Source organism: Caballeronia humi (assembly GCF_001544475.1).
Taxonomy (GTDB): domain Bacteria; phylum Pseudomonadota; class Gammaproteobacteria; order Burkholderiales; family Burkholderiaceae; genus Caballeronia; species Caballeronia humi.
The window spans coordinates 1-113597 of record NZ_FCNW02000018.1 but is presented as its reverse complement, the minus strand read 5'-3'; the positions used below and the strand labels follow the sequence as shown (position 1 = coordinate 113597).

The 113597-nt window shown below is 63.9% G+C and carries 110 protein-coding genes; 68 read left to right on the top strand and 42 right to left on the bottom strand.

The annotated features are described in order from the left end of the window. The first annotated feature begins 26 nt into the window (after nt 1-26). Genes AWB65_RS18005 through AWB65_RS17995 form a run of 3 tightly spaced genes read left to right on the top strand, consistent with a single transcriptional unit; the run spans nt 27 to nt 3672 of the window. On the top strand, nt 27-1031 hold the full coding sequence (locus AWB65_RS18005) for an autoinducer 2 ABC transporter substrate-binding protein (protein WP_087668450.1): 1005 nt from the start codon (nt 27-29) through the stop codon (nt 1029-1031). 59 nt (nt 1032-1090) lie between these two features. Beyond that, a complete protein-coding gene (locus AWB65_RS18000) occupies nt 1091-2620 on the top strand; it encodes a sugar ABC transporter ATP-binding protein (protein WP_087668449.1) in 1530 nt (509 codons plus the stop codon). Nucleotides 2621-2652: 32 nt separating this feature from the next. Then, nucleotides 2653-3672, top strand: coding sequence for an ABC transporter permease (locus tag AWB65_RS17995; protein ID WP_087668465.1), 1020 nt, complete (start codon nt 2653-2655; stop codon nt 3670-3672). Nucleotides 3673-3794: 122 nt separating this feature from the next. Here AWB65_RS17995 and AWB65_RS17990 read toward each other — a convergent pair whose 3' ends face one another. Continuing rightward, the gene (locus tag AWB65_RS17990; protein WP_087668448.1) at nt 3795-4517 is read right to left on the bottom strand and encodes a DeoR/GlpR family DNA-binding transcription regulator; all 723 of its coding nucleotides are present in this window, start codon (nt 4515-4517) and stop codon (nt 3795-3797) included. A 238-nt stretch (nt 4518-4755) separates the two neighbouring features. Between AWB65_RS17990 and AWB65_RS36370 the strand changes: the two genes are divergently transcribed. Then, nucleotides 4756-4905, top strand: a complete 150-nt coding sequence (locus tag AWB65_RS36370) for a hypothetical protein (protein WP_159907676.1) — start codon at nt 4756-4758, stop codon at nt 4903-4905. Between the two features lie 97 nt (nt 4906-5002). Here the strand turns inward: AWB65_RS36370 and AWB65_RS17985 are convergent, their stop codons facing one another. The 5 genes from AWB65_RS17985 to AWB65_RS36975 all read right to left on the bottom strand — a co-directional run bounded on the left by AWB65_RS17985 (nt 5003) and on the right by AWB65_RS36975 (nt 10815). Then, on the bottom strand, nt 5003-6421 hold the full coding sequence (locus tag AWB65_RS17985; protein ID WP_125474151.1) for an NCS2 family permease: 1419 nt from the start codon (nt 6419-6421) through the stop codon (nt 5003-5005). A gap of 317 nt (nt 6422-6738) precedes the next feature. Beyond that, nucleotides 6739-8436 (bottom strand): gamma-glutamyltransferase, encoded by a 1698-nt coding sequence (gene ggt / locus AWB65_RS17980; protein WP_235007666.1) that lies wholly within the window; start codon nt 8434-8436, stop codon nt 6739-6741. Between the two features lie 115 nt (nt 8437-8551). Beyond that, nucleotides 8552-9313, bottom strand: coding sequence for an SDR family NAD(P)-dependent oxidoreductase (locus AWB65_RS17975; protein ID WP_087668446.1), 762 nt, complete (start codon nt 9311-9313; stop codon nt 8552-8554). 127 nt (nt 9314-9440) lie between these two features. Beyond that, nucleotides 9441-9836, bottom strand: a complete 396-nt coding sequence (locus tag AWB65_RS17970; protein WP_087668445.1) for a hypothetical protein — start codon at nt 9834-9836, stop codon at nt 9441-9443. A gap of 34 nt (nt 9837-9870) precedes the next feature. Continuing rightward, on the bottom strand, nt 9871-10815 hold the full coding sequence (locus AWB65_RS36975) for a hypothetical protein (protein WP_235007663.1): 945 nt from the start codon (nt 10813-10815) through the stop codon (nt 9871-9873). A 154-nt stretch (nt 10816-10969) separates the two neighbouring features. Here AWB65_RS36975 and AWB65_RS17960 point away from each other — a divergent pair, with 154 nt between their 5' ends. Further along, nucleotides 10970-11446 (top strand): VOC family protein, encoded by a 477-nt coding sequence (locus AWB65_RS17960; RefSeq protein WP_087668444.1) that lies wholly within the window; start codon nt 10970-10972, stop codon nt 11444-11446. A 6-nt stretch (nt 11447-11452) separates the two neighbouring features. Here AWB65_RS17960 and AWB65_RS17955 read toward each other — a convergent pair whose 3' ends face one another. Continuing rightward, nucleotides 11453-12355 (bottom strand): LysR substrate-binding domain-containing protein, encoded by a 903-nt coding sequence (locus tag AWB65_RS17955; protein ID WP_087668443.1) that lies wholly within the window; start codon nt 12353-12355, stop codon nt 11453-11455. 406 nt (nt 12356-12761) lie between these two features. Between AWB65_RS17955 and AWB65_RS17950 the strand changes: the two genes are divergently transcribed. The 13 genes from AWB65_RS17950 to AWB65_RS17890 all read left to right on the top strand — a co-directional run bounded on the left by AWB65_RS17950 (nt 12762) and on the right by AWB65_RS17890 (nt 28868). After that, nucleotides 12762-14411 carry a peptide ABC transporter substrate-binding protein gene (locus tag AWB65_RS17950; protein WP_087668442.1) on the top strand — a complete coding sequence of 550 codons (1650 nt, stop codon included), beginning with the start codon at nt 12762-12764 and terminating at the stop codon, nt 14409-14411. Nucleotides 14412-14448: 37 nt separating this feature from the next. Next, nucleotides 14449-15369: an ABC transporter permease subunit gene (locus AWB65_RS17945; RefSeq protein ID WP_087668441.1), complete on the top strand. Its 921-nt coding sequence runs from the start codon at nt 14449-14451 to the stop codon at nt 15367-15369. Nucleotides 15370-15382: 13 nt separating this feature from the next. Beyond that, the gene (locus AWB65_RS17940; protein ID WP_087668440.1) at nt 15383-16282 is read left to right on the top strand and encodes an ABC transporter permease subunit; all 900 of its coding nucleotides are present in this window, start codon (nt 15383-15385) and stop codon (nt 16280-16282) included. Between the two features lie 5 nt (nt 16283-16287). After that, nucleotides 16288-17289 carry an oligopeptide/dipeptide ABC transporter ATP-binding protein gene (locus AWB65_RS17935; protein ID WP_087668439.1) on the top strand — a complete coding sequence of 334 codons (1002 nt, stop codon included), beginning with the start codon at nt 16288-16290 and terminating at the stop codon, nt 17287-17289. Then, nucleotides 17282-18265, top strand: a complete 984-nt coding sequence (gene oppF, locus AWB65_RS17930) for a murein tripeptide/oligopeptide ABC transporter ATP binding protein OppF (protein WP_087668438.1) — start codon at nt 17282-17284, stop codon at nt 18263-18265. The genes AWB65_RS17935 and oppF overlap by 8 nt, the downstream gene beginning before the upstream one ends. 178 nt (nt 18266-18443) lie before the next feature. Further along, the gene (locus tag AWB65_RS17925; RefSeq protein WP_087668437.1) at nt 18444-19853 is read left to right on the top strand and encodes an OprD family outer membrane porin; all 1410 of its coding nucleotides are present in this window, start codon (nt 18444-18446) and stop codon (nt 19851-19853) included. A gap of 385 nt (nt 19854-20238) precedes the next feature. Then, nucleotides 20239-21543, top strand: coding sequence for an oxalate/formate MFS antiporter (gene oxlT / locus AWB65_RS17920; RefSeq protein WP_087668436.1), 1305 nt, complete (start codon nt 20239-20241; stop codon nt 21541-21543). A 522-nt stretch (nt 21544-22065) separates the two neighbouring features. After that, nucleotides 22066-23160 (top strand): ABC transporter ATP-binding protein, encoded by a 1095-nt coding sequence (locus AWB65_RS17915; RefSeq protein WP_087668463.1) that lies wholly within the window; start codon nt 22066-22068, stop codon nt 23158-23160. Beyond that, nucleotides 23147-24235, top strand: a complete 1089-nt coding sequence (locus AWB65_RS17910) for an ABC transporter ATP-binding protein (RefSeq protein ID WP_087668435.1) — start codon at nt 23147-23149, stop codon at nt 24233-24235. The genes AWB65_RS17915 and AWB65_RS17910 overlap by 14 nt, the downstream gene beginning before the upstream one ends. Next, on the top strand, nt 24232-25122 hold the full coding sequence (locus AWB65_RS17905) for a carbohydrate ABC transporter permease (protein ID WP_087668434.1): 891 nt from the start codon (nt 24232-24234) through the stop codon (nt 25120-25122). The genes AWB65_RS17910 and AWB65_RS17905 overlap by 4 nt, the downstream gene beginning before the upstream one ends. After that, nucleotides 25115-25927, top strand: coding sequence for a carbohydrate ABC transporter permease (locus tag AWB65_RS17900; protein ID WP_087668433.1), 813 nt, complete (start codon nt 25115-25117; stop codon nt 25925-25927). Before AWB65_RS17905 ends, AWB65_RS17900 begins: the two co-directional genes overlap by 8 nt. After that, nucleotides 25927-26208 (top strand): DUF2160 domain-containing protein, encoded by a 282-nt coding sequence (locus AWB65_RS17895; RefSeq protein WP_087668432.1) that lies wholly within the window; start codon nt 25927-25929, stop codon nt 26206-26208. Before AWB65_RS17900 ends, AWB65_RS17895 begins: the two co-directional genes overlap by 1 nt. 917 nt (nt 26209-27125) lie before the next feature. Beyond that, on the top strand, nt 27126-28868 hold the full coding sequence (locus AWB65_RS17890) for an ABC transporter substrate-binding protein (RefSeq protein ID WP_087668431.1): 1743 nt from the start codon (nt 27126-27128) through the stop codon (nt 28866-28868). 386 nt (nt 28869-29254) lie between these two features. Here AWB65_RS17890 and AWB65_RS17885 read toward each other — a convergent pair whose 3' ends face one another. The 3 genes from AWB65_RS17885 to hmpA form a co-directional block, all read right to left on the bottom strand. Next, on the bottom strand, nt 29255-30472 hold the full coding sequence (locus AWB65_RS17885) for an NnrS family protein (protein ID WP_087668430.1): 1218 nt from the start codon (nt 30470-30472) through the stop codon (nt 29255-29257). A 111-nt stretch (nt 30473-30583) separates the two neighbouring features. After that, complete coding sequence (locus tag AWB65_RS17880) at nt 30584-31021, bottom strand: carboxymuconolactone decarboxylase family protein (RefSeq protein WP_087655064.1); 438 nt, start codon at nt 31019-31021, stop codon at nt 30584-30586. 158 nt (nt 31022-31179) lie between these two features. Continuing rightward, nucleotides 31180-32361: an NO-inducible flavohemoprotein gene (hmpA, locus tag AWB65_RS17875; RefSeq protein ID WP_087668429.1), complete on the bottom strand. Its 1182-nt coding sequence runs from the start codon at nt 32359-32361 to the stop codon at nt 31180-31182. A 99-nt stretch (nt 32362-32460) separates the two neighbouring features. Between hmpA and norR the strand changes: the two genes are divergently transcribed. From norR to AWB65_RS17820, 11 genes are all read left to right on the top strand, one after another. Beyond that, on the top strand, nt 32461-34050 hold the full coding sequence (gene norR / locus AWB65_RS17870) for a nitric oxide reductase transcriptional regulator NorR (RefSeq protein ID WP_087668428.1): 1590 nt from the start codon (nt 32461-32463) through the stop codon (nt 34048-34050). A gap of 310 nt (nt 34051-34360) precedes the next feature. Further along, nucleotides 34361-35047 carry a c-type cytochrome gene (locus tag AWB65_RS17865; RefSeq protein ID WP_510183496.1) on the top strand — a complete coding sequence of 229 codons (687 nt, stop codon included), beginning with the start codon at nt 34361-34363 and terminating at the stop codon, nt 35045-35047. A 97-nt stretch (nt 35048-35144) separates the two neighbouring features. Further along, complete coding sequence (locus tag AWB65_RS17860; protein ID WP_087668461.1) at nt 35145-36353, top strand: c-type cytochrome; 1209 nt, start codon at nt 35145-35147, stop codon at nt 36351-36353. 7 nt (nt 36354-36360) lie between these two features. Then, complete coding sequence (locus AWB65_RS36675) at nt 36361-36534, top strand: hypothetical protein (protein WP_087668427.1); 174 nt, start codon at nt 36361-36363, stop codon at nt 36532-36534. 10 nt (nt 36535-36544) lie between these two features. Next, complete coding sequence (locus AWB65_RS17850; RefSeq protein WP_087668426.1) at nt 36545-37102, top strand: cupredoxin domain-containing protein; 558 nt, start codon at nt 36545-36547, stop codon at nt 37100-37102. Beyond that, nucleotides 37092-38717 (top strand): b(o/a)3-type cytochrome-c oxidase subunit 1, encoded by a 1626-nt coding sequence (locus AWB65_RS17845; RefSeq protein ID WP_087668425.1) that lies wholly within the window; start codon nt 37092-37094, stop codon nt 38715-38717. The genes AWB65_RS17850 and AWB65_RS17845 overlap by 11 nt, the downstream gene beginning before the upstream one ends. Then, a complete protein-coding gene (locus AWB65_RS17840) occupies nt 38714-39514 on the top strand; it encodes a c-type cytochrome (RefSeq protein WP_087668424.1) in 801 nt (266 codons plus the stop codon). The genes AWB65_RS17845 and AWB65_RS17840 overlap by 4 nt, the downstream gene beginning before the upstream one ends. Before the next feature lie 97 nt (nt 39515-39611). Then, nucleotides 39612-40667 (top strand): NAD(P)/FAD-dependent oxidoreductase, encoded by a 1056-nt coding sequence (locus AWB65_RS17835; RefSeq protein ID WP_087668423.1) that lies wholly within the window; start codon nt 39612-39614, stop codon nt 40665-40667. A 363-nt stretch (nt 40668-41030) separates the two neighbouring features. Then, nucleotides 41031-41426 (top strand): DUF3331 domain-containing protein, encoded by a 396-nt coding sequence (locus AWB65_RS17830; protein ID WP_087668422.1) that lies wholly within the window; start codon nt 41031-41033, stop codon nt 41424-41426. A gap of 67 nt (nt 41427-41493) precedes the next feature. After that, on the top strand, nt 41494-42186 hold the full coding sequence (locus tag AWB65_RS17825; RefSeq protein ID WP_087668421.1) for an extensin-like domain-containing protein: 693 nt from the start codon (nt 41494-41496) through the stop codon (nt 42184-42186). A gap of 110 nt (nt 42187-42296) precedes the next feature. Further along, nucleotides 42297-42770: a hypothetical protein gene (locus AWB65_RS17820; RefSeq protein ID WP_087668460.1), complete on the top strand. Its 474-nt coding sequence runs from the start codon at nt 42297-42299 to the stop codon at nt 42768-42770. 3 nt (nt 42771-42773) lie between these two features. Here the strand turns inward: AWB65_RS17820 and AWB65_RS17815 are convergent, their stop codons facing one another. Then, the gene (locus AWB65_RS17815; protein WP_087668420.1) at nt 42774-43055 is read right to left on the bottom strand and encodes a hypothetical protein; all 282 of its coding nucleotides are present in this window, start codon (nt 43053-43055) and stop codon (nt 42774-42776) included. A gap of 137 nt (nt 43056-43192) precedes the next feature. On the opposite strand from AWB65_RS17815, the gene AWB65_RS17810 reads away from it, so the two are divergent. Both AWB65_RS17810 and AWB65_RS17805 read left to right on the top strand, forming a co-directional pair. Beyond that, on the top strand, nt 43193-44131 hold the full coding sequence (locus AWB65_RS17810; protein ID WP_087668419.1) for a pyridoxal-phosphate dependent enzyme: 939 nt from the start codon (nt 43193-43195) through the stop codon (nt 44129-44131). A gap of 169 nt (nt 44132-44300) precedes the next feature. After that, on the top strand, nt 44301-44504 hold the full coding sequence (locus AWB65_RS17805; RefSeq protein WP_087655000.1) for a cold-shock protein: 204 nt from the start codon (nt 44301-44303) through the stop codon (nt 44502-44504). On the opposite strand, the gene AWB65_RS36365 is transcribed toward AWB65_RS17805, so the two are convergent. Next, nucleotides 44491-44709, bottom strand: coding sequence for a hypothetical protein (locus AWB65_RS36365; RefSeq protein ID WP_125474148.1), 219 nt, complete (start codon nt 44707-44709; stop codon nt 44491-44493). The two genes, AWB65_RS17805 and AWB65_RS36365, sit on opposite strands and share 14 nt — an antisense overlap. Nucleotides 44710-44769: 60 nt before the next feature. On the opposite strand from AWB65_RS36365, the gene AWB65_RS17800 reads away from it, so the two are divergent. Both AWB65_RS17800 and AWB65_RS17795 read left to right on the top strand, forming a co-directional pair. Next, nucleotides 44770-44994 (top strand): hypothetical protein, encoded by a 225-nt coding sequence (locus AWB65_RS17800; protein ID WP_087668418.1) that lies wholly within the window; start codon nt 44770-44772, stop codon nt 44992-44994. A 242-nt stretch (nt 44995-45236) separates the two neighbouring features. Then, nucleotides 45237-45773, top strand: coding sequence for a hypothetical protein (locus AWB65_RS17795; RefSeq protein WP_087668417.1), 537 nt, complete (start codon nt 45237-45239; stop codon nt 45771-45773). A gap of 43 nt (nt 45774-45816) precedes the next feature. On the opposite strand, the gene AWB65_RS17790 is transcribed toward AWB65_RS17795, so the two are convergent. Continuing rightward, the gene (locus AWB65_RS17790; RefSeq protein ID WP_087668416.1) at nt 45817-46413 is read right to left on the bottom strand and encodes an NUDIX domain-containing protein; all 597 of its coding nucleotides are present in this window, start codon (nt 46411-46413) and stop codon (nt 45817-45819) included. Nucleotides 46414-46502: 89 nt separating this feature from the next. Between AWB65_RS17790 and AWB65_RS17785 the strand changes: the two genes are divergently transcribed. After that, nucleotides 46503-47258 (top strand): DeoR/GlpR family DNA-binding transcription regulator, encoded by a 756-nt coding sequence (locus AWB65_RS17785; RefSeq protein WP_087668415.1) that lies wholly within the window; start codon nt 46503-46505, stop codon nt 47256-47258. A 15-nt stretch (nt 47259-47273) separates the two neighbouring features. On the opposite strand, the gene AWB65_RS17780 is transcribed toward AWB65_RS17785, so the two are convergent. Continuing rightward, complete coding sequence (locus AWB65_RS17780; RefSeq protein ID WP_445344294.1) at nt 47274-49160, bottom strand: pyrrolo-quinoline quinone; 1887 nt, start codon at nt 49158-49160, stop codon at nt 47274-47276. A 271-nt stretch (nt 49161-49431) separates the two neighbouring features. On the opposite strand from AWB65_RS17780, the gene AWB65_RS17775 reads away from it, so the two are divergent. After that, entirely contained in the window at nt 49432-49824 is a 393-nt protein-coding gene (locus tag AWB65_RS17775) for a GFA family protein (RefSeq protein WP_087668414.1), read from the top strand. Between the two features lie 15 nt (nt 49825-49839). Here the strand turns inward: AWB65_RS17775 and AWB65_RS17770 are convergent, their stop codons facing one another. Further along, a complete protein-coding gene (locus AWB65_RS17770; protein ID WP_087668413.1) occupies nt 49840-50850 on the bottom strand; it encodes a zinc-binding alcohol dehydrogenase family protein in 1011 nt (336 codons plus the stop codon). A 179-nt stretch (nt 50851-51029) separates the two neighbouring features. Between AWB65_RS17770 and AWB65_RS17765 the strand changes: the two genes are divergently transcribed. Next, a complete protein-coding gene (locus tag AWB65_RS17765) occupies nt 51030-51860 on the top strand; it encodes an NAD-dependent protein deacetylase (protein WP_087668412.1) in 831 nt (276 codons plus the stop codon). Here AWB65_RS17765 and AWB65_RS17760 read toward each other — a convergent pair. After that, nucleotides 51857-53107, bottom strand: a complete 1251-nt coding sequence (locus tag AWB65_RS17760; protein WP_087668411.1) for an aminotransferase class V-fold PLP-dependent enzyme — start codon at nt 53105-53107, stop codon at nt 51857-51859. The genes AWB65_RS17765 and AWB65_RS17760 overlap by 4 nt on opposite strands. Before the next feature lie 240 nt (nt 53108-53347). Here AWB65_RS17760 and AWB65_RS17755 point away from each other — a divergent pair, with 240 nt between their 5' ends. Continuing rightward, on the top strand, nt 53348-55018 hold the full coding sequence (locus AWB65_RS17755; RefSeq protein WP_087668410.1) for a methyl-accepting chemotaxis protein: 1671 nt from the start codon (nt 53348-53350) through the stop codon (nt 55016-55018). 39 nt (nt 55019-55057) lie between these two features. On the opposite strand, the gene acuI is transcribed toward AWB65_RS17755, so the two are convergent. Both acuI and AWB65_RS17745 read right to left on the bottom strand, forming a co-directional pair. After that, nucleotides 55058-56041: an acrylyl-CoA reductase (NADPH) gene (acuI, locus tag AWB65_RS17750; RefSeq protein WP_087668409.1), complete on the bottom strand. Its 984-nt coding sequence runs from the start codon at nt 56039-56041 to the stop codon at nt 55058-55060. Nucleotides 56042-56179: 138 nt separating this feature from the next. Further along, entirely contained in the window at nt 56180-56617 is a 438-nt protein-coding gene (locus tag AWB65_RS17745) for a PRC-barrel domain-containing protein (protein WP_087668408.1), read from the bottom strand. Nucleotides 56618-56825: 208 nt separating this feature from the next. On the opposite strand from AWB65_RS17745, the gene AWB65_RS17740 reads away from it, so the two are divergent. Then, nucleotides 56826-57908, top strand: a complete 1083-nt coding sequence (locus tag AWB65_RS17740; RefSeq protein ID WP_087668407.1) for an NAD(P)H-dependent flavin oxidoreductase — start codon at nt 56826-56828, stop codon at nt 57906-57908. Here AWB65_RS17740 and AWB65_RS17735 read toward each other — a convergent pair. The 4 genes from AWB65_RS17735 to AWB65_RS17720 are packed head-to-tail and all read right to left on the bottom strand — an operon-like array spanning nt 57905 to nt 59963. Beyond that, on the bottom strand, nt 57905-58114 hold the full coding sequence (locus AWB65_RS17735; RefSeq protein ID WP_087668406.1) for a hypervirulence associated TUDOR domain-containing protein: 210 nt from the start codon (nt 58112-58114) through the stop codon (nt 57905-57907). The genes AWB65_RS17740 and AWB65_RS17735 overlap by 4 nt on opposite strands. Nucleotides 58115-58131: 17 nt before the next feature. Further along, nucleotides 58132-58557 (bottom strand): DUF1810 domain-containing protein, encoded by a 426-nt coding sequence (locus AWB65_RS17730; protein ID WP_087668405.1) that lies wholly within the window; start codon nt 58555-58557, stop codon nt 58132-58134. A 45-nt stretch (nt 58558-58602) separates the two neighbouring features. Beyond that, nucleotides 58603-59535 (bottom strand): aldo/keto reductase, encoded by a 933-nt coding sequence (locus AWB65_RS17725; protein WP_087668404.1) that lies wholly within the window; start codon nt 59533-59535, stop codon nt 58603-58605. 8 nt (nt 59536-59543) lie between these two features. Then, nucleotides 59544-59963 carry a DoxX family protein gene (locus AWB65_RS17720; RefSeq protein ID WP_087668403.1) on the bottom strand — a complete coding sequence of 140 codons (420 nt, stop codon included), beginning with the start codon at nt 59961-59963 and terminating at the stop codon, nt 59544-59546. Between the two features lie 235 nt (nt 59964-60198). On the opposite strand from AWB65_RS17720, the gene AWB65_RS17715 reads away from it, so the two are divergent. The 7 genes from AWB65_RS17715 to AWB65_RS17685 all read left to right on the top strand — a co-directional run bounded on the left by AWB65_RS17715 (nt 60199) and on the right by AWB65_RS17685 (nt 69753). Then, nucleotides 60199-60771: a hypothetical protein gene (locus AWB65_RS17715; protein WP_125474147.1), complete on the top strand. Its 573-nt coding sequence runs from the start codon at nt 60199-60201 to the stop codon at nt 60769-60771. 303 nt (nt 60772-61074) lie between these two features. Then, on the top strand, nt 61075-62067 hold the full coding sequence (locus tag AWB65_RS17710) for a transglutaminase family protein (protein ID WP_235007662.1): 993 nt from the start codon (nt 61075-61077) through the stop codon (nt 62065-62067). Continuing rightward, nucleotides 62064-62867, top strand: coding sequence for a transglutaminase-like domain-containing protein (locus AWB65_RS17705; RefSeq protein WP_087668401.1), 804 nt, complete (start codon nt 62064-62066; stop codon nt 62865-62867). Before AWB65_RS17710 ends, AWB65_RS17705 begins: the two co-directional genes overlap by 4 nt. Nucleotides 62868-62946: 79 nt before the next feature. Next, the gene (locus AWB65_RS17700; RefSeq protein WP_087668400.1) at nt 62947-64035 is read left to right on the top strand and encodes an alpha/beta fold hydrolase; all 1089 of its coding nucleotides are present in this window, start codon (nt 62947-62949) and stop codon (nt 64033-64035) included. Nucleotides 64036-64201: 166 nt separating this feature from the next. Continuing rightward, a complete protein-coding gene (locus AWB65_RS17695; RefSeq protein ID WP_087668399.1) occupies nt 64202-65152 on the top strand; it encodes a hypothetical protein in 951 nt (316 codons plus the stop codon). 85 nt (nt 65153-65237) lie between these two features. Continuing rightward, a complete protein-coding gene (locus AWB65_RS17690; RefSeq protein WP_087668398.1) occupies nt 65238-67112 on the top strand; it encodes a DUF3857 domain-containing transglutaminase family protein in 1875 nt (624 codons plus the stop codon). 106 nt (nt 67113-67218) lie between these two features. Next, a complete protein-coding gene (locus tag AWB65_RS17685; RefSeq protein WP_087668397.1) occupies nt 67219-69753 on the top strand; it encodes a hybrid sensor histidine kinase/response regulator in 2535 nt (844 codons plus the stop codon). Here the strand turns inward: AWB65_RS17685 and AWB65_RS17680 are convergent. Next, nucleotides 69743-70555: a class I SAM-dependent methyltransferase gene (locus AWB65_RS17680; RefSeq protein ID WP_087668396.1), complete on the bottom strand. Its 813-nt coding sequence runs from the start codon at nt 70553-70555 to the stop codon at nt 69743-69745. The two genes, AWB65_RS17685 and AWB65_RS17680, sit on opposite strands and share 11 nt — an antisense overlap. Before the next feature lie 51 nt (nt 70556-70606). Continuing rightward, on the bottom strand, nt 70607-71032 hold the full coding sequence (locus tag AWB65_RS17675) for a phasin family protein (protein WP_087668395.1): 426 nt from the start codon (nt 71030-71032) through the stop codon (nt 70607-70609). 261 nt (nt 71033-71293) lie between these two features. Between AWB65_RS17675 and AWB65_RS17670 the strand changes: the two genes are divergently transcribed. Both AWB65_RS17670 and AWB65_RS17665 read left to right on the top strand, forming a co-directional pair. Further along, on the top strand, nt 71294-71599 hold the full coding sequence (locus AWB65_RS17670; RefSeq protein ID WP_087668394.1) for an HPF/RaiA family ribosome-associated protein: 306 nt from the start codon (nt 71294-71296) through the stop codon (nt 71597-71599). After that, entirely contained in the window at nt 71586-71777 is a 192-nt protein-coding gene (locus AWB65_RS17665; RefSeq protein ID WP_087654972.1) for a DUF2964 family protein, read from the top strand. The genes AWB65_RS17670 and AWB65_RS17665 overlap by 14 nt, the downstream gene beginning before the upstream one ends. 13 nt (nt 71778-71790) lie before the next feature. On the opposite strand, the gene AWB65_RS17660 is transcribed toward AWB65_RS17665, so the two are convergent. Next, nucleotides 71791-72165, bottom strand: coding sequence for a DUF3564 family protein (locus tag AWB65_RS17660; RefSeq protein ID WP_087668393.1), 375 nt, complete (start codon nt 72163-72165; stop codon nt 71791-71793). Between the two features lie 615 nt (nt 72166-72780). Between AWB65_RS17660 and AWB65_RS17655 the strand changes: the two genes are divergently transcribed. Next, nucleotides 72781-73767 carry a zinc-dependent alcohol dehydrogenase family protein gene (locus tag AWB65_RS17655; protein ID WP_087668392.1) on the top strand — a complete coding sequence of 329 codons (987 nt, stop codon included), beginning with the start codon at nt 72781-72783 and terminating at the stop codon, nt 73765-73767. Nucleotides 73768-73775: 8 nt separating this feature from the next. Here AWB65_RS17655 and AWB65_RS17650 read toward each other — a convergent pair whose 3' ends face one another. Then, nucleotides 73776-74492 carry a helix-turn-helix domain-containing protein gene (locus AWB65_RS17650; RefSeq protein ID WP_087668391.1) on the bottom strand — a complete coding sequence of 239 codons (717 nt, stop codon included), beginning with the start codon at nt 74490-74492 and terminating at the stop codon, nt 73776-73778. Nucleotides 74493-74576: 84 nt separating this feature from the next. Next, nucleotides 74577-75230: a glutathione S-transferase family protein gene (locus AWB65_RS17645; protein WP_087668390.1), complete on the bottom strand. Its 654-nt coding sequence runs from the start codon at nt 75228-75230 to the stop codon at nt 74577-74579. 216 nt (nt 75231-75446) lie between these two features. On the opposite strand from AWB65_RS17645, the gene AWB65_RS17640 reads away from it, so the two are divergent. Continuing rightward, the gene (locus AWB65_RS17640) at nt 75447-76928 is read left to right on the top strand and encodes a polyhydroxyalkanoate depolymerase (RefSeq protein WP_087668389.1); all 1482 of its coding nucleotides are present in this window, start codon (nt 75447-75449) and stop codon (nt 76926-76928) included. Between the two features lie 14 nt (nt 76929-76942). On the opposite strand, the gene AWB65_RS17635 is transcribed toward AWB65_RS17640, so the two are convergent. From AWB65_RS17635 to AWB65_RS17620, 4 genes are all read right to left on the bottom strand, one after another. Further along, nucleotides 76943-77395 carry a cupin domain-containing protein gene (locus tag AWB65_RS17635; protein ID WP_087668388.1) on the bottom strand — a complete coding sequence of 151 codons (453 nt, stop codon included), beginning with the start codon at nt 77393-77395 and terminating at the stop codon, nt 76943-76945. A 74-nt stretch (nt 77396-77469) separates the two neighbouring features. Continuing rightward, a complete protein-coding gene (locus tag AWB65_RS17630; protein ID WP_235007661.1) occupies nt 77470-78822 on the bottom strand; it encodes an ATP-binding protein in 1353 nt (450 codons plus the stop codon). After that, the gene (locus tag AWB65_RS17625; RefSeq protein WP_087668387.1) at nt 78819-79532 is read right to left on the bottom strand and encodes a response regulator; all 714 of its coding nucleotides are present in this window, start codon (nt 79530-79532) and stop codon (nt 78819-78821) included. Before AWB65_RS17625 ends, AWB65_RS17630 begins: the two co-directional genes overlap by 4 nt. A 199-nt stretch (nt 79533-79731) precedes the next feature. After that, nucleotides 79732-80034, bottom strand: a complete 303-nt coding sequence (locus tag AWB65_RS17620; RefSeq protein WP_087668386.1) for an EF-hand domain-containing protein — start codon at nt 80032-80034, stop codon at nt 79732-79734. Nucleotides 80035-80342: 308 nt separating this feature from the next. Between AWB65_RS17620 and AWB65_RS17615 the strand changes: the two genes are divergently transcribed. Further along, nucleotides 80343-80666, top strand: coding sequence for a hypothetical protein (locus AWB65_RS17615; RefSeq protein ID WP_200821739.1), 324 nt, complete (start codon nt 80343-80345; stop codon nt 80664-80666). Between the two features lie 12 nt (nt 80667-80678). Here the strand turns inward: AWB65_RS17615 and AWB65_RS17610 are convergent, their stop codons facing one another. After that, complete coding sequence (locus AWB65_RS17610; protein ID WP_087668384.1) at nt 80679-81344, bottom strand: DUF3313 family protein; 666 nt, start codon at nt 81342-81344, stop codon at nt 80679-80681. 268 nt (nt 81345-81612) lie between these two features. On the opposite strand from AWB65_RS17610, the gene AWB65_RS17605 reads away from it, so the two are divergent. The 9 genes from AWB65_RS17605 to AWB65_RS17565 all read left to right on the top strand — a co-directional run bounded on the left by AWB65_RS17605 (nt 81613) and on the right by AWB65_RS17565 (nt 90003). Beyond that, nucleotides 81613-81894: a DUF3303 domain-containing protein gene (locus tag AWB65_RS17605; protein WP_087654962.1), complete on the top strand. Its 282-nt coding sequence runs from the start codon at nt 81613-81615 to the stop codon at nt 81892-81894. A 197-nt stretch (nt 81895-82091) separates the two neighbouring features. Then, on the top strand, nt 82092-82913 hold the full coding sequence (locus AWB65_RS17600) for a 3-oxoadipate:acetyl-CoA acetyltransferase (protein WP_087668383.1): 822 nt from the start codon (nt 82092-82094) through the stop codon (nt 82911-82913). Nucleotides 82914-83032: 119 nt separating this feature from the next. Then, nucleotides 83033-83722 carry a FadR/GntR family transcriptional regulator gene (locus AWB65_RS17595; RefSeq protein ID WP_087668382.1) on the top strand — a complete coding sequence of 230 codons (690 nt, stop codon included), beginning with the start codon at nt 83033-83035 and terminating at the stop codon, nt 83720-83722. Between the two features lie 91 nt (nt 83723-83813). Beyond that, nucleotides 83814-84743: a dihydrodipicolinate synthase family protein gene (locus tag AWB65_RS17590; RefSeq protein ID WP_087668381.1), complete on the top strand. Its 930-nt coding sequence runs from the start codon at nt 83814-83816 to the stop codon at nt 84741-84743. Between the two features lie 265 nt (nt 84744-85008). After that, on the top strand, nt 85009-86139 hold the full coding sequence (locus AWB65_RS17585) for an ABC transporter substrate-binding protein (protein ID WP_374729749.1): 1131 nt from the start codon (nt 85009-85011) through the stop codon (nt 86137-86139). A gap of 82 nt (nt 86140-86221) precedes the next feature. Then, on the top strand, nt 86222-87301 hold the full coding sequence (locus tag AWB65_RS17580; RefSeq protein ID WP_087668379.1) for an ABC transporter ATP-binding protein: 1080 nt from the start codon (nt 86222-86224) through the stop codon (nt 87299-87301). Further along, nucleotides 87298-88167 carry an ABC transporter permease gene (locus tag AWB65_RS17575; protein WP_087668378.1) on the top strand — a complete coding sequence of 290 codons (870 nt, stop codon included), beginning with the start codon at nt 87298-87300 and terminating at the stop codon, nt 88165-88167. Before AWB65_RS17580 ends, AWB65_RS17575 begins: the two co-directional genes overlap by 4 nt. Next, on the top strand, nt 88167-89063 hold the full coding sequence (locus AWB65_RS17570; protein ID WP_087668377.1) for an ABC transporter permease: 897 nt from the start codon (nt 88167-88169) through the stop codon (nt 89061-89063). The genes AWB65_RS17575 and AWB65_RS17570 overlap by 1 nt, the downstream gene beginning before the upstream one ends. A 7-nt stretch (nt 89064-89070) precedes the next feature. Then, nucleotides 89071-90003, top strand: coding sequence for an aldose epimerase family protein (locus AWB65_RS17565; RefSeq protein WP_087668376.1), 933 nt, complete (start codon nt 89071-89073; stop codon nt 90001-90003). Nucleotides 90004-90090: 87 nt separating this feature from the next. Here the strand turns inward: AWB65_RS17565 and AWB65_RS17560 are convergent, their stop codons facing one another. Beyond that, a complete protein-coding gene (locus tag AWB65_RS17560; RefSeq protein ID WP_087668375.1) occupies nt 90091-90555 on the bottom strand; it encodes a response regulator in 465 nt (154 codons plus the stop codon). A 173-nt stretch (nt 90556-90728) separates the two neighbouring features. Between AWB65_RS17560 and AWB65_RS17555 the strand changes: the two genes are divergently transcribed. Further along, complete coding sequence (locus AWB65_RS17555; RefSeq protein WP_327358309.1) at nt 90729-91439, top strand: response regulator; 711 nt, start codon at nt 90729-90731, stop codon at nt 91437-91439. A 12-nt stretch (nt 91440-91451) separates the two neighbouring features. Here the strand turns inward: AWB65_RS17555 and AWB65_RS17550 are convergent, their stop codons facing one another. The 5 genes from AWB65_RS17550 to AWB65_RS17535 form a co-directional block, all read right to left on the bottom strand. Then, nucleotides 91452-93467 carry an ATP-binding response regulator gene (locus AWB65_RS17550; RefSeq protein ID WP_087668373.1) on the bottom strand — a complete coding sequence of 672 codons (2016 nt, stop codon included), beginning with the start codon at nt 93465-93467 and terminating at the stop codon, nt 91452-91454. Between the two features lie 207 nt (nt 93468-93674). Beyond that, nucleotides 93675-93836, bottom strand: a complete 162-nt coding sequence (locus AWB65_RS36360; protein WP_159907669.1) for a hypothetical protein — start codon at nt 93834-93836, stop codon at nt 93675-93677. A gap of 158 nt (nt 93837-93994) precedes the next feature. Further along, nucleotides 93995-96787 (bottom strand): Hsp70 family protein, encoded by a 2793-nt coding sequence (locus AWB65_RS17545; protein ID WP_087668372.1) that lies wholly within the window; start codon nt 96785-96787, stop codon nt 93995-93997. Between the two features lie 12 nt (nt 96788-96799). After that, nucleotides 96800-98638 carry an Hsp70 family protein gene (locus AWB65_RS17540; RefSeq protein ID WP_087668371.1) on the bottom strand — a complete coding sequence of 613 codons (1839 nt, stop codon included), beginning with the start codon at nt 98636-98638 and terminating at the stop codon, nt 96800-96802. Next, nucleotides 98635-99186 (bottom strand): DUF2760 domain-containing protein, encoded by a 552-nt coding sequence (locus AWB65_RS17535; RefSeq protein ID WP_087668370.1) that lies wholly within the window; start codon nt 99184-99186, stop codon nt 98635-98637. Before AWB65_RS17535 ends, AWB65_RS17540 begins: the two co-directional genes overlap by 4 nt. A 482-nt stretch (nt 99187-99668) precedes the next feature. Here AWB65_RS17535 and AWB65_RS17530 point away from each other — a divergent pair, with 482 nt between their 5' ends. Next, a complete protein-coding gene (locus AWB65_RS17530) occupies nt 99669-100451 on the top strand; it encodes a hypothetical protein (RefSeq protein WP_087668369.1) in 783 nt (260 codons plus the stop codon). Further along, nucleotides 100451-100726, top strand: a complete 276-nt coding sequence (locus tag AWB65_RS17525; RefSeq protein WP_087668368.1) for a hypothetical protein — start codon at nt 100451-100453, stop codon at nt 100724-100726. Before AWB65_RS17530 ends, AWB65_RS17525 begins: the two co-directional genes overlap by 1 nt. A 6-nt stretch (nt 100727-100732) precedes the next feature. Here AWB65_RS17525 and AWB65_RS17520 read toward each other — a convergent pair whose 3' ends face one another. The 4 genes from AWB65_RS17520 to cobA form a co-directional block, all read right to left on the bottom strand. Then, complete coding sequence (locus AWB65_RS17520) at nt 100733-101218, bottom strand: adenosine-specific kinase (RefSeq protein ID WP_087668367.1); 486 nt, start codon at nt 101216-101218, stop codon at nt 100733-100735. Nucleotides 101219-101259: 41 nt separating this feature from the next. Then, a complete protein-coding gene (locus AWB65_RS17515; protein ID WP_087668366.1) occupies nt 101260-102408 on the bottom strand; it encodes a CmpA/NrtA family ABC transporter substrate-binding protein in 1149 nt (382 codons plus the stop codon). 10 nt (nt 102409-102418) lie between these two features. Then, on the bottom strand, nt 102419-102994 hold the full coding sequence (locus AWB65_RS17510; protein WP_087668365.1) for an ANTAR domain-containing response regulator: 576 nt from the start codon (nt 102992-102994) through the stop codon (nt 102419-102421). Nucleotides 102995-103088: 94 nt separating this feature from the next. After that, nucleotides 103089-103865, bottom strand: a complete 777-nt coding sequence (gene cobA, locus AWB65_RS17505) for a uroporphyrinogen-III C-methyltransferase (protein ID WP_235007659.1) — start codon at nt 103863-103865, stop codon at nt 103089-103091. A 577-nt stretch (nt 103866-104442) separates the two neighbouring features. Between cobA and AWB65_RS17500 the strand changes: the two genes are divergently transcribed. The 6 genes from AWB65_RS17500 to AWB65_RS17475 form a co-directional block, all read left to right on the top strand. Further along, a complete protein-coding gene (locus AWB65_RS17500; protein ID WP_087668364.1) occupies nt 104443-105771 on the top strand; it encodes an MFS transporter in 1329 nt (442 codons plus the stop codon). A 10-nt stretch (nt 105772-105781) separates the two neighbouring features. Then, nucleotides 105782-108325, top strand: a complete 2544-nt coding sequence (nirB, locus tag AWB65_RS17495) for a nitrite reductase large subunit NirB (RefSeq protein ID WP_087668363.1) — start codon at nt 105782-105784, stop codon at nt 108323-108325. A 37-nt stretch (nt 108326-108362) separates the two neighbouring features. Continuing rightward, complete coding sequence (nirD, locus tag AWB65_RS17490) at nt 108363-108710, top strand: nitrite reductase small subunit NirD (protein ID WP_087668362.1); 348 nt, start codon at nt 108363-108365, stop codon at nt 108708-108710. Then, nucleotides 108707-109969, top strand: a complete 1263-nt coding sequence (locus AWB65_RS17485) for an NAD(P)/FAD-dependent oxidoreductase (protein WP_087668455.1) — start codon at nt 108707-108709, stop codon at nt 109967-109969. Before nirD ends, AWB65_RS17485 begins: the two co-directional genes overlap by 4 nt. A 13-nt stretch (nt 109970-109982) precedes the next feature. Then, on the top strand, nt 109983-112724 hold the full coding sequence (locus AWB65_RS17480; protein WP_087668361.1) for a nitrate reductase: 2742 nt from the start codon (nt 109983-109985) through the stop codon (nt 112722-112724). A gap of 582 nt (nt 112725-113306) precedes the next feature. Next, nucleotides 113307-113597 (top strand): hypothetical protein (locus AWB65_RS17475; protein WP_125474146.1); only part of this gene is annotated, 291 nt, incomplete at its 3' end.

Genomic DNA, 113597 nt, shown 5'->3' with positions numbered 1-113597 from the left:
ATAAGCGAAGATAAAGGAGACATTGCATGAAACTGACCCGACTCGGAACCGCGCTCACAGCGGTGGCCCTCGCCGCTGGCGTGATCGCCGGCGCAGAAGCCGCGACCAATGAGACGATCGTCACGGTGGTGAAGGTGACGGGCATCAACTGGTTCAACCGCATGGACGACGGCGTGAAGGAATTCGGCAAGGAAACGCCGGGCGTTACCGTCTATCAAACGGGCCCCGGACGCGCCGACGCCGCGCAGCAACTGAAGATCATCGAAGACCTGATCGCGAAGAAGGTCACGGCGATCGCGGTCGTGCCTTATGACCCGCCGACGCTCGAACCGGCGCTCAAGAAAGCGATGGATCGCGGCATCAAGGTCGTCACGCACGAAGCCGACAACGCGAAGAACACGATGGTCGATCTCGAAGCGTTCGACAACACCGCGTACGGCGCGGGCCTGAACGAACGGCTCGCGAAGTGCATGGGCTCGCAGGGCAAGTGGGCGGTGCTGGTCGGCTCGCTCGGCAGCCGTTCGCAGGTGCAATGGGCGGACGGCGGCATCGGCAACGCGAAACAGAAGTATCCGAAGATGGACCTCGTCGAGCCGAAGCTCGAAACCAACAACGACGGCGAGCGGGCGTATCAGGTCGCGAAGGAAGTACTGCGCAAGCACCCGGACCTGACGGGCTTTCAGGGTTCGTCGTCGCTGGACGTGATCGGCATCGGGCGCGCGGTGGAAGAAGCGGGCAAGGTCGGCAAGATCTGCGTGTACGGCACGGGCCTGCCGACTGAAGCGGGCAAGTTCCTCGAGAGCGGCGCAATCAACGGCATCGCGTTCTGGGACCCGAAGCTCGCCGGCCTCGCGATGAACAAGGTCGCGAAGATGCTCGTCGATGGGAAGACGGTTGCCGACGGCTCCGACCTCGGCGTGCCGGGCTACACGAAAGTGACGGTCAGCAAGGGTCCGGGCAAGGGCGTGATCGTGCGCGGCACCGGCTGGGTCGACGTCGACAAGACGAACTACAAGCAGTATCCGTTCTGATACGCATGCGGGGCGCTTCGCCTCTACAAAGGCGGAGCGCCCTGCTTTGAACGAAGGACATGATGAATTCAGCACCGCTTCTCGAAGTCGTCGATATTCACAAGCGCTTTACCGGCGTGTACGCGCTGCGTGGCGTGAGCCTCGCGTTCAAGCGCGGGCAGATCTATCACCTGCTCGGCGAGAACGGCTGCGGCAAGAGCACGCTCATCAAGATCATCTCGGGCGCACAGCCGCCGGATGAAGGCGAACTCGTGATCGAAGGCGCGCGGCATGCACGGCTCTCGCCGCTGGAAGCGCTGTCGGCGGGTATCGAAACGGTGTATCAGGACCTTTCGCTTCTGCCGAACATGAGTGTCGCGGAGAACGTCGCGTTGACGGCGGAACTCGCCACGCACAAAGGACGTCTCGCGCGCACGTTCGATCGACGCGCGATGGCCGCGACCGCGGCGCTCGCGCTCGAAGCCGTTGGCCTGCCGGGCGACGCGGATTTCCAGGCGACGCTCATCGAACAACTGCCGCTCGCGACGCGTCAACTGGTTGCGATCGCGCGTGCGATTGCGAGCGAAGCGAAGTTCGTGATCATGGACGAGCCGACCACTTCGCTTACTCAAAAGGAAGTGGACAACCTGATCGCGGTGCTCGCGAAGCTGCGCGCGGACGGCGTCGCGGTACTGTTCGTGAGCCACAAGCTCGACGAGTGCTATGCGATCGGTGGCGAAGTGATCGTGCTGCGCGACGGCCAGAAGATGGCGCAAGGTCCGATCGAAAACTATACGAAGGCGCAGATCAGCGAACTGATGACGGGCAAGCATCTTTCGACCGAACGCTATCGCGCCGATGGCGCCGCCGAGTCGCGCGAAGTCGTGCTCGATGTGAAATCGCTCGGACGCAAGGGCCAGTTCGCCGATGTCTCGTTTGCGCTGCATCGCGGCGAGATTCTCGGCGTGACCGGCCTGCTCGATTCCGGACGAAATGAACTTGCGCGCGCCCTCGCGGGCGTGGCGCCCGCGGATCATGGCACGGTCACGCTCGACGGATCGATCGTGCGCCTGCGCACGCCCGCCGATGCCAAGCTGCAACGCATCGGCTACGTGCCGGAGGACCGGCTGAACGAGGGCCTTTTCCTCGACAAGCCGATCCGCGACAACGTTATCACCGCGATGATTTCGAGCCTGCGCGACCGTTTCGGCCAGATCGACCGCAAGCGCGCGCAGGAACTCGCGGAACGCACCGTGAAGGACCTGCAGATCGCGACACCCGACGTCGACAAGCCCGTGCAATCGCTCTCCGGCGGCAACCAGCAGCGCGTCTTGATCGGCCGCTGGCTGGCGATCGATCCGCGCGTGCTGATCCTGCACGGACCGACGGTGGGCGTCGATGTGGGATCGAAGGACATTATTTACCGCATCATGCAGCGGCTCGCGGGCGCGGGGATCGGCATCATCCTGATCAGCGACGACCTGCCCGAACTGCTGCAGAACTGCGACCGAATCCTGATGATGAAGAAAGGCCGCGTCGCGAACGAATATCGCGCCGAAGGCATGGCCGAAGCCGATCTTTATCACGCTCTACTTTCCGAGGCAGCATGAGCGAGTCTATCCGTCGCGTTTCGCCCGAGACGATGCCGCAATCCACGCAGGACATCGCGCCGCGCGTGCGGCAACTGAGCTGGTCCGCGCGGCTGACGCGCAACCCCGAGTGGTTCACGGCCGCGCTGATTGTGGTGACGTGTCTCGTGGTGGGCACGCTGAACCCGCGCTTCTTCCAGTTCGCGACGGTGTTCGACCTGCTGCATTCGGCCACCACCGTCTCGCTTTTCGCGCTCGGCACGCTGGTCGTGCTGGCCTCCGGCGGGATCGACGTGTCATTCACCGCGATCGCCGCGTTCACCATGTATTCGATCACCAAGGCGGTGTTCGCGTGGTGGCCGGATGCGCCGTTCGCGCTGATCCTGCTGACCGGCGCGCTCGGCGGCGTGCTGCTCGGGATCGTCAACGGCATGCTCGTGCATCGCCTGAAAGCGCCGTCGCTGATCGTGACGATCGGCACGCAGTATCTGTACCGCGGCTTGCTGCTGACGTTCGTCGGCACGCAGTTCTTCATGAACATCCCGCACAGCATGGATACGTTCGGGCGGCTGCCGCTCTTTTTCTATCACACGTCCGATGGCTTGCGCGCCGTCCTGCCGGTATCGGTGATCGCGCTCGTGATCGCGGCCGTTGTGACGTGGTGGCTGCTCAACCGCACGATGATGGGGCGCGGCGTATACGCGATGGGCGGCAGTCTGCCGATCGCCGAGCGGCTCGGGTACAACCTGCGCGCGATCCATCTGTTCGTGTTCGGCTATACGGGGATGCTGGCGGGCGTCGCGGGCATCCTGCACGTCTCGACGAACCGGCTTGCGAATCCGTTCGATCTCGTCGGCACTGAACTCGATGTGATCGCGGCGGTGATTCTCGGCGGCGCGCGGATCACGGGCGGAACGGGGACGGTGATGGGAACGCTGCTCGGCGTCGTGCTCGTGACGCTGATCAATAGCGTGCTGATTCTCGTCGGCGTGCCGAGTACGTGGCAGAAAGTGATTATCGGCGCGTTTATTCTGGTCGCCGGGACGCTGTTTGCGCTGGGGCGGCGGGGTTAAAGCGCTTTATGAAATGACAACGGCCACCGATGCGAATCGGTGGCCGTTTTTCATGGAGCGCGTCCGGCGTGAATCGTCGTGGTTCAGACGCACACGCCGCGGATTGCGAGAGACCGGGCCTCTTACTGCCTTCTTGGTGCCTGCCCTTTCTCCGTAATGACCGAATCGAACTCGTCGAGCTGTGAGAAGCGCACGGCCTTGACCTTCCCGAACTTGCTGGCATCGACGACGAGATGCCGTTCCACCGCGCTCGCCATCGCCGCCTGCTTGATCGCCACCTCGTGGAAATTCCAGCACGTCACGCCGCGCGCCTCGTCGACGCCGCCCGCCGACAAAAACGCCTTGTTGATCCCCATGCGCCGCAGCGTCTCGACGCTCTCGTCGCTCGCGAACGAATCCGACGACGGCACGTACACGCCGCCGAGCAGGATCATCCGCACGTTCGGCCGACGCCGCAGGATTTCCGCCACGTTCAGCGAATAGCAGACCACCGTCAGATGCATCTCGGCGGGAATCTGGCGCGCGAGGGTGGTAAGGGTCGTTCCGCAGTCGATGAACACGGTCTCGCTATCGACCAGCAGCTTCGCCGCCGCCGCTGATGCCTCCGCCTTCGCTTGCGCGAAGTGGTCCTTTTCCTCGTCGATGGTGTAGCCGGCCGCGTTGGGCACGTCGGCGGCGCTCACGATATAGCCGCCGAGGTACGTGAACCGTCCCGGGCTCGCGGCGATGTCGCGCCGGACCGTCATCTCAGATACGCCGAGCAGCGTTGCGGCGTCGCGCAGACGCATCACGCTCTGATTGTCGAGGGCGCTGGCAAGGGCGCGCAGGCGTTCGGCTTTGGTCATCGGTGGGGCCTGCGAGTCGGCGAAACGCGCCGCTGACAGTGTTAGATTCCGGTCGGAAGATGAAAGAATTATAACAATGCAAGCCGCACGATGCGACGTGCTTCCCCGGCCGGCGCGGGTAAATCCTGATTCGCTGAATCGCTGATCGAACGTGTTGTTTTTTTAAGATAGGTTGCACTGCAGCATAAAAAGAGTAGTATCTAGGGTATTCCCTTAGCTACTTACCCGGATGACTGCCATGAAGACGACTGCTCAAACCTCCTTGCTCGTTTCCCTCGGTTCCTGGCTGCGCAATGCGATGGCTGTTACGCGTCGCGAATGGAATCGCGCGCTGGACCTGCACGTCCAGAATTGCGAGATCCTCGTCGAAGCCTATCGCCGCGACTGATCGCATGCGGCCGCCTCGACCGCAGCAAGAAGAAAAAACGCCCCGGAAACGTCTGTTTCCGGGGCGTTTTACCATCTGAATCGCGGCAAGCGCGAATCTAGATTGCCCAGCCGCCGAGATAGAACACCGCCAGCACCAGCGCGATCACCACCGTCCCGACGTTCAGCTTGCGATATTCGCCCGCCACGATCCGCCCGATCACGAGCGTGCAGAAGCCCAGCATGATGCCCGTCACGATATTCGCCGACAGCACGATGAACACCGCGCAAACGAGGCCCGACATTGCATCGACGGTGTCTTCCATGTGCAGCTTGCTCACGTTGCCGAGCATCAGGAGGCCGACGTACATCAGCGCGGGCGCCGTCGCGTAGGAAGGCACGAGTCCGGCGAGCGGCGAGAGGAACATCACCGCGAGGAAGAGCGCGCCGACCACCGCCGCCGCCAGCCCTGTCTTCGCGCCCGCCGCGACACCGACCGTCGATTCGATGTAAGCCGCCGCCGGCGCGCCGCCGAAGCACGCGGAGAAGATCGAGCTGACCGAGTCGGCCGTCAGGGCGCGGCCGCCGTTCACGATGCGCCCGTTCTTGTCGATCTGGCCCGCCTGGCCGGCGACTGCCCGGATCGTGCCGGTGGCGTCGAAAACGGCCGTCATCACGAGGGCGAGGACGCTCGGCAGGACCGCCATCGAGAGCGCGCCCTTGATGTCCATCGCGCCGATCAGCGAAGCATGGCCCGGCGCGGACAGCGACGGCAGCGCGAAAATCCCGTGAAAACGCACGGCCGGATCGAACGCGAGGCCGATCGCCGAGAGCCCGACCACGACCAGCAAAATTCCGCCCGGCACGCGACGGCGTTCCAGCCCGAAAATCGCGGCCAGGCCGAGGATCGACATCATCACTGGAAACGCGTTGATGTGCCCGAGCGACACCGGCATGCCGGGCGCGGGGTTCTTCACAATCAGCCCGACGTCGTTCGACGCGATCAACAGCAGGAACAATCCGATGCCGATGCCCGTGCCGTGCGCGACGCCGGTCGGGAGATTGCGCAAAATCCACGAGCGCACGCCGGTGACGGAGATCGCCGTGAACACGACGCCCATCAGGAACACGGCGCCGAGCGCCACGGCCGGCGACAACCCCTTGCCGAGCACGAGCCCGAACGCGGTGAACGCGGTGAGCGAAATCGCGCAGCCGATCGCGATCGGCAGGCGCGCCCAGATGCCCATCAAAAGCGAGCCGAATGCGGTCGTGAGACACACGGCGACGAATACGGCGCTCGTGTCGAAACCTGCCTTGCCGAGCATGCCCGGCACGACGAACACGGAATAGACCATCGCGAGGAACGTCGTCACGCCGGCGACCACTTCGCGCCGTTGCGTGCTGCCGCGCTCGGAAATGCCGAAATAGCGGTCGATTACACCGCCGCCTCGCGAGGTCACGTGGCCGTCCTCTCGTTCGATCTCGTTGATCTCGGTGATGTTGATGTCGCCAAGCGGCTGGGCGGGGGATTCCATCATGGACTGCTCTCCTTTATCAGCTTGCTGAAACGGCTGGTGCCGGGCGCATCGGAGCGCGCGGTGCCGTCGTCAGGGTCGTCTCGTCTGTGTAGTTTTGGGTGTGTCCGAGACAGCCGCGGGCTCGACTCGGTCAGGACAGAGACTAGGGGAACGCAAAGCATCATCCAATCTCATAAAAAACATGCCGTTCATGCCGGCATGCTTATAGTCTTGCGCACCGGGGCCAGCGCGCGGCCCACCTGAGGCAAACCCTTATGCAAAAAGGCCAGGCGCGGCGGCCTGGCCTTTCAGTCAGCTTATGGTTTACGTGTCCGAAATCAGCGAATCACGCGCGCCACGCCGCGTCCGCGCGGATCGGCCATCGGCTCGGGCGTGGTGTCGTCGATGCGGATCGCCTGGATGTCGCCATTGAAGTCCTGCATCGTGAACTTGTAGCCCTTTTCTTCCAGCGCCTTCACGACTTCCGGGTCGAGCTTGCGGTACGGCTCCTGGAAGATCGTGTTCGGCGGCAACAGTTGGTGATGGAAGCGCGTCGCGCCGACGGCTTCGGGCAGCGGCATCCGGAAGTCGTAGACGTTTGAGATGACCTGGAAGATCGACGTGAAAATGCGCGAGCCGCCGGGCGTGCCGATCACCATTGCGACCTTGTCGTCCTTCGTGAGGATGGTCGGCGTCATCGACGAAAGCGGACGCTTGCGCGGGGCGATCGCGTTCGCATCGCTGCCGACCACGCCGAACATGTTCGCGACGCCCGGTTTCGACGAAAAGTCGTCCATTTCGTCGTTCAGCACGATGCCCGTGCCTTCCGCGACGACGCCCGAGCCGAAATACCCGTTGATCGTGTACGTGTTCGAGACGGCGTTGCCCCATTTGTCGACCACGGAATAATGCGTCGTTTCCGCCTTTTCCGGCATCGACGTGCCGAGGCCGGGCAGCACGCTCTTCGTGTCCGACGGCGTCTCCGGATTCACTTCCTGCGCGCGCTTCAGGATGTAGTCGTCATTGGTGAGCTGCGCGACAGGCACCTTGTAGAAATCCGGGTCGCCCAGATACTGCGCGCGATCGGCGAATACGCGCTTCTCGATTTCCGCGACGAGGTGGATGTACTGCGCCGAATCCAGCGGGACGTTGTCGAATTTTTCCTTAAGATCGGCCTTCATCTTCAGCAACTGCACGAGACCGATGCCGCCTGAGCTAGGCGGCGGCGCGGTGATGATGCGGTAGCCGTTCCAGCTCGCGAGGATCGGCTGGCGCCACACGGCCTTGTATTCCTTCAGATCGCGCTCTGTGATCAGGCCGTGGCCGCGCATCGATTCCGCGATTAGTTGCGCCGTCTGGCCTTCGTAGAAGCCTTTCGCGCCGCCATCGGCGATGCGCTGCAGCGTTGCGGCGAGGTCGGGCTGCTTGAACACCGCGCCCTGCTTCATGCCGCCGAAGTACAGGTCGAAATTGGTCTTGCCGGCGAATTCCTTCGATGCCGCGTCGCGCCGCTCCTGCAACTGGTCGTCGACTTCGAAGCCGTCCTGCGCGTACTTGATCGATGGCGCGAGCACCTGCTTCCACTTCAGCTTGCCGAAGCGCTTTTGAGCCTCCCACATGCCCGCGACCGTGCCCGGCACGCCAACCGCGCGATGGCCGTAGAGGCTCATGCCCTTGATGACCTCGCCCTTGTCGTCGAGATACATGTTCTTGGTCGCGGTAAGCGGCGCGCGCTCGCGATAGTCGAGGAAGTACGGCCGATGGTCGACGTAGAGCGTCATGAACCCACCGCCGCCGATGTTGCCCGCCTCCGGATACGTCACGGCGAGCGTGAACGCGATGGCGACGGCGGCATCGACCGCATTGCCGCCCTGTTTGAAGATTTTCTCGGCGGTATCGGCGGCGTACTTGTCGGCGACCGCGACCGCCGATGCTGTCAGGACCGCCGGCTGGGCGTCGGTTTTCGCGTAAGCGGGCGTCGATTCGACGAAGCCCGTCGAGACAAAAAGCGCGGCGGCCGCGAACGCGCCGAGCATGCGCGAGCGCACGCGTTGTTCGAATTTCAACGACATTTCCAGATCGCTCCGTGGCTATCGGTAAAGATGGGCTTATACCACGCGAGCGCTTTTTTGAGAAAGCGCCGTCATGTGCCTACGGCATCAACTGGCCGCCGTTCACGTCGATGATCTGGCCCGTCACATAGCGCGACATCGTCTCGGAGGCGAGATAAAGGAACGCGCCGCTGCAGTCGTCCGGCTCGCCGATGAAGCCCATCGGAATGGTCTTGCGGAACGCGTCGAGCTGCTCGGGCGATGTGAAGCGGTCCTGGAAGGGCGTCTGGATCACGCCGGGCGCGACCCCGTTGACGCGGATCTTGTCGGGCATCAGTTCCTTCGCCATGCCCTTCGTGATCGTACTGACGAATCCCTTCGATGCCGCGTAGAGCAGCGCGCCCGGGCCGCCGCCGTTCCGTGCCGCGACCGACGTCACGTTGATGATCGAGCCGCCGCCGTTCTGGCGCAGCGCGGGGAGCGCCGCGCGGGTGAACGCGACGACCGAGCGCGCGTTGATGTGCAGGACTTCGTCGAAGAGTTCGTCGGTGACGCTTTCGAGCGGCTCGCGCTTGACGAGGCTGCCCGCGTTGTTGATGAGGACGTCGAGCTTGCCGAACTCGGCCGCGACCTGGGCGACGGCGGCGTCGATTGCTTTGGTGTCGCGGACGTCGGCGCCGACGGTGATCGCGTTCACGCCGAGCGCGCGCACTTCCTGCGCGACGGCTTCGGCCGCTTCCTTCGACGCGTTGTAGTGAATCGCGACGTTCGCGCCGTAGCTGCCGAACGCGCGCGCGGCCGCGGCGCCGATGCCCGTGCTCGCGCCGGTGATGAGGACGGATTTGCCTTTCAGGTCGTGCATGTGTGCTCCCGGGTTGCCTGCTGACTAGGATGGCTCGCCGCGCGAGAAGCGGGCGAGCGAAGCGTCTACGGGTGTTTGAGCGGAGGAGCGGGCGGTGGTTCGATTTATGTGCAGATGTCCGCCACCGCTATTGCAGTTCTTCGACGCGTTCGCACACGACGACGAGCTCCGCGCCGACCGACGGCTCGAGGACGAGGAGCACCAATTGGCCGTTCGATATGCCATCGACGAAAAAACGGGCGCGTTCGTCGGTCATCGACCTTCGAACGTCGTCCTTGCTGTTGGCCCAATCGACGTGCGCCCTGATGTCCTCCGCAGCGAAAGTTCGGGACGTCGACACCATCAGCCGCGAGACCACATTTTGCAAGCCGAACTCGCCGAGCCGGAAGTTTCGGATGCCGGTACAGGATATCTTGCCGACGCCCTCGCCGACGCAGTCGAACGCGAGCAGTAGCGAGGCCTTCTCGCGGGAGTATTCGACGCCGGCAAGCTCGGCATCGTGGTAATTGTGCGCAAGTATCATCGTGGAACCCAGGTTGTTCTGACGGCTTCGTAAATTATCGAGGCCATAAGGAGAAGCTGACGCCGCCTTCGCGATTCAGGCTCCCATCTTCGTTCGGAAGACCGAAATTGTGTGCGTGCGGAATGCCTTGACCGTGATCATGGTCGAAATCGAAGTCCACCACAGGCGCGCCCGTATCGCCGTACAAACGCATCTGACCGCTGCCCGGGTTGGTGTACCAGATTCCCGGCTCTCCCACATTTGGCGTTTTCGCAATGTCGAAACTTTCGCCGTACGCTGGCGTTTCGTCGAATTCAAATGGTGCCGCGTCACCGAGCGGCGTCGATGTTTCCGCAAATTCGTCCGATAAGTTCGGCACGCCGTAACGGCTGATCCATCCGGCTCTGGCGAACATCGGCAGGAAAAGCGCGGGCTCGGCACGAACGGCTGCGTGCATCATTGCCTGGTTGTTCGCGTCGTGCCACGCATTGCAATCGGCTATCGACGTATCGGGTTCTTCGAGCCATGGCTCATTTTCGATTGGTAAATCGGCGTAGTCTTCTACGCCCCAGATACTCGACCGCTCACGCGTCAGCGGAGCGACGAACCCGCCGCGATATTCCGGCTCGCGCTCGACGACATACATGTTGCCTCGCCATACCGCGCGCCTCAATGCGTCAAGCGTGTGATGCGCGTTGCCCTTTCGATAATACGGGAACGAAGCGATCAGAAAATCCTCAACGCGCTTCACTATGTCAGCGTTTCGCTCCCAAACATCGGGATAAACCGCGTCGAGCATCTTGCGGCCGGCGTCGGCGGCGGCTTCTTTTTCGGGGTCGGGGGCGAAGAGCGAACCCATGCGGTAGTCGCTCGCGAGATGCATCGTGTAATGGTGTCCGCCGTAGCACGTCAGCAATGCCGTCATTGGTGATCCGAAGTAATGGTGACGGCGAAAGGTTAATGCATGCTGCTCCGGCGTTATCTTGAAATTCTTGGACACGGCGTTCGGGTTCTTCGCAAGGACGCAAAAGCGCTATCCTTGTCGTCAAGGGGCAGCGGCGCTTCGGAACACCTTGAGCAGGATGGGCTGGCCCGGTTATCGCGATGAAGACAATAGAAACTGGAGACGCAGAAGCGTCAAAACGGAGGACCCAATGACCGCAAAAGTCAACCCCATCCCCAAAGACCGTCACGGCGTGACGCCTTACCTCACCGTCGCGGGCGGAGTCGCCGCGATCGAGTTCTACAAGACGGTGTTCGGCGCCACCGAGCTATTCCGCCTCGACGCACCCGGCGGCCGCGTAGGCCACGCGGAGCTGGAGATCGGCGGCACTGTGATCTATCTCTCCGACGAGTTCCCCGAGATGGACGTGCACGGCCCGCTCTCGCTTGGCGGCTCGCCTGTCACGCTGCATCTGTACGTGGAAGACGTCGATGCCGTCGCGCAACGCGCCGTCGATGAAGGCGCCACGATGTTGCGCCCGGTCGCGGACCAGTTCTACGGCGATCGCGGCGGCAAACTGCGCGATCCGTTCGGCCATCTCTGGTGGCTCGCGACGCATATCGAAGACGTGTCGCCGGACGAGATGCGCGTGCGCGCCGAGAAGCTCTTCGATGGCGAAGCAAGCTGAACGCGCTTACTCGTCGAACGAGTAGTGCTCGACGATACGCAGCACCGATTCCCTGAACGACGCCACCAGATCCGATCGGATGCCGCTGCTCGGATACGAGAGCGCGTATTCATATTCAATCGCGGTCTCGAACGGCCTGACGACTACGCCATGCGCGCGCCATACCTTCGCCGCGAACGGCTCGACGATCGACACGCCGAGCCCGCCCGCGACCATCGCGTAACGCGTGTGCGCGGTGTCGGTGAGGACGGTGTAGTTGGGACTTTCCTCGGTCGAGGAAATCGTCGACTGTTCTGCCTCGTACGCCTGCCGCGAATTCGGCAGCCAGCCGATGATCTTCTCGCCGCGCAGGTCCTGTGCGCGCACGACCTTCTTCTTAGCAAGCTTGTGGCCGGCCGGCATCGCACACAAAGCGCGTGTTTTCAAAAGCGTCTGCACCTCGATGCCCGCGACCGCCGGAAACGCCTGGCTGATCGCGACATCGGCCTTGTGGTTCTGAAGGCTCACGAGCACCTCGGGCACCTTCACCGAATCGACGCGGATCGGCACGCCCGGATGGCGCTCGACGAAATCGGCGAGGATCGGCGGCAAGAGGGTAGTGGCGAGCACCGGCATGCACGCGACGGTGAGGCCTTCGGAGGCTTCGTCGCGGATCATGTCCGCGACTTGCTTGAGGCGTTCGAGCCCGAGAAAGTTTTCTTCCACCGACTTGTAGAAGCGCAGGCCCGCGGTGGTGGGGTTCAGACGGCCGCCGATTCTACTGAACAGGCTAAAACCGAGATCGGCCTCTAAATCCGCGATCAGGCGGCTGATCGCGGGCTGCGTGACGTGCATCTTGCGCGCGGCACCGACACTCGTGCCGGTCATTATCAAGCTTCGAAATGCTTCGATCTGGCGAAAACGGATCATCGTACTGGATTACTCATGCATGACAACAAGGACACGGATGGTATAGGAAACAACCCCTTACTGCCTCGATGGACCAGCCCGTCCCGCCGATAAAACAAAGGTTTCGCAGAAGCAGCGCCAGGGTATGCATAAAACGTATTACCTATAAGCACATGTGAGTGGATTCCGCCTTATTGTTGTTAAATACTCGCCGCCAGCCTGAATTGTTGCCGTAAGCGAAGCGCAAAGAACGCGACTTCCGGTGCGATGAAGCGGTCTCACGTTTCGAAAGCAAAACGTTAGGCTCACTAAGATTAATCGCGATTCGGTTTAGCTAACGAAGGCTAAACGTCTCGCTGAATAAGAATCGGGCTGCAAGCGTCGCAGCCTGCGTGCAACAACATAAGACTTAGCAGGAGACTTCCCCGTGACGTTCTTGTCTGTCCCTTTGGCACATGGTTTCGTTCCGCGCGGTCGCGCGATTGCCGCTGCGCTCGCCGCCGTGTCCGGCGCGTTCGCTTTTAGCGCTCAAGCGGCCAACGTGCCGTCCGGCGTGCAACTCGCCGCGAAGCAGGAACTGGTGCGCAACAATGCCGCCGAAGTCGAGACACTCGACCCGAATCTCGTCGAAACGGTGCCGGCGAACAACGTGTCCGAGGACCTGTTCGAGGGCGCCACCACGACCGATGCCGACGGCAACGTGCAACCCGGCGTCGCGGAAAAGTGGGAGCAGAAGGACCCGACCACCTGGATCTTCCATCTGCGCAAGAACGCCAAATGGTCCAATGGCGAGGCCGTCAGCGCAAACGATTTCGTGTACGGCTGCCAGCGGCTCGTCGATCCGAAAATGGCGTCGCCGTCGGCGGGGACGTTCGGCAAGTTCCTGCTCAACGGCACCGACATCATCGCGGGCAAGAAGCCGGTGACGGCGCTCGGGGTGCGCGCCATCGATGCGAACACGCTCGAAGTGAAGACGCCGTATCCGGTGCTGTTCCTGCCCGAACTGATGTCGAATACGACGCTCGGACCGGTGAACCGCGCGGCTGTCGAGAAGAACGGGCGTGACTGGACCAAGCCCGGCAAGCTGGTGAGCAACGGCGCGTATCAGTTGAAGGAGTGGCAGGTCAACAGCAAGCTCGTGCTGACGAAGAATCCGAACTATTGGGACGCATCGCGCGTGCAATTGAGCCAGGTGACGTACTTGCCCGTCGAGGATGAAAACAGTGATGTGAAGCTATTCCAGTCGGGCGAGAACGACTGGGTGTATCAATTGCCCTCGGGCACGTACGCGAAGTACAAGGCGCAGTTCCCCGCCGACATCAAGAATGCGCCGATGCTTGGCTTGCGCTACTACTCGTTTAACAACCGCGATCCGCTGCTGAAGGACGTGCGCGTGCGCAAGGCGCTTTCAATGGTGATCGATCGCGACCTGCTCGCGCAGCGCGTCACCGCCGACGGCCAGCTCGCCGCATATGGCGTGATTCCGCAGGGCGTCAAGGGCGCCGACGTGACGAACTACGAGTGGTCCGCGTGGCCGATGGCAAAACGCGTCGAGGAAGCGAAGAAGCTGCTCGCGGACGCAGGCGTGAAACCCGGCGCGAAAATCCGCTTCGCGATGAACACGAGCGAATATCACAAGAAGATGGCGATTTTCGCGGCATCGGAATGGAAGACGAAGCTCGGCCTCGATACAGAAATCGAAGCGATGGAGTTCAAGGTGCTCCTGAAGAAGCGGCACGCCGGCGACTATCAGATCGCGCGCAACGGCTGGGTCGCGGACTACAACGATGCCACGACGTTCCTCACGCTCGTGCAGTGCAATTCGGAGCAGAACGATAACTTCAGTTGCAACCCCAAAGCCGATGCGCTGATCAAGGAGGCCAACGAGACGACCGACCAGGCGAAGCGCACGCAATTGCAGACGCAGGCCGCGAAGCTCGCGATGGACGATTATCCGATGCTGCCGCTCCTGCAATACACGCTCGTGCGGCTCGTGAAGAGCTACGTCGGAGGATACTCGCTGAAGAATCCGATGGATCGCTATCGCAGCAAGGACCTCTACATCGTCAAGCACTGACGGCGGATCGCGGCGCTGTCTGCGAGGAGACATACCCATGTGGTCGTATACATTGAGGCGCGTGCTGCTGACGCTGCCCACGCTGTTGCTCGTCATCACGGCCTGCTATCTGCTGCTGCACGCCACGCCCGGCGGTCCCTTCGACGGCGAGCGCAAGGTATCGGCGGAAGTGCTCGCGAACCTGCAGGCGAAATACCATCTCGGCGAGCCGCTGTGGAAGCAGTACCTGCTCTATCTCGACAGCCTGCTGCACGGCGACCTCGGCGCATCGTTCCGTTACGCCGACTGGAGCGTCAACGAGCTCGTGCTGCGCGCGTTGCCGGTGTCGCTCACAATCGGCGGCGTGTCGATGCTGCTGTCGATCGTGATCGGCGTCGCGCTCGGGATTCTCGCGGCGCTCTATCGCAACAGCGCCGCCGACTATCTGCTGATGCTCGTGAGCAATGCGGGCAGCGCGTTTCCGTCGTTCGTGATCGGGCCGGTGCTGATCCTCGTGTTCGCGATCCTGCTGAAGTGGCTGCCGGCCGGCGGCTGGAACAGCTTCGACCTTCGCTACATGGTTCTGCCGATTCTCCTGCTCGTGATGATCAACGTAGCGACCGTCGGCCGCGTGACGCGCGCGAGCCTGATCGAAGTGATGAACACGAACTACATCCGCACCGCGTATGCGAAGGGCCTGTCGCGCTGGACCATCGTCTTTCGGCACGCGCTGCGCCCGACGCTGATCCCGGTCGTCTCCGTGATCGGGCCGCTCGCGATTTCGTCGATCACGGCGGCGGTGGTCACCGAATCGGTGTTCTCGCTGCCGGGCATTGGCAAGCTGATCGTCAACGGCGCGGCTAATCGCGACTACACGCTCGTGCTCGGACTCGTCGTGCTGGTCACGGTCGTGGCCGTGCTGCTCAACCTGCTGGTCGATCTCGCGTATGCGTGGCTCGATCCGAAGATCCGCTACTGACATGAGGCCGGCAATGAAAACCTGTCTCGCGCCGCTGCTCGAAAAAGCTGCCGCCGCGCCGCTCGAAGGCCGCAGCCCGTGGCAGGACGCGCGCCTGCGCTTCATGCGCAACAAGGCTTCCGTCACGAGCGCCGTGCTACTCGCGCTGATTACGATCGCCTGCATTTTCGGCCCGATGCTGCTGCCGAACCAGTTCGATTCCGCCGACTGGAACGCGATGAGCGCCACACCCACGTTCGCGAACTGGCATCTCTTCGGCACCGACGAAACCGGCCGCGACCTGCTTGTGCGCTGCCTGATCGGCGGGCGCGTCTCGCTGATGATCGGCGCGCTCGCGACGCTGACGTCGGTGACGCTCGGCATCGTGTGGGGCGCTATCGCGGGCTTCGTCGGCGGCCGCGTGGACAACGCGATGATGCGCTTCGTCGACATGATGTACGCGATCCCGTACCTGTTGATCGCGATCCTGATGGTGACGCTGCTCGGCCGCGAGTTCTACCTCGTCGTGCTCACGATTACCGTGTTCTCGTGGATGGACATGGCGCGCGTCGTGCGAGGCCAGACGCTCGCGATCCGCTCGAAGGAATACGTGGAGGCGGCTCGCGCGATCGGTGTATCGACGGGCGGCATCATCCTGCGGCACGTAGTGCCGAATCTGCTCGGCATCGTCGCGATCTATACGACCGTGACCGTGCCAGGCGTGATTCTCACCGAATCGGTGCTGTCGTTCCTCGGTCTCGGCGTGCAGGAACCGATGACGAGCTGGGGTGTGCTGATCCAGGACGGTGTCGGCGTGATGGAAAGCTCGCCGTGGATCTTGCTGTTCCCGGCGGCGCTTCTATCGGTGACGCTCTATTGCATCAACTTTATCGGCGACGGGCTGCGTGATGCGCTCGACCCGAAGGATCGGTGAGCGCGATGTCATTGCTTAAAGTAAGCGACCTCGAAGTCGCATTCCAGACGCCCGATGCCACCGTGCGCGCCGTGAACGGCGTGAACTTCGAGTTGGAAGAGGGCAGCACGCTCGGCATCGTCGGCGAATCGGGGTCGGGCAAGAGCCAGAGCGTTCTCGCGATGCTCGGCCTCCTCGCGCGCAACGGCCGTGCGAGCGGCAGCGCGCTGTATCAGGGCAAGAACCTGCTGACGATGCCCGCGAAGGCGCTGAACCGCATCCGCGGCAATCGCCTCTCGATGATCTTCCAGGACCCGATGACGTCGCTCAATCCATACCTGACGATCGAGCGGCAGATGACCGAAGTCCTCGAACTGCACAAGAACATGACGCGCCGCGCGGCGAAACAGCGCGCGATCGGCATGCTCGAAGCGGTGCGGATTCCCGAGGCGGCGCATCGTATCGACCAGTATCCGCACGAGTTGTCGGGCGGCATGCGGCAGCGCGTGATGATCGCGATGGCGCTGCTTTGCGAGCCGCAAGTGCTCTTCGCCGACGAACCGACCACCGCGCTCGACGTCACCGTGCAGGCGCAGATCCTGCAATTGCTGCGCAACCTGCAGCACGACTTCGGCACGGCGATCGTGCTGATCACGCACGATCTCGGCGTGGTCGCGGGGCTCTGCGAAAAGGTCATGGTGATGTACGGCGGCCGCGTGATGGAGCATTGCAGCGCGGACAACCTGTTCGCGCGACCGTCACATCCGTACACGATCGGCCTCTTGCGCGCGCTGCCGCGTCTGGATCAGAACGGCGCGGCGTTGCAGGGCATTCCGGGCAATCCGCCGAACATGGCGCATCCGCCTTCGGGCTGTCCGTTTCAGGAGCGCTGCATCGATGCCGATGCGCGATGCGGCGAACGCGCGCCCGCGCTCGAACCGTGGCGTAACGATGCAACGTGGCTGCGCGCGTGCTATCGCCCGGTCGAGCGGATGAAGTCGCTGCACGAGGAGCCGAGCCATGTCTGAGCGAACCATTCTTTCTGTGCGCGATGTGCAGGTGCATTTCAGGGTCAAGGCGAAGAGCCGCTTGCCGTGGGCGCCGTCGCGCACGCTGAAAGCCGTCGATGGCGTCAGCTTCGACCTGAAGGCCGGTGAAACGCTCGGCGTGGTCGGCGAGTCGGGCTGCGGCAAGTCCACGCTTTCGCGCGCGATCCTCAACCTGATCCCCGCGACGCACGGCGAGATCGTGTGGATGGGCGAGGACCTCTCGGGGGCGTCAACGCGCGAATGGCACGACGTGCGGCGCGACATCCAGATGATCTTCCAGGACCCGCTCGCGTCGCTCGATCCGCGCATGACGGTCGGGCAAATCATCGCGGAGCCGTTGCGCGAGCATCGGCCGGGGATGTCGAAAGACGAAACCATGCAGCGCGTGCGCGCGATGATGGAGAAAGTCGGCCTGCGCGATCAGATGATCAACCGCTATGCCCACGAGTTTTCCGGCGGACAGTGCCAGCGGATCGGCATTGCGCGTGCGCTCGTCGTCGAGCCGAAACTCGTCGTGTGCGACGAACCGGTGTCCGCGCTCGATGTGTCGATCCAGGCGCAGATCGTCAATCTGCTGAAGTCGTTGCAGGCGGAGATGGGGCTTGCGCTGATCTTCATTGCGCACGACCTCGCCGTGGTCAAGCACATCTCCGATCGCGTAATGGTGATGTACCTTGGCCGCGTGATGGAGCTTGCGGGCAAGCAATCGCTCTACGACGCGCCGCGCCATCCTTACACGCGCGCCTTGCTCTCGGCGGTGCCCGTGCCCGATCCGGCCATCGAACGCCGCAAGGTCGTGCAGATTCTTTCGGGCGACATCCCGAGTCCGATCGATCCGCCTTCCGGTTGCGTGTTCCGCACGCGCTGCCCGATCGCCGAGGCGCGTTGCGCGCAGGAAGTGCCTGCGCTGCGCAAACTTTCGGACGGCGCCGCGGCGGCTTGTCTGCTCGCCTGAGCCTTTTCCCCGACTTTGAACGCCACCATGAGCTAAAGAACAAGAACCCCCGATAACTTCTTAATCCCCGCTTTTGAACCGATGCCCCGGTCTTTCTGGCCGCCGGGCAAGGCTCAGTGCATCCCCTTCGATTTGAATCGACAGTCAACAACAATTAAGAACAAGTGGAGATTTTTGCGTGAAAAAACAGAAGCGTTCACTCGCCTTATCGATTTTTATTTTTAGCGGCCTTATGGCCGGCACGGTAGCGGCTTATGGCGACGAAACCGAAACCGAACCGCCGTCGCGTCATACCGAGGCGCCGCCGAGTTCGCCACCGAATACCGAAGCCGATGCGCCGATCAGCAAGCAATCGCTATCGAAGGGATTTATCGAGGATTCGCATTTCAATCTGCTGTTCCGCTCTTATTCGGAACATTTTGAAGCGGAAGGCATGAAGAAGAAGGATGCGTGGGTCATCGGGAATCAGGCGGTATTCGAATCCGGTTATACGCGCGGGCTATTTGGCGTCGGTTTCGACGCATCGCTTTTCAGCGCGTTGAAGTTGAACGGTGGAAATGGCGCGGGAAATCGCGTGCATCTGAATGCCGACGGCACCGGACAAAATCAGCTCGCGTGGACGTATCCGGGCGTGTGGGACGTGAAGGCGCGCGTATCGAATACGGTGCTCAAATACGGCCAGCAGCTCTTCGATAATCCCTACCTCGTACCGCACGATAATCGCGCGCTGCCGCCGACGTATCGCGGTTTTTCGCTCGCCAGCGACGAGATCAGGAACCTGACACTCAAGGGGGGTAGCGTGGACGCCGTGCTGGCGCGGGGCATGACGAGCACGTCGTCGCTTTCGACGGAATATGGCGGCGTGAAGTTCAGCCGTTTCACGTATGCAGGCGGTGATTATACGATCGGCGACGATACTGCGATTTCCCTTTACGGAAGCCGGGCGGAAAATGTATGGGACCAGTATTATCTGACGGCCTCGCATAGTATCGGAAGTCCGTCGGCAATTCGCTGGACCGGCGCGCTCCAGTATTACTACACGCACGACGTCGGCCAAAGCCGGGAAGGTCCGATTAATAATAACGCATACAGCCTGGCGCTATCAGGACAGCATAACGCGCATACCCTGCAGATCGGCTTCCAGCAGATCGCAAGCAATCAGTTCTTCGATTATGTCGGCCAGTCCGCCGGCGATTATCTCGCCAACTCGCTCGACGTCGATTACAACGCGCCGCACGAAAAGTCGCTCAGCCTCTCGTATTCGATCAACTTCAAGGATTACGGCGCGCCCGGCCTGAAAATGACGATGTGGACCGCGTACGGCTGGGGTGCGGATGCGACGACATCGGCGAATCGATATGCCGATCCGTCGAGTGCGCTTCACGATCTCTACTGGAAAAACGGCGAGCCCGTCCACGGCACGCATTACGAATTCGGCGTGATTCCGAGTTATACGATCGCGAGCGGACCGTTGAAAAACACGTCGATGAAGTTTTATTACATGCACCACCACGGCAGCAAGTACTACTCGGACAGTTCGAGCGACGTGTACCGCCTGATGGTCAATGTGCCGGTGAACGTGTTCTAAGACGATTTGCGGGGGCTTGGAAGCATGCCCGAAACACTCCCGCCGATCATCCTAGGGAAACCTACAATCAGAAACCTGCGCATTACATTAACCTTTCGTCTATAACGAGAGTGCGTGTCGCGGATCGCCATGTCTCGCGTCATGTCTCAGGCCCGCCAGCATTTGCTGGGGGGCCTTTTTTTCGCCTGGCCGAAACCATTAAGTGTCTGCTTTCAAACGCTTACGTTGAAAGACTTCCTAGTGAAAACCCCATCGATTCTTTCGCTTGACTTACTTGATATATCACATACTGTGTATATCTGATTGCTCCAGAAAATTGAGCAACACCGGAGGGTGTCGCGTTCGGCGCCCCGACCAAAAAGGCAGCAACGATCAGGAGACAGGCATGGAAACGGAACGTCAGGCAGGGGCGTCGCGTCTAGCTTCGCCGTGGGTGCAACTCGTGTTCGGCGTGGTCTGCATGGCGATGATCGCCAACATGCAGTACGGCTGGACGCTGTTCGTGAACCCCATCGATGAGAAGTACCACTGGGGACGCGCGGCCATTCAGGTCGCGTTCACGATTTTCGTCGTGACTGAAACCTGGCTGGTTCCGATTGAGGGCTATCTCGTCGACAAGTACGGCCCGCGTCCGGTGGTCGTCGTGGGCGGGTTGTTGTGCGCGATCGCGTGGGTCATCAACTCCTACGCGGCTTCCCTGCCGATGCTCTATTTCGCGGCGGCGGTCGGCGGCGTGGGCGCGGGCGCGGTGTACGGAACGTGCGTCGGCAATGCACTGAAGTGGTTCCCGAATCGCCGGGGGCTCGCGGCGGGCATTACCGCGGCGGGCTTCGGAGCGGGGTCGGCGGCGACCGTCGTGCCGATCGCGCACATGATCAAGAGCAGCGGCTACGAGTCGACCTTTCTCTGGTTCGGTCTCGGGCAGGGACTGATTGTGTTCTTCCTCGGCATGGCGCTCTTCGCGCCGCCTGCTGAACTGCTCGCGCCGGTCAAGAACGCGCTCAAGCGCGCGGTCTACAACGCGAGTCCGAAGCAGGTGTTGTCGTCGCCGATCTTCTGGGTCATGTACCTGATGTTCGTGATGATGGCGGCTGGCGGTCTGATGGCGACCGCGCAGCTCGGGCCGATCGCAAAGGACTTCGGCCTGCACGATTCACCCGTGTCGATCCTCGGTCTCACGCTGCCCGCGCTGACCTTTGCGCTCACGATCGACCGCGTGCTGAATGGGCTGACGCGGCCGTTCTTCGGCTGGGTGTCGGACCGGATCGGCCGGGAGAACACGATGTTCATTGCGTTCGCGGTCGAGGCGGTCGGCATCATGATGCTGTCGAAGTACGGGCACAGCCCGGTGGCGTTCGTCGTGCTGACGGGCATCGTGTTCTTCGCCTGGGGTGAAATCTACAGCCTTTTCCCGGCAACGTGCGGCGACACCTTCGGGCCGAAGTTCGCTGCAACCAACGCGGGCTTGCTGTACACGGCGAAGGGAACGGCGGCGTTGCTGGTGCCGTTCAGCAGCGTCATTACGACGATGACCGGAAGCTGGCATGCGGTGTTCACGCTGGCCGCGGGGATGGCGGCGCTCTCCGCGCTGCTCGCGATTTTCGTGCTCAAGCCGATGCGCCACGCGCATGTGCAGAAGCATTCGCGAGCGTCGGTTGATATGCAGTACGGGTCGCCGATCAAGGACTGACGACGACCCTCGTTCGAAAAAAGCGGCGGACGCAGCTAGCGTCCGCCGCTTTTTCATTTGCGCACACGCGTCGTCTCGATACGAACCCCGATCGCAAGCGGCAAAGCGCCCGATTACACTTCAGCAATCCGCGTCAGACGTTCGTCGGGCGTTTGGCGTGCTTCTGTATGGTTAACCCCGATTTCAACGTAAACGAACAAAAAGGAACATGCTCCTTGTTGTTTTGGTTTCCTTTTTGAAAATCAGGGCCACGACCGCAGCATCGGTGTCCAATAAAAACGAACGAGACATGGATGAACCAACCGCCTGGCAGTTTCTTTGGCCGCGTCCCGCACAGCGGACGCTTGCGCCTTTCCCGAGCCGGCTTCGCCGCGCGGCCGGCAATACTTTTTTCGACGACCACCCGCACGCACGGCCCATGAGCGCGCGCCTCCGATGAGCGCCATATGGCGCCGGGCCGCGGCGGGCGAAGCGCGCACGGTCATCGACGAAAAGACAGCAGGCATCGACAAGGAGCGCATTTTGGTCTTGGAACTGGAGCGGGTCACCGTCGTTTCGGGCGGGCAGACGCATCTGTACGGCGTCGATCTCCGCTTGACGCCGGGCGCCATCAACGTGCTGCTCGGCCCCACCCAGGCGGGCAAGACCACGCTGATGCGCGTGATGGCCGGCCTCGACAAGCCGAACGCGGGGCGCGTGCTCGTCGACGGGAAAGACGTGACGGGCGTCGGCGTGCGCCAGCGCAATCTTGCGATGGTCTATCAGCAGTTCATCAACTACCCGGCAATGACCGTGTTCGACAACATCGCGTCGCCGCTCAAGCTGCAGGGCGTCGATTCGAAGCAGGTCGTCGTGCGCGTGAACGAGGTCGCCGCAAAACTTCATATCGAACATTTGCTGCAACGGCGGCCGGGCGAGCTCTCGGGCGGGCAGCAGCAGCGCTGCGCGCTCGCGCGGGCGCTCGTTAAGCGATCGTCGCTCGTGCTGCTCGACGAACCGCTCGTCAATCTCGACTACAAGCTGCGCGAGGAACTGCGCGCCGAACTCGCGACACTCTTCGCCGACGGCAAGACGACCGTCGTCTACGCGACAACCGAGCCGCTCGAAGCGCTCTTGCTCGGCGGCTACACGGCGATCGTCGACAAGGGCCGCGTGCTGCAATACGGCCGTACGCTCGACGTCTACAACGCCCCGGCGACCGTCGATGTCGCCGCCGTCTTCAACGATCCGCCGATGAACATGCTGACGAGCGAAGTCACCGCCGACGGCATCGCGCATCTGTCGATCGGCATCGACGTGCCAGTCAGGCTCGGCGCTGCCGATGGTTCTACCTGCCGCATCGGCATCCGGCCAGGGCATCTGCGGCTCGAAGCGCGCACGCCGCGCGCGATCGCGGTGCCGTGCCGCCTCGAACTCGCGGAGTTGAGCGGGTCGGAAACGTATCTTCACGTCCACACGAAAACGGGCGGCATCGATCTCGTCGCGCAGTTGCAGGGCGTGCACCAGATCGCGCTCGGCACCGAGCTCGACGTATTCGTCGATCCCGCCGAACTCTTCGTATTCGATGGGCACGCCAAGCTCGTGTCCGGCCCGGAGGCGAGCCATGGCGCGTATTGAGTTCGAGAACCTGGCGCATGCGTATCGCCGGAACCCGGCGACGCTCGAGGACTACGCGCTCCAGCCGATGAGCATGGTCTGGGAAGACGGCGGCGCGTACGCGCTGCTCGGGCCGTCGGGCTGCGGGAAGTCGACGCTGCTCAACATCGTGTCGGGGCTCGTGACGCCTTCCGAAGGACGCGTGCTCTTCGATGGCCGCGACGTCACGCGCCTTGGCGCGCGCGAACGCAACATCGCGCAGGTGTTCCAGTTCCCCGTGATCTACGACACGATGAGCGTCTTCGACAACCTCGCGTTTCCGCTGCGCAATCGCAAGCTGCCGGCGCGCGAAGTCGATGCCCGCGTGCACGAAGTCGCGGAAATCCTCGACATGACGCGCGAACTGAAGCGCAAGGCGAGCAACCTGTCGGCGGATGCCAAGCAGAAGATTTCGCTGGGGCGCGGCCTCGTGCGCAAGGACGTCGCCGCGATTCTCTTCGACGAACCGCTCACCGTGATCGATCCGCACATGAAGTGGATGCTGCGGCGCCAGCTGAAGAAGATCCATCAGCAACTGAAGCTCACGCTGATCTACGTGACGCACGATCAGGTGGAAGCGCTCACGTTCGCTGATGAAGTCGTCGTGATGACGAACGGCCGCGTCGTGCAGAAGGGCGGGCCGGAGGCGTTGTTCCTGAAGCCGGATCACGCGTTCGTCGGGTACTTCATCGGCAGTCCGGGGATGAACCTGTGCCCGATCGCGCTCGATGCCGGTGCCGTCACGATCGGCTCGCAACGCCTGCAAGTCGATGCGAACACGCTCGCGACCTTGAAGCACGCGAACGGTGAGTTGAAGCTCGGCATCCGTCCGGAATTTACGCGGCTTTCCGAGAACGAAACGCCGGGCGCGGTCAAGGCGCGGCTCGTGCGCGCGCAAAGCCTCGGCAACTACCAGCTCGTGACGGCGGATTGCGATGGCCACGTGTTCAAGGCGAAGGTCGAGCCGCACGTGACGCTGAACGACGGCCCGGTATGGCTGCGGCTCGCCGCGCCCGAGACCGTGTTCTTCAGCAACGACGAAAGGATCGGACGATGAAGCCCATCAACCAAAAAGCGTGGCTGTTGGTCGTGCCCGTGTTCATCTGCGTCGCGTTCTCGGCGATATTACCGCTGATGACCGTGGTGAACTATTCGGTGCAGGACATCATCAGCCCGACGCAGCATGTCTTCGTCGGCACGGAGTGGTTTCGCAACATCATCAACGATTCGGATTTGCGCGGTGCGCTTGGACGTCAGGTGATTTTTTCGTTGTGCGTGCTGCTGCTGGAGATACCGCTTGGCGTCGGACTCGCGCTCGCGATGCCCGCAACAGGCTGGCGCGCATCGGCGGCACTCGTGATCCTCGCGATGCCGCTGCTGATTCCATGGAACGTAGTCGGCACGATCTGGCAGATCTTCGCCCGCCCCGACATCGGTTTGCTCGGCTACTGGCTCAATCATTTCGGCATCGAATACAACTACACGGCGAGCCCGTCGGATGCGTGGGGCACGGTGCTCGTGATGGACATCTGGCACTGGACGCCGCTCGTCGCGCTGCTCTGCTATGCGGGGTTGCGGGCGATTCCCGACGCGTTCTATCAGGCCGCCGAAATCGATGGCGCGAGCCGCTTCGCCGTGTTTCGCTACATCGAGTTGCCGAAGATGCGCGGCGTGCTGATGATCGCGGTGCTGCTTCGCTTCATGGACAGCTTCATGATCTACACCGAGCCGTTCGTGCTGACGGGCGGCGGCCCGGGCGATTCGACGACGTTTCTCTCGCAATACCTCACGCAAAAGGCGGTGGGCCAGTTCGACCTCGGGCCGGCGGCGGCGTTCTCGCTGATCTACTTCCTGATCATCCTGCTGCTGTGCTTCATCCTGTACAACTGGATGGAGCGCGTCGGCAAGGGCGGCCCCGCGACGACGGGAGACGACCATGCGTGACGACCGCCGCTGGATGCGCACGTTGATGATCGTCGTCTACATACTCTTCGCGCTGCTTCCGCTCTACTGGATGCTGTCGATCTCGCTGCGCACGAACGAGGAGACGCTCTCCGCGTTCTCGACGTTCCCGCGCCACGTCACGTTCGACAACTACAAGATCATCTTCACCGATCCCTCGTGGTACTGGGGCTACATCAACTCGATCATCTACGTGCTGATGAACACGGTGATGTCGGTGCTGGTTGCGTTGCCCGCGGCGTATGCGTTCTCGCGCTATCGCTTTCTCGGCGACAAGCACATGTTTTTCTGGCTGCTCACGAACCGCATGACGCCGCCTGCCGTGTTTCTGCTGCCGTTCTTCCAGTGGTATTCGAGCGTCGGGCTGATGGATACGTATATCGCCGTCGCGCTTGCGCACATGCTGTTCAATGTGCCGCTTGCCGTGTGGATTCTCGAAGGCTTCATGTCGGGTGTTTCGCGCGAGATCGACGAGACGGCGTACATCGACGGTTATTCGTTTCCCGCGTTCTTCATCAAGATTTTCCTGCCGCTGATCAAATCGGGTGTCGGCGTGACGGCGTTCTTCTGCTTCATGTTCAGCTGGGTCGAGTTGTTGCTCGCGCGCACCCTCACGACCGTCAACGCGAAGCCGATTGCGGCCGTGATGACGCGCACGATCTCGGCGGCGGGCATGGACTGGGGCGTGCTGTCGGCGGCGGGGGTGCTGACGATCATTCCGGGCGCGCTCGTCATCTACTTCGTGCGCAACTACATCGCGAAGGGCTTTGCGATGGGGAGAGTCTGATGATTACGTGGATGTACTGGACGCCCGAGGTGGCGATCTTCTTCGCTTGCATCGCGGTGATGCTGGCTGGCATGACGGTCTGGGAGATTCGCTCGCCGACGGTGGAGCGCAAGGGTCTCCTGCCGATTCCTACTACGCGTGGGGACCGGCTGTTTATCGGCTTGCTGACCGCGGCTTATATCAATCTTGCGTGGGTGGGTGTGAGTTCCGAAGGCGCCAGCGCATGGCCGGGGTTTGTAGTTTCGATGCTTGTGCTTGGGGTGGTGATGTGGAGAGGGTAGGCCGCTGGCGCTTGGGGTGGGGCTGGTTTGATGCGCTTGTGCTCCGATGGAACTTGCTTTTTTAGCGGTCTATTTGCTCTGCCCCTGTCCGGGGCGGGACTCACTTTCTTTGCTGCTGCAAAGAAAGTAAGCAAAGAAAGCAGCTTCCAACCGCCAAAGCTAACCCACCCCCACTTACGTAATGAGGGATTGGCGCTGGAGAGTAAGTGTCGCCCTCACGGAGGAACGGGGCTTGGCTCGCGGACCCACTGTGTCAACTCGCGTTACAACGGACTGGTGCAGCAGTCATACATCCGTCCTCGCGCTACGCGCTCAGACGTTGGGTGCACCGCGCAGGGAATCAAGGCAGGCGGGGAGCTTGAGTTTTGTGAACCCCACATCGGAGCGACGCGAGGAAGACGCAATTCTCCTACGCGCTCAGACGGAGGTGTACGGCGCAGGCATCGATGCAAGTAGGAGCGCAAGCAAAAGATGGTTTTGGTGAACCCCACGTCGGAGCGAAGCGAGGACGGAGCCAAACGGAGTGCATACCACTCAGAGGAAGTGCGCGTTGCCACAGTGGGTCCGCGAGCCAAGCCCGGGTCCACCGTGAGGGCGACACTTACTCTCCAGCGCCAATCCGCAAAAGCTCAAGTGAGGGTTTGGTAGCACTGGCGGTTGGAAGCTGCTTTCTTTGCTTACTTTCTTTGCAGCAGCAAAGAAAGTGAGTCCCGCCCCGGACAGGGGCAGAGCAAATAGACCGCTAAGAAGAGAGGTTCCACAGGAGCGCAGGCGCATCAAACGGTGTGAAACAAATGAACCAACCAACCGACCAACCAACCCCAAGCGCCAGCGCAGAACCAAAGCCGGTTCGTTGTTACCCCGAGCGAAACCCGGCAGATGATCCAAGGGGTGTGTGAGAAAGTGAGGAGAAAACCATGAAGCACAGGAGACGGATCGTCGCGCTTGCAGTCGGGAGCATCTTCGCGGGGGCGTTGGCAAGCACCGCCGCACTCGCCGATACCGCAGCAGCGCAAAAATGGGTCGACAGCGAGTTCCAGCCGAGCACGCTCTCGAAGCAACAGCAGCTAGACGAGATGAAGTGGTTCATCGACACCGCCGCGAAGCTGAAGTCGCAAGGCGTGAAAGAGGTCCACGTCGTGTCGGAAACGCTCGACACGCACATGTACGAATCGAAGACGCTCGCCAAGGCGTTCGCCGAAATCACCGGCATCGAGGTCAAGCACGACATCATCCAGGAGGGCGACGTCGTCGAGAAACTGCAGACGTCGATGCAATCCGGACAAAGCATCTACGACGGCTGGATCTCGGACTCGGACCTGATCGGCACGCACTATCGCTACGGCGTGATCGTGCCGCTCTCCGATTACATGGAAGGCGAGGGCAAGGCGTATACGAACCCGGGCCTCGACATCAAGGACTTCATCGGCACGAGCTTCACGACCGCGCCCGACAAGAAGCTCTACCAGTTGCCCGACCAGCAGTTCGCGAACCTTTACTGGTTCCGCGCCGACTGGTTCGCACGCAAGGACCTGCAGGACAAGTTCAAGGCGAAGTACGGCTATGAGCTCGGCGTGCCGGTCAACTGGAGCGCCTACGAAGACATCGCCGACTTCTTCACGAACGACGTGAAGACCATCGACGGGGAAAAAGTCTACGGTCACATGGACTACGGCAAGAAGGACCCGTCGCTCGGCTGGCGCTTCACCGACGCGTGGCTCTCGATGGCCGGCGAAGCCGACAAGGGCATCCCGAACGGCCTGCCCGTCGACGAATGGGGCATCCGCGTGACGCCGGACGGCTGTCATGCGGTGGGTGCGTCGGTGTCGCGCGGCGGCGGCACGAACAGTCCGGCCGCTGTCTATGCAACGACCAAATACATCGACTGGCTGAAGAAATATGCGCCGCCCGAAGCCTCGGGGATGACGTTCAACGAAGCCGGCCCGGTCCCCGCGCAAGGCAAGATCGCGCAGCAGGTCTTCTGGTACAGCGCGTTCACGGCATCGATGCTGAAGCCGGGCAACGTGACCAATGCGGACGGCACGCCGAAGTGGCGCATGGCGCCGTCGCCGCATGGTCCGTACTGGAAGGACGGCATGCAGAACGGCTATCAGGACGTCGGTTCCTGGACGTTCTTCAAGTCGACGCCCGCGAACCAGCGCGCGGCTGCGTGGCTCTATGCGCAGTTCGTGACGTCAAAGAGCGTGTCGCTGAAGAAGTCGATCGTCGGGCTTACGTTCATCCGCGATTCGGACGTGCATAGCGACTACTTCACGAAGAACGCCAACAAGTACGGCGGGTTGATCGAGTTCTATCGCAGCCCGGCGCGCGTCGCGTGGACGCCGACCGGCAACAACGTGCCCGACTATCCGAAGATGGCGCAGCTCTGGTGGAAGAACGTCGCGACGGCGGTCGCCGGCGAGAAGACGCCCCAAGCCGCGATGGATAACCTCGCAAAGGAAATGGATCAGGTGCTGGCGCGCCTGCAGCGCGCGGGAATGAAGGTCTGCGCGCCGCAGCTCAATCCGGAAAGCGATCCTTCGAAGTGGCTGTCGGACCAGCACGCGCCGTGGAAGAAGCTCGCGAACGAAAAGCCGAAGGGCGAGACGGTGAAATACGACGAACTGCTGTCGGCGTGGAAGAGCGGGAAGGTGCGTTGAGCGTTTCTTGAGTGAGTCAAGGCGGGCGGCCCGGCAGGTCGCCCGTTTTTATTGGGCACGCGCTATCCGCGGTTGGCCCGCCGCTTCGTCGATGCGCGTCGTCGCTGCTGCCGGCAGGTGGTCTCCTCGCCCATTTGTCCAGGCGTGACCGGCGATGATGTTTGCTTGTGTCGGCATGCGGCTTTTGCGTCGATGCCTGCCCCGATCCGTTCACGATGCGTCCTGCTCGTTGGTGCCGTTCCCCGTTCCCCGTTGGCCCGGCAGGTCCGCACTCGTTGAACCGTTGACGTAGTGTCGCGCTTGCCGCGCGCGCCTGAAACCCGCAGCGAGGAGGGTAAGGCGGCCTTCAGAGGGGCCCTGCCAAAGGAGGGCGAATGCTTGCGGATTCAGCCCGGCTTGCCGTCGGCGCGTGGCCGGCACAGCGGGCGCGCATACGCGGCCACATAGATCGCGAAGCCGAGCGCCCAGCACAGTCCAGCACTCCAGATCCACGCGTTGTAGAACTGCGGCGCGACGAGCGGCCCGAGCACGCGCAACGCCGATCCGCCCATCACGAGCGCGTAGCTCCAGAGATCGCGCGTATCGGCGATGAGCGGCCGGCCCGTATGCCCGCGCGCGGTGCGCGTGATCATCGCGATGATCGCGCCGCCGATCACGCCCGCCGTGAACGCGTGCATCGCGAGGGTGTGCGGCGCTGTGCCCGCCGCAGAGAGGGCAAGCAGCGCGAAGCCGAGCGGAATCCACGCGTACGCGAGATGCAGCACCGCGAGGATCGCCGGACGCCGCACGCGATACGAGCGCCAGCCGATGAGCCGTGTCGCATGCGTCGCGCACGCGATGACCGCGAGCACGAGGACGATGCGCGAATCGATCGCGGCGGCATCGGCGAAAAGCGCGAGCACCGTGACGGGCGCGACCGCGAGCTCCACGGGACGCCATTTGCGCGTGACGAAACCGGGTATCGCGTTGGCGGTGAACATTGGAATGACGCGTCCGCCAATCACGCTGACCAGCAGCACGACGATGCCCGCCGCCGCGTAAATGCAGCGTATCGCGAGATCGGGGCGGCCATCGAGCGTGAAGAAGTGGAAGGCCGCATCGAGCGCGCCGAAGGCGAGTAGCACCGGCACGAGAAAGTAATTGCGCTTGTTGCCGGCAGCGAGCAGCACGCGCAACAGTAGCAGCGCCGCGACGGGCAAAAACGCGCTATCGACGATGGCGGCCGGCACCGCGGGACCGCTCCACACGAGCACGCGTGCCGCTAGCCACAGCGCGGCGAGGCCGGCGAGCGCGGCGCCGTGCGCGGTGTCGCGTCCGGTCCACGCGCGCACGGCGGTAAGCAGAAAGCCCCCGACGATCGCCGCCGCAAATCCGAACACCATCTCATGCGCATGCCATCCGATCGGATTCGCGCGCATCAAATATCCGCCCGCCAAGGGCACGCCGCCCAGCACCATCAGCCACACGATCAGCGCGACCGACGCGCACGCCGCGCCGCCGAGATAGAACGGTCTGAAGCCGAGGTCGAACAGCGCGAAATGCCCGGGCGGCTGGCGCTTTCCGGGCGGCGCGACGTAGGTGGTGGAGGGTTCCTGGATCTTCATCAGAGTGTCCCGAAGCGTCTTCGAGTATGAGCCGCTTCGGCCGCTTTGCGAGCCTTTCCGCTCGACCGTTGCGAAGAGCGAAAAGCGCGCGGATTTATTGCAAAGGCTGCATCAAGAAGGGATCTTGCGGAAGCCGATCGAGAAACGGTTCCATGCATTGATCGCCGAAACGAGCAGGGTCAGGTCGACGATTTCCTCGTCGCTGAAGTGCGGCTTCACGGCTTCCCACACGGCGTCGGGCACGTGCTCTTGCGACACCAGCGTGAGCGATTCGGTCCATTCGAGCGCCGCACGTTCGCGATCCGTGAAGAACGGCGATTCGCGCCACACGACGACCGTCGCGAGCCGCCGATCGGTTTCACCGGCCTTGCGTGCATCCGTCGTGTGCATGTCGACGCAGAATGCGCAGCCGTTGATTTGCGATGCGCGCAGCCGCACCAGTTCGGCAAGCGACTTTTCCAGCGACGATTTGCCGATACGCTCTTCCAGCGCGAGCATGGCTTTGATTGCGTGGGGGTTGGCTTTGTAGAAGTCGAGACGGGATTGCATGATCGGTTCCTCTTCGTTCGGTTGAGCGAGGCGCCGGAAGTGGCGCGACAGGAGCAAGATTAGGCTTCGAAGTGGCTTCTGAAAATAACCGATTTTAGCTATATTCAGGTAACCAGTGACGTGCGATGAAAAAGCGCGCGCCGCCGGTCATCGAAACGTTATTCCAGCGCCGATGCCGGCCCGAAAAACTCGTAGCGGCTCTGTGCATCCGGCACGCCGAGTGCCTTCAGGTGCTTCTTGACTGCTTTCATGAACGGCACCGGCCCGAGGAAATACGCGTCGATGTCGCGCGTTTCCGGCAGCCAGTGATGCAGCCGCGCCTCGTCGATAAAACCGAAACCGTGCGCGTGATCGTCGCCGTCGCGGCGTTGCTCGTAGCAGTAGAAATGCTTCAGTTGCGGATGGCGGTCCGCGAGCGACTGGATCGTATCGCGGAACGCATGCACGCCGCCGTGGCGCGCCGCGTGGATGAAGTGCACGGGACGCCGCGTCGAGAGCGCGGCTTGCAGCATCGCGAGCGTCGGGGTGATGCCCACGCCGCCGCTGATCAAGACGAGCGGTTTGTCGTTGTGCTCCAGCCTGAAATCGCCCGATGGCGCGAACAGTTCCAGCGTGTCGTTTTCATGCAGGTTCGCGTGCAGGTGATTCGAGACCTTGCCGTTCGGCTCGCGCTTCACGCTGATGCGATACTCGCGGCCATTCGGCGCGGCCGACAGCGAATAATTGCGCCTCATCTCCTCGCCTTCGATGATGACGCGCAAGCCGATGTACTGGCCCGGATGAAAGTCGAGCAGGGCGCCCCCGTCGTCGGGGCGGAGGTAGAACGACGTGATCTCGTCGCTTTCCTGGACCTTGCGCGCGACGCGGAAAATACGTGTGCCACGCCATCCGCCGGGCGCTTCCTCGCGCTCGCTGTAGATCTTTTCTTCGAGCCCGATGAGGATGTCGGCGAGCTGGTTGTAGGCGGCGGCCCAGGCTTCGATCACGGCATCGGTCGCGATCTCGGCGCCGAGCACTTCGCGGATCGCTCTGAGCAGGCAGCCGCCAACAATCGGATAATGCTCCGGCAGGATGTTCAGCGCGACGTGCTTGTTGATGATCTGCGAGACGAGACCGCCGAGTTTTTCGAGCTGGTCGATGTGCCGCGCGTACATCAGCACGCCGTTCGCGAGCGCGCGCTGTTGCGAGCCGCTCGCCTGATGCGCCTGGTTGAAGAGCGGACGCACTTCCGGGTGCTCGGCCAGCATCATCGCGTAGAAATGCCGGGTCAGGGCCTCGCCGCCGCTTTCGAGAAGGGGAACGGTTGCTTTGACGATCGCACGGTGTTCGGGTGACAGCATGAGTGGTTCCTCGCGTGAGTTTGGGTGGTTGCCCGCAGTACGCACTCACGATTCGTGCCAGCCGTCTATCGCAATTAAATCAATAGGTTAAAGATAGTGATGGTCGATTCGACTCTAGTCATAACGACTCCATCCGAAGTCGATATGACTGCAAAAGCATTGCTCGACGCCCTCGTCCCGCTGATGCAGGACCTGTCGCGCGATCTCTCCGATACCGAGCGCTACCGGCGCCTGTTGCAGAGCTTGCGCGCGCTTTTTCCCAGCGATGCCACCGCGATTCTTCGTCTCGACGGCGACACGCTCGTGCCGCTCGCCATCGATGGCCTGACGAGCGACACGCTCGGCCGGCGCTTTCGCGTGAGCGAGCATCCCCGCTTCGCGCAACTGCTTGCGCAAGCGGGGCCGACGCGCTTCGCATCCGACTCGGCTTTGCCCGATCCCTACGATGGTCTCGTGAAAGGCGTCACCGGCGATCTCGAAGTGCACGATTGCCTTGGATGCCCGCTTTTCATCGGCGGCCGTCCGTGGGGTTTGCTTACGCTCGACGCGCTCGATCCGGCGCGCTTCGATCGCGTCGACATGGCGTCGCTCGATGCGTTTATGAGCCTTGCCGCGGCGACGGTGAGCGTGGTCGAACGCATCGATACGCTCGCGCGCGAAAGTGAACAGGAGCACGAGCGCGCCGAGGCGTATCGTCAGGCGAGCGGCAGCGCCAGACGCGAGATGATCGGCGCGAGCGAGCAGCACAAGCGCTTGCAGGAGGAGATTGCAATCGTCGCGAGGAGCGACCTGACGGTGCTCGTGACGGGCGAAACGGGCGTCGGCAAGGAGCTGGTTGCGAGCGCGATCCATGCGCTCTCGACGCGCGCGGGCAAGCCGCTCATCAGCCTGAATTGCGCGGCGCTGCCCGATACGCTCGTTGAAAGCGAGCTCTTTGGACACGTGCGCGGCGCGTTCTCGGGAGCGTCGTCCGACCGGCGCGGCAAGTTCGAACTCGCGGATGGCGGCACGCTCTTTCTGGACGAAGTGGGCGAACTGTCGCTGGCCGTGCAGGCGAAGCTGCTGCGCGTCTTGCAGAACGGCCAGCTTCAGCGCATCGGCTCGGATAGCGAGCACACCGTCGATGTGCGGCTGATCGCGGCGACCAACCGCGATCTCGCGCATGAGGTGCGCGAGGGACGTTTTCGCGCGGACTTCTATCACCGGCTGAGCGTGTATCCGCTCGTCGTGCCGCCGCTGCGCGAGCGCGGCCGCGACGCGCTGCTGCTCGCGGGCTACTTCCTCGAGGAGAACCGCTGGCGACTGGGCTTGCAGAGCCTTCGCCTGTCCGCCGATGCACAAGCTGCGCTGCTCGGCTATGCATGGCCCGGCAACGTGCGCGAACTGGAGCATTTGATCGGGCGCACGGCGTTAAAGGCGCTTGCCGCGCTGCGCGAAAGGCCGCGCATCCTCACGCTCGATGCCACCGACTTCGGCCTGTCCGATGCGACGCAGGCGCGCATGCGTATCGAGCCCGATGCTGCGCAAGCCGCCCAGCAAAACTTTCGCGACGCGGTGACATCGTTCGAACGCACGCTAGTGGCCGATGCCCTTGCGCGCAACGGTCAGAACTGGGCATCGGCCGCGCGTGAAATGGGCATGGACCGCGCCAATCTGAACCGTTTGGCTAAGCGGCTGGGCCTGAAATAACGCCGATGCAAATGAAAGCCGCGCGCTATTGTTCCCCGCATCAAAAAAGTGGTATTGATTATTCCTTGCACACGCACACGAATTTAGATGCCCTTTGCGTTTTCGCAATGAACACTTAACCAGTTGCTGCATTCCTGCTGGCATTTTCCGGCGAGTCTTGTAAGATCAAGTCAACCCAGCCGCACCCGTAATCGCTTTTCGCATCGCCTTTAAAAACGCTCGTTGCAGGATCGTTGAGATTCACCGCTGCAACGGAACGAACACGGCAAATCGAAACGGGGGACACGTGGAAAAACGCAGCGCTGTTTTCTTGTTTGCGCTCCTCGCGTTTTTCAGCCTGAATGCCTTCTGCGCGGACGCGCAGCTGGAACGCGCGCCCGACACGATGGCTGCGCGCGTCCTAGGTTGCGCCTCATGTCACGGCGCACGCGGCGAAGGCACCGACAACGATTACTTCCCCCGCCTCTCCGGCAAGCCCGCGGGCTATCTCTACAATCAGTTGCAGGCATTTCGCGACGGCCGCCGCAAATATCCGCCGATGAATTACCTGCTCGCGTATTTGCCCGATGCGTATCTGCATGACATCGCCAACTACTTCGCGTCCGAGCATCCTCCGTTTCCGCCACCGGCCCCCGTCGCCGTCGATACCAAGACGCTCACGCTAGGCAAGACGCTCGTGATGCAAGGCGACGCATCGCGCAAGCTGCCCGCGTGCGTCGCGTGCCACGCGGCGGCGATGACCGGCATGGAACCCGCCGTTCCCGGCCTGCTCGGCTTGCACGCCAATTACCTCAGCGCGCAGCTCGGCGCATGGCGCTACGGCACGCGCAGCGCGCTTGCACCCGATTGCATGAAGACGGTCGCCCAGCTTTTGAGCGAGCGCGACATCACGGCGATCGCCGCGTATCTCGCCTCGTTGCCCGCGCCGGCCAATCCGGTGCCGGTCGCGGCCGGGTCGTTGAAGATGCCGCTCGCGTGCGGCAGCGTGCCCAACTAGCCGAGGACTCGACGTGCCCAGTCTCCGACACCTCGAAGCGCTTGCCGTACGGGTCCTGCTCGGGGCGAGCTGCGCCGTGGCGCTCGCGTGCGTGTCGATGGCCGGCGCGAGCGCGCAGACGACCACGTCGAAAGCCGATGCCGCGACCATCAAGCGCGGTGAGTACCTCGCGCGCGCGGGCGATTGCGTCGCGTGCCATACGCTGCCGGCGGGCAAGGAGTTTGGCGGCGGCCGTCCGATGGACACGCCGTTCGGCACGCTGTTTTCGCCGAACATTTCGTCGGACAAGGAAAACGGCATCGGCAAATGGACCGCTGCCGAGTTCTACACCATGATGCACACGGGCAAGTCGCGCGATGGGGCGCTGCTCTATCCCGCGATGCCGTTCGGCTCGTACACGAAGGTCACGCGCGCGGACTCGGACGCGATCCATGCCTACCTGCTTTCCACGACACCCGTGCATCAGCCGAACCGGCCGCACGAATTGCGCTTTCCGTTCAACCAGCGGCAACTGCTGCTCGGCTGGCGCGCGCTGTTCTTCAAGGAAGGCGAGTACGAACCGGACCCGAAGCAGTCGGCGGAATGGAATCGCGGCGCGTATCTCGTCGAAGGGCTCGGGCATTGCTCGATGTGCCACACAGCGATCAACAAGCTGGGCGGCAACGTGTCGTCGAAGGCGTTCGAGGGCGGGTTGATCCCGTTGCAGAACTGGTACGCGCCGTCGCTCACGTCGAACAAGGAAGCGGGGCTCGGCGACTGGAGCATCCAGGACATCGTGGGCCTGCTGCATGCGGGCATCTCCGATCGCGGCGCCGTGTACGGGCCGATGGCGGAAGTCGTCTACAACAGTCTGCAATACCTGACAGAGGAAGACGTGCGCGCGATGTCGGTCTATCTGAAAGCGCTGCCGCAGCGCTCGGGCGATACGTCCGAGCCGCCGAGCCCCGCCGTCACCGAAGCGCGCAACAACCTCGTGCCGCTCGGCAAGAAGGTCTACGACGCCGAATGCGCGGTGTGCCACGCGGCGCAGGGGCAAGGCAAGCCGCCGCACTTTCCGCCGCTCGCGAACAACCAGTCGATCGAGATGAATTCCGCGGTCAACCCGATCCGCATGGTGCTGAATGGCGGCTACGCGCCCGGCACCTTCAAGAATCCGAAGCCCTACGGCATGCCACCGTTCGCGCAGTCGCTGTCGGACGTGGAAGTGGCGGCGGTGGTCACGTATATCCGCACGGCGTGGGGCAATCACGGCGCGCCCGTGACCGTGAAGGAAGTGAACGAACTGCGCTCCGCACCACTTTATTGAGGACGTGATGAGCAAGCCACTCTCCGAAAGAGATGCAGGCGACGACGCCGCCGTCGAGGAGATCGTCGGTCGCGGCCCGGGCGGCGCGATCGTGCTCGCGAGCATCGCGACGGCGATCGTGATCGGCTGCTGGTTCGCGTTCTACTTCATCGTGTTCCTGCCTCGCGGCGTGATCCAGTGAGGCGGCGCACATGGCCATGAACTCCGCATCGCACGATGTCGCCGAACGGGTCGAGAAGCGCTGGGCGATGGTCGTCGTCGCGATCATCCTGGTCCTCATCGCGATGACGATCTACACCGGCCTGCACTGGGCGATGATGCCGCCCTCGCGCGTCGAGACGATCCGGCCCGAGACGCTGCACGTATCGGGCGAATTCGTCGAAAGCAACCTGGGGAGCGCGACGGAGCCGGACGGTTCCGTGACGGTGCGCATCGTCGCGCAGCAGTACTCGTTCACGCCGCAGTGCCTGCTCGTTCCCGCGAACACGCCGATCACCTTTCGCGCGACGAGCTCCGATGTCGTGCATGGCTTTCTCGTCACGAACACGAACATCAACTCGATGCTGGAGCCGGGCTACGTCGCGACGTTCAAGACCACGTTCGACAAACCGGGCGAACACCTGATGCCGTGCCACGAATACTGCGGCGTGGGTCACCAGGGCATGTGGGCGCACGTGCGTGTGGTGGACAAGGCGTCGTTCGCGCAAATGGCGGGTGCGTCATCGGGGAGGGTGAGCTGTGTTAAATAGCAAGCGACTCGTGCTCGCGCACTTCTGGCTGGCGTTCGCGGCATTCGGCATCGCGCTCCTGCTCGGCGCGTGGCAGATGCTCGTGCGCAGCCCGCTGCATCCGTGGCTGCAGGACGCCGAGATCTACTACCGTTCCGTGACCGCGCACGGTTCCGCAATGGGCTACGTGTTCCCGACGCTCGTCGCGATGGGCTTCGGCTATGCGGTGAGCGAGCTTGCGCTGAAGAAACCGCTGATCGGCTTGCGCTGGGCGTGGGCGGGATTCGTGCTCGTCGCGGTGGGCGCGGTCGTCGCGATGGTGCCCGTGGCAATGGGCCTCGCGTCCGTGCTCTACACGTTCTATCCGCCGATGATCGGCAACGTCTTCTATTACCTTGGCGTCGTGCTGGTCGTGGTCGGCTCGTGGATCTGGGTCGCGCTGATGTCGGTGAACATGAACGCCTGGAAGCGCGAGAATCCGGGCCGCCCGGTGCCGCTCGCGATGTTCGCGACCGTGGCGGGCGCGTACTTGTGGGGCTGGACGGCGGTCGGCGCGGCGCTCGAAATCATCTTCCAGATTTTGCCGGTCGCGTTCGGATGGAAGAGCACGATCGACGCGGGACTCGCGCGCGTCTTCTTCTCGTGGACGCTGCACGCGATCGTCTACTTCTGGCTGATGCCGGCTTACATCGCGTACTACACGATCATCCCGCGCGCGATCGGCGGGCGGCTCTACAGCGATTCGATGGCACGCATCTCGTTCATCCTGTTCCTCGTCGTGTCGATGCCGATCGGCATTCACCACCTCTTCGCCGATCCGCAAGTCGGCGCGGGCTTCAAGTTTATGCACTCGGTGTTCACGGCGCTCGTCGCGGTGCCCACGCTGCTCACCGTGTTCACGATCTGCGCATCGGTTGAGATCGCGGCGCGGCTGCGCGGCGGCAAGGGCGCGCTTGGCTGGATCGCGGCGCTCCCGTGGCATAACCCGATGATGCTCGCCCTCGCGTTCTCGTTCGTGATGCTCGGCTTCGGCGGCGCGGGCGGCATCATCAACATGAGCTACCAGCTCGACTCGACGATCCACAACACGCAGTGGATCACCGGCCACTTCCATCTGATCTTCGCGGGCGCGATCGTCATCATGTACTTCGCGATCGCCTACGATCTGTGGCCGCATCTGACGGGCCGCGCGCTCACGAGCTTGAAACTCATGCGCGCGCAGTTGTGGCTGTGGTTCATCGGCATGATCGTGCTGACGTTTCCGTGGCATTACGCGGGCATTCTCGGCATGCCGCGGCGCATGGCCTTCTACGATTACTCGAATCCCGAGATCGCGGCGCAGGCGTTCTCCGTCATTCTCTCGGTGATCGGCGGGTTCATCCTCGTTGCATCGGCGGTGCTGTTTTTCATCGTCCTGATTCGCGGGCATCGCGCGGAACGCGTCGTGCCCGAGGAATTCCGCTTCAGCAAGGCCGTACACGAGCCGCGCACGATTCCAGTCGCGCTGAACGGCTTCGCGCTGTGGCTCGCGCTGATGATCGGCCTCACGCTCGTCAACTACGGCTTCCCGATCGCGCAACTGATGACGCGCGCCGAAACCTCGGTGCCCGCCGTTCCCATCGGAGCGCAGCGATGAACGACGAACGTCTTTTCTCGCTGGGCAATACGTGGTTCAAGGCGAGCGTCGCGATCACGGTCGGGGTCGCGATCGTGGCGGCGGCGATCGGGTTCGTATGGCTGCCGTCCGTGCAGACCGACGCGGGTTTCAAAGGCATCTGGAACGCGATCTGCAGCGCGGCGGGCGTGCCGCAGAAGTGGCTCGAAGGCGGCACGCCGGTGGCGCCGACGGTGCGGCTATCTGCCGTCGAAGTGACGCCGCAACTACTCGCGAAGTCGAGCGACAACTCGATCGGGCGCGGCGCGACGCTCGCGCTCAGATGCACGATGTGCCACGGCGAGCGCGGCATGAGCGACGCGAATTCGCCGAATCTCGCGGGACAATATGCGGTCGTGATCTACAAGCAACTGCTCGATTACCAGCACGGCGCGCGCACCAATGCGGTGATGTCGCCGATGGCGAAGAACCTGAGCGACCAGGACATGCGCGATCTCGCCGCGTACTACTCGAGCCTGCCGAAGCCTGCGGCGCAGCATCGCGTCAGTACGTCGAACGCGCCGGCGATCGTCGCGCATGGCGCACCGATGCGCAACATCGCGCCTTGCGCCGCGTGTCACGGCGGCATCGACAACAAGGCGGGCAGTCCGTGGCTCGACGGCCTGCCAGCGTCCTACACGAAGGCGCAGTTGCAGGCGTTTGCGACGGGCGCGCGCAGCAACGACATCAACGAGCAGATGCGCAATATCGCGCGCAACATGACGCCGGAAGAAATCGACGCGGCAGCTTCGTACTACGCGGGAACCTCGGCACACTAAGTACCGTTCGTCCTTACCGGGCGCGGTGTTATCGTTGCCCGCGCCGGAAGCATTCTGTATCTTGGGTTCGTCGAAACGAACGATCGAACGCCAACCCATGTCCACCGATGCAGACAGCAACCAGCAAGCGCCCGTCCGAACCGATGTGCTGATCGTCGGCGCCGGTCCCGTGGGGCTTTTCGCCGCGTTCGAGGCGGGCGTGATCGGCCTGTCGTGCCAGATCGTCGATGCGCTTGGACGTATCGGCGGGCAGTGCATCGAGCTGTATCCCGACAAGCCGATCTACGACATCCCCGCGATTCCCTCCTGCACGGCACGCGAACTTGTCGAGCGTTTGATGCAGCAATGCGCCCCGTTCGACGTGCCGATCCATCTGGAGCAACGCGTGATGGATGTCGTGCAGCGCGACGACGGCCGCTGGACCGTACGCACCGAACAAGGCATGACGTTCGACGCCGCCGCGATCCTGCTCGCGGCCGGCAATGGCGCGTTTCTTCCGCAGCGGTTGTTGCTTCCCGAAGCGCCTGCGCTGGAGGATCGGCACGTGTTCTACAGCGTCGCAAAGCTGGCCGATTTCGCCGATAAAAACGTGGTCGTCGCGGGCGGCGGCGACTCCGCGCTCGACTGGGCGCTCGCGCTTCGCACCGTCGCGAAGCGACTCACACTCGTGCATCGGCGCAATGGCTTCAGCGCGACGGCGTCGTCGGTGGACAGCATGAAGCGCGCCGTCGAAGCGGGGGAGATGGATTTCGTCGTCGGCATGATCGCGGGGCTCGATGCGCCGGACGGCACGTTGCGCTCCGTTGCGATGAAGCATGTAGAAGGCACGAGCGAGATTGCGGCCGACATGCTCGTCGTGCTCTACGGCCTTGTCGCGGACCTGGGGCCGATCGCGAACTGGGGGCTCGATATCCGCGGCGGGCGCGTGGAAGTCGATACGTCGAACTACGAGTCGTCGCGGGCGGGCATCTTCGCGGTCGGCGACATCGCCAACTATCCGAACAAGCAGAAGCTGATTCTGTCGGGCTTCCACGAGGCGTCGCTTGCATTGCGCAGAGCCTATTCGTACGCGTGTCCGGATAAGAAGCGCGTCCACGTGCATTCGAGCTACGACGCGAAGCTTGCCGAGCGCGTGCATGCGAGTGCGACATGACGGTGCAAATCGTCATATCTTTGAGGCCATTTACCGTTCCAATATGCAGGACGGCATACGCATGCCACGGTTCGCAATGAGCGCGCAGGTCGGGCCGAAACCCGCGCCAGCGCTATGGATGAGCCCCATCGAAGGGCATCCTTGGTTTATTTATACGTAGGTATCATGGCGCGCCATTTTCGAACGATGTAAGGTGTGCTCTCGCTACGCATCATCGATTACATAACTACTCCGTAACTCCCGCCGGACCCGCACGCAGCATCGAGTGCCTCCGACGCGGCCGCTTCATTTTCGACGTGAATTCAGCGCCCGGTGCGGGCTTTCAGCGCCGGTTCCTCCTGATCTGACGAGAAGAGGTGCCTTATGGAACGACGAACCTTCGGTATCGATCCCTGGTCGCAAACGGTCGGCTGGCTGACGATGCAGTCGGCCGGCAAGGGCGCGTGTGGCAGCGATTCGAGCGCCGCACGCAAACACGCGATCTGCGACGCACCCACGAGCGCCGCAGTGCGCGTGAGCGTGATCGACCGGCCGACGTCGAGCACGGCGACCGTCGCGTGGTGCGATCCGCGCTCCTGCCGCTATGGCGATCAAGTCTGGCGCGCGAGCATTGCGCGGCAGCCAGGCACCTGCGCGCTCAGCGGCCGCAGCATCGGACGTGGCGACGCGATCTATCGGCCGCGTGCGTGCCGGCCGTCGCCGCTCAATGCCAGCGCGATGATTCTCGCGGCGGTTGTCGAGGACGTGCCGCGCGGATAGCGCAGAGCAGATTGACGGGCACGCGTCATGCTCGCTCGTGCGGTCCTGAGCGGACTTCGGAGTGAACGTGGGCGCGCGCATCGGCGGACTGGCGCTTTTGATCGTGATCGCCTTCGGCTATGCGGTGTATTCGGGCCGCGTCGCGGTGCCGGACAAATGGAATCCGTTCGCCCCGCTCGACGTGCGCGAACCGCCCGGACCGCTCACGTCGATCAAGCTGTGGCGCATCGCGCATGACCACGCGCTTTGCATGGCGGCGCTGGATCGCTCGGGCATCGCGTACCGGCCGGTCGCGGATTCATCGACGCCCGCCGGTTGCGAACTAAAAGATGTGCTTCGTGTGACTCAATCGGATGTCGAGTACAGCGGGCCGTTTCTCGCGACGTGTCCGCTCGCGCTCGGCATGGCGCTGTTCGAGCATCAGACTCTGCAGCCGGCGGCGGAAGAAATCTTCGGCGAGCGCGTGCGAAAGATCGAGCACGTCGGGAGCTTCGCGTGCCGCAATGTCAACAATCAGGAAGAGGGCGCGCGCAGCCAGCATGCGAGCGCCAATGCCATTGACCTGAGCGGCTTCGTCCTCGAAAGCGGACGGCGCGTCGCCTTCGCGCGCTGGGACGGCGACTCGTCCGATGCCATGTTCCTTCATCGCCTTCACGACGGCGCGTGCCGCGCGTTCAACACGACGCTGGGCCCCGATTACAACGCGCTGCATCGGATGCATTTTCATGTCGACATGGGGCCGTACCGACTCTGCCGGTAGAACACGACGAGAGAATGTCGCAGCGGGTTCGATAGAATCACGCGGTGAATGCGTGCGGCACGATGTGTGCATGCATGCAGCAAACCAATGTGAATCACTCTGAGGCCGCAATGGACGATCCCTACGAAAGACGCGCTCTTCTTCTCCACCTCGGCGATGTGCTCGAAGCGATCTTCTGCCTGACGAAATGCGCGGACAGCCGCGCGACCATCGGCGAAGCGCTCGCGAAAGACGACGCGCTGGTGAGCTTCAACATCCTTGGTCAAGTGGATGCCGGGATGCATCCGCAGGATTTCATCAAGCGCGCGACGGGCGCTTTCTTTGTGTGGCCGAAGGCGCTGCTCGACGAGACGTTGAACCGCCAACTGCTCGCGCACACGATCCAGCATGATCTCTTCGCGGGCAACGCGAAGGGCTGGGAAGCGTATGTGAGCGAGCGGCGCCAGGAGGTGCCGTGGTTCGGCGAAGACTTGCCGAAGGTGCTGAAAGAAGAGGTGGAAGCGACGCCAAGCGATGCCGATGCGCCGCCTGACGCAAAAGACCAGACTTCGCGCTATTCGACGTGGCCGTGGCGGCCGGAGTAGGCGTTACTGCTTCTTGCTCATGCTGCCCGCGCCCGCATCCATGCCGAGCCCGTTGGGACGATCAGGCGCCGCACCCTTGCCCGACGATGTCTTGCCCGGATCGGTCTTGAGCGCCTGATTGCGCGCGGCGGTCGCGCTCGCCGGCGACGTCGTGTTGTGTTCCTGGTAGGCGGGTGTGCTGTCCTTGTCGAGCTTGTTCGGCTGCTGCGCGTTCGCGACGATCGCAAGTGCACCGCCGACAAAGACAGCCGCCATGCGGCCGAGCGCCAGTGTTGTGGGCTTCATCGTGATCCTCGCTTTTGTGTGGTGCGCCTGATTCTGGGGCAGCAAGGATCGGTCCCGAATGCGCGGTGGTGTTCGACCCGGGGCGCCTCTGGCGCCGGGCGTAAAATCATCTCCTCCCGCCGATACTTCTTGCTCCCATGTACATCGAAACTCCGCTCGTCGAATCACGCGCGCTCTCCGAGCGTCTCGGCAAATCCGTCTGGATGAAGATCGAAGCGATGCAGCCGACCGGCTCGTTCAAGGCGCGCGGCATTGGCCACGCTTGCGCGGTGTACAAGGAGCGCGGGGCGCGGCGGTTCGTATCGTCATCGGGTGGGAATGCGGGGCTCGCCGTCGCTTACGCGGGACGCAAGCTCGGCGTGCCGGTGCTCGTGGTCGTCCCGGAGACGACCTCCGAACGCGCGAAGCACCTGATCGGCATGGAGAACGCCGAGGTCGTCGTGCACGGCAAGTCGTGGGACGAAGCGAATCGCTTCGCGCTCGCGTCGTGCACATCGGCCGATGCGTTTCTCCATCCCTTCGACGATCCGCTCCTCTGGGAAGGCCACGCCACCATGATCGACGAAGTCGCGCGCGCGAGACTCGAACCGGATGCGGTCGTGCTCTCGGTGGGTGGCGGCGGGTTGCTCTGCGGCGTGGCTGAGGGCCTGCGCCGCAACGGCTGGGAGCGCGTGCCGATCGTCGCGGTGGAAACCGAAGGCGCCGATTCGTACGCGCGCTCGCTGGCTGCCGGTGAGCGCATCGAATTGTCGGCGATCACGAGCATCGCGACGTCGCTCGGCGCGCGCAGCGTGTGTGCCGAGGCGCTCGCGCTCGCGAAGCTTCGGCCGGTGGCGAGCATCGTCGTGTCGGACCGGCAGGCGGTCGCGGGATGCTTCGAGTTGCTGACCGAGCACCGGATCGTCGTGGAACCGGCTTGTGGCGCGTCGGTCGCCGCGCTCGATGCGCTCGCGCAAGAGGCCGAGCTGCGCGACGCCCGGAACATCTTGCTGATCGTGTGCGGAGGCGTGGGGACGAGCGTCGATCAATTGAATCGATGGCGCACCGCCACGGACCCCAACACCGAAACAGCTTGACAGTCAATCGGAGACCACGTAATGTCTGGGTCGAAGTATTCAAGAAGTCCGATTGCTGTTCATCATCCTCCGCTCGCGGTATTTGTTGTCCTCATTCCTCCTTGATGCTTCCCTCGTCCCGGCCGGTTTCCGTTCGGGATGGCTTAATTTTTAACTTCAAGGATTCGTTATGGATACCGGTACCGTCAAGTGGTTCAACGACAGCAAAGGCTTTGGCTTCATCACCCCGGATAAGGGCGGTGACGACCTTTTCGCGCATTTCTCCGAAATCCGCAGCGATGGCTTCAAGACCCTCGCAGAAAACCAGAAGGTCAGCTTCGAAACCAAGCAAGGCCCGAAGGGTCTGCAAGCTTCGAACATCACCCCGCTGTAATACCGCGCTGTAAGCAGTAGATACAACGCTCGTCGCGAATCGGCCCCGCCGGTTCGCGACAGTAGCTGAAACCCTCGCGGAGCTTCTTGTGCTCCCGCCACGGTTGCCGGAAAGTCGGCACACCATCGCAGCGCCCCTTCAGCATTTCCAGCGTTTCTTCTCGCACTTTCCTGCGTATTTCAAGCGGCTTTTTCAAGTCACTCATCAAGCGTTGCGCTTTTGGCCGGCTCGTTTGCCGCGACCACGCGCATGCGCTCGCACTATCATGCAAAACTCGAAAATTCAAAACTACAACGGCTATAAAGTTCTTCCTTCGGCGCATCGTTTGCCGGACGGATCGTTCGCATCCAACCTCCTGCTCGAACGCGATAGCGGCGCGGGCGAAGCGATGCGCTATCAATTCCACATCCTCGACTGCTTCGACGACGAACAGCAGGCGCTCGGTCATTCGAGGCGCTGGGCGCGTCAATGGGTCGATAGCCGCGGCTAGGCTTTTCTTCTACCCCGAGCGTGGCGTGGCGCACAGCGCGCCGTGCCCGAACGCGTCCTTGCGCGCCTTCGACCCGAAAAATGGCGGAAGAAGCCGGTGCTTCTGGCGTGGCGAGCGTTACAGGATCAGTATCCTTGACTCAGGCCGGGCGGCAATCGAAGGGGCTCGAACGGCAAGCCGAGCCGCGACGTGCCGACACCGCCGCTACGATTAAAAAACAACGCTTCGGGGTTTGCACGCCAATGAGACTTTCCACCTTCGCCGGGATTACGCTGCTCGTCGCCAGCAGCAGTGCGCTCGCGCAGCAACCGCTCGCCGTGCCCGGCCGCAGTCAGACCGCGGGCCAGCAGGCTATCGATAACGCCGCCTGCTACGCATACGCCAACCAGACAACGCGTGTCGTCATGGCGCGCGAGCCGCAGATGGCTCCGCGCGACCAGCCGCGTGAACAGCGCACGTTCGCGCCGCCACGGCCCGTCGAGCCGCCGCTTCCGCCAGTGGCATCGGGAGCGCTGGCTGCTTCGGCGGCGAGCGCGTCAGGCGCTTATGCGCCGATGCCGGCCAGCATGGCAATGCCGGCGAGCGGCGCGTCGGCGTCGATGGCTGCGGGTGCTTCGATGCCCGCCGCATCATCCGATGCCGTCGCGGCGAGCGGCGCCTCCGACGCGCACTACGCCGAGATGAAGATGCCGCCGCTTCCGCCGCCCGAACCGCCGATGACGCGCTACTGGCGCGCTTACGGCGACTGCATGCAGGGCAAGGGTTATTTCGTGCGTTGAAGACGGGACGCGCGGCGAGTGATCGTCCGCGCGTTTTTGCTGTTCACGCGCTCGCTGAAGCGAGCCGCAGCGCGAGATGCTGCAGCAGCATGATGGTCTTGCCATCGACGATCTCGCCGCGCGCGACCATCGCCAGCGCCTGCTCGAGCGGCAACTCGATGACCTCGATGTCTTCCCCTTCCGACGCCACGCCACCGCCTTCTGCGACTTTCGACGCCGAATCATAGTGGGCGACAAAGAAGTACAGCTTTTCCGTCACCGATCCGGGGCTCATGAACGCCTCGAACACCTTCTCCACGTCGCGCACGCGATATCCCGTTTCCTCCTCGAGTTCCGCGCGAATCCGCTCCTCGGGCGATGCCGCGTCGAGCAGTCCGGCGGGTGCCTCGATCAGCATGCCATCGTGGCCGTTGACGAACGCGGGCAACCGGAATTGCCGCGTCAGCACAACGGTTTCGCGCGCCGGATCGAAGAGCAGCGCGGTTGCGCCGTTGCCGCGGTCGTAGGTTTCGCGGCTCTGGCGCTGCCATACGTTGTCGCTGCGCAGGAATTCGAACGTGGTTTTCTTGAGCACATACCAGTCGTCGGAAAGCGTCTCCGTATCGATGATGCGTACGCGCTCTGCAGTGTTCAGCGGCATGTCCCAGGCTCCGGTTTGGAAAAAACGTCAGCCGATGGTATCGTGCAGACTCGTGCAAAAACAAGAAATTTCGTGCAGGGCAATTTCCGATGCTGACCTCGCAAAGAAAGACCGCCATCCTCGATACGCTGTCGCGCGACGGCCAGGTGCTGGCAAAGGCGCTCGCGGAGGAATTCGGCGTGTCCGAAGACACCGTGCGGCGCGACTTGCGCGAGATGGCGGCCGAAGGGCTGTTGCAGCGCGTGCACGGCGGCGCGCTGCCCGCGTCGCCTGCGACGGCGGATTTCGCGCATCGACAGTCGATCGAATCGGTGGCCAAGCGCGCGGTCGCCAGGGCGGCCGCGGAGATGATCGTGCCGGGACAGGTCGTGATCGTCGATGGCGGGACGACCGCCGTGCAACTCGCCCGCTGCCTGCCGCGCGACCTCCGTGCGACGGTCGTCACGCATAGCCCGAGCATCGCGGTCGAACTGGTTGGTCACCCGTCGGTGGAGGTCGTCGTGATCGGCGGGCGGCTTTACAAGCATTCGATCGTGACGGTTGGCGCGGCTGCGATCGAAGCGCTGTCGCACATCCGCGCCGATCTGTTCTTCATGGGCGTGACGGGCGTGCACGCGAGCGCCGGCCTGTCGACCGGCGATCTCGAAGAGGCTTACATGAAGCGCGCGCTTGCGGCGCACGCCGCCGAGACGGTCGTGCTGGCGTCGGCGGACAAGATCAACGCGGCGTCGCAGTACCGGATCGGCGAGATCACGATGGCGAGCACGATCGTCGTCGAGCGCAACACGCCTGCCGCGCTCACCGATCCGATCGCGGCTGCTGGCGTGACGATCGTAAGGGCGTGACGCGGGCGGTCGCGTTCAGGGCAGCAGCCCAAACACCGCCACGCCCGTCTGCGTCCCCACGAACACCTTGCCCTGCGCGATCATCGGTGTGATGAACTTGTTGCCCGGACCCCACTGGTCGCGCGCGCCAGCCTGATTGCTGTTGTACAGCTCGCGCCCGAGGTTGCTCGCGTCGTACGCATGCAGCGCGCCGGTCGCGCCATTCTCCAGCGCCCACACGATGCCATTCGCCGCGTCATTCGCGGAGATTGCGGGTGTCGTTCCGGGGTAGGGGAAAGTGGTCGTGGTGCGCGTGGCGGCGCTCGTCGCGAGGCGCGCGTTGCTGACGGGCAGTGCCTTCAGGCTGTCGTTCAATCCGCCGTAGTACACGACGCCGTTGTAATACGCCGCCGATCCCCAGATTCCGCCCGCGAGCGTGCCCGTCAGCGTTTGCCAGTTGCCGTTCGCGTTCGGGTTGTACTTGCCCATCGCGTCGCGATCGACGACGTAAATCTTGTTGTCCTTGCCCGCGCCGACCGCGAGGCGCTTGACGGTGCCGTCGGCCATCGTCTGGTCGGGTAGAAGGAGCGGGCCGCCGGAGCCGAAGTCCTCGTCGTTCGCGGCCTGCGTGACGTTGTTCATCGTCGCGAAGTAATCGGTGACGGCGAGGCTCGGCGCCAGCGACAGCTTCATGAACGTGTTGCCGAGATTGCCGTCGACGGGGAAGCCTTGTGCGTTGAGCGTCGGCGTGAAGGAGCCGTTGCCGTCGATCAGCCAGATCGAGGCGCCATCGGATGCCATGCCCGAGCCGGCCATCCAGATCGAGCCCTGCGAGCCGTTCGGCGTGACGTTGAGCGCGGCGGTCTGCTTGAGCGTGTCGGCACTGTAGGCCATCACCCAGCCGGTGTACGGGCCGCTCATGCAGTGCGCGGTCCAGCCCATGTAGACGTTGCCGCCGACGAGCGTGAGCGCTGCGCGCTCGGTGTGCAGGTCCGGCTCGAAGTGAATCACGCCGTTCACGCTGTTGCTGCCGTTGCCCGGATAGCTCGCGGCGATCTCAGTCGGGCCGTTGAAGAGCTCGGCGCCGGTTGCGAGGTCGATCGCGTGGAAGCGGTGATGGACGGCGCCGTTGCCGTCGGTGCTCATCGCGACCGCGTAGAGCGCGCCGTTCGGGCCGCGCGTGCGGTCGATGACCGGCGTCGACGTGATGCCTATTTCCGGCGTGAAGTCAGGGCAGCCGGTGGTGGTCGAGGTCTCGCCGGCGCCGAGCAGCGTGATTTTCCAGAGTTGCGCGCCGGTGTCGGCGTCGTAGGCGTAGAGGCTGCCGTGTTCGGTCGCGACGTAGACGGCGTTGTGCGCCGCGCCGCCGATCGCGAGGTTCGTCACGTAAAGCGGCTGGGCGTTCACCTTGCCGTCGGCGGGAAGCATGCGGAGCTTGCCGAATGTCGTGGCGTTCACGTTCGACAAGGTCAGCGCCGTCTCGGCGAGCATCTGGCCGGTGCGGGCGAGATCGTTGTGATGCGTGAGGACGTCGGTGGGGTAGGTTTTAGCGGTGGTGGTCCCGCTGCCGGTGTTACCCCCTGTGTTGTTTCCGCCGTTTGTGCCGCTGCCGGTGTTACCCCCTGTGTTGTTTCCGCCATTTGTGCCGCTGCCGCTGCCGTTCGCATTGCCCATATTCGAGCCCGAACCGCTGCCCGAATTCGTGCCAGAACCGCTGCCTGGAGAACTGCCCGCGCTGCTTCCGTTGCCGCCTGGAGCTATGTTGGAAGTGGTCGTCATGCCGTCGCCGCCGCCGCCTCCGCCGCAACCCGCGCAGCAAATAGCGACGAGTGCCTGCAATCCGAGAAGCCTCAGCCGTCCGCGCGCGCGGACGGTTGTGCCTTCGGCGACATGGCCGGCGTGGCCGGATAGCGGCGAATTCATGCGAGTCTCCAGCGCTCTGGCGTCCCGGATGAATTCTTGGATGCGTTCGTGGCATCGCGCGTGCGACGCTTTGCAGCGCGACGGGACTGCTCGCTGCGGACTACACTCGGAGCAAGAAAAACGCCTGGCCGAAGGGTCCTGACGGCGCATGTCGCGCGTGCAAATTCGCGAACGATGTCAGCGAAAATTTCACAATCATGGATGTAGAAGATGCCGAGCGTGCATTCGTCGGCAGAAACGCGCGGATTCGGGCAAAGAGAAAGGAGCAACGATGAACGCAAAACACGAAGGCGGCTGCGCATGTGGCGCGGTGCGCTTGCGCGTGAGCGCCGAGCCGCTCGAAGTCAACCTGTGCCATTGCCTGACCTGCCGCAAGATTCACGGCGCGCCGTTCGGCATCTACGCGATTTTCGAGCGCGGCGCGGCGGAGTTCATCGGCGAGACGCGCATTTGGGAAAGCTCGGCGACCGGCCGCCGCCATCATTGCCCGGCGTGCGGATCGCCGGTCTATCTCGCCTTCGAAGGTGTGCCGGAAGTCGAAATCCCAACAGCGCTCTTCGATGAAATCGGCCTCTATCCGCCGACCTACGAGATCTGGGCGAAGCACCGCGAGCCGTGGCACGACGCGCAAGGGCGGCCGCAATACGACGAAGCGGCGCCCTGAAACGTCAGCCGACGATCAGCACTCGACGATCGCCTTCACCACGCCCGCCTTCGGATCGAGCAAGCTGGAAAAGCCCGAAGGCACATCGGCGAGTTGCATCCGATGCGTATTGAGCGCCGCGCTCGGCACTTCGCCCGCGCGCATCGCGGCGAGCACCGTCTCGAAATCCTCGGGCGTCGCGTTCCGGCTTGCGAGCAGCGTCGCTTCGCGCTTGTGGAACTCGGGATCGGCGAAGGAGATCCGCTCCGGCACGATCGACACCAGCACATACTTCCCGCCGTGCGCGATGAATTCGAAGCCGCGTTCCATCGCGCGGGCGTTGCCGGTGGCGTCGAAGACGACATCGAAGAATTCGCTGTCGGTCAGGCGCGCGAGTTCGTCCTTGTCGCCGTCACCGATTTGCACCGTCGCGTGAACTTTCAGCTCGCGGCGGCAGAACGCAAGCCGGTCTTCGCGCGTATCGAGCGCTGTGACGGTCGCGCCGCGCAGCCGCGCGAACGTGAGCGCGGCCATGCCGATCGGCCCCGTGCCGACAACCAGCACGCGCTGGCCCGGCTGAACGTCGGCGCGGCGCACGGCATGCGCGCCGATCGCGAGGAATTCGACCATCGCGGCTTCGTCGAGCGTCACGCCTTCGGCCTTGTGCACGAACTGCGCGGGAAGGCTGAGATATTCGGTGAACGCGCCGTCGCGATGCACGCCGAGCACCTGAATGTTCGTACAGCAATTGGTCTTGCCCTGTTGGCACGCGATGCACTTGCCGCACGAGAGATATGGCATCACATAAGCGTTGTCGCCGGCTTTGAGGCCGCTCGCCGGATCGGCTTCCTCGACGACGCCCGACAATTCGTGCCCCATCACGCGCGGATAGGAGAGAAACGGCTGATTGCCGGTGAAAATATGCAAATCGGTGCCGCAGACGCCGACGCGCTTCACGCGCAACAGCACTTCGTTCTCGCCGCGTTGGGGCTTGTCGCGTTGTTCGGCGCGCAGGGTGCCGGGCGTATCGCAGATCACAGTCAGCATGGTTCGTTCGTCTCGCAGGTTTTTTTGAGGTGCATGGGGTTGCGACAAATCTACCCATCCGATCCGTTTTGGTCAAGCCAGTTGATGTACTTATATAACTGGTAAGGCCGGTTGACGCTTAAGCGTGGCGCCGATATTCGTCTTATATTGCAGCATTCCCGAAACATAAGGCCTTGTCAGTGAACGATATTCTCGATTTCGTCGAGCGGCATCCGCGCCTTTTCGTGCTCTCCGGTGCGGGCATCAGCACCGATTCGGGCATCCCGTGCTATCGCGATCGCGAAGGCCAGCGCACCGGCCGCTCGCCCATCCTGCTGCAGGAGTTCCTCAACTCGGATTACGCGCGGCGGCGTTACTGGGCGCGCAGCCTGATCGGCTGGCCCGTCGTCGCGGGGGCGCAGCCGAATGCCGCGCATCACGCGGTGCGCGCGCTCGCGTCGCGCGGACGGGTGCATCGGCTCGTGACGCAGAACGTCGATGGACTGCATGCGCGCGCCGGCAACGCGGACGTGATCGAACTGCACGGCAACATCGGCCGCGTGCGGTGCCTGAATTGCGGCGAACAGCATGCGCGCGCCGACGTGCAGCGCCTGCTCGAAGCCGCCAACCCGGCGTTCGCCGGACTCACGGCGCCCGCCGTACCCGACGGGGACGCGCACATCGAAGACCTCGATTTCGGCGCCTTCGACGTGCCCGGCTGCACGCGCTGCGGCGGTTTGCTGAAGCCGGACGTCGTGTTTTTCGGCGAGGGCGTGCCGCGCCCGCTCGTCGACGATGCGGCCCAAGCGCTGGAAGCCAGCGACGCGATGCTCGTGCTCGGCTCATCGCTGATGGTGTATTCGGGCTACCGGTTCTGCGAATGGGCGCATCGCGCGGGAAAGCCGATCGCGGCGATCAATATCGGCCGCACGCGCGCCGACCCGCTGCTCGCGCTGAAGGTCGAGCAATCGTGCGCGGCGGCGCTGAACGCGCTTATCGAAAGGCTCGATGAGCGCGAACTCGCGCGCTAGCCCTCGCGCGACAGCACCGTTACGCCTTCGACCAGACGCTCCACGTCCGACATGCGCGTGAAAACGGCGGGCGTCACGCGCACGACGACGCCCGCATCCGGCCCCGGCCGCGACACCGTGAACACGCCGAAGCGCTCGCGCAACGCAGCGACGATCGCGTCGTTGTCCACCTTCGACGTGCGCCCGTGCAGCCGGAACGACGTGATCCCCGCGACCATCGACGGATCGTCGGGCGTCTGGATCGCTACGCACGGCAGTTCTCGCGCGGGTGTCACCCACGCGTCGCGCAACGCCCGCAGGCGCGCCTCCTTCGCTCGCGCGCCGATCTTCAGATGCAGTTCCAGCGCGGCCGGCAGCGTCGCCCATGCGGCGAAATTCGGCGACCCGGTGTGAACGCGTGAACGGATATCGTCAGCGGGCCAGCTGCGGTCACCGAGATGCGGATCGATCGCGCCTAGACTGTCGCGCCGGATATAGATCGCCCCGCAGCCGAGCGGCGCGCCGACCCACTTGTGCAGATTCAGCGCCGCGAACCCCGCGCCGAGCGAAGGCACGTCGAAGTCGAGCTGGCCCCACGAATGCGCCGCATCGACGATCACGTCCGCGCCGGCCGCCTCGGCCATCGCGGCGATTTCACGCACCGGCATCACGAGGCCGGTTGCGTAGCACACGTGCGACAGCAGTACGAGACGCGTGCGCGGGTGCGCGCGCAGCGCGGCCGCGTAAGTGTCGAGCACGCTTTCGCGTGTCGCCGGCTCGGGGATCGTCAGGCGCACGGGCGTGACGCCCCGGCGCGCCCTGAGCCACTCCATCGCGTCGCGGCCGCACGGGTAGTCGAGGTCGCTGTAGAGCACGGTGTCGCCGGGATCGAGCCGGTTGTAGCCGCCGATCAGCGCGAGCAAGGCTTCCGTCGCGTTGCGCGTGAGCTCGATTTCCTCGATGCCGCACCCCATCGCCGCGGCGATCTGCCCGCGGATGCCGTCCATCATCGCGGGCCAGCGGTCGCGGATCAAAAACGTCGTTTCGAAGTTGACGCGCTCTGTCCAGTACAGAAACATCGACTTGACCGGCTCGGCCATCGCTCCCCAGAAGCCGTTTTCGAGGTTGATCAGCGCGTCGGAGTGGCTGTATAGCGCGCGCACGGCGTTCCAGTAAGACTCGTCGCGGGCGATGTCCTCGACAGGGGGGGACGGCAGCGCCGCGAGTGCGGCGTCGAATACGGGGAGGCGGTAGACGAGTTCTCGCATCGGCGGTGGACACTGTTTCAGTTGAAAGGGAACCCACACCATAAACCCAGGCACGTACGTTCGCAAAGATCTAACAACTTTTTGTCCAGCACCCTTCAGGCCTTTGGAAGCGGGTCGTTATCAGATGCAGAGCGTGTGATCGGGCCGCCGGGCCGCGGAATCCGATCCCTCAATCGACAGCCGGTTTTTCCAACCGGCGGATCGGGCGCCATTGTCCGCTCAAGGGCAGGAGAGAACGAAGTGAATCTGAAAAACGTCACGATCAAGAACAAGCTCGTCGCCGGCTTTGGCGTCATGGCCGTGCTGGTCCTGCTCATCGCGGGCATGTCGCTCAGGGCGCTCGCCACTGCCACCGATGGTTTCTCGCATTACGTGCACGGCATCGACGCACGCGCGGACGTGGCCGCGCAGTTGCGCGCGGCCGTCGACCGGCGCGCGATTGCCGCGCGCAATCTCGTGCTCGTGAAGACGCCCGCCGACGTCGAAATCGAGAAGGCCGACGTCCTGCGCGCCCACGAGGACGTGCAGGCGCGCCTCAAGCAGTTGAAGGACATGATCGCCGCTGCGACCGATACCAGCGACAAGGCGCGCGCGCTCGTCGCGGAGATGGATCGCGTGGAAGCGCTGTACGGTCCGGTCGCGACGAACATCGTCGGCCTCGCATTCGCCGGCAAGACGGAGGACGCCATCGCGAAGATGGACGATCAGTGCCGGCCGCTGCTCGCCGCGCTCGTGAAAGCTACCGATGCCTACGCGAGCTACACGCGCGAACGCCGCGACGTGATCGTGCAGGCGTATCAGAGCGAATATGAAACGCAGCGCAACGTGCTCGCCGCGCTCTGCACGGGCGCCGTGCTGCTCGCCGTGCTCGCCGGATTATCGATCACGCGTTCGATCGCGCGGCCGCTCAGCGTTGCCGTCGAGTTCGCCCGCACGGTGGCGCGCGGCGATCTGCGCAGCAAGATCGTTGTCGATACGAAGGATGAAACGGGCGACCTGCTGCGCGCATTGCAGGAGATGAACGAACGCCTGACCGAAACCGTCGGCCGCGTACGGGAAAGCAGCGGCGCGATCGGCAATGCCGCCAAAGAAATTGCGACGGGCAACACCGATCTGAGCCAGCGCACCGAGCAGCAAGCTGCTTCGCTCGAAGAAACCGCCGCGAGCATGGAAGAGCTGACCTCGACCGTGAAGCAGAACACCGGCAATGCGCAGCAGGGCAGCACGCTGGCATCGAATGCGTCGGATGTCGCGCAGAAGGGCAGCGCCGTGGTGAGCCGCGTGGTCGATACGATGCACGGCATCAGCGAAAGCTCGGCGAAGATCGCGGACATCACGGGCATCATCGAAGGCATCGCGTTCCAGACCAACATCCTCGCACTGAACGCAGCCGTCGAAGCGGCGCGCGCAGGCGAGCAAGGGCGCGGCTTCGCCGTGGTGGCGAGTGAAGTGCGCAGCCTCGCGCAACGTTCGTCGACGGCGGCGAAGGAGATCAAGGAACTGATCGCGAGCTCGGTCGTGAAGGTGCAGGACGGCTCGGTGCTGGCCGGTGAAGCGGGCAAGACGATGGCCGAAGTGACGCAGGCGGTCGCGCGCGTGACCGACATCATGGAAGAGATCGCGGCGGCATCGATCGAGCAGGGACGCGGTATCGAGCAGGTCAACACGGCGATCGCGCAGATGGACCAGGTCACGCAGCAGAACGCAGCGCTCGTGGAAGAGGCGGCGGCTGCATCACATGCGCTCGACGAACAGGGCCGGCAGTTGAATCAGGCGGTGGCGTTCTTCGTGATCGAAGGTGGTTATTCGGGCGCGTCGCCGTTGCAACCGACGTTTGTCAAGGGGAAAGTGAAGCGCGCGCCGGTGCTTGCCACGGCTTCTTCTGGCAGCGAAAGCTGGAGCACGTTCTAAAAGCAAGCGCCGCCATGAGGTTCATGGCGGCGCTTTTCTTTAGCGATTTACATCGACGATCACGCGGCCTTTCACTTCACCTTGCAGCAGGCGGCCCGCGACATCGACCGCTTCGCCCAGCGCGATTTCGCTCGCAACATCGTCGATCACGTGCGCTGGCACTTCCTGCGCGATGCTGTTCCAGGCGGCGATGCGCCGTTCATACGGCACGTACACGCTGTCCACGCCGAGCAGCGCCACGCCGCGCAGGATGAACGGCGCGACCGATGCCGGCAGGTCCATGCCTTGCGCGAGTCCGCACGCGGCCACTGCGCCGCCGTAGCGCAGCGTCGCGCAGATGTTAGCGAGCGTATGGCTGCCGACGCAATCGACCGCCGCGCCCCAGCGCTCTTTTTGAAGCGGCTTGCCGGGCGCGGAGAGCGTCGCGCGGTCGATCACTTCGGCGGCGCCTAGTTCACGTAGACGCGCCTCTTCGGTCGCGCGTCCCGTCGATGCGATGACGCGAAAGCCGCGCCGCGCGAGTATCGCGATCGCAAAGCTGCCGACGCCGCCGTTCGCGCCGGTCACGAGCAAATCGCCGTGGTCGGCGCGCACGCCGTGCCGTTCGAGCGCCTGCACGCAGAGCATCGCGGTGTAGCCCGCGGTGCCGACGGCCATCGCCTGGCGCGTGGTGAGACCTTCGGGCAGCGGAATCAGCTGGTCGCCGGGTATGCGCGCCTTCTGCGCGAGTCCGCCCCAGTGCGTTTCGCCTGCGCCCCAGCCGTTCAACACGACGCGGTCGCCCGGCTTGTAGCGCCCGTGTCCGCTCTCTTCCACGACGCCCGCGAAGTCGATGCCGGGCACCATCGGAAACGTGCGCGCAATCGGCGCACGGCCGGTGATCGCGAGCGCGTCCTTGTAGTTGAGCGTCGAATACTCGACGCGCACGAGCACGTCGCCACCGACGAGGCGCGCTTCGTCGATGGACTGGATGGACGCCGTCATGCGGTCGTCCTGTTTGTCGAGCAGCAGTGCATTGAACATTGCGGGAACTCCGGGTCTCCTGCTTCGTATGCGCATGAAGAAGCCGATGCGGCACTGAAGCATTTATCTGGTTGCGTAGCTAATCAACTCGATCGCACGAAGCGGCGACGCCATGCGCCGCCGCTTTATGAGCCTACTTCAGTGATGCTCGAACTGCGCGCGGGGCTTCGGCGTCGCCTTCATCTTCGCGTACTGGAACTCCGGCAGCGCCTTGATCGCGTCCTTCGTTGCGCCCGCGAGCACCAGCTTGCCGCCGACGAAGTCGAGCTGCTCGATCGGGATCGCGACGTCATGATGCGAGACGCCGAGAAACTGGTTTGCCGCGATGATCGCGAACGAAACCGAACGGTCGGGCGCGACGATGATGTCGTGAATCACGCCCACGCGCGCGCCCTGATCGTTGACGACTGGCTTGTTGAGGATCGACTTCTTGACGCTCCAGCCTTCGATCATCGCGGTGGACACTTCCACGGTGACGCCAAGCGGCTGCGTGCCCGCGACTTGTGCAAAGGCTGTCGAGGACAACATTCCCATGGCCGACGATGCGATCAGTAAGGCGGCGATTCTCAATTTCATTTTTTCATTCCTTTGAAGGTGAGTAGGACCACGGAAGCGGGAACGCGCGAGAGAGCGCGGTAGCAGTTTGACGGATTGCCGCGCGTTTTGCAGGCATGGCGCGGCGAGACGACCGATGCACCACGATCGGGCGGGATAGCGTTAAGCTTCGTTCATTGCGCGAGCCTGAAAGAAGGCAGCGCTGACTCTTTACCGCATGGAGAGAACGATGCCCACTTGGCGGAATCGTCGCATTATTGAACTGTTCGGCATCGACACGCCGATCATCCAGGCACCGATGGCCGGGTCCAGTACGCCGGAACTCGCGATCGCCGTGAGCGAGGCGGGCGGCCTCGGTTCGCTGCCCTGCGCGCTGATGAGCGCCGATCAGGCGCGTGAAGCGATTGGCCTGGTCCGCTCGAAGACGAGTCACGCGCTCAACCTCAACTTCTTTTGCCACGCTACGCCTGCGCACGATCCGGTGCGCAACATGCGCTGGCGCAACAGGCTCGCGCCGCTTTATGTCGAGTTCGGAATCGATCCGGAAGTTGCGCCGCCTTCAGCGGGCCGCCGCCCTTTCGACGATGAGTTCTGCGCGCTCGTCGAGGAAACGCGGCCGGAAGTCGTGAGCTTTCACTTCGGCTTGCCGGAGGCGCGTTTGCTCGATCGCGTGAGGGCGGCGGGCGCGAAGGTGATTTCGTCGGCGACCACGGTGGCCGAAGCGCGCTGGCTGGAGGAACGCGGCTGCGATGCGATCATCGCGATGGGCGTGGAGGCGGGCGGCCATCGCGGCAACTTCCTCACCGACGACATAGCGACGCAGGTCGGCACATTCGCACTCGTGCCGCAAGTCGTGGATGCTGTGAAGGTGCCGGTGATCGCGGCGGGCGGCATTGCGGATGCGCGCGGGATCGTCGCGGCGTTCGCACTGGGCGCGTCGGCGGTGCAGATCGGCACGGCGTATCTGTTCTGCCCGGAGGTCAGGCTTGCCGCGCACTACATAAAGGCGCTACGCGAAGCGGTGGACGATGCCACCGCGCTTACCAACATCTTCACCGGGCGGCCTGCTCGCGGCATCGTCAATCGTGCGATGCGCGAGCTGGGTCCGCTGTCGGAGGATGCGCCGGCGTTTCCGCTGGCGGGCGGCGCGCTCTTGCCACTCAAGACCAAGGCCGAGCAAGCGGGTTCGGGCGAATTTACGAACCATTGGTCCGGACAGGCTGCACGTCTCGCGCGCGAGATGCCTGCGGGCGAGTTCACGCGGTTGCTTGCTACGGAGGCGCTGGCGCTTCCAGGCGTCGCAGTCGATTAAACGTGCTTTAGCGCGCTGCCCTTGTGGACCGCGTGCTTGCCGCTCTTCTCGCTCTCGACTTCGTAATGCGGCTCGGTCTTCGAAGCATCGACCGCGTGACCGTCGATCGTCGTGCGCGACGTGATCACGCGCACGATGTGCCCGCTAGTCTCGCCTTGCGGTGTGTTCCAGGTGACGTGATCGCGTGCCTTGAAGGTGGTGCTCATATGCGCTCCCTGTAGTGTCATGTCAGCCGGTCGAGCGTTCCCGAATCCGCTTGACCATTGAAGTACTTTTGCAGCGCTTCATCGAACTCATGGTGATCGGCTTCGCATTGCGCGAAGAGAGTCATCGACGAGTGGAATTTCATGTCGTCGGGGTAGCCGAAAATCTGCGAGACGGTGCGGTCCTGTACGCCATTCACGATGCGCGTCAGTTCGCGCAGGCGCGCGCCTAGCACCGGATGCGCGAGATATGCCTCGGCCTCCGCACTCGATGAAATTGCATACTGCTGCGCCATCGCGCTATGCCCGAGACCCGCGATCTGCGGAAAGATGAACCACATCCAGTGCGTGCGCTTGCTGCCCGCCTGCAACTCGGACCGCGCCTGCTCGTAGGTGGAACGCTGCGCTTCGACGAAGCGCCCGAGATCGAAAGTGTCGTCGCTCATGTCAACTCCCTGTGTCGCACGGGTCAGCAACGCGCGTACCTGAGGCTAACCGCTGACGGCCTCGGTGATCCGCTTGCGCAGCGCCGCATCGGGGTATTGGCCGAAGCCCGCGCGCACGTTGTCGAGCATGTGTTCGCGCTTGCCTGTGCCCGGGATCACGCAGATCACGGCGGGATTCGCCAGCACGAATTTGAGCAGCACCAGCGCCCAGGTCGCGCAGCCCATTTCCGCGGCCCAGCCGGGAAGCAGCGTGTTGCGCAGGCGGCCGAGCAGCCCGCCGCCGCCGAACGGCTGATTGACAATCACGGCGACGCCGCGCTCTTTCGCGATCGGCAGGATGCGCGCTTCGGCGTCGCGATCGTCGGCGGCGTAGTTGATCTGCACGAAGTCGAGCTTTTCCGATCGCAGCACCGCTTCGACGTCGCCAAACGCGCTCGACGTGTAATGCGTGATGCCGATATAGCGGATACGTCCGCTCGCTTTCCACTCGCGCAGCGTGACGAGCTGCGTGCGCCAGTCGAGCAGGTTGTGAATCTGCATCAGATCGATGCGCGGTTGCTGGAAGCGCCGCATCGATTCCTCCATCTGCGCGATACCGGCTTCGCGTCCGCTCGTCCACACTTTGGTCGCGACGAACGCCTTGCGATGCGCGTCCAGTTGCGTGAGGACCGCCCCGGCGACTTCCTCCGACGAGCCGTACATCGGCGACGAATCGATCACGGAGCCGCCTGCATCGAAGAGGACGCGCAGCGTGTCGGCGATACCTTCGCGCGCCTTCGTGTCGGCGCCGACGTCAAACGTGCGCCATGTGCCGCAGCCGACGATGGGAAGCGCTTCACCAGTCGATGGAATCAAACGCGTGGTCATGGTCTTCGCCTCAGGCGTCTGCGCGCGAGCGGCGCTTGCGAACGGTAGCGCGAGCGCCGCGCTGGCCGTGAGACGCAGGAAAACGCGACGGTCGTGTGCGAGAGGAGGCATAGGTTTTTTCAGTACCGCCCAAGCGATGCCGACCGCCTTGCGCGCCGTGCATCGAGGCTGAACATGCCGCCACCAAACGCCGCGACCTGAAGAAAGCCGCCCGCGATCGCGATGTTCTTCATGAAGTGGATCGTCTGGTTCTTGTCGTCGAAATGCGCGTGGAAGGCGAACGCGGTGGCGAGCGCGAAAAGCGTCATGACGACCGCGACGAAGCGCGCGTGGAAGCCAAACACGAGCGCGATCGAAAAGCCGATCTCGACGATCACCGCCCCGGCGTACGCGATGCTTGGGAACGGCATGCCGCCGCTCGACGCGATGTACGCGATGGTAGCCGTCGGTGCCGCGAGCTTGCCGAAACCGCTCATCAGAAAGATGGCCGCGAGCAGGAGGCGGCCGAGAAGCGCTGCGAAAGAGGCGGTGCCGGTCATGTGCTGTCTCCGTGTATTGGTGGATGGGTCGGATTGGTGCGTGGCACTCACCTTACATCAGGACGCTGCACGGAGACAAACCATCTGAAGATCGTCGTGTATTAAGCGAGGCTCTCAATCGAAAGTCAGGAAAACGGAATTGTCATCGTTGTTGACGCAATATCGTCCAGTTACGATGGTTTGGATTGCCCTGCGCCACGCGCTATTCGTCAGATCGAAACGCGAAAGGACCCGTATGAGCATCATCTTCACCTTCGGCAAACAACGGCTGGTCACATGCCAGGGTTGTGGGAGGCTGCTAGCCATCGATGACGACGTGTGTCCCCATTGCGCGTTCGATCGCAGCAGCGAGATCCACGATATGGCGCGGCTTGAGCATTCCGTGGAAGCGCCGGTGCCACTGCTCCTGACCGACGATCGCCCTCGCGAAGTGCCTGCGCCTCGGGTCCCGCGCAGGCGCAGGCATCGGGTGAAGGCGGTGATCGTTGCGGTGGCGATCGTCGTCGTGGGTGGACTATGGTATTTGCAAAGCCGCGAACCGGAGGAACGCTTCACGCCGATGGTCGCGCAAGCGGCTTTGGGATCGGTGGAAGACAAGGGCAAGCAAAACGCGGTCGCCGTGCAACAAGTTGCCCAAAGCAATGCGCTCGATGCACAACTTGGGCTCGCGCGGTCGTGCGTGAAGGTGAATGCGTGGGACTGCGTGCGCGAACATGCGGGCAACGCGCTCAAGCTCGATCCAAAGAACGGGGAATCGCAGGATCTGCTGGAGCAGGCCATCACGCGGGCCGGCTGGAAGAGCAAATGAAGCCTGGTTATTGGGCATATCATCGAACCATAAAAGCTCAACGCACCGATAACGGGCAAAACCTCCGCCGGAAAGCGATCTCTGATAGGCTGGACCATTAGACGCGCGCCTGATTGCGTCATACCGCACCATTGACGCATCGAATGCATGCGCCGCCGCCGCGAAACGGCTAAAGTCCGTATAACCGATCCGTCTGATCAAAGCCCCGCAGCGACCCGATTCCCCGCAGGAGATTGCCATGACGCTTTATCCGCAAGCCGCGCATGATTGCGCGGCCACGGTGCCCTTCACGCGGTGACCCAAGTGACCCAGACAAACGACCCGCAGCGTTTCACAGTGCGGCACGTCAGCGCGTATCGATATTCGGAACCGGTTGAATTCGGCGAACACCGGATGATGTTCCGGCCGAGATCGAGCCACGATCTGCGCCTCGTGACCACGCAATTGCACATCACGCCGACGCCCGCGCATCTGCACTGGTTGCACGACGTCTTCGACAATTCGGTGGCGGTCGCGACCTTCGCCGAGGAAGCCTCGGAGCTGATCTTCGAGAGCGTCGTGACACTCGAGCATTACGAGGCGCCGCAGCCCGACTATGCGCTCGAACGCTACGCCACCACGTATCCGTTCGCGTACACGAACGAGGAAGCATCGGACCTCGTCAATGCGCGCAACCGGCAGCATCCCGACGAGGACGTGAGCACGTGGGCGCGCCAGTTCCTGTCGTCGGGGACGCCGACCGGCACGCTTGCGATGCTGCGCGCGATGACGCTCGCCATCGCCAACGACTTCAAGTACACGCGCCGCACGGAGAAGGGCGTGAACCGCCCCGCTGATACCCTGCGCCACAAGAGCGGCAGTTGCCGCGACTTCGCGGTGTTCATGATGGATGCGGTGCGCTCGCTCGGGCTCGCCGCGCGCTTCGTGAGCGGCTATATCTTCGTGCCCGATCATTCGGCGACGCAGGGCGGCGGCGCGACGCACGCGTGGCTGCAGATCTATCTTCCCGGCGCGGGCTGGGTCGACTTCGATCCGACCAACAGCATCATCGGCAACCGGCATCTGATCCGGGTGGCGGTCGCGTGGAATCACTATCAGGCGCTGCCGCTCTGGGGCACCTGGAACGGCACGCCCGGCGCGTTTCGCGGACTGGAAGTAACAGTGCATGTCACTGAAGTGCCGCACGAGGACGCGACGCCAGCGGTCAAAGCCGAGCCCGCCAAACTCAAAGCACCGGTAAAAGAGCCAATGAAAGAACCTGTTAAAGACTTGACCAAACCCAAGGCGCCCCAATGAAACTCCGTGTCGGTTACGAACTGGTCTACGAGTGTCCGCAACCGACACCCATGATGCTGATGCTCAACACACATTTCTCGCATGCAGAGGAAGTGGTGGTGCCGGATGTGCTCGTGGTCGACCCACCGGTGCCGATCGTGCAATACCGCGACGGCTTCGGCAATCTGTGCAGCCGCATCGTCGCACCGGCGGGGCGCATTTCATTGTCGACGACGGCGCTGCTTGAAGTCAGCGGCGAGTTCGAGGCGCGCGCGCACGACGGCCGCCAGCATCCCGTCGAAGACTTGCCGACCGACTGCCTGGTTTTCCTGCTCGGCAGCCGCTACTGCGAAACCGATCTGCTCTCGGACATCGCGTGGCAACTCTTCGCAAAGTCGGCACCCGGCAGCGATCGCGTGCAGGCGATCTGCGACTACGTGCATCGCCACATCACGTTCGGCTACCACCACGCGCGGCCGACCAAGACTGCGTGGCAGGCGCATCAGGAACGCGAAGGCGTGTGCCGCGATTTCGCGCATCTCGCCATTGCGCTGTGCCGCGCGATGAACATTCCGGCGCGCTATTGCACGGGGTATATCAGCGATGTCGGCTTGCCGCCGCCGTATGCAACGATGGATTTCGCCGCGTGGTTCGAGGCGTACGTCGGCGGGACGTGGCAGACGTTTGATCCGCGCAACAACGCGCCGCGCATCGGCCGCGTGCTGATGGCGCGCGGTCGCGATGCGGCGGACGTCGCGCTCAGCAACAACTTCGGCCAGACGACGCTGGTCAAATTCGAGGTGCATTGCGCGGAAGAATAGGAATATGCGCGCCTGATGGTGATAATCTGCATGAAAGGTGTCGATTCATTCTGCCGTCATTCAAGGTGTCGGGAGTCCCATGTCCACGCCCAATGCGACCCTCAGGCAGCACATACGGCTTTGCACCGGAGGCGACAACGTGCGCATCGCGTACGCGTCGTGTGGCAACGGGCCGCCCCTCGTCAAGGCGGCGAACTGGCTGAGTCATCTCGAGTTCGACCTGCGTAGTCCCGTCTGGAGCCATCTGGTCGCCGAGTTGTGCAGGAGTCACACGCTGATCCGCTACGATCAGCGCGGCTGCGGTCTCTCCGACCGCGACGTCGCCGATATTTCCTTTAGCGCATGGCTGCGCGATCTCGAAGCCGTGGTCGATGCGAGCGGCGTCGAGCGCTTTGCGCTGCTCGGCATCTCGCAAGGCGCTTCGATTTCGATCGCTTATACGATCGCTCATCCGGAACGGGTGAGCCATCTGATCCTTTACGGCGGCTACGCGCGCGGCAAGCTCGTGCGTACGATGACGGTGCAATCGGTCGAGGAGGCCGAGACGCTCGTCAAGCTCGCCGAGCTGGGCTGGGGTAAGGCGAATCCCGCGTTTCGCCAGTTCTTCACGACGCAGTTTATCCCGGGTGGCACGGCCGAGCAGCATCGCTGGTTCAACGAACTCGAACGCATCTCGACTTCTCCGCAGAACGCCGGGCGCATCATGCGCGTTTTCAACGAGATCGATGTCGTGGATTTGCTGCCGCTCGTGCGCAGTCCAACGCTCGTGCTTCATGCGAGCGGCGACGCGCGGGTGCCGTTCGAGGAAAGCCGTCTCATCGCGGGACTGATACCCGGTGCGCGCTTCGTGCCGCTCGAAAGCGAGAACCATCTGCTGCTCGATGGCGAGCCTGCGTGGCTGCGCTGGCGCGAGGAGTTTCGTGCGTTTCTGCCGACGGGGATATCGGCTGATCCGGCTTTTTCGCTGCTCACGCCGCGTGAGCGCGACATCGTCGAGCTGATCGCGGGTGGCCGCGACAATGCGCAGATCGCCGCACGCCTCGGGCTCAGCGAGAAGACCGTGCGCAATCACATCACCAGCATCTTCGCCAAGCTCGAAGTGGAGAGCCGTGCACAGGCGATCGTGCTCGCGCGCAAGGCGGGCTTCGACGCCCCTCCGGGACACTAGTCCCATATAGAAGCATTCCGCATGCACGTCCCGGCTTCCGCCCGGGACCGCCGCCTCATGTCCGTCCCCCGCCGCGTCCGGAGAATCCATTCTCGAACGGTCGCGAAGCAACACTCGTCTTGCTCCCGCTCAAATCCGCAACCCACTTTCCGACAGGAGCCAGACCATGCAAGCCGTTCAACCCGAATCGCAAACTCAACGCTATGCAAGCTGCATCGCGGTGTCGAAGCGCATTCGCTGGGATATCGACCGCGATGTCATTCGCGCACGCCATTTCGATTTCGCGCACAAATTTCTCCCGGACGGTCTCTCGCAGGTCGATCGCCTCACGTTCCTGAATGCAGCCGAACAACGGCTCATGTCGCAGATTCAGGGCCGCACGTATGCCAACATGTTTCGCCTTTGCGAGCGCTTCATCGGCGCGAAGATGCTCGAACTCGGCCACGATCACGCGCTCGGCGACCAGATCGCGCTCGAAGCCGTCGTGCGCTTTACCGACGAAGAGCTGAAGCATCAGGAGCTTTTCCGCCGCATTGAACTGCTCGCCGCCGAAGGCATGCCCGAAGGCTACCGCTTCCTGCCGCAAGCCGACGACGTCGCGCAGTTCGTGCTCGGCAAATGCACCTGGGCGATTCTCGCGCTGACGTGCCACATCGAAATCTTCACGCAGGTTCATTACCGTCAAAGCATGGAGACCGACGACAGCCTCTCGCCGCTCTTCAAGGACGTGTTTCTCTTTCACTGGAAAGAGGAATCGCAGCACGCGATCATCGATGAACTGGAGCTGATTCGCGAGCACGCGAAGCTCGACTATTCCGCGCGCGACGCCGCCGTGGACGATCTCATCGCGCTGGTGGCGGGCGTCGACGGCATGCTGCAGATGCAGGCCCAAGCCGATGCCGATTACTTCCACGCGCAATGCGGCCGCACGTTCACGGCGCAACAAGCCGCCGCCATCGGTGCCGGTTTGCTCGACGCCTACCGCTGGCAGTACATCGTCTCGGGTGTCGAGGAGCCGCGCTTCGCGAAGCTGCTGGCGCGACTCGTCGACGAACGGCAGGCGGACCGCATCGGCTCGGCGCTCGCGCCGATCATGCGGCGCAGCCTGATGAACTGAAGCCGCCGCGCCGGTCCGCCGGGGCCTGAAACTACGGTACGATGACCTGTTATCACCATGCGCGTGGCGCGAGGGGCAGCGGGTCATGCGTCACCGATCGATCAATGTCATGCGCCGTCTCGGCGTCGCCTGCCTGCTGGCGGCAGGCGTCGCCGCGCCCGCCTGGGCAACCGACGAGCCATCGACGGTCGTGAGCGACGTGCACCTCTTCGTCGTCGCGGAGGACGGCTCGGTCGTCGAAGACGACGCGACGGTCCTGCGCGCGAACACGCCTGCAGGCATCGATGAAATCGCGCAGCGTTACGTGTGGTTCGACAAAAGCGTGTCGAAGGTCGACATCGTCGATGCCTACGCGATCGACATGAACGGCGTGCGTCACGCGGTGATGCCCGACCAGATCCGCGACATCCAGGAGCCGCGCTCGGCGGGCGCACCCACTTTTCAGGACGCGAAGCTGCGCGCCGTAATCTTTCCGGGCGTCGGCACCGGGTCGAGTGTGTATCTGCGGTTTCATAAAAGCCAGTCGACGCCCGTCGTCGCCGGCCAGTTCAACTACTTCGTCGAACCGGGACGGCGCCCGGTGCAAAGCCAGAAGCTGATCTTCGACCTGCCGGCCGGCAAGACGCTCTACGCCGATGCGCGCGGCTACGTGGCGTCGCCGCCCGTGACGGAGAACGGCCGCACGCGCTACGAATTCAACTACAGCAGCGAGCGCGTCGAGCGCATCGAGAACGGCTCGGTCGGCTACGTGCAGTACGGCGACCGCCTGATGGTCTCCACTTTTCCCGATTACGCGACCTTTGCCGCGAGCTATCGCGAACCCGCCGCCGATCCGACCGCCGACGCTCCCGCCATCCGCGATCTCGCGCGCATGCTCACGCAAAACGACGCCGACGATCGCGCCAAAGCCAAGACGCTCTACGACTGGGTGCGCCGCAATATCCGCTACGTGGCGCTCTTCATCGGCCAGAGTCCTGCCGTGCCGCATCGCGCGACGGATGTCCTCGCGAACCGCTACGGCGACTGCAAGGACCACGTCGCGTTGTTCGGCGCGCTGCTCGCGGCGGTCGGCATCCGCAGCGAAGCGGCGCTGATCGGCCTCGGCGCCGTCTATACGCTGCCGGCCGTGCCCGGCTACGGATCGGGCGCGATCAATCACGTCATCACCTGGCTGCCTGATTTGCAGCTCTACGCGGATTCGACGGCGGCAAGCGTCGAGTTCGGCTATCTGCCGCCAATCGACATGGACCGCCCGACGCTCCTCGTCGATTCCGGCACGCTCGCGCGCACGCCCGCCGTGCAGCCGCTCGGCCGCGACGCGCGCCTGGCGATCGACGTCGCGGCGAACGGCGGCGCGGCGCTGTCGTACTGGGTGCGTGACGCGGGCTGGATCGCGGAGATGGAGCGCTCGAACCTGCGCTCGACGAGCACGCAGCGGCGCGACGCGCTCGCCGTCGAGCGCTTGCGCGCCACCGGCCTGCGCGGCAGCGCGAGCCTCACGACGAGCGACGTCGACGCCACCACCGGCCCGTTCATGACGACGCTCGCCGGCACGCTCGACGACGTCGTCTGGCCGACCGGCACCACGGCGCTGCCGGCGCTGACGAGCCTCTCCGGAGGCATCGCGACGCAGGTGCGCAACTGGCTTTCCGAGCGTACGCGCACGCAGCCGTTCGTGTGCGTCGGCGGCGAGTTCGACGAGGTCTCGCAGATTGCCTTGCCGAAGGACGTGCGCGTCGTGGAAGTCCCGGACGGCGCGACGATCGAGGGCCGCTTCTTCGCATTTCGCTCGCGCTACGTGTTCGATCCGGCGAGCAACGTGATCCAGGTGACGCGGCGCCTGAGTGCGGATTTCGGCAAGCAGGTGTGCTCGCCAGCCGATTTCGAGGCGACGCTCGCACTTTTGAAGAAGATAGAGCGCGATACGCAGGCGCAGATCATCGTGAAGGCGGCGCGCTAAAGCCTTTGCAACCCGCGTGACCTAAAATCGATAAGACGCGGCGCAACCGGCCGCTTCACGACGTCACAACATACGACCCATCTTCCGAATGGGCGGAGAACACCGCATGCCCTTCTTGACGGAAGACCACGGCTGCCCGGGGTGGAAAGGCGAGATGGCCGGACGCATCAAGGCGTTCGACTGGTCGCTGACCGAGCTGGGACCGATCGATGCCTGGACGCGCAGCCTCGCCGCCGCCGTGCAGCTTCTGCTGGCGTCGCCGGTGCCGCTCGTCATGCTCTGGGGTCGCCAGGGCTACATGATCTACAACGACGCCTATGCGGAATTCGCGGGCGGGCGCCACCCGTATCTGCTCGGCTCGCCGGTCGAATTCGGCTGGCCGGAGGTCGCGGCCTTCAACCGGCAGGTGATGGACACGTGTCTCAGCGGCGCCACGCTCTCCTACCACGACAAGGAGCTCGTGCTGCTGCGCAACGGCCGGCCCGAGAACGTGTGGCTCGATTTGTACTACAGCCCCGTCGCCGACGACCACGGCGCGCCCGCCGGCGTGCTGTCGATCGTCGTGGAGACAACCGGTCGCGTGCTTTCCGAGCGCCATCGCGAGTCGGCGGAGGCGGCGTTTCGCGCGACTAACGAGCGCCTGCAACTCGCACTCAACACGGGTGCCGTGCTCGGCACCTGGGTGTGGGACGTCGCGACCGACACGATCCGCGGCGACGAACGCTTCGCGCGCACCTTTTCCGTCGATGCCGACGCCGCCTCCCACGGCCTGCCCCGCGAAGTCGCGCAACGCACGGTCCATCCCGACGACCGCGACCGCATCGGTCATCTCGCGGGCGAAATGCTGCAGTCGAACCAGCCGTTCAACATCGAATTCCGCATCCGCCGCCCGGACGGCAGCTACGGCTGGGTGCAGGCCAACGGCCGCTGCCAGCTCGACGCGACGGGCGCGCCGCTGCGCTTCCCCGGCGTTTTGATCGACATCCACGAGCGCAAGATCGCCGAGGAAGCGCTGCGCCAGCTCACGAGCACGCTGGAGCAGCGCGTCGCCGATGCGGTCGCCGCGCGCACCGCCGCCGAGGCCCAGTTGCGCCAGGCGCAGAAGATGGAGGCGATCGGCAGCCTGACGGGCGGCGTCGCGCACGACTTCAACAACGTCCTGCAAGTGATCGGCGGCAATCTTCAGATGCTCGCGACGAGCGCGGGCAGCGACGCGGCCGCGCAGCGCCGCATCTCCGCCGCGACGGATGCCGTGCAGCGCGGCGCGCGCCTTGCCGCGCAACTGCTGGCGTTCGCGCGGCGCCAGCCGCTGTCGCCGGCGGTAGTGAGTCCGGCGCGTCTGCTCGCCGGAATGAAGGAGATGCTGCACCGCGTGCTCGGCGAGACCGTTGCCGTCCGGACGAGCCTCGGCGAGAAGCCGTGGAACGTGCTCGTCGACAAGAACCAGCTCGAAAACGCGCTCCTCAATCTTGCGATCAACGCGCGCGACGCGATGCACGGAGAAGGCACGCTCACGTTGACGGCGCGCAACGTCGTCGTGGGGGCGGGCGAGTGGCGCGAGACGCCCGAGCTCGCGCGTGGCGACTACCTGTGTTTTTCTGTCACCGATACCGGCGCTGGCATGCCGCCTGAGGTCCTCGAACATGCGTTCGAGCCGTTTTTCACCACCAAGCCCGACGGACGCGGCACGGGCCTCGGCCTGAGCATGGTGTTCGGCTTCGCGAAGCAGAGCGGCGGGCATGCGTCGATCGAGAGCGAACCGGGGCGCGGCACGACCGTGCACCTCTGCTTTCCGCGCTGCGACGAGGCGGAAACGCCCGAAACCGCCGATACGGGCGGCGTGCCGCTCGGCGCGCACGAGACGATTCTCGTCGTCGAGGACGATGCCGACGTGCGGCTCGCCGCCGTCGAGATGCTGACGGAGCTCGGCTACGAAGTGCTGAAGGCGCCCGACGGCGACGCGGCGCTGAAGCTGATCGAAAGCGGGCTCGACATCGACCTGCTGTTTACCGACGTCGTGATGCCCGGCGAGGTGAAGAGCGCCGAGCTGGCGCGGCGCGCGGCCGCGTGTTCGCCGCCGATCGCGGTGCTCTTCACGTCGGGCTATACGCGCGACGTGATCTTTCACCAGGGCAAGCTCGATCGGGGCGTGAGTCTGCTCAACAAGCCGTACCGGCGGGACGATCTGGCCCGGAAGATTCGCGCGGCGCTCGAAAAGAACCGCGCTCGACGCGCCGGGAATCCGCCGTCGAAAGAGATGCCGCGCGCGGCGGGGCAGCGCTCGGTCTTGCTGGTCGAAGACGATGCCGACTCGCGCGAAGCGATGCACGACCTGCTCACGATCCTCGGTCTGGAATGCACGGCGGTGGCGAGCGCGGAGGAGGCGCTGGAGGTGCTTTCCGCCGGCAGTTTCGACATCTTGCTCACCGACCTGACGCTGCCCGGCATGTCGGGCGCCGAACTCGCGCGCGACGTGCGGCAGTCGCGTCCGGCGATCCGTGTGCTGCTCGTGTCCGGCTACGGCAACAGCGCGGTGATCGGCGAGCCGATTCCGGGTGTGCGCGTGCTGCAAAAACCCGTCGATTTTGCGGTGCTGCAAAGCGAACTGACGGGCCACACCGACAGCGACGTCAGCGCTTGACCGCCGACGCGAGCACGCAAGGCATCGGCACGAGCAATTGACCGTTCTGCATGTAGCGGGCGGCGCTCGCCTTCACTTCCCTTTCGATTTTCAGAAGCGCGGGCGGCTCCTGCGCGTTGAGCAGCGCGCTCATGCGCACGCCGCCGCGCAGCAGGCTGTGAAACGGCGTCTCGGGCGGCGCGATGTGCCACGTCTGCTCGACTTCGATCACTTGCGGATCGGCGAACCCTGCTTCGGTGAGCACACTTTTCGATTCGTCAGGGTCGCTGAAGCGGAAGAACGGCGGCCCGGCCGGCAGCGCGACGTCCATCCGGCCGTGCATCTCCACGGCTTTCAGCACCATCTGGAAGCCGATCGCCTTTTCTGGCGCCGCCCACACCGTGAACGCGACGCGCCCGCCCTTGCGCAGCACGCGGAACGCCTCGGCGAGCGCGGCTTCGGGGTCCGGGAAATGCAGCATGCCGAAGGCGATGCCGACCGCATCGAAGCTTTCGTCGTTGAAGGGGAGTTTGTCGGCGCTCGCGACCTGAAACTCGACTTCCGGATAGGTCTGCCGCGCGTGGGCGATCATCGCCGCCGAGAAATCGATGCCCGATACCGTCGCGCCGCGCTCGACGGCCGCCGCCGCGAGCGTGCCGGGGCCGGTCGCAACGTCGAGCAGGCGGCTCGCGTCGCCGACGCCGAGCGCATCGAGCAGCGCGCCGTGCGACTGCGCGGTCAGCCTGACGAAGTAGTTTTCGTAGGGCTGGACCAGATGCTCCCAGCCACGGTGTTCGAACGCGGTGAAATCGTCGTATGCCATCGAAAACCTCTGCTTGGCCGCATGGCGCGCGGCCCCGGACCCGAGCTCTGGCTAGGTCTGAGGCCGGTTCACCGATGCTTTCAGCTCCTTCAGCGCTTCTTCCATGCGCTTCGAGACGAGCGCGTAGGCTTCCGCCTGAGTCTGCTGGGTGGTGCGCGCGATGTCCTGCATGTCGGCGAGACCGTCGCGCAGCGCGCGTTGCACGAGTTCGGTCGCGTTGAAAGGCGGCTTGCTCGACGACGCCTCGAATTGCGTCGCGATCGCTTCGAGTTCGCTCAGCGTCCGGCGCAGGATTTCCAGCTGCTTGTCGCGCAACGCCTGCATGCCGCCGAACGCGACCTGGTTCGTCGCGGCGAGCGCCTCGACGTCCCTGCGGCGCGCCTCCAGGATCGCCGAGACGTCGAATCCCGGCAGCTTGTACTGCTGGAACATCGCGGCGAACTGGCTAAACGGATCACTGTATTTTGATTGATTCATTCGTGTCTCCCGTGGTCTGCGAGTCGGTGCGGCGCGTGGGGCGCCAGCCGCGTGCGCGTTCGTTCCCGCAACGATGCCGGCAACTGATACTACCAACAACGCACGCGCGCAGAGCCAAGGGAAAACACCAGAGCAGGCATGCCTTTGGCAAGCCTTTCGGACGCTTGTGTGGACGCTTTTGCAGACCTTGACGCAGGTCAACGCATGCGCGCATCGGGACTACAAAAATAGAAAGAGGGATGAGCGTGCAAGGGCGGCGTCATGGAAGTCGGCATGCAGATCGCGTATCGCGGATTCGCTGGTTCGGCGGACATCGAGGCCGCGGCGGCCGGAGAACTCGCGCGCGTGCAGCGCTTTGCCGGACGCCTTGCGGGCTGCCATGTCGCGGTGGAACTGATGCGCTCGGCTTCGAGGGCGGATCGCTTCGACGCGCGGCTCGATCTGATCACGCGCGCGCACGAGCTGATCCCGATGCCGCACAGCGTCGATGAAGACGCGCGCGCTGCTTTGCACGTCGCGTTCGACGCGGCCGTGCGCGAGATGGAGAAAAGCCATGGTCAGGGGTGAATCGCGGATCGTACTGGCGGCGGTGGCCGTCTTCGTTGCGCTCGTGGGCATCTCCACCGCGTTGCGCGGCATGCTCTTCGACCAGGACGCCGTGATGCTCTACGGCGTCCTCGCGATCGTCACAGGCGTGACGACCTTCGTCGTGCTCCTGATGCCGCTGCCAAGCGACGGACCATGAGCGAAGTGTTTCTCTAGGCGTCTTCGTCGCCGGCGAAGACGCCGTGCTCGGCCGTGATGCGTTCACGGTCGATGCACTGCACATGCCAGCGTCCGGCCGCCGGTTCGCGCGACGCATCGATGTACCACAGCGCGCGCCCGGCCTGTCCTTCGACGCATCCGCCGACGGCATCGAAATCGAGGTGTTCCAGCACGCACAGCGGCGACTCGGCATGCGGGTCGCAGATCAGCGTGCCGTCGGGACGCGCCTGCAGGCCGCCCCAGTCCGGCAAATCGACGCTTTGGTGTCCCTCGCGTGACCAGCGACGTGTCTCCTTGTCCAGCCACAGGATGGCGAATGCAGCGGAATCGACTCGCTCGAATGCATCGAGCTTGACGGTAATACGCATGACAAACCTCCACGATAGCGATTCAATCACCCGGAACTGCGCGGCTTCAGGCGCACGCCACGACGTTCCGGGAACCGGTATTCCGACAACGGCATGACGCGGGGAAACGCGTTCATGCCGGCCATGTCTGATGGGCGGGCGATGCTTGCGGGCTTTAGCCGCGCGCTCTTGCATCGCAGCAACTTCTTCTTCACGGCGCCTTGAATGGCGCTGGCTGCATTCTTCCACTCTCGTGAGAAGCAAGGCCGATGCCGAAGTTCAATCGAAATTCGCATCGCGCTGAACGACGCTCCGATTTCACAACGTTGCGAATCTGCGAGACCCGTTCGATACAACACTATGCGCTTCCATCGGCGTCGTCCATCGAGCATTTTGCGCATCGGTATGAATGTGCATTTGCTTTGCTTATGCTCAAGAATAAGGCGTGGACGCGACGTGCAGCGAGGTCACGAACCGCCGTGAAAGCACGAAGCAGTGCACGCTTGCACCAGTGCGATTCGCCCGCGCCCCAACAAGCGGCCTGGGTCCGGCTTTTGCGGTTGCAGCATATTGCGGCGCTATTTGTTTGCGTAAGCGCGCCGCTGTGTGAGCACTTGCTTAAAAGGAGCGAACGTCATGCGCGCGATGATCTTCGACGGCACGTCGCCCTTGCTGCGCGAAGCCGACCTGCCGAACCCGATCGCCGACACTGGCCAGTTGCTGATCGACGTCCACGCGTGCGGCGTGTGCCGGACCGACCTGCACGTCGTCGATGGCGAGCTTGACAAGCCGAAGCTGCCGCTAGTGCCGGGACACGAGATCGTCGGCGTCGTGGCGTCGGTCGGTGTCGGCGTGACGGATTTCGAGCCGGGCGATCGTGTAGGTGTGCCGTGGCTCGGGCATACGTGCGGACATTGCCGCTATTGCGGCGCGGGCCGCGAGAATCTTTGCGATGCACCCGCGTTCACCGGCTATACGATCGACGGCGGCTACGCGGAGCGCGTTGTTGCCGACAGCCGCTATTGCCTGCATCTGCCCGCGCGCTACTCGGATATCGAAGCGGCGCCGCTCATGTGCGCGGGCCTGATCGGCTACCGCACGCTCGCGATGGCGGGCGACGCGCGACGCATCGGCATCTACGGGTTCGGCGCGGCGGCGCACATCATCGCGCAGGTGGTGCGTCACCAGGGGCGCATGGTGTACGCGTTCACCCGTCCCGGCGATGCCGCCGCGCAGCAGCTCGCGCTCGATCTGAAGGCGAACTGGGCGGGCGGCAGCGACGAATTACCGCCCGACGAACTCGATGCCGCGCTCATCTTCGCCCCGGCTGGCGCGCTCGTGCCGGCGGCGCTGAAGGCGGTGGCGAAAGGCGGCGTCGTGGTGTGTGGCGGAATTCACATGAGCGACATTCCGTCGTTTCCGTATGCGCTTCTGTGGGGCGAACGGCGCGTGGTGTCGGTGGCGAATCTCACGCGTGACGATGGCCGCGCCTTCATGAAGCTCGTCGCGCAATTCCATCTGGAGATGCGCACGACCGAATACCCGCTCGCCGATGCCAACCGCGCACTCGCCGATTTGCGCGAAGGGCGCGTGACGGGCGCGGCGGTGCTGAGGGTTCGCTGAAACAGACGCTAAACGCGCGAAAGCTTCTCGCGATCGAGAATCCGCACTTGCCGCCCGCGCGTATCGATGAGGCCGTCCTTTTGAAATCGGGACAGCATCCGGCTGACGGTTTCGAGCTTGAGCCCGAGAAAACTGCCGATTTCCTCGCGCGTCATGCGCAACTGGAATTCGACCGACGAGTAGCCGCGCGCCGCGAGCCGCGCCGACAGATCCAGCAAGAACGCGGCGACGCGCTGCTCGGCGGTCATCGTGCCGAGCATGACCATCAGCGCCGACTCGCGCACGATCTCGCCCGACAGCAGCCGATGCACGTGGTGCTGCATCGTCCTGACTTCGCGGCACAACGTTTCGAGCAGATCGAACGCGACGATACACACGGAGCTGTCTTCCAGCGCGATCGCTTCGCAGGCGTGGCGATCGGTGCAGATGCCGTCGAGGCCGAGCGTCTCGCCCGGCAGGTGAAAGCCTGTGACCTGTTCGTGGTCGTCGTGATGCGTGATCACGGTCTTGAAGCAGCCCACGCGCACGATATAGATGCTGCGGAAGTCGTCGCCGGTGCGGTAGAGCGTTTCGCCGCGATGAATGGTGCGGGTCGGGAACTGGATCGAATCGATGCGGGCGAGGTCGTCGGGGGAGAGGTCGGGCGGCGTGATCGGGCGGTCTTGGCACGGCGCCGCCCCGGCGCATGGCGCTGCGTGATGCCCGACATCGGTTGCGGATGACATGACCTGCCTCGGTCCATCGCGGAGGATTCATCCAACAGTATCGTTCACGGCGCGGCTAATACCAAAGCCCGCCGCATGAGACGCTCAGAACTCCGCGTCGAGTTCGTCGATTTCCTCGGCTTCGTGCTGCGCGTCGGCGATCCACTCCTGCATCTCCGGCATCGCGAGAATGGTCTGTCCGTACGTGACGATCTCCGGGTCGAGCTTCACGTCGTACGTCACGAAACGCGTCACGACGGGCGCGAACATCGCGTCGGCGGCCGTGCGCTCGCCGAACAGGTACGGCCCGCCGTATTGCGCGAGGCATTCGTGCCAGATCGTCGTCACCCGTTCGATGTCGGTCTGCGCGCGTGCCCACACCTTGAAGCCGGGAAAGTGCGCCTTGAGATTCATCGGCAGCGCGGAACGCAGCGATGCGAAGCCCGAATGCATCTCGCCGCAGATCGCGCGGCAATGCGCCCGCTCGCGGCGCTCGGGTGGAAGGAGCCCGGCATCGGGGCAGACTTCGTTCAGGTATTCGGCGATCGCCAGCGTGTCCCAGACCTTGATGCCGTCGTGAACGAGGCACGGCACGAGGATCGACGGCGAGAGCAGCAGCAGTTCCGCGCGCGCGCCGGGATCGTCGACGGGCATGACGACTTCCTCGAACGGTAGACCGCTAAAACGCGTCAGCAGCCATCCGCGCAGCGACCACGAGGAGTAATTCTTGCTGCTGATGGTCAGCGTCGCTTTTGCCATACGAGTCTCCAACGGTAGTAAGTGGTGCGGTGGCGCACCAATTCGCGGCAAAAACAGGGCCCGGGCGGATAAGCGCAAGTGTTATGCCAAGCTAATCAGACTAATATGCCGGAGTGACGCGGCGGTGTCGGCGATCAAGCCCGCTTGATAGCGCTCGTGGCATATGTATTGCGTCCTCAAAGGCTCCTTTGTGTAGTGCGCACCTGTGGGAGATCGATGAACCCCTTCGCATATCCCGCCTATCAGGCGCTGTCCGACCTGATGCTGCCGCTCCGGCACGGCGCCGCGCTAGTCAGCCACGCGCTCGCCGCGTGGCCCACGATGGCCGCGACGCCGCAAGGCCGCGGCCTGCGCGCGAGCTGCGATCTCATGACGCTCGCGGGTCTTACGCATTCGCGCCCTCCGTTCGAGCTCGATTCGGTCGAGATCGACGGAAAGACCGTGCCTGTCTTCGAGCAAGTCGCGGCGAAGACGCCGTTCTGCTCGCTCGTCCACTTCGTGAAGGACGTGCCCACCGCGCAGAGGCAGCCGCGCGTGCTCGTCGTCGCGCCGATGTCCGGGCATTTCGCGACGCTCTTGCGCGGCACCGTGCGCACGATGCTCGCCGATCACGACGTCTACATCACCGACTGGCACAATCCGCGCGACATTTCGCTGATGCACGGCCGCTTCGGTTTCGATGAATACGTCCAGCACATCATCGATTTTGTCGAGGAGATGGGGCCGGGCTCGCATCTGCTCGCCGTGTGTCAGCCGACGGTCGCGGCGCTCGCGGCCGTCGCGCTGATGGCGGCGGACAACAACCCCGCGCAGCCCGCGAGCATGACGCTGATGGCCGGCCCGATCGATACGCGCATCAACCCGACGCGCGTGAACGAGCTCGCGAAAAGCAAGCCGCTCGACTGGTTCGAGAAGAACCTGATCAGCGCCGTGCCGTTCGGCTTCGCGGGCGCACACCGGCGCGTGTATCCGGGCTTCATGCAGTTGAGCGCGTTCATGTCGATGAACATGCCGCGCCACCTCGAATCGTTCGCCGACATGCATTACCAGCGCGCGAAGGGCGATCCCGATCTCGCGGACGCGGTACGTGTCTTCTATGAAGAATACTTCGCCACGATGGACCTGACGGCCGATTTTTATCTGGAAACGGTCGATACGGTCTTTCAGCGGCATTCGCTGCCGCTGCATGAACTCGAAGTGCGCGGACGCAAGGTCGAGCCGTCGGCGATTCGGCGCACCGCGCTATTGACCATCGAAGGCGAGCGCGACGATATTTGCGCGGTCGGCCAGACGCTCGCCGCGCAGGACCTCTGCGACAAGCTGCGCCCATATCTGAAGGCACATCACGTGCAGACGGGCGTGGGACACTATGGCGTCTTCAACGGCAAGCGCTGGGAGCGGCAGATCTATCCGCGCGTGCGTGCGCTGATCCACGACAACGAGGCGAGCCCGATTACCGTCAACGCACGCGCACAGCCGATCCTGCCGTTGCAGTCGATTGCGCCGCTCAAAAGCGCGGAGGCTTTGAGCGTGCTGGACGAGCCGGGGAAGATCAGCACGGACGCGACGCCGCGTCCTTCGCGGAATCGCGAGGCCATTGCGCCGGAGCATATGATCGATCCGGAAGCGCTGGCTGAAGACGCGCCGGGCACGCAGGCCGTGCAATCCGATGGAGATGCCTCAGCGCGCTCGCCCTGAATCGTGTGCGAGGGTCAAGCCGGCTCACTCACCCAAGGCGTGACGGCGGGCACTTCACACGGCCCGTCGGCATCGATCGTTTTGAAGTCCGCTGGACCGACGATCTCCAGATACTCCATGTCCTCCGAATAGTCGAAGAGAAAATGAACGATGCCGGGCGCCTGATGCACGCAATCGCCAGCGGCGACTAAGGTTTCCTTGTCGCCGTACATGAAACGCGCCCAGCCCTTCAGCATGATCACGATATGGAACTCGGCCTCATGGCGGTGCCAACCGGTGCCTTGCTCCGGTGCGGCATGCGCCTTCACGAGTTGCGCGATCACTTTGCCGCCCGTCGCGTCCGCAATGCCGAGATCGCGATAGCGGAAGAAATCGCGCAATCCTTCAGGCTCGTAAGTCGTATCCTGCGGGCGAACATGCGAAAACTTCGTGGGCAAGTCGAACATTTCGAACGATTCGGAAGACATGGCGCGCTCCAGTTTGGGATTGCGTTGAGGGTGGGGGTCGTCATCAAGCATCAAGCGTTCCATTCGTTGTTCGCTCAATCATTCGGAACGATCCCGAGCCTCACCAACGCCTCCATCCCACCGCCTTCGCGCGCGCGCAGTTCCAGCGATCCGCCATGCAGTTTCGCAATGCGCTCGACGATCGCAAGCCCCAGCCCCGTGCCCGCCGGATGCCCCGCGCCGCCGCGTCCGCGTCTGAACGGCTCCTTCAGCTTCTCCATCTCGTCGGCGGCGATGCCCTTGCCGCGATCGCCGATTGCGACGCACAACGCTTGTGCATCCTTATCGATCCACGTGCGCACCGATAGCCCCGTGACGCCGTACAGCACTGCGTTCTGCATCAGGTTCATCAGCATGCGCATCGTGCTCACGGGGCGAAACGCGAACGGCGGGACGTCGCCGAGCGTGAGGTCGAACTCGTGGCCGAGGCCCGCGAAATCCGCAGCGAGGTTCGCGATCAGCGCGTTCACATCGCCCACGACGGGCGCTTCGCGCGCGCCGCTCCCCGCATAGTCCATGAACTGCTGGAGGATGCCGTCGATCTGGTCCAGATAGTTCTCCGACGATGCGACGAACGCCTGGTCGCCGCCTGCGGGAATCGCCATCGCCATCGCGAGACGCAGCTTCGTGAGCGGCGTGCGGATATCGTGAGAGATGCCCGCGAGCATCAACGCGCGGCTCGCCTCGGCTTCGCGCAGCGCCTCGGTCATGCGATTGAACGCGATGCTGACCTGCGCGATTTCGGTCGGGCCGTCGGTCGGCAGCGGCTCGGGCTGGCCGCCCGCGCTCAGCTTGCGCGCGGCGGTCGCGAGGTCGTCGAGCGGGCGGTTGAGGTGGCGCTGGATCGCATAGGCGGTGAGCGTCGCGAGCGCGGCAAGGCCTAGCGAGAGCAGGATCGTCGTGAGCATGCCGTCGCTGTGTGCCGCATCGGGGATCGCGAGCGAAATCCAGTACGGCTCGCTTGCGACATGTACGCGGAACCACAGGCGCTCTTCCGCTTCGTCACGCGCGCTTTTGCCCGTCTCCCAGCGCACGGGCATATCGGCGGGCAGATGGCGGCGCAGCATCGCGAGGAAGGTCTCGCGCTGGTAGCTCCGGTAAAGCGCGGATAGCGAGCGCGGCGGGTCGAGCGCGGTATCGGCGGGCAGCGTGGCTTGCGCGCGAAGCTTCTCGATGAACGGGCCGCGCGCGTCGAGGGGCGCGACGGCGAGCACGTCGCCGAGCGCCGTCACGTAGTTCGCGAACGCGGCGGCGGCGCGTTCGATGCGCGGCGTCTGTACGTAGTGCATGAGCACGGTGAGCGAGCATACCTGGCTCAGCGCGACGAGCGCCACCAGCAGCGCGATGTTGCGCGCAAAGAGCGAACGCGGCAGGCGCAGCCGCTTCACGACGCAATATCCGCAAGCAGCATGTAGCCGACGCCCCACACGGTCTTGATGAAGCGCGGCTTCGATGGATCGGCTTCGACGATCTGCCGCAGCCGAAGCACCTGCACGTCGATGCTGCGATCGAGCGCGTCATGCTCGCGGCCGCGCGTGCGCGCGATCAGGTTGTCGCGGCTCACCGCGCGATTCGGCGACGAGCCGAGTGCGGTCAGCAACTGCATCTGCGCGGAGTGGATCTCAAAAGGCGTGTCGTTGCGAAAGAGCTGCTGGCGCCCGAGGTCGAGGCGAAATTCGCCGAAGCGGATCGACTGCGAGGTGAGCGTCGGATCGCCCGAGGCCATTTTCTGGCGCCTGAGCAGCGCTTTTATCCGCGCGACGAGTTCGCCCGGCAGGAACGGCTTCGCGAGGTAATCGTCGGCGCCGGTTTCCAGGCCGATGACTTTGTCGACCGGATCGCCCTTCGCGGTCAGCATGAGGATCGGCAGCGTGTGGCCTTCGGCGCGCAAGCGGCGGCACACGGAGAGACCGTCTTCGGGCTCCATCATCAGGTCGAGGACGAGCAGGTCGTAGGGCTCGCGCTGCAGATAGCGGTCGAGCCGCTGGCTGTCGGCGACGGCGCGCACCTCGAAACCCTGCGAGCCGAGAAAGCGCTGCAGCATATTGCGCAGTTCGGCTTCGTCGTCGAGGACGATGATTTTCGGCAGCGTGTCCATGTTCGATGGCTTCTCCGGAAGCGCCGCAATGCGCTGATGAGCGTCGTCGTGACGATGAGCGCGGCTTGAAGATGAGCCTCAAGCGTCGAACGGCCGGCGGTACGCGGAACTGTACATCGCGTTATGCTCATGCCGCGCTGCAATGGCTCGATACGCGCTCGTCAAACCCAACGACGATCGCGTGCCGCGCCGCGTGTCGTCAGTGCGATGCCGCGCGTTGCTGCATGAATTGCTCGATCTGCGGGAGCGTGACGTAGCCTTTTTTCTGCGTGTCGATCTCGTCGAAATGCTGCGCGACGCGCGGCATGCCGGAGGCGGCCTGCTCGCGCGTGAGCTTGCCGTCGTGCGTGGTGTTGGCGCTCGTGAAGCGCATCTGCAACTGCTGCATCGCGTGCTCGACGCGCGGCGAGGCGCCCATCGGCTGCGTCGCGGTCTGCGCGAACGCGCCGTTCGACAACGCGATCGCACTGCATGCCGCGAGCAAGGTCAGCATCTTTTTCATCTGGCTTCTCCAATCGATTCGTTTTGACAGACGCATTCTAGGGACGGCCCCACGGTCGATGCAATTTGCAAATCATGTCGCGGGATGTCGTGGTTTTTGTCAGTCGATTAAGCGCGTACATCATCGGCCGCCACAAAGTTCGCGACATCGGATGACACAGGTTTTCGCTACGGTTTTCGCGGCGCTTTGGCTATCGTTTGCACCGTCGGCGCCATGAGCGCCTCAACGGTTCGCGACATGCGAGCCATCGGCGGAAAGCCTTCTCATGCGAAGGCAACAACGCCGCATTCGATGCATGAGGTCTCCAAGTGAACTTTCGTATGATCAGTGTCTCCGCTGCCGCAGCCCTCGGTCTCATCTGCTCGGAAGGCGCCTCCGCTTCCACCGTCGTGCGCGTCACCTACATGGCGCCCGCCATCGTCTATGCGCCGCCGCCGCGGCCCGTCTACTACTACGTGCCCGCGCCGCCGACTTACGTCGTGCCCGTCGTTCCCCAGCCGGTCGTGCCTGTTCCTCCGCCGCAGCGTGTCACTGTCGTGGTGCCGGTGCAGCGTGCCTATGCGGTCGCGCCCGTGCCCGTCGTCACGTATTCGCAGCCGGTGATGGTCGTGCCGGTCGCCGGGATGCACTGACATCGACATCGGCTAGTGGTGCTCCCTGATCGCGAGAAAGACCGACTTCAGCCGCTCGGCCTTCGCGCCGAGCACGCCGGGCACTTCGTCGAGCCTTACGGGTTCCGGAGCCGCGTCGCCGGGCAGCGGCGGATTGTTGATCGCGAAGAGCAGCGTCTCGCCGTCTGGACTGACCCCTAACGCCTGCACGGTCATCGTCTGAAGCGAGACCTTGCTCACGCCCGCGACGCGCTTCACCCCGTTGATCACGATGCCGACCGGCGTGATGTCGCGCGGACGAAACGAGCGCTTCGTCAGGCGCACGTCGGTCAGCGCAATCTGGACGACCATCGAATCCGGCTGCGGTGTATCGACCACGTTTGCGTTCTGCAGCACGTTCTCGCGCAGGATGTCGGTGAAGGCAGCGGTGAGCGCGGCCATCTGCGTGGGCTCGATGCCCTTGTACGGCGAATCGGGCGCGAGGAAGATTTCGATCGGCGCGAGATACACGCTGTGCAGGGCGGCGCGGCGGGTGTCGTAATCGGGCGCGATGTAGCCGGTGCTGCCGGGAATCTGCGCGACCGGCCCGAGCGGCGTATCCGGCGGGATCAGTCCGTCGGCGCGTGCCGCGCCGCATGCAAAGATGAGCGCTGTAGCAATGAAAAGCAGAAACGTGGACGTTTTCGAGCGTCTGTTCATGGTGACTCCGGGGTGAGTGAGCCTCGATGGCCTATTGTTATTGAGTGCGCCGCTTGCTGAAGTGTTCTAGACCATGAGCCTTACAACTTCCTCCCCGGCACGTTTTATTCGGATGTGATGCGTTCTACGGCCGCTTGGTCCGGCTCCTATACTGAATCAGCAAACTGTCGCGCGAGGCACGCGCGGCTGTTTGCCGTCGAGCTCGGCGCACGGTAACGGGTTGGCCGGGCGGCCGGTTCCGCAACGATTTCCCACGGAGGTCAGGACCATGCTATTCATTGCCAAATGGACCGCGTTGCCCACAGCCGAGCAGGCGGCGAGCGAGCGCTTTCGCAGGACGGGTGGAGCGCCACCCGACGGCATCAAGGTGATCGGACGCTGGCATGCGGTCGGCGGCGTGGAAGGGCTCGCGATCTGTGAATGCGCGACGATCGAACCGCTGGCGGCGTGGGTGCTCGAATGGGCCGACCTGATGAGTTTCGACGTCAAGCCCGGGTTGACGGACGAACAACTCGGCGTCTTGCTGACCGCCGCTGCCGAGAAGAAATAGATCGAGCGTTAGGTGGCGGCGGGCGCTTTTTTTGCGGGAGGGGAGGACCCCCATTCTCAGTGCATCGAGACGTTAGGGTTTGTGGGGCTTGTCGCGCCCCGGCCGTTGCTTCAAGATTACGGGCGTACTAGTTAGTTAAAATTATCGGCAGGATGGCCCTCACCCGACGGAGCCCGAGCCGCAAAGGAGCGAAGAGCATGAGTCAACCCTGCATTATCTCCGTCGCCATCACCGGTTCGGTTCCGAAGAAGAAAGACAATCCGGCGGTGCCCATCACGATTCCCGAGCAGGTCGAAAGCACGCACGAAGCGTATGAGGCAGGCGCGACGCTGGTTCACCTGCACGTGCGCGACGAGGACGAAAAGTCGAGTTCCGACCGTCATCGCTTCGCCGAGCTTCAGGAAGGTATTCGCAAGCATTGTCCCGACATCATCATCCAGTTCTCGACCGGCGGTCGCGGACGCTCGTTCGAACAGCGCGGCGCAATGCTCGACCTCGCGCCCGACATGGCGTCGCTCGCAACCGGCTCTGTCAACTTCCCGACGACCGTCTACGAAAATCCGCCCGATTTCGTGCGCACGCTCGCGAAGATGATGCTCGATCACAACGTGAAGCCCGAGATCGAAATCTTCGATCTGGCGATGCTCTACAGCACGGTCGATCTGGTCAATCAGGGCCTGTTGAAATCGCCGGTGCACGTGCAGTTCGTGATGGGCGTGAAGAACGCGCTGCCCGCGCGGCGCGAAATCCTGGAATTCGAAGTCGAGCAGTTGAAGAAGAATCTGCCCGACGCGACCTGGACGGCGGCGGGCATTGGCCGTCATCAGCTCGAAGTGAACCACTGGACGCTCGAAATGGGCGGCCACTGCCGCACCGGCCTCGAGGACAACGTGCGCTGGGACAAGGACACGCTCGCGAAAAGCAACGCGCAACTGGTCGAGCGCGTAGCGTCGCTGTGCGCCGAGTACGGGCGTCCGGTGGCGACCGCGAAAGAGGCGCGCCAGCTGCTCTCGATGTAAGGTCACAGCGCCGGGTCTGACCGCCCGGCGCGCGCACCCGGATAAACCCGCTCCGGTAGAACAACCCGAAAAATCTGCCTTACAATCGGGCTTTACGCTGACAAACCGTGAAGCCCGCAATGAACGAGCGCAAAACATCGGGTCTGGCCGACCGGATCTACAGCGACATCCTCAACAGCATCATCGAAGGCGAGTTCAAGGAAGGCGATCGCCTTCTGACCGAGCACGCGCTCGCCGAACGCTTCTCCACCTCCCGTCCGACCGTGCGCGAAGCGCTCGCGCGGTTGCGCGCGGACGGCATCATCGTGACGCGGCGCGGGTCGGGCACGACCGTCGGCCGCCGCCCTGACCCCGACGTGCGCCGTTTTGCGCCGCTCGAAACGCTGTCCGACATCCGCCGTTGCTATGAATTCCGCGTCGTCACCGAGGCGGGCGCGGCCGCGCTCGCCGCCCGTCACGCCGACGACAGCGACATCGCCGCGATTCAGGCCGCGTGGGACGAACTGGAGCGCGTCGTCGAGACGCAGGGCATCGGCGCGAAGGACGATTTCGCGTTTCACATCGCAATTGCGCGGGCGTCGAAGAACCAGTTTTTCATCACCGTGATGACGTTCATCGAAGAGCAGGTGGTCTTCAGCATGAACCTGTCGCGCAATCTCTCGCTCGTGAAGACGCTTGAACGCCAGCGGCTCGTGCAGGCCGAGCATCTCGAAGTGCTGGAGGCGATTCGCGCGCACGATTCGGAGCGCGCCGGGCGAGCGATGAAGGCCCATCTCGAAAACGCGCTCGATCGCATGTTCGGTTCTTAGTACAGGGAAAACCACGGCATCAAGTTGTTTGACAACATTGAAAGCCGAATGATACTTTCGCGTCACCCAGACACGCTGTGCGCGAGGTGCCATGAACGTCTCTCCGATCGTCGAAGCCGAGTTCGCTGACAGCGTGATGGCGGCGCCGCCGCTTGCGCGCCGCGAAGATGCTTCGCTCGACGCCGACGAGAACCGCAAGCTCATCGCGCATATCGAAGCGGGCGGCGTGCGCAGTTTGCTCTACGGCGGCAACGCCAATCTGTATCACGTCGCGGTCAGTGAGTATCGCGAGTTGCTTGACCTGCTGGCCGAGAGCGCCGGTCCGCAAACGCGCGTGATTCCCGCGATCGGGCCCGACTTTGGCAAGATGCGCGACCAGGCGCGCATCCTCGCTGCGACCTCATACCGCACCGCGATGATCCTGCCGCTCGCCGGGTTCACGACGCCTGAAGGCGTCGCGACGGGCCTGGCGCGCCTCGTCGACGCGGCCGGCATCCCGCTCACGCTCTATCTGAAAAGCGAAGACTACGTGGATGTCGATACGCTCGCGCGCCTCGTCGACGACGGCACGCTGCTCGCCGTGAAGTACGCGATCCCGCGCGCCAATCCCGCCGACGATCCATATCTGCGCCGCTTGCTGCAAAGCGTGAAGCCGTCGCGGGTGGTGTCGGGCATGGGCGAGCGGCCCGCGCTCGTGCATGTGCGCGACTTCGGCCTCGCCGCCTGGACGAGCGGCTCCGGCTGCATTGCGCCGCGCGCCGTGATGGCGCTGCTGCGCGCCGCGAAGGCGGGCCGCATGGAGGAAGCGCAGCGCCTCTATGACGCGTTTCTGCCGCTCGAAACCCTCCGAGATGAAATATCCCTGATCCGCGTTCTGCACGACGCCGTGACGCTTTCGGGCATCGCTCACATGGGGCCGATCCAGCCCCTCCTGAGCGCGACGCCGCCTGAACATCTGGCGCGGACTGGGAAAGCAGTCGAAGAACTGCTCGCCTTCGAAACAAGCTGCGAAAGGTGTTAAACAAATCGGTCGAAACACGCTCCGGGTATATCCCGAGCAATGGCCGAAAGCGCTATCCCGCAAGCGCTTCCGCCGCTCGCGAGTGGCTGTGACGGCCCGTTTGACAAGGTGTATTTGCTTGACATCAGCTTGCGCGGTTGGCTATTTTCCAGCTTTCAGAAGTAAAAGAATGCCGGCGCAAAAAATCGACCGGCCGCTATCCAAACGAAAGAAGCGAGGAGACGAAATGACGTTGCGTTCAGGGTTGTCAGTCAGGTTGGCGGCGATGTGCGTCGCGGTGAGTGCGGTCTTCGCGACGGCCGCGCAGGCGGCGGACCCGGTGTCGATCAACATCGTCGACGTCGCGGGGAACCTGCAGTTGACGCAAAAGGGCTTCGAGGCCTTCAAGGCGAAGAATCCGACTCTCGTGTCCAGCATCACGTTCACCAACGCGCCCGCGCCGCAGTTGCCCGGCAAGATCAAGGCGATGCAGGCGGCGGGCCGCTCGGACATCGATCTCGTCGTCACGGGCACCGATGCGCTCGCCGCCGGCATCCAGCAGGGCCTGTGGGAAAAGCTGCTGCCCGAGCAATCGGCGGCGTTCCCCGGCGTGCTCGACAAATACGCGCCCGGCCCGCGCAAGATGCAGGACATCGCGCAGGGCTACGGGCTGGAAGTGACGTACATGCCCGCCGGGCCGCTGCTCGAATACAACCCGGCGAAGGTCACCGAAGTGCCGAAGACGCCCGAGCAGCTGCTCGCGTGGTGCAAGGCGCATCCGAACAAGCTGATCTATGCCCGCCCCGCGAATTCCGGGCCCGGGCGCACCTTCCTGATGGGCCTGCCGTACGTCCTCGGCGACAAGGACCCGCTCGACCCGATCAACGGCTGGGACAAGACCTGGGCCTTCCTCAAGCAACTGAACGAATGCATTCCGTACTACCCGGGCGGCACGTCGGCGGTGATGAAGGAACTCGGCGAAGGCACGCGTGACATGACCGTCACGGTGACGGGCTGGGACATCAACCCGCGCGCGCTCGGCATCGTGCCGGCGGAGTTCAAGGTGCAGGCCTTCGACAACATGACCTGGGTGAACGACGCCCACTACATGGTGATCCCGAAGGGCGTGCCGAAGGAAAAGCTCGACGTGCTCTACAAGCTGATGAACTTCATGCTCGAGCCGGCGCAGCAGGCGCTGACCTACGACGACGGCTATTTCTATCCGGGCCCGGCGGTCAAGGACGTGCCGCTCTCGATGGCGCCGGCGAAGAGCCAGGAAACGATCCAGAAGTATGGCCGGCCGGAGTACGCGAAGCTGCTGTCGGATCGTCCGCACGTCGTGCCGCTCAATGCCGCGGCGATGGTGTCGGCGTTCCAGAAGTGGGATCGTGAAATCGGCGCGCAGAAGACGAAGTAAGCGGATTCGTGGATTGAAACGCGGCGGCTTTCGCTTTCACCTTCACAGGTAGCGAAGCCGCCGCGTCATCGGGAATAACCTCATGAAGCACAATTTCGAACAGTTGCGGCTGGATTCGGTGTCGCGCAGCTTCACCAACGCCGAGGGTCAGCAGCTCGCGGCGCTGCGCGGGCTCGACCTGAACATCCGGCGCGGCGAGTTCATCGCGCTGCTCGGGCCGTCGGGTTGCGGAAAATCGACGGCGCTCAACTGCATCGCCGGATTGCAGCCGCTGACGGGCGGCGGCATCTGGCTCGACGAACAGCGCATCGACGTGTTGCCGCCGGAAAAGCGCGGCTTCGGCATGGTCTTTCAGAACTACGCGCTCTTTCCTCATATGTCGGTGCTGGAGAACGTCGGCTTCGGGCTCAAGATGCAACGCGTGCCGAAAGCCGATGCATTGCGCCGCGCAAAGGCCGCGCTGCAACTCGTGCAACTGATCGGACACGACGGCAAGCTGCCTGGCCAGCTTTCGGGCGGACAGCAGCAGCGCGTCGCGATCGCGCGCGCGATCGTGATCGAGCCGCCGCTCGTGCTGATGGACGAACCGCTTTCGAATCTCGACACCAAGCTGCGGATCGAGATGCGCGCGGAAATCCGCCGCATCCACGGGCAACTGGAACGCGCGACGATTTACGTGACGCACGATCAGGACGAGGCGCTTTCGATGGCCGATCGCATCGTCGTGATGAAGGAGGGTGTCGTGCAGCAGGTCGCGCCGCCGAAGGAGGTGTACGGCCGGCCGAAGAACCTGCACGTCGCGCGCTTCATGGGTTTTCGCAATGTCGCGAGCTTCACGCTGGAAGGGCAGCAGGGCGAGGGCGTCGCGGTGACGTCGAACGGGGTGCGCCTCACCGGCACGCCGATGGAAGGCTTCAACAGCAAGAACGTGAGCGTGGCTTTGCGTCCGGAAGACATGGAACGCGCCGCGCCCGGCACGGAAAACGCGTTCGATGCGCAAGCGGAAACCGTCGAATACGGCGGCCGCGACTCGCTGATCCGCGTGAACACAGCGTTCGGCAAGCTGTGGGCGCGACTCGCGGGCGAAGTCGCCGAGGGCGAGCGTCTCAGCCTGCGCGTCGCGCCTTCGCGCACGCTCGTCTACGACGGGGAAGCGCCATGAGCACGCCCGCGCTGCCTGTCCGGCGCGATCCGAAGGGCTGGCTCGTCACGCCGGCGCTGATTTTCATCGTCGCGCTCTTCATCTATCCGTTTGCCTACGGTCTCGTGCTGTCGTTCACGCCGATGAACGGCGGCGGCGCGCTTGCCAACTACATCACGTTCTTCACCGACACGTCGATGTGGCCGACGATCATCGTCACGCTCAAGCTCGCCGTGCCCGCGACGGTGATCAACGTCGGCGTGTCGGTGCCGGTGGCGTTCGCGCTCAGGCGCACGTCGCCGTATCAGAAGTTCGTCACGACGCTGCTCGTGATTCCGGTGACGCTCGGCACCGTGCTGATCGCCGATGGCATGCTCACGTACTTCGGCCCGAACGGCTGGTTTCCCCAGGCGCTGCAGGGCCTGCATCTCTATACCGACGAAGTGCGCCTCACGCATAACTATTGGGGCGTGCTGATCTCGCTGATCGTGTCGGGCTTTCCGTTCGCGTTCCTGCTCACGCTGTCCTACGTGACCGGCATCGACCCGACGCTCGCGCGCGCCGCCGCGACGCTCGGCGCGAGTCCGTGGCAGCAGTTCCGGCAGATCTATTTCCCGCTGCTGCTGCCCGGCCTGACGATGACCGCGTGTCTCTCGTTCGTGCAGGCGTTTTCGGTGTTTCCGTCGGCGGTGCTGCTCGGTGCGCCGGCCGGTCCGACGCGCGTCATTTCGATCGCCGCCGCCGAGGCCGCGTTCGAAAGCTACGACTATTCGCTCGCCTCGACCATCGCGATCCTGATGGGCTTCGTGCAACTGATCGTGGTCGGCGGGATGCTCTACGCGCGGCGCTTCTTCTATACCGGACCGGTGACGGGAGGCAAAGGCTGATGGCTTCCGACAACCACACGGCGCAGGCTTTCCCTGCTGCATTGAACGGCAAGAACATGAAGCAGCGCGCGAGCCTGCCTGACCGGCTCTGGAAGGCGCTGGTCTGGTTCACGATGGGTTTTTTCCTGCTCAACGTGCTGCTGCTGATCGCGACGGTCGCGGTGAATTCGGTCGCGACGCGCTGGTTCGGCACGCTGCTGCCGCAGGGCTTCACGCTGCACTGGTACGGCCAGGCGTGGAGTGACTTCCAGTTGACGAGCGTGCTGTGGGTGACGATTCAGGTGGTCGGAGCGGTGGTGATCCTGTCGATCGTGCTCGGCGTGCCGGCCGCCTACGCGCTCGCCCGCGTGCAGTTTCCCGGCAAGCGTCTCGCGATGCTCGTCTTCCTGCTGCCGCTGATGGTGCCGCCCGTGACCTACGGCATCCCGATGGCGACCGTGATGTACAAGGTGCATCTCGCGGGCACGCTGACGGGCGTGATCCTCGCGAACCTCGTGCCGGCGCTGCCGTTCGTGATCCTCGTGATGACGCCGTTCATCGAGCAGATCGATCCGAACCTGGAATCGGCGGCGCGCATCTTCGGGGCGAACACGACGCGCTATTTCCGCTACGTGCTCCTGCCGCTGCTCGTGCCGGGCATGCTGGCGGCGGGGCTGCTCGTGCTGGTGCGCACGATCGGCATGTTCGAACTGACGTTTTTCACCGCCGGGCCGACGACGCAGACGCTCGTCGTCGCCTTGTACTACGCGGTGTTTTCGACGGGCGTGCGAGCGCCGCAATCCATCGACGCGATGGCGATGATCTACATGGCGATCACGCTCGTCTGGGTGCTGATCGCGCTGCAATTCGTCAGCCCGACACAACTCGTGTCGCGGGTGAAGGAGCAAAAGCAATGAGGTGTGAATGGACCGGCAGGTAGTCAGCTTGAACGCGGCGGCGCGCCTGACGCTCGTGCGCGGACCGCATTCGATGGAACTCGCGCCGGCGGCGGGCGGCAGAATCACGCGTTTCTCGACGACCCTCGACGACGGTACGGTCCACGACTGGGTCGTGCCGATCGCGGTCGAAAACTGGCCCGCCGACGCGTGGCCGAAAGGCGGCTGCTATCCGCTCGTACCGTTCTCGAACCGCGTGCGCGATGCGCGCTTCACGGCGCCGGATGGGACGCGCGTCGAGCTGTCGACGTTTCCGGGAGCGGCGCACGCGCTACACGGCTTCGGGCAGTACGAGGCGTGGACGGTGGAATCGCAAAGCGTGGATGAAGTCGTGCTGCGCTATACGCATGAAGCGGGACGCGATGGCTGGCCGTGGGCATTCGAAGCCACGCAAACCTTCGCGCTGACCGACGACGGCGCACGGCTGACCATGCGGATCAGGAATTTATCGGAGCGAGAGATGCCGGTGGGCTTCGGCTTTCACCCCTATTTCAACGCCGATGCCGCTGATCTCGACGCCCGCGTCGACTGGCGCCATGAGGCGGAGATCGCGGTCGAGCCATCGCCGGATGCGCCCGCGCGGCATCATGAGCGCGAGGCGCAGGGTTATACGCGTTACCTCGGCGGGTGGGATCGCCAAGCCCGACTGCGCTTTGCGAACGGCGCATGGCTTACGTTGAGCGCGAGTGACGAGCTATCGCACGTCGTCGCGCATTGTCCGGCTGGCGGCGCGTATCTGTGCATCGAGCCGGTCTCGCACGTGAGCGACGGCTTCAACCTGCAATCGAAGGGCTTCGCCGGCACGGGTGTATCGATCATCGCGCCAGGTAGTGAAACACAGGCGTGGCTCGAGCTGGGAACCGGCGTCCGCCGGGACGCGCGCGACGGCGGCGCTTTCTAGCCGCTTCGATTGCTCTGGCCGAACCGCTCGCACGCGATGCCTTCGCCGGCACCGCACCCCGCGCGACGAGGCAAGTGTCCTTGTTCATCATGCACCTCCAGGAGTAGCCGGCGCGGCGAAAAACGCCTCCACCAGATCGACGATGCGCCACGTCGAACACGGCCGGCGGCAGTGCGCGTCGAAGCCGGCATCCTTGAGCGTTTGGATCGGATCGGCGGGCCAGACATTGCTCATGGCGACGAGCAGCCGTCCGGTGAGGTCCGCGTCCATGCGCAGCGTGCGGACGAAGATATAGCCCGACTCGCTGTCGAGGCTCGTATCGAGGATGAGCGCCTGCGGCTTCCACGTTTCGACGAGCCTGCGAACCGACTTCAGATCCTGCGAATGGATCACCTGAAGCCCTTTCAGCCGCAGCATCACGGCAAGCGATTCCGCGATCGATTTGTCCTTGTGCGCCACGAGCACGCGGCGCGACGAGTCCTGCGTCCTTGCCCGCTTGATGCTCCACAACGCAAACTGTTTCTCCTGATCGACAGGTGATCGGCTGGCCATGTGCTTCTCCGCTATGCAATGCAGTGGATCGGATGAGCCATTTTCGACCGGCCGTGCTTAACGCACTACCCGCACCGCGCAGGGTGGCGGCGAATTATTGGGAGGGTTAGTCGATCGATTGATCCCCGCGAAAGAGGGGTGGCGGGGCGTTCGCACGCGCGTACTATCGGCGTATGTTCTCGGGGACTGCAATGGAAAACGGATACTTCAAAACAGTATTGCTGGTAGAGGACGAAGGGCTCACGCGCAGCGCAATGAAAACGCTGATTCTCGCGAACGAGCCGTTGCTGGAAATCGACGAAGCGGACGGTTTCGAGCAGGCGAAGGCCAAGCTATCCGCGGGTTCGTACGATCTGATGTTCCTCGACTATCACTTGCGAGGGAATTCGACCGGTATGGACCTGCTCAACTGGATCCGCGAGGAAGAGCGCGAGGTGCAGACCATCATGCTCTCCGCGCAGGATGACCGCGACACCGTGCTCGATTGCATCAAGAACGGCGCGTGCGGATTCATCTCCAAGGGCAGCGAACAAGGCGCGGGTGTTTTTCGTGAAGCGCTGCGTACGATCCTGAGCGGTCGCGTGTATCTGCCCAACACGGTGCTCGGCAAGGGCGGCCACAGCCCGAAGCCGGTCGCGACGCATTCGAGCCCGACGGTCGAATCGCTCGACTTGCCGCCGCGTCTGACCGAGACCCTGCGCTATCTGCTGCAGGGGCTGTCGAACAAGGCGATCGCGCGGAAGATGAACATCAGCGAGAACACGGCGAAGGAATATTCGAGCGACCTGCTCGCGCGTTTTCACGTAACGCGCCGGACGTTCCTGATCGTCGAGATGGCGCGACGCGGGATCGAGATGCCGGTGAGCCATCCGTCCACGTCGTGACGCTCTGGGCGATCAGGCGGCGACTTCGTCCGGACACTTGCCCGATACCAGCGACAGAATCTCCTGACGCAAGTCCGCGGGGCTGACGGGCTTGCTGAGCACGTCGTGCGTGCAGGCGAGCGGGACGATCGTCGCCTGCGGCTCGCCCGTGACGACCAGCGTCGGGCAAGGGCGGCCGAGCTTCTGCGTGCCGAGCATCGCGACTTCGCGCGCCGTCTTGAAGTCGCGCAGGCGGAAGTCGGTGATGATGAGGTCGGGGAAGCGCTCCAGCGAATCGAGGATTTCCTCGTACTCCTCGAACGTCGCCGCCGAATCGAACAGCACGCCCCATTGCGACAGCAACGCCTCGGTCGACGCACGCACCAGGCCGTCATCCTCCACCAGCAGCACATAAAGGCCGTCGAGTTGCAGAGCCTCGTCCGCGTCGGTTTTGGCGGGCAGGCGCGGCGACGGCTTTTCCGGGCTCGCGCCGCACAGCGGCATCTCCACCGAAAAACGCGAGCCGAGTCCTTCGGCCGATTTCAGTTCGAGCCGGTGCTCTTCGAGCATCGAAATCACGGCATTGACGATCGACAGCCCGAGGCCAAGCCCCTTGTCGCGGTCCTGCTCGGGGTTGTCGACCTGAAAGAACGGCTGAAAGATCGATTCCCAGTGCGCGTTCGAGATGCCAATGCCGTTATCGACCACGTCGATGCGCGCGCGCGTCGCGGAACGCACGACACCGACGATCACGGTAGGCTTCGCGGTCTGCCCAGTGTTGGCGTACTTGATCGCGTTGGAAACCAGGTTGGCGACCGCGCGCCCGAGCCAGTGCGCGTCGCTGCGCACGCATACGAGACTCTCCTTGGGCAGCCGGAGACGCAGATCGACGCCGCGGCTCTTCGCGAATGGACCGAGCTGCTCGGCGGCTTCCTCGATGATGAGCCGCAGATCGAACACGTGATAGCGCGGCACGACGCGGCCCGATTCCAGCCGCGAAAGGTCGAGCACCGCGTTCAAAAGACGCGCGAGGATCACCGACGAGCGCCCGCATTCGTCGATCAGCCGTCCCGCTTCCCTGAATTCGCCGCGCCGGATCGCCTCCGACGACGCCTGCAGGAACAGGTTGAGCGCGTGCATCGGCTGGCGCAAATCGTGGGTCGCTGCCGCGAGAAAATTCGATTTCTCCTTGCTCGCGGCCTCGGCGGCGCGCATCTGCTGCTCCTTGAGCGCGAGCAGCGCGTTCGTCTTGATTTCCTGGTCCTTCTTCGAAATCTCCAGTTCCGTGTTCTTCCGGCCCAACTCGACGTTCGCCGTCGACAAGTCGCGGTTGAGCGAGGCGAGTTCGCGTTCCGCCGCGTAACGCTCGCGCGAGACGCGTTCGGCGTGCACGCAGACGCCGTGACCGACCACTACCATGTTGATCAGAAAGAACATGCCCGCGCCGAAATCGGCGGGGTGCAGCACGTTGAATGCGGCTTGAAGAAAAATCATCGCGGCGAGCGTCAATATCGCAACGGCCAATACCGATTTCGAGCGCAAATAAAAGAATGAAAACTGGAAGAAAAGCGCGAGATAAAGGCCGGGAAACTGCTGTGAATAATTGAATGGCGCCGGCGTGACGGCCACCATGCAAAGCATAAGGAAAATAAGTCCATAAATACCGATAAAAATCACTCTCGACGACGTCACGTGCGAGCGAAACGACGGCCGCAGCACCATGACGCCGACGCACATCAAGAGCAGGATGCCGAGCAGCCGGAGCACAAGCAGGTCCGTGAACGCATCCTTGAGAATCGGCGTGCGCCGCGCGACCGTCAGGTCCCAGGTAAGAAAGGACGTCCACAACACCAGCGCCAGCAAGGCGGAAGCGCGCCGGAACGCGCAGAACCGCTGGCTATGGTCTTCGAGAAACTGCGCTTCGAGGGCGGGGTCCGCGAATGGCCGGGGGATCGACAGGTTCTTGATCAGACTCGCGCCCGCTTCACGCGCGGCAGCGGAATACGACCAAGACCTTTGAATGCCGCCAATCCGGTTCGGGACATGCATTTCACGCTCGCTTATACAGGAAGGAGGTTAACTACTGTAGGCGACATCTCACACGCGACAAGCGCGTTTTTCGGACGAAATTTAGAACGCTGGGAATGGCGGGTATTGGCGTCGAGGGAAATGGAAGGGTAATGCGTCGCGCTGAATGAAGAGAAAGGCCGCTAAAGAGAGGCTCGCCCTCGGCCCACGGACGAGGGCTTGGGCCGTTCAACTCTTTGGCTTGGCCTTGGTGGTGCGCTTGGCGACCTGCGTTTCCTTCGCGCCTTGTGCCTTGACAGCCGATTGCTTCGGGCCGGTCGCGCTTTTCTTGCGGCTCGACATTTCGTTTTCGGCCGGATTGCTCGGCGGGGCTTTCCTTGGGGATGGCATGTTGACCTCCTTCACGTGTCGAATTGACACATTTTAAAAATAGGCGCCACATGCCCGGGAATCAAGCGCATCAAGCCTTTCGTGATGCATCGGCGCGACACGTGAGGCGATTTTCTTCAGAGAGCGAAGCATTTCGAGCGCCACGGCATCAAGACGGCTCAGCCGATCAGCTTTAGTCCAACCGGCAGCGACTCGCCAAACACGCGTCCCTCGTCGGCGCGATCGAGTTCGACGGTCTCGCTCACCATGTCGATCCACGTCCGCGATGCGTTCGCCGCCGTCAACCGCCGCACGACCTCGGCGCGCGTGTCGGCGGGGAGGTCGCGCGAGCGGTCGCCCGTCATGCGCGCGATCTGAACCGCGGCGAACGCGGCCGGCTCGACCTTCTTCCAGTCGAGCGCGAGGATCGCCGCCAGCCATTCGACCGCGACTTCAGGAGGTACGACGCCGTGCGCGCTGCCGTAAAACGGCTGGCGCGCGCCGATCCGGCCGACGGCCCACCAGCCCTGCGGATTCTCCGAAGGCTTCTTGAGCCGCGTCAGCAGCCATTGCCCGACCTCGGTCTTGCGCTCGACAGGCACGCGTTCGAGTGACGCCGCGAGTCGCACCATGTCGTCGTAGCCGACTTTCATGGTCCCCGACGGGCGGTTGTAGCGCGACGTCCCGGGCGGCTGGAGATGAAACGCCATGTCGTCGAGGAGGAAGACTTGCGCTTCCTCGGGAAGGCCGCCCGCTGCGCGCCGCCAGAGCGTCCACCACTCGGACCAGATCTGACTCTCGTTGACGTACTGGATACCCTGCGCGTAGAACGGCCACAGTTGCTCGACGCGCCATTCGTCGAGCGCGTAGCCGAAGCCCGGCCGCACGCAATAGCCCGCGAAATTGAGCCACAGCCGCTCGTGGTCCGCCGAGCGCCGGCGCCGCCGCGCGCGGTCGATGAAGGTGCCGAACAGTTCGCGCAAGAGCACGATGTCCCAGCTTTCGCGCGGGCCGAGAAGCTGCTCGAGTTGCGCGCGCAGTCGCTTGACCTCTTTCGGCCCGACGTCGTGCGACTTGGCGCCGAACGTGCGCTCGACCTGCTCGATCGCCTTCGGCAGCGCGGGATGTGACTTTGAGGCGTCGATATCGCTTTGCGCCTGCTCGCGTCGCAACTGGAATTCGAGCCGCCAGCGACGTTTCGGATCGTCGGCGGCGATGCAGTGGACGTCGAGCGTGCCGACTTCGGTGAGCGTCGTCGTCAGATGGACGGCGGTTTCGCTCGCGCCGCCCGCGCCCTTCGGATCGACCACGGTCGCGATCGGCGGCAGGCGCACGAAGTCGCCCGCCGATGCCGAGAGATCGGCGATATCGCCTGCGCGGTACGCGGCATCCGCCACCGACGATACTAAATGGAAGCGCACCGGCGCTCCGAGCTTCAGCGCGAAAGTGCGATCCTTCAGCTCGATGGGCTGGCCTTCCTCCGTGCCGCGCGGCAGAATGCAGACGCCGCGCCCGGTCTGGGTCTCGCCTTCCTCGTCGAGCACGAGGAACAGGCTGCGCGGCGATCCGCCGCCGATGCGCGGCGCATGTCCCGCGCGCGCAAGCGCATACGCGACCGCGCCGCGCGCCACCGCCACGTCCGGATTCGCGTTGTGCAGCAGGTTGAGCGGCTCGCCGCGCCAGGCGCCCAGCGTGTCGGCGAGGCGTTCGGTGAGCTTCCCCGCGCGGAAGACGCCGCCGTTCAGAAGCAACGTATCCGGCACGGGCAAGTGCGCGCTGCCGTCGGGATCGGCGATTGCGAGCGCTTGCCGCGACTGCGCCGCGTGCTGTGCGAGAAAAGCGGCGATGTGCCGGGTGATCGCGGGATCGCTCGCGTACGGCAGCCCGAACTCGACGATCCCGCCGCGCGCCCGCACCGGCCGCTCCTCCGACGACACCGCCGGAAAGAACCCGTCGACGATGATCTTTTCGATCTCCTCGCGCGTCACCTGCGCCGAACGCGACCCACCGACAAGCTTCGAGCCCGCGCCGAGCAGCGTGATCGATGTGGACTCGGGCGCGTCGTCGCCGAGCAGTTGCTCCTTCGCGGCGCGGCTGCGCTCAACGAGCTGCGATAGCTGCCCGGCCGAGAGCCGCGTCGTGGTGGAACTGGCCGGCGCGATCCGTCCTTCGGCGAGATGCGCCAGCGCGAGATCCATGTTGTCGCCGCCGAGCATCAGATGATTGCCGACACCGATGCGCGTCAGTTGCGGCTCGCCGTCCTGCATCTCTACTTTGATTAGCGTGAGGTCGGTCGTGCCGCCGCCGACGTCGCAGATCAGCACGAGCCGCGTCGCGTCAAGCGCCGTGTCGAGGCTCGCGCGATGGTGGAACAGCCAGTCGTAGAAGGCGGCTTGCGGTTCTTCCAGCAGCCGCAGCGCCGGCAGCTTGGCGAGCCGCGCGGCTTCGAGCGTCAGGGCGCGCGCGCCTTCGTCGAAGGAGGCGGGGACGGTCAGCACGACGTCCTGCGCTTCGAGCGGCGCGTCCGGAAAGCGATGGTTCCACGCCGCGCGCACGTGCGCGAGGTAGCTCGCGCACGCCGCCACGGGTGAAATCCTGGCGACGTCGTCGGCCGCGCCCCACGGCAGGATCGGCGCGGTGCGATCCACTGATCCGTGCGACAGCCAGCTCTTCGCGCTCGCGACGAGCCGCCCCGGCACCTGCGCGCCGAGCGTGCGTGCGAGCCGGCCGATCACGACCGGCTGCGCGTCCTTGTGACCGGCGGCTTGCCACGGCAGGTGCAAATCGCCGGGATCGAGCTCGCCCGCCGCCGCGTGATAGCGCAGCGACGGCAGAAGTGGCCGCGCGGCGACCTCGCCGAGCCCGACCAGTTGATGGACATCGAAGACGCGGATGTCCTCCGACCCCGCCTCCCCGTACGCCACGACCGTGTTGCTCGTGCCGAGGTCGATGCCGACGGTGTAGCGCTTCATCTGGCGCGACGCCTATTCACTCACGCCGCCGCGCACGTCGAATTCGACCTTCCAGCGCTCGCTGCTGCCGCGCGGCACGGCTTCGAGTTCGAGCGTGCCCGCTTCCGTCACGCGCGCGTGCAGCTTCACGGGCACGACTTCGCCGGGCGTGCGGCCTTCGGTGGGCAGGGTGGCTTCGATTTCGTCGAGTTCCTGGAGTTCGTCGGGTTGCCAGTAGTCGAGCATCGTGCCGACCTGATCCTGACGCCGCACCGACGATCCGAAGAAGCGGAAATGCACCGGCTCCCCGACGACGAGCCCGAATTCCTGCGCGGGCAACTCGGCGTCGGTGCCTTCCTCCATGCCGAACGGCGCGACGCACAGCGCCGTAACGGGTGGTTCCAGCCCCGGCACGGCGGGCATCGCCGACTCGACCGCGACGTAGTACGCGCGCGCCGTGCCGCCGCGAATCCGCACGCCCTTGCCGCGCCGCACGTAGCCGTAGTAAGCGGCGCCGCGCGCGACCGCGAGATCGAGGTCCGCGCCTTCGAGCAGCCGCGCGGCGGGCGCGCCTTCGGCGGCGAGCCAGCCGTTGAGCGTCTGCAAAATTCGATCGACGAGCAGCGTCGATTTAAATACGCCGCCGTTGAAAAGGACCGCCGTCGGATGCAGGAAGGTGGCGTTTTCCGGCACGCTGCGGCCGAGATCGGCGAGCGCCGCGACCTGCCGGCCGAGGAAACCCGCGAGATGACGCGTCACCGCGGCATCCTGCGCGTACGGCAGCCCGAGCTGCGTCAGGCCGACGCGCGCCCGGCTCACCGGCCGCGCGCTGGCATCGACTTGAGGGAAGAAGCCATCGAGGATCGTCTGCGTGAGTTCGGCGCGCGTGAGTTCGGTGCGGATCGAGCCGCCGATCAGCTTCGAGCCTCGGCTCGGCACAACGAGCGGCACCGTGTCCTGCGACGGATCGGAGAGCAGCGTTTCCTTCGCCGACCGGCACGCGTAGGTGAGCGCGCGCAGTTGCCACGGATCGGGCTGCGTGCCCGCCGCCGCGAGCTTGCGCGCGACGACGTGCGCGAGCGCGAGGTCCATGTTGTCGCCGCCGAGCAGGATGTGCTCGCCGACCGCCACGCGATGCAGTTCCAGATTGCCTTCCCGCTCCACGACCGCGATCAACGAAAAGTCGCTCGTCCCGCCGCCCACATCGACCACGAGGATCACGTCGCCCACGCGCACCTGCTTGCGCCAGGCGCTGTCGGTGTTCTGGATCCAGCTATAGAGCGCGGCCTGCGGTTCTTCGAGCAGCGTCATGCGCGCGTAGCCCGCGGCCTGCGCGGCTTCGGCGGTCAGTTCGCGCGCGGCCGGATCGAACGAGGCGGGGATCGTGACGGTGATCTCCTGCTCGGCGAAAGGCGCGTCGGGATGCGCGTGGTCCCATGCTTCGCGCAGGTGCGTCAGATAGCGGACCGATGTTTCCAGCGGCGAGACGCGCTCGACTTCCTCGGGTGCGTCGTTCGGCAGGATCGCCGCGCGCCGGTCGACGCCGGGATGGCACAGCCAGCTTTTCGCGCTCGACACGAGGCGGATCGGCGTGCCGGCGCCACGGCTGCGCGCCAGTTCGCCGACGGCGAAGGTGCGCTCGGCGGTCCACGGCAGGTTCAGGTCGCCGGGCGTGAGTTCGTTCGGATGCGGCAGATAGAGAAACGACGGCAGCAGTTCCGGCTGCTCCACGGCGCCGGGCGCGGTGAGCTGCGCGATCGGCAGGACACCTTGCACGGTTTTGTCGCCGTCGCTGGCGGTGATGTCGACGTAGGAGAGGGCGCAGTGCGTCGTGCCCAGATCGACGCCGATCGAATAGCGCGGATCGCTCATAGTTCCACCTCGGCGGGGGCGACGACGCTCGCGTCGTGACTGTCGGCGAGCTTCGGCAGGCGCACGTCGGCGACTTTCCAGCCGCGATGGCTGATGCTGCCGTTGAACGGCGGTTTGCCGACGACGTTGCCCGTCAGGCGGATCGCGGTGGCATCGAAACCGTCGGGCAATGTGACGCGGCTGCCTTCGGCTTCGTCGCGCACGGGACGGATCGTGAAATGCTCGCGCAGCACGGTGCGGCAGCCGTCGTGGACGAGGCGCGCGGCGGCGCCGATGTCGGCGTCGGTGTAGTTGGCGATGTCTTCCTCGACGAAATCGATGAAACGCGCGTCGCGCTGGAGCAGGCCGAGCAGTTGCAGCGCGGCTTCCGGGGTGGCTTCCTTAAGTGTGGGGGCGACGGGTTTCGAGGGCGCGGGGGCCGGAGCGGCTGCGGGCGCTTCACGCAGACGCTTCACCTGGCCGGCGAACTCGGCGTTGCCGAGCACGCTGAAAAACGTGCCGAAAGCTATCGACATCCTGCCGAAAAATGACGGGTTCAAGTCGGTCATGACATGCTCCTATGGCCGTTGCCCGAGGACGACCCATCCTCAGACGACGCTGAACAGACTGTGGATTGCGGGTTTGCCTGCGCGTCGATGCGCGCGGCGGTCCGGCGCGGGTGATTCGTGGTTGTTCGGTGTTCGGTCAGAGCTTGGCCGGCGTGCCTGCGAGTGCGGACTATGACGCTGGCATTCCGGCAGATACAGCCGGTGTATCCGCCGTTCCGTCTGGTAAAGCTCTTGCCGGTTATACAGCATCCGCATTTATTTCGTGACGGAGCTACGGAAATCGCGGCGCCGACAGGCGCTCCGGCCGGGGCCGGGCCCACATTCTCGCGAATATTGAGATCAAGTCAAGGTGGTTGTGAGGCGGTTTGGACGGTACGGCTGGAGCCGACACGGAGCGGATCGATGTCAAAAGTTGTTGGCATCGGCCATCAACTCGCGTTGGGACATTAGCATGGTCGTTCTATTTAGTTCGGGCTTAGCTGATGGCTACGGAACTCAAGACGGACTCGTGGCACCGCTACGTGCTGTATCGAAGCAGCGAGCGTTACATGCCATTCGTCTCCGACGACCAGCGCCAGGGCGCGATCGAGGCGGGGCGCAAATTCACCGCATCGGCTTATGCGGACGTATGGGCCAGGGATCCCGAATTGGTCGCCCGTGTGCGCGGCTTCCTTGGCAACAACTTCCACTGGCATGAGCGTCTGGCGAAATCAGGCACAAGCCTCGACGTCGTGCAGACGTTGATGGACATGGTGCGCAGCGGAAGCGTCGTCTTGATTGCTGAGAATTTGCCGTGCGGCGGTCCCCCGGCTAGCGGCCTGCTTCCAGCGAGCAACGCCGCTATTAATTTCATCTCCGATCCGGAGACGATCGAGGCAATGCGAGCATTCGCGCAGAGAATCGCTTTCCCGCCGGGTGAACCGGTCCTGTCGGGTCCATATCGGCCGGACCGGCAAGCGCAGCTCGAAACAGCGCGAGCTGCGCTCACCTATGCTGACGCAGATACCGCAAGCCTGTCGACGCCCCTCGGTGATGCGACGCCATTCGAGCTGGTAGACAATACCCCGATCGGCGATCCGGATCTGCATGCGGCGGGATTTCGTCTTACGCCCGGCGAAGAAAACGAGTGCATGTCTCAATATGACATCGACATGGACTACTGCAGTGTTCTATACGCGATGAAGCCTTCCGCTTGGGGCGTGTGCAAGGAAAGAGCGGCCGATCGATTGGGCAGATGCCTGGCCGGAAAAGGAGCGATGTTCTGATGACGAAGAAACGAGGCCCGCGATGCGTGCTTATCGCCTATGACGAGGACGAGCAATCGATTCTCACCTGCACCGTGCCGCGCGACGCGGTAAGCGGTCTCATGAACTCGGAGCTTGTGGTGCCATTGCCCCTCAGTGAAGAGCGCTTTCGACTCGGAGACGAATTCGCCCGTCAGCTTGGCGGAGTCGCGCTGTTATGGCTCTCGATCGAGCAGCCTGAACTCAAGCCGTTTATCGAGGTGACGCAAGCCCCCGAGCCGCCGCCCGTTGACTGAGCGCGATCACGCCTTATACCCAATCGTCCGCAACAACCCGCGCCGCCAGGCCACATCCTCGGCGGTTTCGACGCCGAGCGGCGGCGATCCATCCACGACGCCCACGATTCCGCGCCCCCGATCCGTCTGCGCGACGAGCACCTGTGTCGGATTCGCTGTCGCGCAGAAGATGCGGCACACCTCCGGCACGGCCTTCACCGCGTTCAGCACGTTCACGGGGAAAAACCCGTCGCCGAGAAAGACGATGAAGCTGTGCCCGGCGGCGATCGCCAGCGCGTTCTTTTCCGCGAGTTGCTGCGAGGCGGGATCGGTGCCGGACGAGCGCACGAGGCGCTTGCCCGACGCCTCGCAGAATGCCAGCCCGAATTTGATTCCCGGCACGGCGCCGAAGAGCGCTTCGTGCAGGTCCTCGACGGTCTTGATGAAATGCGACTGCCCGAGGATGAAATTGGTGTCATCGGGCTTGTCGATATCGACGGTGAGCAGTTCCATGTGACCTCCGCGCGTTCGCGACTTCACACATAGATAGTAGGTCAGGCGCGCAGGTCGAACCCGTCGAGATAGAGCCTGGGCGCTTCGCCGTCCCAGGCGCGGCCGTCGCAGAGTACGTCGCGGCGGTATTCGTCCGGTAACTCAACGCCCGCAAGCGCAGCCGCCTCGCGGTACAGCGCCGTCTGGTTGACCGCCTCCGCAACAGCGTCATCGTCGCCCGGACGCCCCAAAAGACCCCAGCGACGATATTGCGTCATGAACCACAGGCCATCGGAGGCGCGCGGATAGTTGACCTTGCCGCCGTCGAAGAAGCTGACGGGGAGGGCGTCCGGAAAACGCGCTTGGTCGTAGGCGCCGGTCAAACGCGGCTCGATCAGCTCGCGCGGCGCATTGACCAGATCCGGCGCGGCGAGCAGCGGCGCAATCTCCGCGCGATGCCCCGGCTCGTCGAGCCAGCGGCACGCTTCGAGCATCGTGCGGATCAGCGCGCGCGACGTGTTCGGATGGAGCGCGACGAAGTCGCGCCGGCTCGCGAGCGCCTTCTCGGGATGATCCGGCCAGATGCCGCTTGTCAGCACGACCGTGCTTCCCGCGCCGCGCGCTTCCGCGAGCGCGTGCCACGGCTCGCCGCAGCAAAAGCCGTCGAGCTGGTCTTCCGCCAAGGCATCGACCATGCGCGGCGGCGGAATCACGACGCTCTCGATGTCGCGCAACGGATGCACGCCGTTCGCCGCGAGCCAGTAATAGAGCCACATCGCGTGGGTGCCGGTCGGGAAGGTCTGCGCGAGGACGGGCGGGCGTCCGAGCGACGAAAACGCTTCTTTAAGGCTGCCCGTCGCGCGATAAACCTCGGCGAGCGCGTTCGACAGCGTGACCGCGCCGCCATTGCGGTTGAGCACCATCAGCACGGCCATGTCCGCCTGCGGGCCGCCGATGCCGAGCTGCACGCCGTACACGAGTCCGTAGAGCGCATGCGCGGCATCGATTTCGCCTGAGAGCAGCTTGTCGCGCACGGCCGCCCACGACGGCTGGCGGCACAGTTCGAGCGTGAGTCCGTGGCGGCGGCCGAGGTCGAGGAGGCGCGCGGCGGCGAGCGGCGCAACGTCCGACAGCGCGACGAACCCGAGCCGGATATGCGTCTTCTCGGGCGGCCCAAAGCGGTCGGCGGGGATCGGGTCGGATGTGTTCATAGCGTGCGGGTCACCCCAGTAGATCGGCCATCGCGATGAGTTGCCGCGCGACTTCGGCCACTTTGATGCCCTGGTCCATCGCGCGCTTGCGCAGCGCGGCGTAGGCCTCCTGCTCCGTCATGTGGCGGCGGTCCATGAGAAGGCGCTTGGCGCGGTCGATGGTCTTGCGTTCCGCGAGTTCGCTCTCCACCTGCGCGAGCCGCTGGCGCAACTGCTCCTCGTGCGCGAACCGCGCGAGCGCGACGTCGAGGATCGGCGCGAGCCGCTCGGCCGCGAGCCCTTCGACGAGATACGCCGTCACGCCCGCGCCGACCGCCGCGCGGATGAACTGCTGGTCGGCGTCGTTGCTGAACATCAGCACGGGGCGCGGCGCGGCCTTGTTCATCACGGCGAGCTGTTCGAGCGTATCGCGCGAAGGCGATTCGGTATCGATGATGACGACATCCGGCCGTTCACGCTCGACGACCTTCGGCAGCGCGGCGGGCGTTGCGACTTCGGGCAGCATCTCGTAGCCGAGGCGTGCAAGGGCCTGGCGCAGATCGCCGATTGGTTTGTCCGTGTCGGTGACTAGGAGGACACGAAGCATGGGTCAGGCGCGAAATGAATTCATTGCGGGGGGCGTGCTGCTGATATATGCGCTTCTCTTGTTAACCCAGTATATCGGCGTGTGATTTTTGATATCAGGCCGCATGCGCCATGTCATCGTGCGCTTCATGTCGCGCGTTTGCCTCGCCAATCGCATTCCCGACCAGAATCACCGCTGGACTGCCGAGTCCCGCCGCCGTCGCATCAGCGGCGAGACGGCCGAGCGTCGTGACAAGCCGCTGTTCGCGCTCCGTGCCGGCCCATTGCACGACCGCCGCCGCCGTACTCAAGGGCAGCGTCGAAAGAAGCCCGGCGCAGATCGTGTCGATGCGGCTCATGCCCATATAGATCGCGAGCGTGGTGCCGGTCGCGGCGAGCGCGGCCCAGTCCGGCTCGCCGTGATCCTGCATGTGCGCCGTGATGAAGGTCACGCCCTGGCAATGCTCGCGATGCGTGAGCGACACGCCGAGGCTCGCCGCCGCCGCGAATCCCGACGAGATGCCGTTCACGATATCGACCGGGATCTGGGCGCGACGCAACGCCGCGAGTTCCTCGCCGGCGCGGCCGAAGAGCAGGGCATCGCCGCCTTTCACGCGCACGACGTGCAGCCCCTTCGACGCATAACGCTGCATCAGGCGCTGGATGAATGCCTGCGGTGTCGATTTGCAGCCGCCGCGCTTGCCCACGCGGATCACGCGCGCACGCGGCGCGAGCGACACGATCTCGGGATTGGCGAGATCGTCGAGGAGCACGACGTCGGCGGCGGCGAGCGCTTTCGCGGCCTTGATGGTGAGCAGGTCCAGATCGCCGGGACCGGCGCTGAGCAATGTGACCTTGCCGTTATTCATCGTGATGTCCTCTTGAATATTCATGCCGCGCACTAAACAAAAGCGGCGTCCGCTCGTGGGCTGCACGAGGGGACGCCGTTGTCCTGGGTTGCCTTGAAGGCCAGTGATCGATGCGAGCCAGCTTCGTTGCTGGCAGCGCTTTCGCTCATGCAATATGCGGGCCACTCGTCTCGGAGCCTTGATTGGCGGCGCCAAAGCAGGCAGCAGTCTCAAAAGGCGCACACCTGCTGTGCTGCGCTGCACAGATTCGGCGCCAAGTGCCTCGTTCGAGGGAATGCACCAATTGAAAACCCGCCGCGCGCTGCGCACGCCCGCAGTGCTGCATCGCACCAGCGATGTGCTGCCGCGCTTCATCGTGAATCCGGATCGGCCGCCATGCAACACCATGAAAACTCCGCACAGCCCCGTCCTACAAGGAAATCGCCCTCGATGGCATAGCCCTTGCGTTATGTCCTGCCATCGGGTCAACGGCGATCCGCAGAAATATACGCAACACGCGCAACAGAGCGCACCCCCCAATACCGAGCTTTTGGACAATGGCGTCCCCCGAGCAGATCGACATCTGTTTCGCGGGACGCCTTTTCTTTTTCTGGAAAAGAAAATGGCAAACAAGGCAACCCGAATCGATCTCTTCAGCATGCGCACGCCGCCGATGCGCGCTTTCCACCTCACGTGGATGGCGTTCTTCGTCTGCTTCTTCGCGTGGTTCGCCTGCGCGCCGCTGATGCCGCTCATCAAAAAGGAGTTCAACCTCTCCGTCGACCAGATCGCGAACATCAACATCGCCGCCGTCGCGGTGACGATCCTGGTACGTCTCGTCGTCGGTCCGATGTGCGACCGCTTCGGCCCGCGCAAGGTGTATTCGGCGCTTCTCCTTGCCGGCGCGGTGCCGGTGTTCGGCGCGGCGCTCGCGACGGGCTACGAGAGCTTCCTCTGGTGCCGCCTCGCGATCGGCGCGATCGGAGCGAGCTTCGTCATCACGCAGTACCACACGTCGGTGATGTTCGCGCCGAACGTCGTCGGCACCGCGAACGCGACGACCGCCGGCTGGGGCAACGCGGGCGCGGGCGCTTCGCAGGCGCTCGTTCCGCTGCTCGTCGCGGCGGCGATCGTGATCGGCGTGGGCGAACAGTCGGCATGGCGCGTCGCGCTGCTCGTGCCGGGCATTGCGATGCCGGTCATGGCCTTCTTCTACTGGCGCTATACGCAAGACTGCCCGCAAGGCGATTTCTCCGATCTGCGCGCACGCGGCATCGCTATCGACGGCGGCAAGAAGGGTGGCTGGGACAGCTTCCGCACCGCCTGCGCGAACTATCGCGTGTGGATGCTGTTCGTGACGTACGCGGCGTGCTTCGGTGTCGAAGTGTTCATCCACAACATCGCGGCCATCTATTACGTCGATCACTTCCAGCTCTCGCTGAAGGCAGCGGGCATCGCGGCGGGCAGCTTCGGCCTTCTCGCGCTCTTCGCCCGCGCACTCGGCGGCTGGCTCTCGGACAAGGTGGCGGCCAAGCGCGGGCTCGACGTGCGCTCGACGCTCCTCTTCGCGCTGATCGCGGGCGAAGGCATCGGCCTCTTCTGGTTCGCGCACGCCGAAGGCGTCGCGCTGGCGATCGTCGCGATGCTCGTGTTCGGCCTCTTCACGCACATGGCCTGCGGCGCGACCTACGCACTCGTGCCGTTCATCGACCGCAAGGCGCTCGGCGGCGTGGCGGGCGTGATCGGCGCGGGCGGCAACGTCGGCGCGGTGGCGGCGGGCTTCCTGATGAAGGGCGTCGGCAACGTGCAGCAGACGCTTTCGATGCTCGGCATGCTCGTCGCGGTCTCGGCGCTGTGCGCGCTCGCGGTGCGCTTCAGCCCGGAGCACAAGGCACGGGAAGCCGCGTTGCGCGAAAGCGCGCTCTCGGTCAACAACGGCGTAGTCAACTAAGGACGCGGTCATGAAAATCATCGTCATCGGTCACGGGATGGTCGGCCACAAGTTCCTCGAATGCCTCGCCGACACCCAGGCGGAAGGGCTCGACATCACCGTGCTGTGCGAAGAGCCGCGTCCGGCCTACGATCGCGTGCACCTGTCCGAGTTTTTCGCAGGCAAGACGGCGGACGACCTGTCGCTCGTCGCACCCGGTTTCTTCGAGCGCGAGAACTTCGTGCTGAAGCTGAACGCGCGGGCGGTGTCGATCGATCGCGCGGCGCGCACGGTGACGGTCTCGACCGGCGAGACGCTCGACTACGACAAGCTCGTGCTCGCGACCGGCTCCTATCCGTTCGTGCCGCCGCTCGCGGGCAGCGACCGCGCGGACTGCTTCGTCTACCGCACGATCGAAGACCTCGAAGCGATGCGCGAATGTGGTGCGCGCTCGAAGACGGGCACGGTGGTCGGCGGCGGGCTGCTCGGTCTCGAATGCGCGAAGGCGCTGCGCGATATGGGGCTGGAAACGCATGTCGTGGAATTCGCGCCGCGTCTGATGGCCGTGCAGGTCGACGAAGGCGGCGGGCGCGTGCTGAAAAGCCGCATCGAGGAATTGGGCCTGACGGTGCATACGCAGCGCAGCACGCAAGCGATCGTCGATGGCGAGACGGGCACGAACCGCATGCAGTTCGCCGACGGCACGCATCTCGATACCGACATGATCGTGTTCTCCGCGGGCATCCGTCCGCGTGACGAGATCGCGCGCGCGGCGGGTCTGGAAGTGGGCGCGCGCGGCGGCATCGTGATCGACGATGCGTGCCGCACGAGCGATGAAAACATCTTCGCGATCGGCGAATGCGCAGTGTGGAACGGTCAGGTGTTCGGTCTGGTCGCGCCGGGCTACGACATGGCTCGCGTGACGGCCAAGCAGTTGCTGGGCGAAGCGGCCGAATTCGGCGGCGCGGACATGAGCACGAAGCTGAAGCTGATGGGCGTCGATGTGGCGAGCATCGGCGATGCGCACGGCAAGACGCCGGGCAGCCGCACCTATCAGTTCAGCGACGAGCGCAAGCAGGTATACAAGAAGCTTGTGGTATCGGATTGCGGCAAGTATCTGCTGGGCGGCGTGATGGTCGGCGATGCGAGCGAATACGGCACGCTCCTGCAGATGATGCTGAACCGCATCGAATTGCCGGAAGCACCGGAGTTCCTGATCCTGCCGCAATCGGATGGACAGGCTAAGCCCGCGCTCGGCGTCGAGGCGTTGCCGGCCGCAGCGCAGATCTGCTCGTGCAACAACGTGACGAAAGCGGAGATATGCGAAGCGGTGTGCGCGGGCGCGACGAGCATCGGCGCGATGAAGGCCGCCTGCAAGGCCGGCGCATCGTGCGGCGGCTGCGTGCCGCTCGTCACGCAAGTGATGAAGTCCGAGATGAAGCGGCAGGGCATGAGCGTGAACAATCATGTCTGCGAGCACTTTCCTTATTCGCGTCAGGAGCTGTATCACATCGTTCGTGTTGAAGGCGTGAAGAGTTTCGGTGCGCTGCTCGCGAAGCATGGACGCGGGCACGGCTGCGATATCTGCAAGCCGGTTGTCGCGAGCGTGCTTGCTTCGTGCTGGAACGAGTTCGTGCTGAAGAAGGAGCACGCAAGCCTGCAGGACTCGAACGACTACTACCTGGCGAACATTCAGCGCGATGGCACGTATTCCGTCGTGCCGCGCATGCCGGGCGGTGAAGTGACACCCGAGGGATTGATCGCGGTCGGGCAAGTCGCGAAGAAGTATGGGCTTTATACGAAGATCACTGGCGGGCAGCGTGTCGATCTTTTTGGCGCGCGTGTCGAGCAGTTGCCGTTCATCTGGGAAGAGCTGATTGCGGCTGGCTTCGAATCGGGACATGCGTATGGCAAGTCGTTGCGCACGGTGAAGTCGTGCGTCGGATCGACCTGGTGCCGCTACGGCGTCGGCGATTCGGTCGGGCTCGCGATCGAGGTCGAGAATCGCTATAAGGGTTTGCGTGCGCCCCACAAGATCAAGTTTGGTGTCTCCGGATGTACGCGGGAATGCGCTGAAGCGCAGGGCAAGGACATCGGCATCATCGCGACGGAGAAGGGGTGGAATCTCTATGTCTGCGGCAATGGCGGGATGAAGCCGCGTCATGCCGAACTGCTCGCGTCCGATCTCGACAAGGACACGCTCATTCGTTACATCGACCGTTTCCTGATGTTCTATATCCGCACAGCGGACCGGTTGCAACGGACCAGTGTCTGGCGTGACATCCTCGAAGGCGGACTGGACTATCTCGTCGATGTGGTCGTGCATGACAAGCTCGGTTTGTCGGATGAACTCGAGGCCGAGATGCAGCTTGTCATCGATACGTACGAGTGCGAGTGGAAGAAGGCCGTCACCGATCCCGAGACGCGCAAGCGCTTCCGTCACTTCGTGAACAGCGATCAGGGTGATGGGAATGTCGCCTTCGTCGAGGAGAGAGGGCAGATTCGGCCGGCCACCGTCGAGGAACGTGCGGGGCGCGTGATTCCTATCGCGGTTCTGGATTCTGCTGGCGCTTGATTTTCTTAAACCGGTGTAACCCAAAGGAAAACGGATCATGAACGCAGAGCGAATCGACCAATCCTGGACCCCAGTCTGTGACCTGCACGAAATAGTCCCCGACACGGGTGTGTGCGCGCTGATCAATGGCGCGCAAGTGGCCGTATTCCACGTCGCCGACGGTAACAATACAGTTTTCGCCATCAACAACTACGACCCCAACTCGCAAGCCTCCGTGCTCTCTCGCGGATTGATCGGCAGCCTGGGCGAACGCGTCGTCGTGGCCTCGCCGATCTACAAGCATCACTTCGATCTGCGCACCGGCGAATGCCTTGAAGTGCCTGCGCACTCGGTCGCGTCGTACCCTGCAAAGGTTGCAGCCGGCAAGGTATGGGTCGCGGCATGAGGATCGAGCATGCATCGTCGAGCGGTGGCGGCACGGGGGCACGGCGTCTGAAGCTCGTCGTGATCGGCAACGGCATGGCGGGCATGCGCACGGTCGAAGAGTTGCTCAAGCTCGCGCCCGATCTTTACGATATCACCGTGTTCGGCGCCGAGCCGTACGGCAACTACAACCGCATCCTGCTCTCGCCGGTGCTCGCAGGCGAGAAGAGTGTCGACGACATCATCCTCAACTCGCGCGACTGGTACACGCAAAACGGAATCGAACTCCACGCAGGCGATCCGGTTACCGGGATCGATCGCGCGCGCCGCATCGTGCGTTCGCAAAGAGGCATTGAGGCGCGCTACGACCGCCTGCTGATCGCCACCGGTTCGAAGCCGTTCATCATTCCGGTGCCGGGTCATCAACTGCCGGGCGTGATCGCGTTTCGCGATATCCAGGACGTCGAGACGATGCTCACGGCCGCGCGCGACCATCGCCACGCGGTGATCATCGGCGGTGGCCTGCTTGGGCTCGAAGCGGCCAACGGCCTGCAACGCCAGGGCATGCACGTAACCGTCGTACACGTCACCGATGCGTTGATGGATCGCCAGCTAGACAGGAGCGCGTCGACGCTCCTGCAACGCACGCTCGAGGCAAAGGGCATGCGCTTCATGCTCGCGGCGAACACGGCGGAGATCGTCGGCCCGGATCGCGCGACGGCCGTCCGTTTCGCCGACGGCGCCGAGATTCCCGCCGACCTCGTCGTGATGACGGCAGGCGTGCGTCCGAACATCGATCTCGCGAAAGCAGCAGGGCTGCATTGCGAACGCGCGATCGTCGTCGACGATACGTTGCAGACCTACGATCCGCGCGTCTATGCGGTCGGCGAATGCGTGCAGCATCGCACGGCGACCTTCGGGCTCGTCGCACCGATCTGGGATCAGGCGCGTGTCGCGGGCGCGCATCTCGCGGGCGCGGGGCATCGCCGCTACGTGCAGCGCGCGACCGCGACGAAGCTCAAGGTGACGGGCGTCGATCTCTATTCGGCGGGCGATTTCATCGGCGGGCCGGGGAGCGAGGACCTCGTGTTGCGCGATCCGAAGCGCGGCATCTACAAGCGGCTCGTGCTGGAAGGCGGGCGCGTGATCGGCGCCGTGCTCTATGGCGACGTGAAGGACGGCGGCTGGTACTTCGACCTGATCCAGAACCGCACCGACATCTCCGCGCTGCGCAGCCAGTTGCTGTTCGGCAAGACCCTTTGCGAGGCGCTGGCCGCCTGAACCGGAACCAAACGTGAGCTTTCCCGTCATCCCTATTTCGTCGCCGGCTTCCTCTTCGACCGTGAAGACCACGTGCCCGTATTGCGGCGTCGGTTGCGGCGTGAAGGCCACGCCGCGCGGGCACGCGCAACCCGACATCGCTGGCGACGAAACGCATCCGTCGAACTTCGGGCGCCTGTGCGTGAAGGGCTCGGCACTCGGCGAAACGGTAGGCCTCGACGGGCGGCTGCTGCAACCGAAGCTGCGCGACAAGGAGAGCGGCGCCATGCACGCAGTGCCGTGGAGCGATGCAATCGGCGTGGTCGCGAACGGCTTCAAACGCATCATCGATGAACACGGCCCCGATGCGGTCGCGCTCTACGTATCGGGCCAGTTGCTGACCGAGGACTACTACGTCGCCAACAAGCTGATGAAGGGTTACGTCGGCAGCGCGAACATCGATACGAACTCGCGGCTTTGCATGTCGTCGTCGGTGGCGGGGCACAAGCGCGCGTTTGGCGAGGACATCGTGCCGGTGAATTACGAGGACCTCGAACTCGCGGACCTCGTCGTGCTGGTCGGGTCGAATACGGCATGGTGTCATCCGATTCTCTTTCAGCGCATCGTGAAGATGAAGGAGAAGCGGCCGGAGATGAAGATCGTCGTGATCGATCCGCGCTACACGGCGACCTGCGAAATGGCCGACCTGCATCTGCCGCTCAAGTCAGGCACCGACGTGCACCTTTTCAACGGCCTGCTCGCGTTTCTCGCGGAACACGATACGACCGACGCCGCGTTCGTCGATGCGCACACGTCGGGCTTCGATGCCGCGCTCGCCGCAACCGATGGTTTCGATCTCGCGCAAACGGCCAGGGCCTGCAAGATCGATGCGCATGAACTGCTCGAGTTCTATCGTCTCTTTGCGCGCACCGAGCGTGTCGTGACGGTGTATTCGCAGGGCGTCAACCAGTCGAGCGCGGGCACCGACAAGGTCAACAGCATCATCAACTGCCATCTCGTGACGGGACGCATCGGCAAGCCCGGCATGGGGCCGTTCTCGTTCACCGGGCAGCCTAACGCAATGGGTGGACGCGAAGTCGGCGGCCTCGCGAACATGCTGGCCGCGCACCTCGAACTCGATAACGCCGAACACCGCGAACTCGTGCAGACGTTCTGGGAATCACCGTCGATCGCGACGCGACCGGGACTGAAGGCCGTGGATCTCTTCAACGCGATTGAAGCGGGCCGCGTCAAGGCCGTCTGGATCATGGGCACGAACCCGGTCGTGAGCCTGCCCGATGGCGAGCAGGCGAAACGCGCGCTCGATCGATGCGAACTCGTGGTGAGTTCGGACATCATCGAGCGCACCGATACGAACGCGTTCGCACATGTGTTGCTGCCGGCGCTCGGCTGGGGCGAGAAGGACGGCACGGTTACGAATTCGGAGCGCCGCATCTCGCGTCAGCGCGCGTTTCTTCCCGCTCCCGGCGAAGCGCGCGCGGACTGGCGGATCATTTGCGATGTCGCGCGTCGCATGGGTTATGCAGGCTTCGACTTCAGGAACGTGCACGAAATCTTCGATGAACACGCGCGACTGAGCGCTCATCGTAACGATGAAGACCGCATTGCGCGTGCCTTCAATCTCGACGGCCTGACGGGCATGGACAGCGCACGCTATGACGCGCTCGCGCCAATTCAATGGCCTGTGACGGACGCCGCCGCGAACGGAACGGAGCGACTCTTCGGTGACCATCGCTATCGTCACGCGGACGGTCGCGCTCACTTCATCGCAACACCGCCGCGCCTGCCGGTCAACGCCATCGACGACGACTATCCGCTCGTGCTCAACACGGGCCGGGTGCGCGACCAATGGCACACGATGACGCGTACAGGCAAGTCGGCGAAACTCGCGGGTCACATCGGTGAAGCGTTCATCGACATGCATCCGCAGGACGCACTCGCATGCGGCGTGCGCGAGGGCGAACTCGCGCGCGTGTCGAGCCGCTGGGGATCGATGGTCGCGCGCGTCCAGCATGGCGGCGGCATGTCGCGCGGCAGCGTGTTCGTGCCGATCCACTGGAACGACCAGGTTGCCTCCGATGCGCGCGTGGGCGCCGTGGTGAACCCGGTGGTCGACCCTGTTTCAGGCGAACCGGAGTTCAAACACACGCCGGTTGCCGTCGAGAAATTTCACGTGTCGTGGCATGGCTTTGCCTTGAGCCGCGCGACGCCTTTGCTTGACGACGTAACCTACTGGACACGCATCCAGGGCGCGCAATTCGTGCGTTACGAACTGGCGGGCCGCAAGCACTTCGAAGGCTCCGACGATCATCGCGCATGGGCGCGCGCGATGCTCGACGTCGATGATCCGCATGCCGACTGGCTGGAATACGAGGACCGTTCCGCAGGCGTGTATCGCGCGGTGCATGTCGTGAACGACCGCATCGAGGCTTGCGTGTTTCTTTCCGAGCGGCCTGAACTGCCCGCGCGTACCTGGCTTTCGACTCTGTTCGCAAAGGACGAGCTAGACGAGGAAGACCGCATCGGTCTCTTGCTCGGACAGCCGGTGGGGAAGGGCGTCGATACAGGACCCACCGTTTGCTCCTGCTTTGGCGTCGGACGCAATACGATCTGCAGCGCAATTCGTGAGCAAGGGCTCAAGACCGCGGCGGAGATCACGTCCTGTCTTAAGGCCGGCGGCAATTGCGGTTCATGCGTGCCGGAGTTGAAGAAGCTCATCGTCGAAACTGAAATGGCACGCTTGAGCACCGTCTGATCGCACGCAGGATTGATTTGCCCAGCGCGCTCGCGCTGGGTATCGACACACGTCGACCCCCCTCAAAGCCCCTCCGCATAAGCGATTTCCCGCATCCCGCCACGCTCAATGAGCGCTATCGAACCAACAATTGCATGAGCAATTCCGTTGTAAGGATTAGTGTTGGTTGTCGAACGAATCTGAATGTCGGTCTTCCGTAAAGTCCCATCAAACGTAGGTACATCGTAAGGAACCTACAAGAAGGGCATCGACATACGATGCTACGGGGATCGAGATGAAGAACGCACAAAAACAAATGAGCATCGCTGGCGTGGCCGCCAATCGCGCCTCTTTGCAGACACGCGACACCGCCTCACACGGCCAGAGCGCCGTCACTGTCATCTCCAAGCCAAGAATTTCACGAGCGCGTTGCTGAACGCGCATCACGCTTAAGGCGCCAGGCGCTGTATCGCCCGGAGCACGACGCTCCGCGTGAAAGCACCCGCACGCCCTGAGTAATCCGACAACGATATTCGCTTCACCTGCTACATGCCGGCGTCCATGTAGCTGGATAACCGTGCGCCATCAAACCGGAGACACACCATGAAACGCAATCTGATCGTAGCCGCAGTTCTCTCCCTCGCTTCCGTCGCAGCGTTCGCAACGGGCACGAGCTCCAGCTCGAGCTCGACTTCGGGTGGCTCGACGGCCGCTGCCGTTCTCGGCTACGGCCACTTCAGCGCAACCGATGCAGGCGCAGCAAACGGACACGCCACGGCAACGGCCGGCAAGGGCTACAACGTCACGGGCAACTCGACCAACGCAACGACGAGCCACATCAACACGACGACGGCCGGCGGCAAGGGCTTCGGCGGTGCAACGGCTGGCGGCACC

Bases quoted from the DNA above. Each gene is read 5' to 3' on its own strand.
- AWB65_RS36675 (WP_087668427.1), top strand. From the start codon at position 36,361: ATGAGCAAGCCACTCTCCGAAAGAGATGCAGGCGACGACGCCGCCGTC.
- AWB65_RS17560 (WP_087668375.1), bottom strand. From the start codon at position 90,555: ATGGCCAGCCGATCACCTGTCGATCAGGAGAAACAGTTTGCGTTGTGG.
- AWB65_RS17815 (WP_087668420.1), bottom strand. From the start codon at position 43,055: ATGAAGCCCACAACACTGGCGCTCGGCCGCATGGCGGCTGTCTTTGTC.
- AWB65_RS17830 (WP_087668422.1), top strand. From the start codon at position 41,031: ATGGAACGACGAACCTTCGGTATCGATCCCTGGTCGCAAACGGTCGGC.
- AWB65_RS17680 (WP_087668396.1), bottom strand. From the start codon at position 70,555: ATGGCATACGACGATTTCACCGCGTTCGAACACCGTGGCTGGGAGCAT.
- AWB65_RS17655 (WP_087668392.1), top strand. From the start codon at position 72,781: ATGCGCGCGATGATCTTCGACGGCACGTCGCCCTTGCTGCGCGAAGCC.
- AWB65_RS17740 (WP_087668407.1), top strand. From the start codon at position 56,826: ATGCCCACTTGGCGGAATCGTCGCATTATTGAACTGTTCGGCATCGAC.
- AWB65_RS36370 (WP_159907676.1), top strand. From the start codon at position 4,756: ATGAAGACGACTGCTCAAACCTCCTTGCTCGTTTCCCTCGGTTCCTGG.
- AWB65_RS17935 (WP_087668439.1), top strand. From the start codon at position 16,288: ATGTCATTGCTTAAAGTAAGCGACCTCGAAGTCGCATTCCAGACGCCC.
- AWB65_RS17625 (WP_087668387.1), bottom strand. From the start codon at position 79,532: ATGGACACGCTGCCGAAAATCATCGTCCTCGACGACGAAGCCGAACTG.
- nirD (WP_087668362.1), top strand. From the start codon at position 108,363: ATGAACGCAGAGCGAATCGACCAATCCTGGACCCCAGTCTGTGACCTG.
- AWB65_RS17640 (WP_087668389.1), top strand. From the start codon at position 75,447: ATGAACCCCTTCGCATATCCCGCCTATCAGGCGCTGTCCGACCTGATG.
- AWB65_RS17835 (WP_087668423.1), top strand. From the start codon at position 39,612: ATGTCCACCGATGCAGACAGCAACCAGCAAGCGCCCGTCCGAACCGAT.
- AWB65_RS17610 (WP_087668384.1), bottom strand. From the start codon at position 81,344: ATGAACAGACGCTCGAAAACGTCCACGTTTCTGCTTTTCATTGCTACA.
- AWB65_RS17675 (WP_087668395.1), bottom strand. From the start codon at position 71,032: ATGAATCAATCAAAATACAGTGATCCGTTTAGCCAGTTCGCCGCGATG.
- AWB65_RS17685 (WP_087668397.1), top strand. From the start codon at position 67,219: ATGCCCTTCTTGACGGAAGACCACGGCTGCCCGGGGTGGAAAGGCGAG.
- AWB65_RS17790 (WP_087668416.1), bottom strand. From the start codon at position 46,413: ATGCCGCTGAACACTGCAGAGCGCGTACGCATCATCGATACGGAGACG.
- nirB (WP_087668363.1), top strand. From the start codon at position 105,782: ATGAAAATCATCGTCATCGGTCACGGGATGGTCGGCCACAAGTTCCTC.
- AWB65_RS17540 (WP_087668371.1), bottom strand. From the start codon at position 98,638: ATGAGCGATCCGCGCTATTCGATCGGCGTCGATCTGGGCACGACGCAC.
- AWB65_RS17635 (WP_087668388.1), bottom strand. From the start codon at position 77,395: ATGTCTTCCGAATCGTTCGAAATGTTCGACTTGCCCACGAAGTTTTCG.
- AWB65_RS17485 (WP_087668455.1), top strand. From the start codon at position 108,707: ATGAGGATCGAGCATGCATCGTCGAGCGGTGGCGGCACGGGGGCACGG.
- AWB65_RS17895 (WP_087668432.1), top strand. From the start codon at position 25,927: ATGATTACGTGGATGTACTGGACGCCCGAGGTGGCGATCTTCTTCGCT.
- AWB65_RS17690 (WP_087668398.1), top strand. From the start codon at position 65,238: ATGCGTCACCGATCGATCAATGTCATGCGCCGTCTCGGCGTCGCCTGC.
- AWB65_RS17885 (WP_087668430.1), bottom strand. From the start codon at position 30,472: ATGAAGATCCAGGAACCCTCCACCACCTACGTCGCGCCGCCCGGAAAG.
- AWB65_RS17660 (WP_087668393.1), bottom strand. From the start codon at position 72,165: ATGCGTATTACCGTCAAGCTCGATGCATTCGAGCGAGTCGATTCCGCT.
- AWB65_RS17940 (WP_087668440.1), top strand. From the start codon at position 15,383: ATGAAAACCTGTCTCGCGCCGCTGCTCGAAAAAGCTGCCGCCGCGCCG.
- AWB65_RS17605 (WP_087654962.1), top strand. From the start codon at position 81,613: ATGCTATTCATTGCCAAATGGACCGCGTTGCCCACAGCCGAGCAGGCG.
- AWB65_RS17745 (WP_087668408.1), bottom strand. From the start codon at position 56,617: ATGAAATTGAGAATCGCCGCCTTACTGATCGCATCGTCGGCCATGGGA.
- AWB65_RS17780 (WP_445344294.1), bottom strand. From the start codon at position 49,160: ATGAATTCGCCGCTATCCGGCCACGCCGGCCATGTCGCCGAAGGCACA.
- AWB65_RS17975 (WP_087668446.1), bottom strand. From the start codon at position 9,313: ATGCACGACCTGAAAGGCAAATCCGTCCTCATCACCGGCGCGAGCACG.
- AWB65_RS17890 (WP_087668431.1), top strand. From the start codon at position 27,126: ATGAAGCACAGGAGACGGATCGTCGCGCTTGCAGTCGGGAGCATCTTC.
- AWB65_RS17650 (WP_087668391.1), bottom strand. From the start codon at position 74,492: ATGTCATCCGCAACCGATGTCGGGCATCACGCAGCGCCATGCGCCGGG.
- AWB65_RS17645 (WP_087668390.1), bottom strand. From the start codon at position 75,230: ATGGCAAAAGCGACGCTGACCATCAGCAGCAAGAATTACTCCTCGTGG.
- AWB65_RS17800 (WP_087668418.1), top strand. From the start codon at position 44,770: ATGCAAAACTCGAAAATTCAAAACTACAACGGCTATAAAGTTCTTCCT.
- AWB65_RS17840 (WP_087668424.1), top strand. From the start codon at position 38,714: ATGAACGACGAACGTCTTTTCTCGCTGGGCAATACGTGGTTCAAGGCG.
- AWB65_RS17900 (WP_087668433.1), top strand. From the start codon at position 25,115: ATGCGTGACGACCGCCGCTGGATGCGCACGTTGATGATCGTCGTCTAC.
- AWB65_RS17730 (WP_087668405.1), bottom strand. From the start codon at position 58,557: ATGAGCGACGACACTTTCGATCTCGGGCGCTTCGTCGAAGCGCAGCGT.
- AWB65_RS17985 (WP_125474151.1), bottom strand. From the start codon at position 6,421: ATGATGGAATCCCCCGCCCAGCCGCTTGGCGACATCAACATCACCGAG.
- oppF (WP_087668438.1), top strand. From the start codon at position 17,282: ATGTCTGAGCGAACCATTCTTTCTGTGCGCGATGTGCAGGTGCATTTC.
- AWB65_RS17705 (WP_087668401.1), top strand. From the start codon at position 62,064: ATGAAACTCCGTGTCGGTTACGAACTGGTCTACGAGTGTCCGCAACCG.
- AWB65_RS17820 (WP_087668460.1), top strand. From the start codon at position 42,297: ATGGACGATCCCTACGAAAGACGCGCTCTTCTTCTCCACCTCGGCGAT.
- AWB65_RS17810 (WP_087668419.1), top strand. From the start codon at position 43,193: ATGTACATCGAAACTCCGCTCGTCGAATCACGCGCGCTCTCCGAGCGT.
- AWB65_RS17575 (WP_087668378.1), top strand. From the start codon at position 87,298: ATGAGCACGCCCGCGCTGCCTGTCCGGCGCGATCCGAAGGGCTGGCTC.
- AWB65_RS17785 (WP_087668415.1), top strand. From the start codon at position 46,503: ATGCTGACCTCGCAAAGAAAGACCGCCATCCTCGATACGCTGTCGCGC.
- AWB65_RS17620 (WP_087668386.1), bottom strand. From the start codon at position 80,034: ATGAAAAAGATGCTGACCTTGCTCGCGGCATGCAGTGCGATCGCGTTG.
- AWB65_RS17550 (WP_087668373.1), bottom strand. From the start codon at position 93,467: ATGCATGTCCCGAACCGGATTGGCGGCATTCAAAGGTCTTGGTCGTAT.
- AWB65_RS17910 (WP_087668435.1), top strand. From the start codon at position 23,147: ATGGCGCGTATTGAGTTCGAGAACCTGGCGCATGCGTATCGCCGGAAC.
- AWB65_RS17530 (WP_087668369.1), top strand. From the start codon at position 99,669: ATGGCTACGGAACTCAAGACGGACTCGTGGCACCGCTACGTGCTGTAT.
- AWB65_RS17590 (WP_087668381.1), top strand. From the start codon at position 83,814: ATGAACGTCTCTCCGATCGTCGAAGCCGAGTTCGCTGACAGCGTGATG.
- AWB65_RS17795 (WP_087668417.1), top strand. From the start codon at position 45,237: ATGAGACTTTCCACCTTCGCCGGGATTACGCTGCTCGTCGCCAGCAGC.
- AWB65_RS17760 (WP_087668411.1), bottom strand. From the start codon at position 53,107: ATGCGAGAACTCGTCTACCGCCTCCCCGTATTCGACGCCGCACTCGCG.
- AWB65_RS17715 (WP_125474147.1), top strand. From the start codon at position 60,199: ATGAGCATCATCTTCACCTTCGGCAAACAACGGCTGGTCACATGCCAG.
- AWB65_RS17735 (WP_087668406.1), bottom strand. From the start codon at position 58,114: ATGAGCACCACCTTCAAGGCACGCGATCACGTCACCTGGAACACACCG.
- AWB65_RS17535 (WP_087668370.1), bottom strand. From the start codon at position 99,186: ATGACCGACTTGAACCCGTCATTTTTCGGCAGGATGTCGATAGCTTTC.
- AWB65_RS17520 (WP_087668367.1), bottom strand. From the start codon at position 101,218: ATGGAACTGCTCACCGTCGATATCGACAAGCCCGATGACACCAATTTC.
- AWB65_RS17500 (WP_087668364.1), top strand. From the start codon at position 104,443: ATGGCAAACAAGGCAACCCGAATCGATCTCTTCAGCATGCGCACGCCG.
- AWB65_RS17970 (WP_087668445.1), bottom strand. From the start codon at position 9,836: ATGATACTTGCGCACAATTACCACGATGCCGAGCTTGCCGGCGTCGAA.
- oxlT (WP_087668436.1), top strand. From the start codon at position 20,239: ATGGAAACGGAACGTCAGGCAGGGGCGTCGCGTCTAGCTTCGCCGTGG.
- AWB65_RS17565 (WP_087668376.1), top strand. From the start codon at position 89,071: ATGGACCGGCAGGTAGTCAGCTTGAACGCGGCGGCGCGCCTGACGCTC.
- AWB65_RS17595 (WP_087668382.1), top strand. From the start codon at position 83,033: ATGAACGAGCGCAAAACATCGGGTCTGGCCGACCGGATCTACAGCGAC.
- AWB65_RS17585 (WP_374729749.1), top strand. From the start codon at position 85,009: ATGTGCGTCGCGGTGAGTGCGGTCTTCGCGACGGCCGCGCAGGCGGCG.
- hmpA (WP_087668429.1), bottom strand. From the start codon at position 32,361: ATGCTGTCACCCGAACACCGTGCGATCGTCAAAGCAACCGTTCCCCTT.
- AWB65_RS36360 (WP_159907669.1), bottom strand. From the start codon at position 93,836: ATGCCATCCCCAAGGAAAGCCCCGCCGAGCAATCCGGCCGAAAACGAA.
- AWB65_RS17525 (WP_087668368.1), top strand. From the start codon at position 100,451: ATGACGAAGAAACGAGGCCCGCGATGCGTGCTTATCGCCTATGACGAG.
- AWB65_RS17860 (WP_087668461.1), top strand. From the start codon at position 35,145: ATGGCCGGCGCGAGCGCGCAGACGACCACGTCGAAAGCCGATGCCGCG.
- AWB65_RS17775 (WP_087668414.1), top strand. From the start codon at position 49,432: ATGAACGCAAAACACGAAGGCGGCTGCGCATGTGGCGCGGTGCGCTTG.
- AWB65_RS17960 (WP_087668444.1), top strand. From the start codon at position 10,970: ATGACCGCAAAAGTCAACCCCATCCCCAAAGACCGTCACGGCGTGACG.
- AWB65_RS17805 (WP_087655000.1), top strand. From the start codon at position 44,301: ATGGATACCGGTACCGTCAAGTGGTTCAACGACAGCAAAGGCTTTGGC.
- AWB65_RS17570 (WP_087668377.1), top strand. From the start codon at position 88,167: ATGGCTTCCGACAACCACACGGCGCAGGCTTTCCCTGCTGCATTGAAC.
- AWB65_RS17700 (WP_087668400.1), top strand. From the start codon at position 62,947: ATGTCCACGCCCAATGCGACCCTCAGGCAGCACATACGGCTTTGCACC.
- AWB65_RS17695 (WP_087668399.1), top strand. From the start codon at position 64,202: ATGCAAGCCGTTCAACCCGAATCGCAAACTCAACGCTATGCAAGCTGC.
- acuI (WP_087668409.1), bottom strand. From the start codon at position 56,041: ATGTTCAATGCACTGCTGCTCGACAAACAGGACGACCGCATGACGGCG.
- AWB65_RS17545 (WP_087668372.1), bottom strand. From the start codon at position 96,787: ATGAAGCGCTACACCGTCGGCATCGACCTCGGCACGAGCAACACGGTC.
- AWB65_RS17720 (WP_087668403.1), bottom strand. From the start codon at position 59,963: ATGACCGGCACCGCCTCTTTCGCAGCGCTTCTCGGCCGCCTCCTGCTC.
- AWB65_RS17770 (WP_087668413.1), bottom strand. From the start codon at position 50,850: ATGCTGACTGTGATCTGCGATACGCCCGGCACCCTGCGCGCCGAACAA.
- cobA (WP_235007659.1), bottom strand. From the start codon at position 103,865: ATGAATATTCAAGAGGACATCACGATGAATAACGGCAAGGTCACATTG.
- AWB65_RS17515 (WP_087668366.1), bottom strand. From the start codon at position 102,408: ATGAACACATCCGACCCGATCCCCGCCGACCGCTTTGGGCCGCCCGAG.
- AWB65_RS36365 (WP_125474148.1), bottom strand. From the start codon at position 44,709: ATGAGTGACTTGAAAAAGCCGCTTGAAATACGCAGGAAAGTGCGAGAA.
- AWB65_RS17945 (WP_087668441.1), top strand. From the start codon at position 14,449: ATGTGGTCGTATACATTGAGGCGCGTGCTGCTGACGCTGCCCACGCTG.
- AWB65_RS17670 (WP_087668394.1), top strand. From the start codon at position 71,294: ATGGAAGTCGGCATGCAGATCGCGTATCGCGGATTCGCTGGTTCGGCG.
- AWB65_RS18000 (WP_087668449.1), top strand. From the start codon at position 1,091: ATGATGAATTCAGCACCGCTTCTCGAAGTCGTCGATATTCACAAGCGC.
- AWB65_RS17995 (WP_087668465.1), top strand. From the start codon at position 2,653: ATGCCGCAATCCACGCAGGACATCGCGCCGCGCGTGCGGCAACTGAGC.
- ggt (WP_235007666.1), bottom strand. From the start codon at position 8,436: ATGCTCGGCGCGTTCGCGGCCGCCGCGCTTTTTGTCTCGACGGGCTTC.
- AWB65_RS17725 (WP_087668404.1), bottom strand. From the start codon at position 59,535: ATGCCTCCTCTCGCACACGACCGTCGCGTTTTCCTGCGTCTCACGGCC.
- AWB65_RS17510 (WP_087668365.1), bottom strand. From the start codon at position 102,994: ATGCTTCGTGTCCTCCTAGTCACCGACACGGACAAACCAATCGGCGAT.
- AWB65_RS17990 (WP_087668448.1), bottom strand. From the start codon at position 4,517: ATGACCAAAGCCGAACGCCTGCGCGCCCTTGCCAGCGCCCTCGACAAT.
- AWB65_RS17665 (WP_087654972.1), top strand. From the start codon at position 71,586: ATGGTCAGGGGTGAATCGCGGATCGTACTGGCGGCGGTGGCCGTCTTC.
- AWB65_RS17555 (WP_327358309.1), top strand. From the start codon at position 90,729: ATGTTCTCGGGGACTGCAATGGAAAACGGATACTTCAAAACAGTATTG.
- AWB65_RS17580 (WP_087668379.1), top strand. From the start codon at position 86,222: ATGAAGCACAATTTCGAACAGTTGCGGCTGGATTCGGTGTCGCGCAGC.
- AWB65_RS17600 (WP_087668383.1), top strand. From the start codon at position 82,092: ATGAGTCAACCCTGCATTATCTCCGTCGCCATCACCGGTTCGGTTCCG.
- norR (WP_087668428.1), top strand. From the start codon at position 32,461: ATGGTCGATTCGACTCTAGTCATAACGACTCCATCCGAAGTCGATATG.
- AWB65_RS17850 (WP_087668426.1), top strand. From the start codon at position 36,545: ATGGCCATGAACTCCGCATCGCACGATGTCGCCGAACGGGTCGAGAAG.
- AWB65_RS17955 (WP_087668443.1), bottom strand. From the start codon at position 12,355: ATGATCCGTTTTCGCCAGATCGAAGCATTTCGAAGCTTGATAATGACC.
- AWB65_RS18005 (WP_087668450.1), top strand. From the start codon at position 27: ATGAAACTGACCCGACTCGGAACCGCGCTCACAGCGGTGGCCCTCGCC.
- AWB65_RS17905 (WP_087668434.1), top strand. From the start codon at position 24,232: ATGAAGCCCATCAACCAAAAAGCGTGGCTGTTGGTCGTGCCCGTGTTC.
- AWB65_RS17880 (WP_087655064.1), bottom strand. From the start codon at position 31,021: ATGCAATCCCGTCTCGACTTCTACAAAGCCAACCCCCACGCAATCAAA.